The sequence below is a fragment of the Micromonospora sp. DT229 genome, assembly GCF_049844505.1.
Lineage (GTDB): Bacteria > Actinomycetota > Actinomycetes > Mycobacteriales > Micromonosporaceae > Micromonospora.
Window position 1 is genome coordinate 143296 of sequence record NZ_JBNCLD010000003.1, and the last position, 113349, is coordinate 256644.

Below are 113349 nucleotides of genomic sequence, written 5' to 3' on the forward strand. Positions count from 1 at the left end.
GGCAACGTCCAGTCCCCATACCAGGGGCGGTGCACCAGGCACACCTGGACGCCGTCGTCCGGTGTCGGTCGCCACACCACCCCGCCGGCGGCCCGGATCTCGGCTACGCCGACATCGGGTAGCGGGGTACGCCAGCGGCCAGGGACCGCCGGGTCCTCCTCCTCGACCATCTGCTCAGCCTATTGCCCGGGCGGCTCGTCCGGCGGTGCCCCCGACCCGACGCAGCAACAGGTCCTGTAGTCGGTCCAGGGGCGCGGCAGATGTGCCGCTGCGCCGGAGCCAGCTGCCGTCGGCGGTCAACTCGAACGCCTCGACCTCCGGGCTCATCGCCGCCTGGAGCACGTGGTCCAGTTCGGCTCGGGCCACCGGGTCGCTCACCTGGACCAGTGCCTCGACCCGTCGATCCAGGTTGCGGTGCATCAGGTCGGCCGAGCCGATCCAGAACTCGGCGTCGCCGTCGTTGCCGAAGCGGAAGATCCGGGAGTGTTCCAGGAACCGGCCGAGGATGGAGCGGACCCGGATGTTGTCCGACAGCCCCGGCACCCCGGGACGCAGGGTGCACATTCCTCGGATGATCAGGTCGACGTGCACCCCCGCCTGGGAGGCCCGATACAGGGCGTCGGTGACGGCCTCGTCGACGAGGGCGTTCACCTTGAACTGCACCAGTGCGGGCCGGCCGAGCCGGACCTGGGCGATCTCCCGTTCGATCCGCTCGATCAGACCCCTGCGTACCCCCTGGGGCGCCATCAGCAGTCGCCGGTACGCGGTCTGCCGGCTGTAGCCGGTGAGCACGTTGAACAGGTCGGTCAGGTCGGCGCCGATGTCCGGGTCGGCGGTGAGCATCCCGAAGTCCTCGTAGAGGCGGGCGGTCTTGGGGTGGTAGTTGCCGGTGCCGATGTGGCAGTAGCGCCGGATCTGGTCGCCCTCCTGGCGTACCACCAGGGCGGTCTTGCAGTGGGTCTTGAGGCCGACCAGTCCGTAGACCACGTGGCACCCGGCCCGTTCCAGGGTGCGGGCCCAGCCGATGTTGGCCACCTCGTCGAAGCGGGCCTTCAACTCGACCAGCACCACCACCTGCTTGCCGGCCGCGGCGGCCTCCACCAGGGCGTCCACGATGGGGGAGTCCCCGCTGGTGCGGTACAGGGTCTGCTTGATGGCCAGCACGTTCGGGTCGGCGGCGGCCTGCTCGATGAAGCGTTGCACGCTGGTCGCGAAGGAGTGGTACGGGTGATGCACCAGCACGTCCCCGTCGCGCAGGGTCGCGAAGACGCTGCGCGGCACCTCGCCCTCGGCCAGCCGGGGATGGGTGGCCGGCACGAAGGGTGGATCCTTCAGGTCGGGGCGGTCCGCCTCGCCGTAGAGCTGCCACAGGGCGGACAGGTCGAGCAGCCCACGGACCCGCAGTACGTCCTGGCGGTCCATGTCCAGTTCCCGGACCAGCAACTCCAGCATGCGGTCGGAGATCGACGCGGCGACCTCCAGCCGGACCGGGGGACCGAATCGGCGCCGGGCCAGTTCCCGTTCCAGGGCCTGGAGCAGGTCCTCGTCGCGGTCCTCGTCGACCTCCACCTCGGCGTTGCGGGTGACCCGGAACAGGTGGCACTCCAGGACCTGCGTACCGGAGAAGAGTTGGCCGAGGTGGACGGCGATGAGGTCCTCCACGGGCAGCACCCGTACCCCGGGCCGGTCCCGGTCGACCCGGACGAACCGGGGCACGTTGTCGGGCACCTTGACCCGGGCGAACAGTTCCGGTCCACCGTCCGGGTCGCGCACCGACACGGCCAGGTTGAGCGAACGACCCGAGATGTACGGGAAGGGGTGGGCCGGGTCGACCGCCAGTGGGGTGAGCACCGGAAAGATCTGCTGGCGGAAGTAGGAGTGCAGCCGTTCCCGCTCGCGGTCGCCGAGGTCGGACCAGCCCAACACCCGGATGTCCTCCGCCGCCAGCGCCGGCAGCACGTCGTCGATGAGACAGGCGGCGTGTCGGGCCACCAGGGTGGCCGCCTTGGCGGCGACCAGTTCCAGTTGGGTACGCAGCGGCAACCCGTCCCCGCCGCGCACCGGTAGCCCGGCGGTGAGCCGCCGTTTCAGCCCGGCGACCCGCACCATGTAGAACTCGTCCAGGTTGCTGGCGAAGATCGCGAGGAACTTGGCGCGCTCCAGCAGCGGGGTACGTCGGTCCTCGGCCAGGGCCAGGACCCGGGCGTTGAAGTCGAGCCAGGACAGCTCCCGGTTGAGGAACCGGTCCTCCGGCAGGGGCCGGTCGGGCCGCGCCTCGGGGGGCTCCGGCAGGGCCGGCCCGGGGCTGGGATCCAGCACCTCCGCCAACCCGGAGGAGGCTGCTGCGGGGTCGGGTTGGCCGGGATTGTCCGGGCGTTCGCGAGGGGTGCTCACCCGCCAATAATCACCCGGTCACGGTGAACCCGAACTGAACTTGAGCTGGGAGGTCAGGACATCGTCGGTATCGTCACCCGGACGACGGCGCCTTCGCTGTCGGTTTCCACCCTGACCCGCTGACCCAGGCGCAGCAGCCGCAGTCCGGAGGCGTCGAACGCGGGGGCGGGGAAGGGCAGTTCCGTGCCGTCGTCGAGCAGCAGCAGCCCGCTGCGGGTCGCCGCGTCGAAGGTAGCCACCGTGCCCTGCATGCCCAGCACCGTACACGCAGGCGCGGCCCAGCCGGGGGCAAGCCCGCCGCCAGCGCCGCTCAGCCGCTCAGCCGCTCAGCCGCTCAGGCAGTCGGCGGTCAGGGCCGCGGTGCGGGGACCGAGCCCGAGCCGGGCCGCGGCGGCCAGGTCGGCGGCGGTGTCGACATCCCGACGCAGGCTGGGCCAGGCGGCGGTGAGCGGCCGGGCCCCGCTGCGCGCGTGCGCGGCGGCCGAGCCGGGCCCGAACCGGGGATCCAGGGGTACCCCGGTCGGGGCGGCCAGCAGCACCGTGCCGGTCCCGGGGCAGTCGCTGACGAAGGAGCGGAGGTGCGGCGGACCTACCCGGGCGGCGTCCAGGGCGGCGGCCAGGTCGGCCGGACGCAGGGCGGGCAGATCGGCGGTGAGTGCCACCACCCACCCGCCGACCCCGGCCGCGCCGTGCCGGAAGGCGGCGTTCAGGCCGGGGGCCGGGGGGTCGGGCAGCACCCGGGCGTCGATCATCCGGGCCAGCAGGCTCACCTGGGGATCGTCGGTGACCACCCGGATCTCGGCCACCCCGGGACAGGCGCGCACCGCGTCCAGGGTGTCGGCGATCAGGGCCAGCGTCAGCTTCTCGTGAGGTACGCCGGGCACCCCGCCGCGCAGCCGGGTCTTCGCGGCGGTCAGGCGCTTGACCGGTACCACCACGGTCCATGGCTGACTCACACTGTCATCCTGCCAGCCTTGCATCGGTACCCTCACTGGCCGTACCAGGGGCGAGCAGGCATGATTTCGGCTGCGGGCGTCACCGGTTCCTCCGGTGGGCGGGGCTGGTACGAGGAGGCACGGTGGGTCAGCGCAGGCTGGGGTTCTGGCAACGGGTGGCCGTGGTGCTGGTCAAGCCGGTGATGACGGTCTGGACCCGGCGTACCTGGCGGGGGATGGAGCACCTCGGCACCGAGGGCCCAATGATCATCGTGGCGAACCACATGTCGCATGCCGATCCGCTTGTCGCCTCCCATTTCATCTACGACTCCGGGCGATGGCCGCAGTTCCTGGGCAAGGCGAGCGTGTTCAAGGTCCCGGTGATCGGCTGGATTCTGCACCGGTGCAAGCAGATCCCGGTCGAGCGTGGGACGGTCGACGCGGCCAAGTCGCTGGACGCCCTGATCAAGGCGCTCGGCGAGGGTGACGCCGTGATCATCTACCCGGAGGGCACCATCACCCGGGAACCGGACCTGTGGCCGATGAAGGGCAAGACCGGGGCCGCTCGGCTGGCGTTGGCCACGGGCGCCCCGGTGGTGCCGGTGGTGATGTGGGGCCCGGAGCGCATCTTCGACCCGCGCCGGGGCCGGCTCAACCTGCGGCCCCGGATCCCGGTGACAGTGGTGGCCGGGCCGCCGATCGACCTGAGCCGGTGGGCCGGTGCCGCTCCCAGCCGGTCGGTGCTGGAGGAGATGACTGACGTGATCATGCTGCGGCTGCGGGACATGCTGGCCGAGATCCGGGGTGGCACCCCACCGCCGCTGTGGCAGCGCAATGGTCGGGCCAACGTCGAGCAGCGTCCGGAGGCGACGGCGTGAGTGGGCACGTGGCGGTGCTGGGCGCCGGGTCCTGGGGTACGGCGTTCGCGAAGATCCTGGCCGACGCCGGCCGGGAGGTGACCATCTGGGCCCGACGACAGCCGATCGCGGACCTGATCCGTACGGAGCGACGCAACCCGGAGTACCTGCCGGGGGTGGTGCTGCCGGAGCGGGTCACCGGCACCGGTGACGCCGCCGAGGCGATCAAGGGCGCCGAGATGGTGGTGCTGGCGGTGCCCTCGCAGACCCTGCGGGGCAACCTGGCCGAGTGGGTCCCGTACCTGCACCCCGACGCCACCCTGGTGTCGCTGATGAAGGGCATCGAACTCGGTACCACCAAGCGGATGAGCGAGGTGATCGTCGAGACCGCCCAGGTGGCGGCGGACCGGGTGGTCGTCGTCTCCGGTCCCAACCTGGCCCCGGAGATCGCCGCCGAGCAGCCAGCCGCCACCGTGGTCGCCTGCACGGACTCCGACCGGGCCACCCTGGTGCAGCGGTCCATCACCACGCCGTACTTCCGGCCGTACACAAATGACGACGTGATCGGCTGTGAGCTGGGCGGCGCGGTGAAGAACGTGATCGCCCTGGCGTACGGCATCGCCACCGCCATGGGCTTCGGTCACAACACCCGGGCCATGCTGGTCACCCGAGGCCTGGCCGAGACCGCCCGGCTGGGAGTGGCCCTCGGTGCGGACCCCCTCACCTTCGCCGGGCTGGCCGGCATGGGTGACCTGGTGGCCTCCTGCTCGTCGCCGTCGGCCCGGAACCGCACCTTCGGTGAGCACCTGGGGCGGGGCGCCACCCTGGAGGAGGCGCGGGTGGCCACCCGGCAGACCGCCGAGGGGGTCAAGAGCGCCCTGGCCATCCGCGACCTGGCCCGGGCCCACGGGGTGGAGATGCCGATCACCGAGCAGGTCGAGCTGGTCTGCCACGAGGGCGTCGACCCCCGGGTCGCGGTACGCGCCCTGATGAGCCGCACCACCAAGCCGGAGTGAGCGGATGAGCGAGGGCGGGTTCGCGCAGCGGCCTGCGGCCGACGGTGACGGCACCCGGTGTGTACGGGCCGGGCTGCCCGCCCCGGAACCGGGCCAGCCCTTCCTGCCGGGGCCGGTCTTCGCCGCGCCGTACCATCTCGACCCCCGGCACGGGCCGGAGGCGGTGGCGAACGGGTACGGACGCCCGGACAACCCCACCCGACGGCTGCTGGAGGCGGCGATCGGCGAGCTGGAGGGCGGCGAGTGTCGGGTCTTCGCCAGCGGCCAGGCGGCCATCACCGGGCTGCTGCTGGGGCTGCTGCGCGCCGGTGACACCGTGGTGCTGCCGGCCGACGGATACTTCCCGGTCCGGGCCTTCGCCACCGACACCCTGGCCGGCAACGGCGTACGGGTGTTGCTGGCACCGACCGTCGGGCCGTACCCCTCCTTCGAGGGGGTACGGCTGGTGCTGGTGGAGACCCCGGCCAACCCGGGACTGGACGTGGTGGACCTGCCGGCGCTGGCCGAGCGGGTGCACGCCGCCGGTGCCCTGCTGGCGGTGGACAACACCACCGCCACCCCCCTCGGGCAACGTCCCCTGGATCTCGGCGCCGACCTGGTGGTCGCCTCCGGCACCAAGGCCCTGACCGGGCACTCCGATCTGCTGCTGGGCTACCTGGCCACCCGGTCACCGGAGCTGGTGCAGCGGTTCACCGCCTGGCGTACGGCCACCGGGGCGGTGCCCGGGGCCTTCGACGCCTGGCTGGCGCACCGCTCGCTGGCCACCCTCGACCTGCGCCTGGCCCGGCAGACCGCCAACGCCGAGGCCCTGGCCGGGCTGCTGGCGGCCCGTGCCGACGTGACCGGGTTGCGGTGGCCGGGCCTGCCGGAGGATCCGGCCCACCCGGTGGCCTCGCGTCAGCTGCGGCGGATGCCGGGGGTGCTCTCCTTCGATCTGGGTACCGCCGAGCGGGTGGCCCGCTTCCTGGAGGCGGCCCGGCTGGTCGGTGCGGCCACCTCCTTCGGCGGCCTGCACAGCACGGCGGACCGGCGGGCCCAGTGGGGTGACGACACCGCACCGGGTTTCGTCCGGCTCTCCTGCGGGGTGGAGGACACCGCCGATCTGATCGCCGACGTGTCGGCCGCCCTGGACGCCGCCGCTAGATGATCGACGTCTCCTCGGCGGTACGGGACGCCACGGTCGACCGGCTCCGCCGGGCCGGCTGCGTCTGGGCCGAGGACGAGGCCCGGCTGCTGGTAGAGGCGGTCGAGAGCCGGCAGACCCTGGCCGCGCTGGTCGACCGGCGGGTGGCCGGGCAACCGCTGGAGTACCTGCTGGGCTGGGCGGAGTTCTGCGGCGAACGGATCACGGTCGTACCCGGGGTCTTCGTGCCGCGGGCGCGTACCGCCCTGCTGGTCTCGGCGGCCGTGGCGGTGACCGGGCCGGCCGCCAGGGTGGTCGAGCTCTGCTGTGGCTCCGGCGCCCTCACCCGGGCCCTGGCGCGGCGGCTGAGTGCCCCGAGGTTGCTGGCGGCGGCTGATGTGGACCCCGCCGCGGTGGCCTGTGCCCGCCGCAACCTGGCCGAGTTGGCCGTGCCGGTCCGCACCGGTGACCTGTTCGAGGCCCTGCCGGGGGCCTGGCGGGGCAGCCTGGATCTGGTGGTGGCGAACGCGCCGTACGTGCCGAGCGCCGCCCTGGACCTGCTGCCGGCCGAGTCGCGCCGATACGAGGCCCCGGTGGCCCTGGACGGTGGGCCGGACGGGTTGGCGGTGCTGCGCCGCCTGGCTGCGGACGCGGCGAGCTGGCTGGCACCGGGCGGGAACCTGGTGGTGGAGGTCGGTGCAACCCAGGTCGACCCGCTGGCGACCGTACTGCGGGAGGCCGGACTGATCCCGACGACCGTCCGCGACGAGTCGCTGGGGGCCACCGCGATGACGGCCCACCGGCCGGTCGACATGGCGGGTCGCGGGTTGGAGAACTAGCCTCACGTCAGAGCGGATCGGTGGGAGGCGGTTGGCGGGTGGCTGGCACAACGGTGGTCGTGGGCATCGACAACGGCGGTACGAACAACAACGCCACAGTGCTCACGGCCGATGGGCGGTTCCTGGTCGACCATCTGGTGGAGACGCCCAGCGAGGTACGCGCCGGACCGGAGGCCGCCGTCGAGGCGATGGCCGGTTCCTTCGCGGAGGTCCTGGCCCTGACCGGGGTGTCCCGCGACCAGGTGCAGGCCGTCGGGCTGGACACTCCCGGTCCGGCCAGCGCCACCGGGGTGATCTCCTCGAAGGGGTCGACGAACTTCTCCCAGCCGGCCTGGCGGGGCCACGACATCCGCAGTGCCCTGGAACGCCGGCTCGGGCTGCCGGTGGTCTACCACAACGACGGCAACGCCGCCGCCCTCTACGCCCACCACGTCCACTTCGGCGCCGAGGCCATGCAGCGGTCATCCGTGTCGGCGATCGTGGGCACCGGGCTGGGCGGTGGTCTGGTCGAGCATGGCCGGGTGGTCGCCGGGGCGGCGGGGATGGCCGGTGAGCTGGGGCATGTGCACATTCCACTGACGCAGGTGCTGGCCGCCGACCAACCGGTGCCGACCTGCGCCTGTGGCTTCGCCGGTGACGTGGAGTCGGTCGCCTCGCTGACCGCGATCGAGCGCAACCTGCTGCCGTACTGGCTGACCCGGTTTCCGGACCATCCGCTGGCCGACGAGCCGCCGTCCCGGGCGGCGAAGCTGGTGCGTGGCTACGGCGAGCGGGGCGACGAGATGGCCCGGGAGATCTTCGCCCAACAGGCGAGGGCCCTGGGGGCACTGTTCACCATCGCGGCCAACTTCACCGACCCCCATGCGTACTTCGTCGGGGGTGGGGTGGTGGAGACCGGCCCGGAGTTCCGGGACTGGTTCCTGGCGACCGTACGCGAGCACACCGCGTTGCGCGACGAGCAGGCCGCCCTGGCCACCTTCGCGCTGGTGCCGGACCGTGACATGGCCGGGGCCCGAGGTGCCGCCCTGGCCGCCCTGGCGACGGTACGCGCCCTGCCGACCCCGCCGCCGCTGGTCGGCGGCTGACGACTGTCCACCATCAGTGGCCCTCGGTCAGCGCAGTTGGACATCCGTCAGGACGGGGAAGCTGTACCACCGCACCGAGAAGGGCTCGGCGGAAGCGGGGGACACCGGGAAGACGCCCCACGTGTCGATCGACTCTCCCGGGGCGACGGTGATGCTCTCGCCGGGCCGTTCCGCGGCACACCAGGTGTCGGTCGGGTGCACGGTGCGGCCGTCGGCCATGATCAGCGCGGAGGAGGTCAGGTCCTTCTCGCGGGTGGGGCAGGCCAACGGCCACGGCAGCGGCGAGTCGTTGCGGTACCTGAAGGTGAGCCGTACCGTGCCGTCGGCGGTCTCGGCGGTGGTCAACGTGAGGGTTGACGTCGACTGCTGGTAGACCGGCCGGTCGATTCGGTAGGTCTGCCGTGGGGTGTTCGCCGGGGTCTGCGGGACGGCCCCTCCGCCACGGGCGGGGCCCCGCTCCGCCGGGGTTTCCGGACTCCGCCCCGCCCCGGTTTCCGGACTCCGGTCCGTTGCGGTTCCCGGACTCCGGTCCGTTGCGGCCCGGATGGACGGTGATTCGCTCCGCCCGGCCAGGTAGTAGCCCGCGAGTGAGCCGATGAGGGCGAGAGCGGCCGTCGACACGACGACGGCGATCAGGAGGCCATATCTGCTCCGCACACGGACTCCCGGCTGTTGGGCGGCTACGTCGGCGGTGAAGGTAGCACCGGCGGGAGACCGGGTGAACACCGACGAGCGCGGGGCTGACCGGGCCGGCGGTGCCCTTGACCGGCCCGGTCAGCGGTTCCGGGTGTGCAGGTGACTGTCGGGCAGGGGGAGACCGACGGGGGTCAACGCACCGGCGGTGCCCCGGCGAAGGCGGTCCAGGCGGCCGGGGCGAACAACAGCAGCGGACCCTGCGGGTCCTTGGAGTCGCGTACGGCCACCCTGCCCGGTGCGACCCCCACCTCCACGCAGGCGCCCTCGTCGCCGCTGTGGCTGCTCTTGCGCCAGCCGGCCACCGCCGGGGTGGCGTTGGTCGTCGGTGTCATCAGCTACGTCCCTTCAGGATCGTGACCAGTTCGTCGCGGCTGGCCGCCGGGCTGAGCGCGACCGTCCGCAGGTGTTCCATGATCCTGGTGCAGGTGCGCAGGTCTCCGGGCCGGTCGAGGATCATCTGACCGGCCACCGTCTCCACCGAGGCGATGATCGGATCCTCCGGATCGGCGAACTCGAGGATGTGCAGCGAGCCCCGGGTGCCCCGGTGGTAGCCGGCAGCCAACGGGATCAGCTGCACGGTGATGTTCGGCAACTCGCTCATCTTGAGCAGGTGTCGCAGTTGCCCCTGCATGGTGGCCGTGTCGCCGACCGGGCGCAGCAGCGCGGCCTCGTCGATGATCGCGTCGAAGATCGGGGGTTCGTCACCGGTGAGTCGCTGCTGCCGATCCAGCCGCAGGTGGACCCGCTCCTCCACATCGTTGTCACTGAGGGTGTGCGGGCCGCCCCGCATCACCCCCCGGATGTAGTCGGCGGTCTGCAACAGGCCGGGCACCACCGATGGCTCGAAGTTGGCGATGCCGGTGGCCTCGGCCTCCAGGGCGATGAAGTCGATGGTGCGCCGGTCCAGCAGGTACGAGTAGGACACCCACCAGCCGGGCTTGCGGGCGTCCTTGGCCAGCGCGACGGCTGCCGCGACCTCGTCCGCCCCGACCCCGTAGAGGGTGAGCAGCGCGCGTACGGTGGCCGGGCTGACCAGGGTCTGCGCGTTCTCGTAGCGGGACAGGGTGCTGCGGGTGCTGTTGATCTCGTCCGCGGCGACTTCGAGGGTCAGGCCGGCGGCCTCACGGTGCTGACGCAGGGCGATGCCCAGCCGGCGGGCACGGGCGGTCTTCGGAGCCATGAATCGATGATCGCACATATTTGGGACTGTGTACATGAGAAAACGTCTGCGGGAGTTGCATTTACAACCGTGATGGTGTCAGGCTGTCATCAAGTCCTCACCATCGGTTGTCGTGGCGACGGTGATGGTGAGTGACCGGAGGGGATGGGGCGCGCGGCGGTCGGGTTATTCCCCCTACCCGGCCGCCGCGTGCCGTGCCATGAGTCCGTACCGGAAAGGGGGGCGATGTGTGCAGCGGCTCTCGGGCGATCTCGCAGCGGCCACGACGGACCCGGGCGGCGGCCGGTGACCCGCTTCCTGGTCGTACTGACCGATGTCCGGCCGGATGTCGTCGGTGGACGCGACGAACGAACCGCCCCCGAGCGTCGCCGCCAGGTGGTCGGGGCGAGTAGCCGGGAGGCCGCCGAACGGATCGCCGGCGCCTTCATGGCCCTGGGTATGGTGCGGGCCGGTCGGCAGCGGGTCAAGGTGCTCGCGATCGGCCGACGACATGCTCTGGGGCGGGGGAGCCGTCCGGTCGGCCGCCCGCCTGATTACCCACCGCATGGTGATGATTGACCGGATGCGCCTGACCCGACTTCTCGCAGGGTATCGGCTACCGGTTGTGGCCACGCACAGTAAGGTCATCCGGGGAAGCGCCAGCAGCGCGTCCCGGAAAGGTGACCGCAGTGAGCACCCCAGGCAAGACCCGCGTGGCGATCGTCTTCGGCGGCCGTAGCCCGGAACACGGCATCTCCTGTGTCAGTGCCGGCAGCGTGCTCGGCGCCCTGGACCCGGACGAGTTCGAGGTGGTGCCGGTCGGCATCACCCGAGCGGGCCAGTGGGTGCTCACCGACGGGGATCCCACCGGCTTGTCGATCAACGCGCGCAGCCTGCCGGAGATCACCGCCGAGTCCGGTCAGGACATCGTGCTGCGGGCCGACCCGACCGGCGGCGGCCTGCTGGTGCTGGACCCCACCGAAGGGCCCCGGGCACTGGCCGATGTGGACGTGGTCTTCCCGGTGCTGCATGGCGCCTACGGCGAGGACGGCACCATCCAGGGCATGTTGGAGATGGCCGGCATCCCGTACGTGGGGGCCAAGGTGTTCGCCTCCGCCGCCGCGATGGACAAGGAGTTCACCAAGAAGCTCTGCGCCGCCGAGGGCATCCCGGTCGGCCCGTACGCGGTGCTGCGCAGCGGCATGACCCTGAGCGAGCAGGACAAGCAGCGGCTGGGGCTGCCGGTCTTCGTCAAGCCCTCCCGGGCCGGATCTTCCTTCGGGATCAGCAAGGTCACCGACTGGGCGGACCTGGACGCCGCGGTCGCCGCCGCCCGGAAGATCGACAGCAAGGTACTGGTCGAGGCGGCCATCGTCGGCCGGGAGATCGAGTGCGGGGTGCTGGAGGGCGAGGCCGGCGGCATGCCCGAGGCCTCCGTGCTGGCCGAGGTGCGAGTGGTCGGCGACTACGAATTCTACGACTTCGAGGCCAAGTACATCGACGCGGAGTCGGCCTGCGAGTACGACGTCCCCGCCGACCTGCCCGACCGGGTGGCCCGGCAGGTACGCGACTACTCCGTGCGGGCCTTCACCGCGCTGGACTGCGCCGGACTGGCCCGGGCCGACTTCTTCGTCACCCCGGAGCTGGACGTCTACCTCAACGAGATCAACACCATGCCGGGGTTCACCCCGACCTCGATGTTCCCCCGGATGTGGGCGGCCTCCGGACTGGAGTACCCGAAGCTGGTCGACCGGCTGATCCGTACCGCCCTGCTGCACGGCCCCGGGCAGTACTGACCGGCCGAGGCTTCGATCAGGAGGTGCAGCCGGACGGGACCGAACCCGCCGACGGGACCGAGGCGACGACCGTCGTGGCGATCGGGGCGGCCCACTGCAACGCCTCGCCGTAGAAGTGCGGCACCCGTACGGTCACCGGGGCCTCCCGGTCCAGGGTGGTCAGCACGGTGGCGTCGACCTGCTCCACCGCGTGCCAGCACACTGCGTTGACCAGGTAGACATGGTCGGTGGGGGTCACCTCGGGCTCGGTGCCACCGCAGGCCACCGTCACGGCCGGATCACCGTAGGCGGCGTTCTGCTCCGGCCCGGCGCTCACCGGCCGCTGCGGCAGGTCGCGGATCGAGGCGGGCAACTGCGACAGCAGGGCACGGCAGACCGTCGCCGGTCGCTCGGCCAGCGCCGGGGCGGCCATCTCGACCGGTGCGGTGGACTGCGGCCGGGGCGAGGTCGGCGAAGGGGAGGCCGTGGGGGTCGAATCCTGCGGAGCCAGGTTGACGAAGGCCAGGGTGCCGACCAGCAGGGCCACCGGCAGGGCCACGGCCGTGGCGACCAGGGCCGCGGTGCGGCTGGTCCGGTCGGTCCCTCTCGGGGCGCCCTTCTCGCTGGTCTCGGCGGGAGATTCGGACACGGTGCCCACTTACAACCGCACCACCGAACACGTGAGGGTCCGGGTGATTCCGGGCACCATCTGCACGTTGCTGACGATGAGTTTGCCGAGCTCGTCGACGGTGTTCGCCTCGGTGAGCACGACCACGTCGTACGGCCCGGTCACCGCGTCGACCCGGACCACGCCGGGGAGATCCGCGATGAGACCGGCCACGTCACGCGCCCGGCCGACCTCTGTCTGGATGAGGATGTACGCCTGTACCACGACTCGACCTCCCTCCGTCGCCGCCTGCCAGACGGCCTGAAGGGAGAAAGTACCTTACGGACCAGGTGTGATCCCTATCGGCGGCCGAGGAGAAGCGGTGAGCGAGCGTACCTTCAGGTTCGGCGGCGTGGCCCCACACGTCGCCGCGGAGCGTGGCGGAGTGGCGGAGTGAGTGTCGCGGGGATCGGGGAGTTCGGCCTGATCGACCGGGTCACCGCCCGGTTGTCCTACGGATCGACCGTGCTGCTCGGGCCCGGTGACGACGCGGCCGTGGTCGCCGCACCGGACTCCCGGGTGGTCGCCTCCACCGACGTGCTGGTGGAGGGGCGGCACTTCCGCCGGGACTGGTCCGAGGCGTACGACATCGGTCGTCGGGCGGCGGCGGCCAACCTGGCCGACGTGGCGGCGATGGGGGCGGAGCCGACCGCCCTGCTGGTGGCCCTCTGCGTGCCGACGGACATCGAGACCGGCTGGGTCGAGCATCTGGCCGACGGCATCGGTGCCGAGGCGGCCGGGGTGGGCGCCAGCGTGGTCGGTGGGGACATGTCGGCCAGCCCCACCCTGACCATCGCGGTCACCGCCCTGGGTGACCTGGCCGGTCGGCCCCCGGTGACCCGGTCCGGCGCCCGACCGGGCGACCTGGTGGCTCTGGCCGGGCGCACCGGCTACGCCGCGGCCGGGTTCACCGTGCTCTCCCGTGGCTTCCGCACCCCCCGGCTGCTGGTCGAGGCGTACCGGCGGCCGGAGGTGCCCTATGCGGCCGGTCCGGTGGCCGCCCGGCTCGGCGCCACCGCCATGATCGACATCTCGGACGGGTTGCTCGCCGACCTGGGACACGTGGCCAGGGCCAGCGGGGTGGCCGTCGACCTGAGCCGGGAGGCCTTCGAGGTGCCACCGCAGATGCGCGACGCCGCCCAGGCCCTCGGGGTCGACCCGTACGCCTGGTTGCTGGCCGGTGGTGACGACCATGCGCTGGCCGCGACCTTCCCGCCGGGGGTGGTGCTGCCGGACGGTTGGCGTCCGATCGGTCGGGTGGCCGAGGGCCGTGGGGTGACCGTGGACGGGGCACCCTTCGACGGCTCGGCCGGCTGGGACCATTTCCGCTGAGCCCCTGCCCAGGTCCCCTGGTCGACGGCGGTGCGGGGGTGGGCTGGTCGTACGCTGAACCGGTGCAGCAGATCGAGATCCACGTGGTGCCGTTCGACTCTCCGGTGGCGCAGCGACTGATCACCTCCGCGCTGGCCGACCTGGGCGCCCGGTACGGCGGTGACGGCGACGAGACCCCGGTCGAGGCCGGCGAGTTCACCCCGCCGAACGGCACCTTCCTGGTCGCCCACCTGGACGGTGAACCGGTCGGCTGCGGTGGCTGGCGCAGCCACGGCAGCGACGGGGAGACGGCCGAGTTGAAGCGGATGTACACCGCCCCGCAGGCCCGTGGTCGGGGGGTGGCCCGTACGGTGCTGGCCGCCATCGAACGCTCCGCCCGTGAGCAGGGCCGCAAGCGGATCATCCTGGAGTGCGGGGACCGGCAGCCCGAGGCGATCGCGATGTACACCTCGGCCGGCTACGAGCGCATCCCCAACTTCGGCTACTACGCCGCCGAGCCCGGCTGCCTCTCCTTCGGCCGCACCCTCTGACCGGTACGCAAGGGCCCCTTCTCAACGCCGGTGATGGCGGAAGGGGCCCCTTTCTCGACACCCTGCTGGGCGGTCGGCGGACACGACGACGCCGGCGGGCCATCGAGGCCCGCCGGCGATGCAGATCGTGGTGCCGGTGCTACCGCGTCAGGCGCGGGTGACCTTGCCCGCCTTGATGCAGGAGGTGCAGACCTTCAGCTTCTTGGTCGTGCCGCCACCGGCCGGGGTACGCACCGACTGGATGTTCGGGTTCCAGCGGCGGTTGGTCCGCCGGTGCGAGTGGGACACGTTGTGGCCGAAGCCCGGTCCCTTGCCACAGACGTCGCACACGCTAGCCACGGGATACTCCTGGGATTGAAACGTTCATGAGGTCGCCGCCAGGCGATGCCCGGGCAACCTGGCCAGGTTACCCGATGGTGAAAGCCCTCGCCCAACCGGGCTCGGCAGCAAGGCCACCGTCGGCGGCCCGGTCCAGGGAGCCGACCACGACGCAGGCCCCGCTGGTCACCGGAGCGTACCGGACACGCCGGCCCGCCAGCGACTGTCAGGGTACGCCAGTAGGCTTCCCAGCGTGCTGGACACCCTCGATGCCGCCGCCGTGCGCCGCTGGTGCGCCAGCGGGCTGGCCACGCTGAAGCGGCACCAGGGGGAGATCGACGACCTGAACGTCTATCCGGTGCCCGACGGCGACACCGGCACCAACCTGGTGCTGACCCTCACCTCGGCGCAGCAGGCCCTGGCGATGGATCTCGACACGGTCGCCGACGGCGCCTCCACCCCACACGGGCACGCCCTGCGGCTGATGGCCCGTGGGGCCCTGCTCGGCGCCCGAGGCAACTCCGGGGTGATCCTGTCGCAGATCCTGCGGGGCTTCGCGGATGCCCTGGCCACCACCCCGAGGGTCGAGGGCCCGGAGCTGGCCGCCGCCCTGCGTGCCGCCACCACCGCGGCCTACGCGGCCGTCACCCGGCCGGTGGAGGGCACCCTGCTCTCCGTGGTCGCCGCTGCCGCCGAGGCGGCCGAGCAGGCCGACAGCCCTCAGTTGCGGGTCGTCGCCCGGGAGGCGGCGGGCGCCGCCGCCCAGGCCCTGGCGCGTACGCCGGAGCAGTTGCCCGCCCTGGCCCGCGCCGGGGTGGTCGACGCCGGTGGGCGTGGGCTGTGCCTGCTGCTGGACGCCCTGGTCGAGGTGGTCACCGGAGAGAGCCCGCAGCGCCCCGAGCCGCCGCCGGCCACCCCGTCCCGGAGGGTGCCGCCGCCGGCCACGGCCACCCGGGAGACCGGTTCCCCGGAGTACGCCTACGAGGTGCAGTTCCTGCTCGACGCCGAGGCCGAGGCGGTCGGCCGGATGCGGGACACCCTGGCCGCCCTGGGTGACTCGCTGGTGGTGGTCGGCGACGAGGGCACCTGGCAGGTCCATGTGCATGTCAACGACGTCGGAGCGGCGATCGAGGCCGGAGTGGTCGCCGGTCGCCCGTACCAGATCTCGGTGACCCGCTTCGCCGACCAGGTCCCGCCGGCGCCGGTCCGCGCGCCGGACGGTCGGGCCGCCGTGGTGGTCGCCGCCGGGGCCGGGATCGCCGAACTGCTCACCCGGGAGGGGGCGGTGGTGGTGCCCGGCAACCCCTCCACCGGGGAACTGTTGGAGGCGGTGTTCGGCACCGGGGCGGCCCGGGTGGTGGTGCTGCCCAACGACCCGGACGCGCAGGCGGTGGCGAACCAGGTCGCCGAGGAGGCACACCGGTCCGGGGTCAAGGTCAGCGTGGTGCCCACCCGCTCTCCGGTGCAGGCGCTGGCCGCCCTGGCCGTACGCGATCCCCGACGACGCTTCGAGGACGACGTGATCGCGATGGCGGAGGCCGCCGGAGCCTGCCGGTACGCCGAGGTCGTGCACGCCGGGCGCGACGCGCTGACCGTCGCCGGTCCCTGCCGGGCCGGAGACGTGCTGGCCCTGGTCGAGGGGGAGGTGCATCTGATCGGCGTCGACCTGGTCGACACCTGTATGGCGCTGGTCGACCGGCTGCTGGGTGGCGGCGGTGAACTGGTGACCCTGCTCGTCGGGGCGGATGCGCCGGACGGGCTGACCGACGCGGTGTCCACCCACATCGCCCGGCGCTGGCCCTTCGTCGAGGTGCAGGCCTACCCGGGCGGGCAGCCGCGCTATCCGTTGCTGGTGGGTGTCGAATGACCGCAGAACCGTCCACCGTGGACACGCCCCTGGCCAAGCTGGTCGGGGAGAAGACCGCCAAGGCGCTGGCCGGGCATCTGGACCTGCACACCGCGGGTGACCTGATCTACCACTTCCCGCGCCGCTACGACGAGCGCGGCGAGCACACCGACATCCGGGCCCTGGACGTCGGTGAGCAGGTCACCGTGCTGGCCCAGGTGCAGCGCACCGCCGTACGCCCGATGCGACAGCGCCGGGGCAACCTGCTGGAGGTCACCGTCGGTGACGGCTCCGGGGGCAGCCTCACCCTCACCTTCTTCGGTAACCAGGCCTGGCGCGAGCGGGAACTGCGGCCCGGCCGGTGGGGGCTGTTCGCCGGCAAGGTCACCGATTTCCGGGGCCGACGACAGCTCAACGGGCCGGAGTACGTCCTGCTCGGCGATCAGACCGACGGGGAGGCGGCGGCCAGCGAGCAGATCGAGGAGTTCGCCGGGGCCCTCATCCCGGTCTACCCGGCCGCCGCGGCCGTACCGACCTGGGTGATCGCCCGCTGCGTACGGGTGGTGCTGGACACGGTGGCACCCCCGGAGGACCCGTTGCCGGCGGGGGTACGGGCCGGCCGGAACCTGGTCGGCCTGGGCAGCGCCCTGCGGGAGATCCACCGGCCGTCCAGCCGGGAGGAGCTGTACCGGGCCCGTCGGCGGTTGAAGTGGGACGAGGCCTTCGCCGTGCAGCTGACCCTGGTGCGGCGGAAGCACCAGGCTGCCGCCTCACCCGCCCGGGCCCGGCCGCCCCGGGCGGACGGCCTGCTGGCGGCCTTCGACGCCCGGCTGCCGTACGAGCTGACCGGCGGCCAGCGCGAGGTCGGTGCCGAGATCGCCGCCGACCTGGCCACCGGCCATCCGATGCACCGGCTGTTGCAGGGGGAGGTGGGCTCCGGCAAGACCGTGGTGGCCCTGCGCGCCATGCTCCAGGTGGTCGACGCGGGCGGGCAGGCCGCGCTGCTGGCCCCGACGGAGGTGCTCGCCGCCCAGCACTACCGGGGCATCCTCGACCTGCTCGGCCCGCTGGCCCAGGCCGGTGAGCTGGGCGCCGCCGAGCACGCCACCCGGGTCGAGCTGGTCACCGGCTCCCTGGGGGCGGCGGCCCGGCGGCGGGCCCTGGCCGAGGTCGCCGGCGGCGCCGCCGGCATCGTGCTGGGCACCCACGCCCTGCTGTACGAGGGGGTCGACTTCGCCGACCTGGGTCTGGTGGTCGTCGACGAACAGCACCGGTTCGGGGTGGAGCAACGCGACGCCCTGCGGGCCAAGGCGGAGCAGCCCCCGCACGTGCTGGTCATGACCGCCACGCCGATCCCTCGTACGGTGGCCATGACGGTCTACGGCGACCTGGAGATCTCCACCCTGTCCCAGCTGCCCCGGGGCCGCTCACCGATCGCCTCCCATGTGGTGCCGGCCGCCGAGAAACCGGCCTTCCTGGACCGGGCCTGGCGTCGACTGCGCGAGGAGGTCGCCGCCGGCCATCAGGCGTACGTCGTCTGCCCGCGCATCGGTGAGGCCACCGCCGAGGAGGAGCCTCCGGCGGTGGACGACAACGGTCGACGCCCGCCCCTGGCGGTGACCGAGGTGGCCCCGCTGCTGGCCGAGGGGCCACTGCGCGGGCTGCGCATCGGGGTGCTGCACGGTCGGCTGCCGGCCGACGAGAAGGACGCGGTCATGCGCTCCTTCGCCGGTGGGGAGCTGGACGTCCTGGTGGCCACCACGGTGGTCGAGGTCGGGGTGGACGTACCCAACGCGACCATGATGGTGGTGCTGGACGCCGACCGGTTCGGGGTCTCCCAGCTGCACCAGTTGCGGGGCCGGGTGGGCCGGGGCAGCGCACCCGGGCTCTGCCTGCTGGTCACCGAGGCGACCGAGGGCAGCAGTGCTCGGGAACGGCTGGACGCGGTGGCCTCCACCACTGACGGGTTCAAGCTGGCCGAGCTGGATCTGGAGCAGCGGCGCGAGGGTGACGTGCTGGGGGCCGCCCAGTCCGGGCGACGGTCCCACCTGCGACTGCTGTCCCTGCTCCGCGACGCCGATCTGATCCGGGACGCCCGGGCGGAGGCCATCACCATGGTCGAACAGGATCCGGAGCTGTCCCGGCAACCGGCCCTGGCCGCCTCGGTGGCGGCCCTGGTCGACGCCGACCGCGCCGAGTACCTCGAAAAGGGCTGACCCACCCCGCTCGACCGGCTTCCCGGGCCCGAACGCCTCAGGAATCCACCGCTCACCCCGCCCACCATGATCGTGCTCGATCCAGGATCGAGTGGCATCAGCCTCGTTCGGAGGGCACTCGATCCGGGATCGAGTGCCCTCGTCCGGCGGAAGGCCCTGGACGCCTCGCGCAGGTGGGCGGAGCACGCTCGGGCGGGGAGGCCGAAGGCGCGTCGACCGGGTGGTCGACGCGCCTTCGGGTCAGGGTGTCCTCAGTGCGGGGAGGGTCCCCTCAGGGTCGGCTCAGGCGGTGAAGTGGATGCGCCGCCGCCGGGCCATGACGAACAGCACCGCCCCCACCGCCAGCAGGGCGATGGCACCCGCGGCGATGCCGCCGGCCGCGATGCCGGTCACCGGCAGGCCGGGGGGTTCCTCGCCGCCACCGCCACCGCCGCACCCCTCGGGGACGTAGACCACCTCAAGCTCCAGGTCCAGCTCCGGCAGGACGACCAACGCCTCCTCGTCGCCGGCCGGGAAGGTGACCGTCTCCGAGGAGCCCGGCTTGACGGTACGGCTCTCGGTCTGGTCGCCGTAGGTGAAGTCGACCTTGACCGGCGGGGCGCCCTCCGGATTCGAGGCGGTCAGCGCGAAGGTCTCGCAGTCGGCCTTCGTGGTGATCGTCGGCAGCGGGCAGTCCTCCGGGCGCTCCCACTCGTAGGTGCCGTTGTCGATCACCTCGCCGTCGACCAGCACCTCGATGGCACCGGCGTGCTCGGCGGGTACCACGGTCTCGTTGTTCGCCTTGCCCGGCGCGACGGTGACCTTCTCGGACCAGCCGTTCTCGCCCCGGACCTCGAACTCGACCGGGTACCTGGAGATGGAACCGTCGTTACTCAGGGAGACGGTGACGGTGCCGTCGCAGGCGGAGGCGAAGGTGGCCGTCGGAGTGGTGCAGTTCTTGTCGCCGCCGTTGTACCAGCCGGGTGGGCCGGCCGAGCGGTTGCCGGGGGCGGCCCGGTCACCGAGCTTCTTGCCGCCGTACCGGGGGCCGTTCTCCACCAGGGGGTCGATGACCTCGTCGACCCCGCCCCAGATCAGGTCGACCTGGGTGTGGCACTCCGGAACCTCGACCTTCAGCTCGATCTCGGTCTGGGTGCCGCCGAGGAAGTCGCTGTCCGGGGTGCCGTAGACGTACTGCGGGGTGGCGAACTGCGGGCGCGGTGCGAAGTACGACACCAGGGTGAAGTACTGCTTGTCGTCGCCGCACAGCGGCAGGTCGCCCGCCAGCTTCACCGTCGCGGTGCCCTTCGGGCCGTTGAAGGTGTGGCTGTACTTGGCCTCGGCGGCGTCGACACACTTCGGGGCCGGAGCGCAGGCCGCGTCGGCGCCGAGTTCGATGCTGCCCTCGTTGGTCCGCTCGCGGTTGTTGTCCCAGCGGCCCTCGATGGTGAGGGTGGCCCTTAGGGTGTCGCCCGGCACCCGCTGCACCGCCTCGACGGCGCCGTTGCGGGGGATGGCCACCCCGGCCAGGTCGACGGCCTCGCTGCCCGGCACGAGCACCTGGACGGGGGTAGCCGGCTCGGCCTTCACCGTCTTGATCGTGGCCGCGGTCCGGCGCTCGCTGTTGACCACCGTCCAGGTGATCACCCGTTCGCCGGTGAGCTGGTCACAGGCGACCGTGCCGGAGATGGTGGTGTGGTGGGCCTGGGCCGCCGGGGCGGCCACCACCGTGGCGCCGGTGGCACCGATGAGGGCGGCTGCCAGGACAGCCAGCGGTCGCCGAAGCGACAGCTTGGGTCGGAACACGCGTACTCCCGGGGTGAAGAAGCGTCAGGGCGGCCAGGGAGGAAAGGACGCCGCAGAGGGTGCCTCCCGGGCCGTTGGTCGGCGTCGATGCGCCGGTACCGCGGCAGACCCTAGCGAGATCGCCGGTATCGATATAGCCCTCAGCCTCCTTTAAGGATGATGTTATGAATATGAGACGATTGATCCACCATGTGTGATGAATCCGGATCGGTCGGTATCGGATGCGATCGATCTGTGCTCCTTTCGGGTGGTGTGGCTCGTTGGGTGGTCTCTCCGCCCGTCGCGTAGCGTCGGCGGCATGAGCGGAAGCAGGCTCGGCGGCAGGCGCAGGTGGGTGCCCGATCTCAGGTGCGAGGTCGGGTTCGACGGCATCCCCGGCAGTGGGCGATGACCCGGATCGTGGCCGGCACCCTGGGTGGCCGGCGGATCGCCGTACCGCCGGGAGTCGGCACCCGACCCACCTCCGATCGGGTACGCGAGGCCGTGTTCAGCTCCGTACAGGCGGAGATCGACCTGGTCGGGGCCCGCTTCGCCGATCTGTACGCGGGCTCGGGGGCGGTCGGCCTGGAGGCGCTGTCCCGGGGGGCGGGGCATGTGCTGCTGGTCGAATCCGACGCCCGGGCGGCCCGGGTGATCAGGGAGAACATGGCGATCCTGCGCGCGGCGCCCGCTGCTCGACTGGTCACCGGGAAGGTCAGCACCGTACTGGCGGCCGGCCCGGACGGCGAGCCGTACGACGTGGTCTTCGCCGATCCGCCGTACTCCCTGTCGGCCGAGGGGGTGCGGGCGATGCTCACCGCCCTGGTCGAGGGTGGGTGGCTGGCTCCGGAGGCCATGGTGGTGGTGGAGCGGTCGACCCGCAGTGGACCGGTCGACTGGGTGGAGGGAGTCACTGGTCAGCGCAGTCGTCGGTACGGCGAGACCACCATTTGGTACGGTCGCCGATCATGAGACGTGCGGTGTGCCCCGGCTCGTTCGATCCGGTCACCAATGGTCACCTCGACATCATCGGCCGAGCCAGTCGGCTGTTCGACGAGGTGATCGTCGGCGTTCTGATCAACCAGTCAAAGACCGGACTGTTCACCATCGAGGAGCGGATAGCCATGCTCCGCGAGGTGACCGCCTCCTATGACAATGTCCGGGTGGAGTCCTTCCGGGGGCTGCTGGTGGACTTCTGCCGCGCGCAGGGGGCGAGCGTCCTGATCAAGGGCCTCCGGGCGGTCAGTGACTTCGACTACGAACTCCAGATGGCCCAGATGAACATCGGCCTGGCGGGTGTCGAGACGTTGTTCATGCCCACGAACCCCCTCTACTCCTTCCTCTCCTCCAGCCTCGTCAAGGACGTGGCCAAGTGGGGCGGCGACGTCACCCCCCACGTCCCCGACCTGGTACGCGAAGCCCTCAAATCCCGCCTGACGAACCCCCCACCCCCCACCCCCTAACCCCCGCTCCCTCCCTCCCCACCCGCGCCCCCGCCCCGCCTCGCCCGTCGATCTTGCAGTTTTGGTCGCTACTTTGTCCGCTTGTGCGGCTTATGCGGGGACGAAAAGTGCAAGATCGACGGGCGAGGTGGGGTGGGGGTGGGGGTGGGAGGGCGACTCGCCGGGGGTGGGGGTGTGGCGGTGGGTGGGGTGCGGGACGACATCATTGGGTGAGGCGGGAGACTGGCCTTAGCCCGCATGATGTAGGTCGGCCTGACCAACGACAGGAGTGAGGTGCCGGTGGACCCGCTCGACCGCATCGAGGAACTGATTGCCATGGTGGAGCAGGCGCGCTCCGTCCCGATGTCGCGCAACAACTGCATGGTCGATCGGGGCGAGATGATCGCTGCTCTCGACGAGTTGCGTGTCGAGCTTCCGGCTGACCTGCGCCGTGCCGCTGCCCTCCTGGAGGAGCGCGACAAGATCATGGACGCCGGCAAGCGGGAGGCCGACCGGATCATCAGCGAAGGTGAGGCGGAACACGCCCGCCTGGTCTCGGTGAACGAGATCACCGTCTCCGCCGAGCACGAGGGCGCCCGGATCATCGCCGAGGCCCGGGCCGAGGCCCAGCGCCTCCGCGAGGAGGTCGACGACTACGTCGACACCGCGCTGGCCAACTTCGAGCAGTTCCTCACCCGGGCGTTGGCCTCGATCGAGCGCGGGCGGGACAAGATGCACGCGCTGCGGGAGATCGGCACCTTCGGTGGTGAGGAGACGGAACGGCCGCTACCGTTCTGAGCGGCCCGACCGCATCGGTGCCGCGATCTTCCAGCTGCGCCGACCAGAGCCGGCGACAATCCGGAAACCGGTGACCGACCGGGAACCGGCAGCCGACCGGAGTCCGGCGGCCGTCCGGGAACCGGTGACCGATCGGAGCTGGTCTGCCACCCGCATCCGCCCCGCCGCCAGCGGTGGGGCCGCCCCCGGTTCGACGTTCGAGTGCCTGTCCAGGTAACCTCGCTTGTCGGCCTCTCACCGGCCGGAGTCTGACTATGCCCAAACACTCGCCTTCTTCACTCGACCCCAGGTCGCCGCTGGTCCTCGACACGAGGGAGCTGCCGCGCCGACCTGGTGCGTTGCGTACCGTCGAACGGGTGGTTCAGGCACCGTCGGACCTCGGCGTTGAGTTGATCGGCGTGCCGGAAGGCGCGGACCTCGAACTCGATCTGCGGATGGAGTCGGTGTCCGAGGGCGTACTCGTGTCGGGGACCGTCAGCGGTTCGATCCGGGGCGAGTGCGGTCGGTGCCTACGCGAGATCGACGACTCGGTGACGGTGACCATCCAGGAGCTGTACGCGTACGAGAACAGCACCACGGACGCCACCACCGAAGAGGACGAAGTCGGTCGATTGCAGGGTGACCTGATCGACCTGGAACCGGCGCTGCGGGACGCGGTGGTGCTCGCACTGCCGACCAACCCGCTCTGCCGTCAGGACTGCCCGGGCCTGTGCCCCGACTGTGGGGTGCACTGGGACGATCTGCCGGCGGACCACAGCCACCAGCAGGTCGACCCGCGTTGGGCGGGCCTGTCGCAACTGACCCGTACAGAGGAGTAAGAACCGTGGCCGTCCCCAAGCGCAAGATGTCGCGCAGCAACACCCGGTCCCGCCGGGCGAACTGGAAGGCCGCGGCGGTCGCGACCGTGGCCTGCCCGCAGTGCAAGTCCCCCAAGCTGCCGCACGCCGCCTGCTCCGTCTGCGGCACCTACAACGGCCGCCAGGTTCTCGAGGTCTGACCGGACGCCGCGTGACGTCTCCGACCGCGAGTCGGGCGACACGCACGCCCCGGCGATCGCCCGCTGCTCCCGCCGACGCCGGCCGGCTCTCACCGGCCGGCGTCGTCACGGAGCCGGGTACCGCACGGATCGCCGTTGACCTCCTCGGCGGGGACGACGCTCCCGACGTGGTGGTGGACGGCGCTCTACGGGCGGTGCGCGCCGACCCCGACCTGCACCTTCTCCTCGTCGGCCCGACCAAGGCAGCCGGCGTGCTGGTGAATGCGCTGAACCCGGCCGAACGGGCCCGGGTGACGCTCCGGCCAGCGCGTACCGCCGTCGACATGGCCGACGATCTCACCACGGCCCGCGCCGACACCACCGTCCGGGCGGCCGTCGCCGCGGTCCGCACCGGTCAGGCCGACGCGGTGGTCTCCGCCGGCTCGACCGGCGCCACCGTCGCCGCCGCCGCGCTCGGCCTGGGTCGCTGGCCGGACACCCGGCGGCCGGCGCTGGTCGCCACCCTGCCCGGCACCTCCGGACCGGTCGTACTGCTCGATGTCGGCGGGTCGATGGAGTCGGGCCCGGCGACCCTGACCCGGCACGCCGTGCTCGGCGCCGCGTACGCCGCCATCACCCACGACCTCGCCGCCCCCCGGGTGGGACTGCTCTCGGTGGGCACCGAACCCGGCAAGGGCGACCGTTCCCGCCGGCTGGCCGAGCCGCTCCTGCGCGCCGTGGAACTGCCCGGTGACGCCCGGTACGTGGGCCTGGTGGAGGGGTACGACGTCTGCCTCGGCACGCGCGCCGATGTGGTGGTCACCGACGGGTTCACCGGTAACGTGCTGCTCAAGGCGATCGAGGGCGCGTACGCCATGGCTGGGGGGCCACCTCCCGACGGGGGCGCGCCTCGGGCGGCCGCGCTGCTCGGGGTGGCCGGCACCGTGGTGGTCTGTCACGGCGCCGCTCGCCCGGCCGACATCGCTTCCGGCATCGCACTGGCCGCCCACCTGTGGCGGCGAGCCGCCTCCGACCGGGTCGCCGCGCTGCTCGCCGCCGACCGCATCGATCGCACGACCGACACCGAGGTACGCACATCATGAGCAATGACAATCGACGGCGCCCCTCCATCGGCCACCTTGAGGCAGCCTTCGGCGTGTCACTGGACCCGGACCTGCTGGAGCGGGCCCTGACCCACCGCTCGTACGCGTACGAGAACGGTGGCCTGCCGACCAACGAACGGCTGGAGTTCCTCGGCGACTCGGTACTCGGGGTGGTGATCACCTCCGCCCTCTTCCACAACCACCCGGACCTGCCCGAAGGACAGTTGGCCAAGTTGCGGGCCAGCGTGGTCAACATGCGGGCCCTGGCCGATGTGGCCCGCGACCTGGGCCCGGACGGGCTCGGCCCGTACCTGCTGCTGGGCAAGGGGGAGGAGACCACCGGGGGTCGGGACAAGGCGAGCATCCTCGCCGACACCCTGGAGGCCCTGCTCGGCGCGATCTACCTCCAGTACGGGCTGGACACCGCCGCCATGGTCATCCACCGGCTGTTCGACCCGCTGATGGCGGAGTCGGCCGGCCGGGGTGCCGCGTTGGACTGGAAGACCAGCCTCCAGGAGTTGACCGCCGCGCTGGGTCTCGGTGTGCCGGAGTACCGGATCGAGGGCGCCGGACCGGATCACCTGAAGACCTTCACCGCCTGGGTGGTGGTCGCCGGTAACCGGTACGGCGGCGCCGACGGGCGCAGCAAGAAGGAGGCCGAGCAGCGGGCCGCCGAGTCGGCCTGGCGGACCCTGACCGCGCAGGCCGAGGCCGAGGCCGAAGCTGACCGGGCTGATTCCGCGACGGACGAGCCCGCCGTCGCCGGGGTGGCCGCCGACCCGGTCGCGGTCGGCGACGGACGGGTCGGGGCGGACACCGGCCGGCCCGAGGTGCAGGCGCCCCGTGCCTGAACTGCCCGAGGTGGAGACCGTCCGCCAGGGACTGGCCCGCTGGGTCACCGGCCGACGGATCGACTCGGTCGAGGTACGCCATCCGCGTGCGGTACGCCGCCATCTGGCCGGGGGTGTCCACTTCGCCGACGTGCTGGCCGGGCGGACCGTGCTGGACGTGTGCCGGCGCGGCAAGTATCTCTGGCTGCCGTTGGACAGCGGGGACGCGGTGATCGGGCACCTGGGCATGTCCGGGCAGTTGCTGCTGCAACCGGCTGCCGCCCCGGACGAGACCCACCTGCGGGTCCGGTTCCGGTTCACCGACGACGGCCCGGAGCTGCGTTTCGTCGACCAGCGTACGTTCGGCGGGCTGTCGGTCAGCGAGGGTGGCGCGGTCCTGCCCTCGGAGATCGCCCACATCGCCCGGGACCCCATGGATCCGCAGTTCTCCGACCCGGACTTCGTCACCGCGCTGCGTCGTCGGCGTACCGAGGTCAAACGCGCCCTGCTCGACCAGACCCTGATCTCCGGGGTGGGTAACATCTACGCCGACGAGGCGCTGTGGCGGGCCGGGCTGCACGGCACCCGGCCGACCGACGCCCTGACCGGCCCGGCGGTGCGGCGGCTGCTCGGCCACGTACGCGAGGTCCTGGGTGAGGCGATCGTCGCGGGCGGCACCAGCTTCGACGCGCTGTACGTCAACGTCAACGGGGAGAGTGGCTACTTCGACCGGGCCCTGAACGTCTACGGCCGCCAGGGGCAGCCCTGCCGGCGCTGCGGCGCCCCGATCCGTCGGGAGGCCTTCATGAACCGGTCGTCGTACAGCTGCCCCCGCTGCCAGCCCCGCCCCCGCGCCACCCTGCGGGGCTGACCCGGATCACGGTGCGGGGCAGGGCAGCCGCCAGGCGTCCAGGGTGCGGTTCTTCCGGATGGAGGCGAATCCGTACCCGACGCTTGTGACACAGAAGTCCGTCAGGGTGCCGGCGTACTCGACGTGGAAGACCGGCTTGCCGGCGTCGACGAAGGGCAGTAGCTTCGCGCACCGCTTGAGTCGTACGCATTCCTCGTCGACCGCGAAGTCGAAGTCCGGCTCCAGCGCGGCGACCTGCCCCAGGTTGCCCAGCAGGCCGGGGGAGAGATCCAGCGAACGGGCCAACCCCGCGACCCGGCGATTGAACTGCAACTGGTCGTCGAACTCCAGCGGGAAGCCGGGGGAGCGGGCGTAGCCGTCGGCGTCGGCCAGCAGCACCGCGCCGAAGCCCTTGCCCCGGCAGAGCCGGAACCGGTCGGCCAGCACCGGCCGCAGGGCCTCCCATCGGCGTACGTCCAGCCAACTGCGCCCGGTGCGGGCGGCGGTCGCGCCGCGGACCTGGGGTGGGAACCGGGTCGCGTCCGGGTCCTGCGGATGCACCGAGCCGACATGCACCTGACAGACCAACCGGCGGTCCAGGGCCCGCAGCTCACCGGTCTGCGCCGAGGTGGTGGCGACCGGATCGAGGACGAACACGTCCGCCTCGACCGTCAGGTCCAGCGCGCCGTCGAGCTGCCACTGCCACCGCCACAGCCGGGCCGAGGCGGCCGGCCAACTGGTCGGCGCCCCGGGTGGGGTGAGATCCGGCCGGCAGGCGGCCAGCGACACCAGCACCGTGAGGGCCAGGGCGGCGGGCAGTACCCCGCGTACCGGTCGCCCGCCCAGCCCGATCCGCATCGCCAGCTCCGCAGGTAGCGCCGACGGCGTCCTGCCGCCCGAGCCGGTACGCCGGCCCGGCGTACCTCACCCGGTAGAACGAGCACAGACCCGACAAGGACTCGCGGCTGTGAGCGACGCGGCGCCGATCCGCCGCGCCGACTCAGCGGGGTTTGGCGAAGACCTGGGTCCAGTACGGTCCGTTGCTGCTGGCCACACCCACCCCGATCTCGGTGAAGGTGCAGTTGAGGATGTTCGCCCGGTGTCCGGGGCTGTTCATCCAGGCCTGCATCACCGCGGCGGGCGACTGCTGGTTCCAGGCCACGTTCTCGCCGTAGGTCTGCCAGACGTACCCGACCCGGTCGATCCGCTGGCCCGGGTCGCTGCCGTCGCTGCCGGTGTGCGACATGTTCCGATTGTCGGCCTGGTCCTGGCTGTGTCGCTGGGCCGCCGTCATCAGCTTGTCGTCGATGCTCAGCGCGCCGCAGCCGGCCTTGGCCCGTTCCTCGTTGACCAGTTCGACGACCTGGGTGGTCTGGGCGGTGGCGGACCCGACCGGGGCGGGTGGGGTGGTGACCGTGGCACCTCGGCTGGGGTTGCCCCGACGTTCGGCGGCCTGCTGGGAGGGAGTGCTGCTGCTGCGTGCGGGGGTGGTGGGGCTCGGCCTGGCGGTGCGGCTGGGCTTCGGGGAGGGGGTGGCGCTGGGCGAGAGGCTGGGGCTGGGGCTCGGAGAAGCGAGCGGATCCAGGGTGTCGACCGGCTCCTCCGGCTCCGCCAGAGCGGGTCCAGTGGCCACCGGACGATCCTCGGCCGTGGTGCCGGTCGGCGCCTTCTCCCCAGGCAGGGCGAGAGCCGCGACCCCGATGCTCACCACCAGGGTGGCCGCCGCGGCGGCACCGCCGAGCACCAGGGGACGCGACCGGCGGCGGTGCGCGGGTCGGGGCTCGGCCTCGGTCATCTGCGTACCGATCTCGGCCGGCTGGGCACCGGCCTCCGCCGGCCGAGTGTCGGCCCGGTGCGGCTGAGCCGGGTCCGGCTGAGTGCCGGAGTACCGCCAACTGTCGGCGTACCCCTGGTCCGGCTGCCAACCGGCCTGGTCGTACCGCCCGGCCTGGTACGGCTCAGGGGCGATGTACGGCTCGGGGACGGTGTACGGCTCCGGGGTGGTGTACCCGTCGGGGGCGGCGTGTCGGGCGGGCTGGGGCGGGGTGTCGGCCCAACCGCCGATCTGGGTGGTCGGCTCCTCGACCCGCCAGCCGCCGTCGTGGTTGCTCGGCGCGGTGCTGCCGTACGGCCCCTCGGTCGCCGGCCAGGCCGTGTCCCGGTAATGCCGGCCGTGATCGGCACCGTGTTCGTGATCGTGACCCTGGGAGTGGGTGGGCTCGGCGGACCAGTGTGGGCTCTGCCACTGTTCGGTGGGCTGGTGGTGGTCCCACCGGTCGGAAGGACTGTCGGGTTCGTCACCGAAGAGGTACGAGGAGCGCGGTGCCGGGCGGTCGGTCAGCCAGGCCGGGTCGTCGTTCGGTGGCTCGGATCGCCGGGTGCCGTCCGGGTCGAGGGGGTCGTTCCAGCCGTGCACGCCTGTCGCCTCCACGGGTCGATTACGGGCCGGGGTGACGCTACGTGCTCGCTTTGAACAGCAGCAACGTGGCTAAGGAAGAGTTAAGGGGACCCTGTACATCCAGGTGAGGTATTCCGGCGAATCGGTGCGTAGAGTTGGGTTGTCCGGACAGAGTGTGTCCGCGCCGTGTGGCAGCCTCCCATGATGGGTCTGGTCGACGCAGAGATGATCTACGGCCTGCGTGAACTTGACGAAACGGGGCTGTCGGCTCAATATGGAGGTGTCGCCAGTCGCGCCCGGCCGTGCCCAGATTCCGTGGGAATGGTAGTCGCGTACACCAAGGGCGCGCGTTGGCCGGCCTCTCCGGCAGCGCAATTCAAGGAGTCAACATGGCGAAGGCCCTCTTCGGCCACGTAGGTGCGGCGCCCGACCGGCGCCTGCTCGACGAGGTCACCCGACTGCGTGCCAGGGTTCAGTCACTGGAGTTCGAGATCACGCGGCTGCGTGCCGAGAATGATCGGCTCGCAGCGGCTGCGGCGGAGGCGGATGATCTTCTTCGTCTCGCCGAACCCGCACTCACCTGATCCATCTGGCCGCCACAACCGAATAGCACCACCGCACAAAAAGCGCGCCGACACGAAGTGCCGGCGCGCAATTCTGTGCCCGACTGATCCGTCCGTAACTGATCGACTCGGTGTGTGAATGATCGAACTGGTTGTCCGACGAGGGTGAATTGCCGACGGCGGTGACATCACCACCGGGTGGGTCGCATCGCACCGTCCGTCCGGTGCCGGGTTAGTCTGCGGGTTTACCAGGGTCCGCGCAGCCGGGCGACGGTACGGCGGCCACCGGACGAGGATCGAGAAGGTGCATCTCAAGAGCCTGACGGTGAAGGGCTTCAAGTCCTTCGCCTCCGCGACGACGCTGAAGCTGGAGCCCGGGATCACCTGCGTGGTGGGCCCGAACGGCTCCGGCAAGTCCAACGTCGTCGACGCCATCGCCTGGGTGCTCGGCGAGCAGGGGGCGAAGGCGCTGCGGGGCGGCAAGATGGAGGACGTCATCTTCGCCGGCACCGCCGGTCGGGCCCCCCTGGGCCGTGCCGAGGTGACCCTGACCATCGACAACACCGACGGTGCCCTGCCGATCGAGTACACCGAGGTCTCCATCACCCGCCGGATGTTCCGCTCCGGCGAGAGCGAGTACGAGATCAACGGCGATACCTGCCGCCTGCTCGACATCCAGGAGCTGCTCTCCGACTCCGGCATCGGCCGGGAGATGCACATCATCGTCGGGCAGGGCCGACTCGACGGGATGCTGCACGCCAAGCCGGAGGACCGGCGGTCGTTCATCGAGGAGGCGGCCGGGGTCCTCAAGCATCGCAAGCGCAAGGAGAAGGCCCTGCGCAAGTTGGACGCGATGCAGACCAACCTGAACCGGCTCACCGACCTCACCGCCGAGCTGCGCCGTCAACTCAAGCCGCTGGGTCGCCAGGCCGAGGTGGCCCGTCGGGCCGCGGTGATCCAGGCCAGTCTGCGCGACGCCCGCCTGCGGCTGCTCGCCGACGACCTCGCCACCCTGCGTACCACCCTGGACAGGGAGATCGCCGACGAGACCGCGCTGCGGCACCGGCGCGAGGAGGTGGAGGCCGAGCACACCGAGGTGCAGGGCCGCCTCGGTGAGCTGGAGGAGGCCCTGGCCGCGGACGCACCGCTGCTGGCCGCCGCCCAGGACACCTGGTACAAGCTCTCCGCCTTGCAGGAACGGTTCCGCTCGATCGAGCAGCTCGCCGTGGAACGGCTGCGGCACCTCAGCGCCACCCCGGACGACGAGCGGCCCGGCCGGGACCCGGACCAGTTGGAGGCCGAGGCCGAGCGGGTCCGGGAGCAGGAGGAGGAACTGCGCGCGGCGCTCACCGACGATCAGGTGCGCCTGGCCGAGGCGGTGGAACACCGTCAGGAACTGGAACGGCAACTCGCCGCGGCCGAGCGGGAACTGGTCGCCGCCGCGAAGGCGATCGCCGACCGGCGTGAAGGACTGGCCCGGCTGACCGGCCAGGTCAACTCGGCCAGGGCCCGGACCACCAGCGCCGGTGAGGAGATCGAGCGGCTGGCCGCCGCCCACGCCGACGCCATGGCCCGGGCCGAGCGGGCCCAGGCCGACCTGGACGCCGTGGCGGAGCAGTCCACCGAGGCCGACCGCGACAACGCCGACCTGGACGCCCGGCACGCCGAGGCGGTCACCGTCCAGGAGCAGGCGCAGGCGACCGCCCGTTCGCTGTCGGACGCCGAACGGGCGGCGGAGAAGGACGCCGCCACCTGGAAGGCCCGCGAGGAGGCCCTGGCCCTGGGCCTGCGTCGCAAGGACGGTGCTGGTGCCCTGCTGGCCCGTGCCGACCAGGTACCCGGGCTGCTGGGCAGCCTGGCCGGCCTGCTCACCGTCGCCCCCGGTCACGAGGCGGCCCTCGCCGCCGCCCTCGGCGGGTTGGCCGACGCGGTAGCGGTCAGCGGGGTGGACGAGGCGGTCGAGGCGATGCGGCTGCTCAAGATCTCCGACGCCGGACGTGCCGGGCTGCTGGTCGGCAGTCCGGCCGGGCCGGGGATGTCCGGTTCCGCCGACGCGCTGCGCCCCAAGCTGCCCGACCGCGCGCAGTGGGCCCCCGACCTGGTCGAGTGCGACACCCGGATCCGTCCGGCGGTGCACCGGGCGCTGCGTGACGTGGTGCTGGTCGACGATCTCGCCGCCGCGGCGGAGGTGGTCGCCGCCAACCCCGAGCTGCGGGCGGTCACCCGCGAAGGAGACGTCGTCGGGGCGTACGCGGCGGCCGGCGGCTCGGCGAAGGCCCCCAGCTACATCGAGGTGCAGGCGGCCGTCGAGGAGGCCCGGGCAAACCGGCTCGCCGCCGAGGGCACCAGCGCGCAACTGCGGGAACAACTGGTCGAGGCCCGGGCGGCCGTGGCCGAGGCCAAGGAGCGGGTGCAGCACGCCGCCGCGGTGAAACGGGAGGCGGAGAGCCACCGCAACGCCGCCGCCCGCCGGCTGGCCGAGTTGGGTGCCGCCGCCCGGTCCGCCAAGGCCGAGACCGACCGGCTGGGCGAATCGCGGGCCCGAGCCGAGGCGGCCCGGGAGCGGGACCTGACCGCCCTGGCCGAGTTGGAGGAGCGGCTGCGCCTGGCCGAGGTCACCCCGATCGACGCGGAACCGTCCACGGAGGAACGCGACCAGCTCGCGGCGATGGTGCCGCAGGCCCGGCAGAACGAGATGGAGGTACGGCTCGCGGTGCGTACCGCCGAGGAGCGGGTGTCCTCCATCGCCGGGCGGGCCGACTCGCTGCGCCGGCAGGCCGCCGCCGAACGGGCCGCCCGGGAACGGGCCGCGGCGCGGCGGGCGGCGCGGGTCCGTGGGGCAGGCATCGCCCGGGCCGTGGCCGGTGGAGCCCGGGAGGCGTTGACCCGGCTGGCCACCAGCATCGCCCGGGCGGAGGAGCACCGCGACGCGGTGGCCCGGGCACGGGCCACCCGCGAGGCGGAACTTCAGGAGGTGCGGGCCGCCGCGAAACGACTCGGCGCGGAACTGGAGCGGTTGACCAGCCAGGTGCACCGCGACGAGGTCGCTCGTGCTGAGCAGCGGCTGCGCATCGAGCAGTTGGAGGCCAAGGCCGCCGAGGACTTCGGGCTGACCGTGGAGACCCTGATCGCCGAGTACGGCCCGAGCCAGCCGGTGCCGCCCACCGAAGCCGAGGTGGTCGCCGCCGAACGCGACGGCCTGCCGGTGCCCGAACCGGTCCGCTACGAGCGCCCGGTGCAGGAGAAGCGGGCCGCCAAGGCCGAACGCGAACTGGCCCTGCTGGGCAAGGTCAACCCCCTGGCGTTGGAGGAGTTCGCCGCGCTGGAGGAGCGCTACAAGTTCCTCTCCGAGCAGTTGGAGGACCTCAAGGCGACCCGACGCGACCTGCTCACCGTGGTCAAGGATGTCGACGACCGGATCCTGGAGGTCTTCGCCAGCGCCTTCGCCGACACCGCCCGGGAGTTCGAGCAGGTCTTCACCGTGCTGTTCCCCGGCGGGGAGGGACGGCTGGTGCTCACCGACCCGGACGACCTGTTGACCACCGGGGTCGAGGTCGAGGCCCGCCCGCCCGGCAAGAAGATCAAGCGGCTGTCGCTGCTCTCCGGTGGCGAGCGGTCGCTGACCGCGGTGGCGATGCTGGTGGCCATCTTCCGGGCCCGGCCCAGCCCGTTCTACATCATGGACGAGGTCGAGGCGGCGCTCGACGACGTGAACCTGGGTAGGCTGATCACCCTGCTCGCCCAGTTGCGGGAGAAGAGCCAGCTCATCGTCATCACCCACCAGAAACGGACCATGGAGATCGCCGACGCCCTGTACGGCGTGACCATGCGGGGCGGGGTGACCCAGGTGATCAGCCAACGGCTCAACCGGGCCGACGGAGACGACGAGCGGCAGGGCCGCAGCGAGGAGAACGGTTAGTGGCTCGGGAACGCGCGACAGCGCTGTTGGTGGACTTCGACGGCGTACTGCGGCGTTGGGACCCGGCGGTCGCCGCCGGGGTGGAGCGGGAGTACGGCCTCACCGAGGGCGTGCTCGGGGAGATCGCCACCTCCTGGGGGCTGCTCCAGCCGGTGCTCACCGGCCGGCTCAGCCACGCCGAGTGGATGTCGAGCGTCGCCGACGCGCTGACTCCGTCGGTGGGCGACCCGAGCCGAGCCCGGGCCGCCGTGGAGCAGTGGCAGCGCTACCGAGGTGAGGTCGACCCGCAGGTGCTGGCGTTCATCCGCGAGGTGCGGGCCGCCGGCATCCGGGTCGGGTTGGGCACCAACGCCACCGACCTGCTCGACGCCGACCTGGCCGCGCTGGACCTCACCGACGAACTCGACGTGGTGGTCAACTCCTCGGTCATCGGCGTCCACAAACCGGCCAAGGAGTACTTCCAGGCGGCCTGTGTGGCGCTGGAGACCCCGCCGGACCGGGTGCTCTTCGTCGACGACGAGGACCGGGCGATCAACGGGGCCCGGGTGGCCGGGCTGTCGGCGTACCGCTGGAACGGGCCGGAGGATCTGCGCTACCTGCGGGCCGCACTGTCCTACTGATCCGCGCGGGCGGTCATTCGCCGGTCACCCCGTCGAGACCTTCGCGGATGAGGTCGGCGTGTCCGTTGTGCCGGGCGTACTCCTCGATCATGTGGAGGTAGACCCAGCGCAGGCTGATCTCTTCGGTGCCGGTGCGGCGCTTGACGGTGCAGACCTCGTCCAGGTCACGGCCGGCGACGGCCGCGTCGGCGGCGGTGATCTCGGCGCGGAACGCCGCGAAGTCGGCCTCGGGGTCGGCGGTGTCCACGGTGTTGAACTCGGCATCCGGGTCGGCGTCGAAGTCGTACAACTCGGGCAGGTCCTCGGCGGCGAAACACTGCCGGAACCACCACCGCTCGACGACTGTCATGTGTCGCACCAGGCCGAGCAGGGTGAGGGTGGACGGTGACATGCTCGCCGTCGTCAGTTGTTCCCCGGTCAGCCCGGCGCATTTGAGCAGCAGGGTGTCCCGGTGATAGTTGAGCCAGCCCTCCAGCATGGTGCGCTCGTCGGCGCGGTAGGGCTCGCTGCGGCGTTCGATGGGCGGTGCGGTCCATGTCATGCCGGTCATCGTGCGGCACCGGTACGACAGTGGCGAGCGAATTTCGGCTCCGACGTCACGGGCTTCTCCGTCAGGGCACGACGACGACCGGCCAGCGGCCGGTGCGGACCAGGCGGGTGGCGACCGAACCGACCAGGCGATGCCCGGCCTGCTCGGAGGCACCCACCACGACCGCGTCCGCCTGGGTCTCGTCGGCCGCGGCGCAGAGTTCGGCGTACGCGTCGCCGCGCCGACACAGGAAGGTCACCGGTACGCCCAGTTCCTCGGCGCTGCGCCGGCACTCCTGACGCAGGTCCTCGGCCAGTTCGTCATGGCTCTGCTGCACCGCCTCCGCTACGAGGTCGGACAGGACCGCGTAGGCGGTCGGCGAGCTGACGAAGACCACCACCAGGCGGGCGCCCTGTCGACGGGCCAGCCCGGCGGCGTACGAGGCGGCACGCAGCGAGGTCCGGGTGCCGTCCACCCCGACCAGCACGACCCGTGGCCCGTCGGTGCCCCGCTCAAAGGGCACCGGCCGGGCCTGCGGGCCGTACTGCTGACGATCGGCGGTGTTCATCGGGGTCAGTCCCGGGCTCCGGTGCGGATCCCCGCGGCGCCCTCGGTCGACTCCTGCTCGTCGGCGATCGGACCGCCGGTGTGCCGCAGCAGTGGCACCTCCTTGATGAACAGGATGGCGATCAGCGCGATCAGTCCGAAGGGTGCGGCCGCCAGGAAGATGTCCCCGGCCGCGTGCCCGTAGGCGGACTCCACCACGACCCGGATGGGTGCGGGCAGGGTGTTCATGTCCGGCAGGGTCCCACCGCCTGCACCCGAGGTCGGCAGGCCGAGCGCGGCCAGCCCGTCGCTGAGGTAGCGGGCCACGTTGTTGCCGAGCAGGGCGCCCAGGGCGCTGACCCCGACCGCACCGCCCAGGCTGCGGAAGAAGGCCACCACGGAGCTGGCCGTACCGAGTTCGTGCGGGTCGACCGTGTTCTGCACGGCGAGCACCAGGTTCTGCATGGTCATGCCCACACCCACCCCGACCAGCGCCATGTAGATGCTGAGCAGCCAGTACGGGGTGTCCGACCGCAGGGTGCCCATCAGGGCGAAGCCGACGGTCAGCAGGGCCGCGCCGGTGACCAGGTACCGCTTCCACCGACCGGTGGTGGTGATGAGCCGGCCGACCACGGTGGAGGAGACCAGCAGGCCGAGGATCATCGGCAGGGTCATCAACCCGGACATGGTGGGGGTGGCCCCACGGCTGATCTGGAAGTACTGGCCGAGGAAGACCGAGGCGCCGAACATGCCCACACCGACGGCGATGCTGGCCACCACCGAGAGGGTCAGGGTGCGGTTGCGGAACAGGCGGGGCGGGATCAGCGGCTCGCTGACCCGGGTCTCGACCCGGATGGCGGCGGCACCGAGCAGGAGCGCACCGGGCACCATCACCGCGGTCTGCCAGGAGAGCCAGTCGTACCGGTTGCCGGCCAGGGACACCCAGATCAGCAGCAGCGACACCGCGCCGGTGATCAGGGTGGCACCCCACCAGTCGATCTCCACCTTGCGGCGCACCACCGGCAGGTTGAGGGTCTTCTGGAGTACGACCAGGGCGGCCAGGGCGAACGGCACCCCGACGTAGAAGCACCAGCGCCAGCCGAGCCAGGGGGTGTCGACGATCACGCCGCCGATCAGCGGGCCGCCGATGGTGCCGACGGCCATCACCGAACCCAGGTAGCCGCTGTACCGGCCCCGCTCCCGCGGCGAGATCATGGTCGCGATGATCACCTGCACCAGTGCGGTCAGACCACCGGCACCGATGCCCTGGACCACCCGGCAGGCGATCAGTTGTCCGGTGGACTGCGAGAGCCCGGCCAGGACGGAACCGAGTACGAAGATCGCCAGGGAGGCCTGCACCAGCACCTTCTTGCTGATCAGGTCGGCGAGCTTGCCCCACAGCGGGGTGGTCGCGGTGGTCGCCAGCAGGGTGGAGGTGACCACCCAGGTGTACGCGGACTGGCTGCCGTTGAGATCGGTGATGATCCTCGGCAGGGCGTTGCCGACGACCGTGCCGGACAGGATCGCGACGAACATGCCCAGCAGCAGGCCGGAGAGGGCCTCCAGGATCTGCCGGTGGCTCATCTGCACGGTGCTCGCTCGGGCGGGCGCGCTCGCCTGAGTCATGAGAAGGCCTCCAGATGGAGTGGAAATTGTTGCTGCGGGCAACCGTACGACTTGGTTGCCTAAAGCAACAACTTGCGCCGGGCCCAGGACTATTCCGCCCGCTGGCGGCCTCTTCGGCGGTGCGAGGATCAGCCCCAGGCGTCGTTGAACCGGCGGATCAGCCGGGCGAACTCCTCGACGTCCTGTTGCGGCCAGCTCTGTAGCGCTCGCCGGATCTGTCCCAGTCGGGGCGCCCGGGCGGCGTCGAAGCGGCGCTGGCCTTCCTCGGTCAGGCTGAGCTGGGCGGCCCGCCGGTCACCGGGATCCGGATCCCGTCGTACCAGGCCGAGGAGTTCCAGGTTGTGGATCTGCCGGCTGAGGGTGCCCTTGCCGACCCCCAGCCGGGCGGCCAGGTCGGTGAGCCGGATCGCGCCGGAGCGACGCAACCAGAGCAGCAGCCCGTACGCGTTCGGCTCCAGATTCGGGTGCACCTCGCTGGCGATCTCCCAGGAGAGGGCCCTGGCCCGCCGGAGCAGGGCGGCCAGCTCGTCCCCCACCTCGCGCAGGCTCTCCGGCAGATCCTCGTCCACGCTCACCGGCAGATCTTCGTCCACGGCGACGAGACTACGGAGCCGGGGTGACGGTCTGCTGGCCGCCCCGCAGCACAGCGTCAACCGGGGGCCTCTCAGGGGGTCAGGCGGTGGTGGGCCACCTGGCGCAGGTGGCCGTCGTTGGTGGTGCCCTCGATGATCACGTCGGCGGTGCGCTTGGCGTGCGTCAGGGTGGCCACCGCGTTGCCGAAGTACGGGCCGGCCAGCTTGCGCCAGCGCACCTGCGGCCGGGGCACCCCGGCGGTACGGGCCAGTGCCCGGGTGGCCGAGGCCGGTCCCCGGGCCCAGCCCAGCCGCATCAGTGGACGCATCCCGGCCGGCACCTGGTTGTGGATCGGTGAGCAGGTCAACTGGTGCACCGGGGTGCGTACGGTCGAATCGGCGAACCGGACCCGGGCCACGTACGAGTGGTGCACATCACCGGAGAGCACGTTGATCGATGCCGGGGGCGGGTACGCCGGACCGGCCCCCTTGCGGTCGTCCGGCTCACCCGGGGTGCCGCCACCGACCCGGGCGAACAGGGCACCCATGGCGTCGAACGAGCGGCGGAAGGCACCCCAGTGCTCCAGATCCAGCCCGCGACGGAGCCGCTCGGACAGGGCGGCGAGCCAGGGGCGGGACGAGTCGGCCAGCTTCTCGTTCCACGCCTCGACGTGGTGGATGCCCGGCGGCATCAGCCAGGGCAGCGAGGATCCGACCACCAGGTGGTCGTAGTCACCGTGCACCCGGTCGACGAACCAGGCCCATTCCCCGGACGGCAGCATCGCCCGTTGGCCCGGCAGCAGCACCCGGCTGCACCGGGTGTCCAGCATGACCAGGCGGGTACGCCCCAGATCCAGGGAGTAGCTCCACTGGTACTGCACCGCGTGCCACCGCTCCGGATCGTGCGCCAGGTCGGCCTCGGTGTCCACCCGCTGACCGAACTCGCGCAGCACCTCGGTGGCGTCCCCGGCCGTGGTCACCTTGGCGTAGACCGGGTCGGCCGCGATCTCGTCCGGGGACAGGTTGCCCAGGTGCTGATACACCCAGTAGGTGGCCAGGCCACTGGCGATCCGCTCGGCCCACCAGGGCTGCTCGCGCATGTCTGCGCGCCAGGAGGCCGAGGTGTTCCAGTCGTCGATGATCTCGTGATCGTCGAAGATCATCACGTTCGGCACGGTGGAGAACAGCCAGCGGATCTCCGGGTCTCCCCAGGACTCCAGGTAGAGCTTGGTGTATTCGTCGAAGCTGACCACCTGGTCGCTGGGGGCCTTCGCCGGGCGGCGTCGCCGTCGCCTGAGCAGTCGCTTCACCGTCGGTGAGGTCTCGTCGGCGTAGACCTGGTCGCCGAGGAGCACCAGCAGGTCCGGTAGGGCCGCCGGGTCCGGGTCGGCCAGGATCCGCCGGGCGTACGCGTCCAGGGCGTCCGGGGGCAGTTTGCGGGTGGTGGCGTGCTGGGTGGTCTCCCGGCAGGAGCCGAAGAGTAGTCGTACCGGCTGGTCCCGGTCGTCGGCGGCCCGGGTACGGATCACACTGGGCGGGAAACGCCCCTTGGGCAGCGGCCAGACCACCTGGTCGTCGAGGAACACCTCGTAGGTGGTGGCGCTGTCCGGGATCAGCCCCTCGACCACCACCAGGGCGTAGTGATGGTCGTACGCGGTGAAGGTGTGCGCCGTGCCGGTGGCGCCGGCGGCCGTGCGGACGGTGACCACCGCCGGGGCCGTGGTCTCCACCCAGATCGTGGCCCGCGTACCGACGACCCGGCGCAGCAGTGGGCCGATGAGCAGCTCGGCGGGCATGAGGAACCTCCAGATGAGAGTGGTTCAACCTCTACTACCCGATCAGCGGCCATACCAGTGCTGACTGTGGTGCGAGACTATCGCCGTCGACGTGCCGGGGTGGGGGAGCGGTGGCTGAGACGCGGTCGCCGCCATCTGACAGGATTTCGGCATGACGGAATACCACCTCATCGCTCTGGCCCTGCTCGGTGTGCTGATCCTCGGCGGCATCGGGTTGGTCGTGCCGAGGCTGCGCCGTCGGCCGGCACCGCCGCTGCCGCGTACCGAGGTCGACACGCGGGCGGAGGAGGAACTGGCCGGTCCGCCGGTGGAGGCCCCGGAGGCCGAGTTGTCCACCGGGATTCTGGTCGAGCCGCCGCCGGTGGTGGAGGCGCCGGCCCCGACCGTCGAGGTGCCCGAGCCGACCGCCGGTCGGCTGGTTCGGCTGCGGTCCCGCCTGTCCCGTTCGCAGAACGCCTTCGGCAAGGGGCTGCTCGGCCTGCTCAGCCGTGACCGCCTGGACGAGGACGTCTGGGAGGAGATCGAGGACAGCCTGATCACCGCCGACGTGGGGATCGACGCCACCCGCGAGATCGTCGACCGGCTGCGGGAGCGGACCCGGGTGCTCGGCACCCGTTCGACCGCCGAACTGCGCGCCCTGCTCGCCGCCGAGCTGGTCAACGCGCTCGACCCGGAGCTGGACCGCTCGCTGCGCACCACACCCAAGGAAGGGGTGCCGGCGGTGCTGCTGGTGGTCGGGGTCAACGGTGCCGGCAAGACCACCACCTGCGGCAAGATCGCCCGGGTGCTCATCGCCGACGGCCGCACCGTGCTGCTCGGGGCAGCGGACACCTTCCGGGCCGCCGCCGCCGACCAGTTGGAGACCTGGGCCGGACGGGTCGGGGCGGAGACCGTCCGGGGCCCGGAGGGCGCCGACCCGGCCAGTGTCGCCTTCGACGCGGTCCGCCGCGGCATCGACACCGGGGTGGACACCGTGCTCGTGGACACCGCCGGCCGGTTGCAGAACAAGGTCGGCCTGATGGACGAGCTGGGCAAGGTCAAGCGGGTGGTGGAGAAGCACGGCCCGATCGACGAGACCCTGCTCGTCCTCGACGCCACCACCGGGCAGAACGGTCTGGAGCAGGCCCGGGTCTTCACCGGGGTGGTCAATGTCACCGGGGTGGTGCTCACCAAGCTCGACGGCACCGCCAAGGGCGGCATCGTGATCGCCGTACAGCGCAAGCTGGGCATCCCGGTGAAGCTGGTCGGCCTGGGCGAGGGTCCGGACGACCTGGCCCCGTTCGACCCCGTGCAGTTCGTCGACGCCTTGCTGGGCACCGAAGCCCCCGGGCCGACCGCGTAACCTCGGGTGACCAGAGACAATCGCGTGTACGCGGGTTGGCGTGACCCGAGCCACCCGTCGCAGCGCCTCGGGAGACCGTACGTGACTTCGCAGGAGATCCCCCTGCACGGCGGGAACGTCAGCACCGTGGTGCGGGTCGGCGACACGGTCCGGCGTAACGCCGGACCGTGGACCCCGGCGGTGCACGCCCTGCTGCGTCACCTGGAGTACGTCGGGTTCACCGGCGCCCCCCGGGCCCTCGGCATGGACGAGCGCAACCGGGAGGTGCTGTCGTACCTGGAAGGGGAGTGCGGGGAGTACCCGCTGGCCCCGCACTGGGTCACCGACGAGGCACTGGTCACCGTGGCCACCATGCTGCGGATGTTCCACGACGCCCAGTACGGTTTCGTGCCGCCGGCCAACGCGGTGTGGCGCTCCTTCGGGCCGCCACCCCCGGACACCGAGGTGATCTGTCACCACGACGCCGCGCCGCACAACGTGATCTGGCGGCCGGACGGCACCCTGGGGCTGATCGACTTCGATCTGGCCTCCCCGGGCGCCCGGATCTACGACGTGGCGTACGCGGCCTGGACCTGGGTGCCGATCTTCTCCGACCGGGACTCGATCACCCTGGGCTGGAAGCGTCCGGACCGGCCGCGCCGGTTGCGGTTGTTCGCCGACGCGTACGGGTTGATTCCGCGGGACCGGCACCGGCTGATCCGTACCATCCGCAAGCGGATCGTCGACCACGTGGAGGGCATCCGGCGGATGGCCGCGGCCGGGGAGCCGGCCTTCGTGCGGATCGTGCACAAGGGTCACCTGCGTCGGCCGATGCGTGATCTTCGACTGCTCGATTACGAGCGTCATGCCCTGGAGTACGCCCTGCGGTAAACCGTCAGGGGGATAGACCGGCACCAAATGGCTGATTGACCACCGTCGAAGCGCTGAGGTGTGCGGTTTTCTTCACACGTACGAAACAAGCCGTCACGGTCCGGAAACCAGCCGGGGACCTTCGTCGAAACAGCCGGCGACCAGGCTTCCGGCCAACCGGCGTACGGGCGATGCTGCGCGATGCCGGGAAGGAGGGAAAACAACCCGAGAGGAGGCAGCGTGCCGGAGCTAGATTCTGGTGCCACCGCCTGGATTTTGACTTCTGCCGCGCTGGTGTTGCTCATGACGCCCGGCCTGGCTTTGTTCTACGGCGGCATGACGCGATCCAAGTCCGTGCTCAACATGATGATGATGAGCTTCGGCGCGATCGGCCTGGTCAGCCTGTTGTGGGTGTTCTACGGCTACAGCATCGCCTTCAGTGGGGACATCGGCGGGATCACTGGTGATCTTTCCGCCGCCGGTCTGCGCGGCATGCTGGAGAGCGGCACCGAGGGCGGCATCCCCGACCTGCTGTTCGCCGGTTTCCAGCTGATGTTCGCGGTGATCACCGTCGCCCTGATCAGCGGCGCGATCGCCGACCGGGCCAAGTTCGGCCCGTGGCTGCTCTTCGCCGGCCTGTGGGCCACCCTGGTCTACTTCCCGGTCGCGCACTGGGTCTGGGGCGGTGGCTGGATCGGCGAGCTGGGCGTGCTCGACTTCGCCGGTGGCACGGCGGTGCACATCAACGCCGGTGCCGCGGCGCTCGCCCTGGCGCTCGTACTCGGCAAGCGGGTCGGCTGGCCGAAGGACAAGTTCAAGCCGCACAACCTGCCCATGGTGCTGCTCGGCGCGGCGCTGCTGTGGTTCGGCTGGTTCGGCTTCAACGCCGGCTCCGCCGGTGCGGCCGACGGCGCCGCCGCCGTCTCGCTGATCAACACCCAGGTCGCCACGGCCGCCGCGGTGCTCGGCTGGATCGTGGTCGAGTGGCTGCGTGACGGCAAGCCGACCACCCTGGGTGCGGCCTCCGGTGCGATCGCCGGTCTGGTCGGCATCACCCCCGCCTGTGCGTTCCTGGAGCCGCTGGGCGCCATCGCCCTCGGCGTGATCGCCGGTGCGGTCTGTGCCCTCGCGGTCGGCATGAAGTACAAGTTCAAGTACGACGACTCCCTCGACGTGGTCGCCGTGCACATGGTCGGCGGCATCATCGGCTCGCTGCTCATCGGCTTCCTCGCCATCGAGGTGCTGGCCGGTGACGGCAACGCGGGTCTGCTCTACGGCGGCGGCATCAAGCTGCTGGGTCTGCAGGCGGTCGGCGTCGTCGCGGTGCTGGTCTACTCCTTCGTGGTCGCGTACATCATCGGTCTCGTGATCGAGAAGACCATCGGCTTCCGGGTCAGCGCCGAGGCCGAGGTCGAGGGCATCGACAACGCCGAGCACGCCGAGAGCGCGTACGAGTTCAGCTCCACGAGTGGTGGTGGCGGGGCCTTCGCCGCCGCGGGTATTGCTCCGTCGGCCAAGCCGAAGGGTGAGCCCACCGAAGCGGTAAGCGAAAAGGTCGCCGGCTAACGTTCGTGAGATGGAGGGGTTGGACATGAAGCTGGTGACCGCGGTCATCAAGCCGCACCAGTTGGACGCCGTCAAGGAGGCCCTGCACGCCCTGGGCGTGGCCGGACTGACCGTCAGTGAGGTCCAGGGCTACGGGCGACAGAAGGGGCACACCGAGGTCTATCGGGGTGCCGAGTACACCGTCGAGTTCCTGCCCAAGATCCGGGTGGAGGTGCTGACCGACGAGATCGACGTCGAGAAGATCGTCGACGCCGTGGTCGGAGCCGCCCGGACGGGCAAGATCGGTGACGGCAAGGTCTGGGTGACCGGAGTCGAGGAGGTCGTCCGGGTCCGCACCGGCGAGCGCGGCCTGGACGCACTGTAAGGAGACACCGTCGATGACCTCGTTGACCTCTCGGCAAGCCTCGGCTTCCAGCCCCACGGCAGCACCGAAGGTCAACGAGGTCGTCGGCGTACCGGCCGGGATCGGCGCCACCGCGCGTCGAGCCCGAGCCGAGGCGTACGACGCCTGGCTGGCCCGGCTACTGCTGCCGGACCGGCCGGGCGTCGCCCTGCTGGCGGTCGGCGGGCTGGGCCGGTGGCAGTGCGCCCCCTACGGCGACCTGGACCTGGTGCTGGTGCACTCCGGGGTGGCCGGGATCGACGAGCTGGCCGCGGAGCTGTGGTACCCGATCTGGGACGCCGGCCTGCGGCTGGACCACTCCGTACGCACCGTCGCCGAGGCCCTGTCGGTGGCCCAGGACGACGTCAAGGTGGCCCTGGGGCTGCTGGACGCCCGCCTCGTCGCCGGTGACCCCGACCTGGCCGACACCCTGATCCGCAGCGCCACCGACCACTGGCGGCGCACCGCCGTACGCCAACTGGCTCCGCTGCGGGAGACCACCCTCGCCCGCTGGCAGGCCCACGGCGAGTTGGCCTTCCTGCTCGAAGGCGACCTCAAGGAGGCCGCCGGGGGGTTGCGGGACGTCGGCATCCTGCGGGCCGTGGCGCTGGCCGGGATCACGGATGCGCTGCGTCCCGCCGTGCACGCCGCCCACCTTCGCCTGCTGGACACCCGGGACGCCCTGCACCAGCAGGTGGGCCGTCGGGTAGACCGGCTGCTGGCCCAGGAACGCGAAGGGGTGGCCGCCCTGCTCGGCCTGCGCCAGGCACCATCCGGCGACACCGGTGCCGCGGGGCCTGCTGGTTCGGCCGGTGACGGGGATGCCCTGCTGCGTCGGGTGGCCGGGGACGCCCGGACCATCAGCCACGCCCTGGACGACGCCTTCCGGGCCGCCGACCGGCTGCGATCCGGTCGCCGTAGGGGCGCCGACGGGCGACCGCTGCGCCGCCCGGTGGCCCGGGACGTGGTCGAGCACGACGGGGAACTGGTGCTGGCCCGTACCGCCATCGGGGCCCGCCCCGACCCCAACCTCTCGCTGCGGGTGGCCGCCGCCGCGGCGGTCACCGGGCTGCCGATCGCCCGCGCCACCTGCGAGTGGCTGGCCACCTACTGCCCGCCGCTGCCCACCCCCTGGCCGGCGGAGGCCCGAGCCGCCCTGACCACCCTGCTCGGCGCCGGCACCGGACTGCTGCCCGCCTGGGAGACCTGCGACCGGTACGGGCTGATCGACGGCTGGCTGCCGGAGTGGACCCGACTGCGCAGCCTGCCCCAGCACAACCCGGTGCACCGGTTCACCCTGGACCGGCACCTGGTGCAGACCGCCTTCGAGGCCAGCCGGCACACCCGCGACGTGGACCGCCCGGACCTGCTGCTGCTCGGTGCCTTCCTGCACGACATCGGCAAGGGCCTGCCGGGCGACCACTCCACGGTCGGCGCACCGATCGCCGAGGCGATGGCCGCCCGGATCGGCCTGCCCGCCGCCGAGGCGAAACTGATCGGCACCCTGGTCCGGCTGCACCTGCTGCTGCCCGAGGTGGCCACCCGCCGCGATCTGGCCGATCCGGTGACCATCTCCGGGGTGGCCGAGGCGGTCGGCGACGTCACCACCCTCGACCTGCTGCACGCCCTGGCCCGGGCGGATGCCGCCGCCACCGGACCGGGGGCCTGGTCGGACTGGAAGGGCCGGCTGATCGCCGAACTGGTGGCCCGGGTCCGTACCACCCTGGACACCGGGGCGGTACCCGAACCGCCCGCCCCGGACCCGGCCCTGGTGGCGGGGCCGCTGCCGGTCGTACACCTGACCGGGGACCGGGTGGCGGTGGCCGCGGCGGACCGGCGGGGCCTGCTCGCCACGGTGGCCGGTTGCCTGGCCCTGCACCGTCTGGAGGTGCTGGCCGCGGACGCCTCGACGGTGGACGGGCGGGCCCTGGTGGAGTGCCGGGTGCAGCCCCGCTACGGGCTGCCCCCCGAGCCGGTGGCGCTCAGTTCCGACCTGCGTCGGGCGGTCGGTGGCGACGTGTCCGTCACCCAGCGACTGCGTGGACGGGCCCTGGCCGCACGGGGGGCCGGGGCCGAACCACGGGTGGTCTGGCACCGGGACGCCGCCACCGACGCGGTGCTGCTGGAGTTGCGGGCCGCGGACGCCGCCGGTCTGCTGTACCGGGTGACCAGCGCCCTGGACGCGGCCGGCGCCCAGGTCCGGGCGGCCCGGATCGCCACCCTGGGCGGGGACGTGGTCGACGTCTTCTACCTCGTCGGCTCCTGGCCCTCCGACGACGAACGCACCCGCCTGGAAGCCGCCGTCCTAGCCGCCGTGTAGGTGTAAGGAAGGGCACCTTGTTAACGCCTCCGGTAGTACAAGGGCCCCCTGTTAACAATCGTGCCGGGGCGACCTACCGCCGGATCGTGATCGATGATGGCTGTGTGATCATCTGGCTGAACGGTGCCTTCGGGGCGGGCAAGACCACGGTGGCCGACGCCCTGTGCCGGCGACTGCCGACCGCGCGACGCGTCGATCCGGAGTGGATCGGCGGTCTGCTGCGGCGGGTCCGGAAGGTGCCCACGGGCGACTACCAGGATCTGGTCGCCTGGCGCCGGTGGACCGTACGGCTCGTCGGGCTGGCCGCCCACGCCGATCGGCCGGTCGTGGTGCCGATGAGCCTGCTGCAGCCCACCCACCGCACCGAGATCCTCGACGGTCTCCGTGACCGGGGCCGGACCGTACGACAGCTGGTGTTGCAGGTGCCCGAGCCGGCGTTGCGGGCCCGGATCGACGCCGACGCGGCGGACGTGGCGGCCCGGGCCTGGCGGCAGCGGCAGGTGTCGCGGGCTCTCACCGGGCTGGCCGGTCTCGCCGATCGGGAGCCGGACACCATCGAGGTGACCAACGACGGACGCACCCCGGAGCAGGTGGCGGCGGAGATAATCGACCGGCTGGGCGTTTCCGGCTGACCTGCCGGCTGTGGCGCACGCCCGGACCGCCGCCCTACCCACGAGCTGTGCAGGTCGGTCGGTCCGGGGCGGCCGGTGCGGGCGGCTGCGTGGAGCACGACGGTGGGTGGCGGGCTACCCTAGCGGTGGCTGGGCATCTCTGTCCGGTCGTGTTCGTGCTCGCCGGGCCACTGACAATCGGGATGTTCGCGTGTTTGACACCTTGAGTGACCGCCTCTCCGGGATCTTCACCAAGCTCCGCGGCAAGGGACGCCTCACCGACGCCGACATCGACGCCACCGCGCGCGAGATTCGCCTCGCGCTGCTGGAGGCCGACGTCGCGCTGCCGGTGGTCAAGGGCTTCATCGGGAACGTCAAGGAACGGGCGCGCGGCGCGGAGGTCTCCCAGGCGCTCAACCCGGCCCAGCAGATCATCAAGATCGTCAACGAGGAACTGGTCACCGTCCTCGGTGGCGAGGGGCGTCGGCTCCAGTTCGCCAAGCAGCCGCCGACCGTGATCATGCTCGCCGGCCTCCAGGGTTCCGGTAAGACCACCCTCGCCGGCAAGCTGGCCCGTTGGCTCAAGGCCCAGGGCCACCAGCCGCTGCTGGTCGCCGCCGACCTCCAGCGCCCCAACGCCGTCGGGCAGCTCCAGGTGCTCGGTGGTCGGGCCGGGGTCGAGGTGTACGCCCCGGAGCCCGGCAACGGCGTCGGTGACCCGGTGCAGGTGGCGAAGGCGTCGATTGAGCACGCCCGACGGGCCGCCCGCGACGTGGTCATCGTCGACACCGCCGGCCGACTCGGCATCGACGCCGAGATGATGCAGCAGGCCGCCGACATCCGCGACGCGGTCGACCCCGACGAGGTCATCTTCGTCATCGACGCGATGGTCGGTCAGGACGCGGTGCGTACCGCCGAGGCCTTCCGCGACGGCGTCGGTATCACCGGCGTGGTGCTCTCCAAGCTCGACGGCGACGCTCGCGGTGGTGCCGCCCTGTCGGTGCGTGAGGTCACCGGGCAGCCGATCCTGTTCGCCTCCACCGGCGAGAAGCTGGAGGACTTCGACGTCTTCCACCCCGACCGGATGGCCAGCCGGATCCTCGGCATGGGCGACGTTCTCACTCTGATCGAGCAGGCCGAGGCGGCCTTCGACACCGATCAGAAGGAGAAGATGACCGCCAAGCTGATGGGCGGCGAGCAGTTCACCCTGGAGGACTTCCTCGACCAGCTCATCGCGGTGCGCCGGATGGGGCCGATCGCCAACGTGCTGGCCATGATGCCCGGCATGGGGCAGGTCAAGGACCAGTTGGCCGAGGTGGACGACAAGCACTTCGACCGGATCACCGCGATCATCCGGTCGATGACCCCGGCCGAGCGGACCAACCCGAAGATCATCAACGGCTCCCGGCGGGCCCGGATCGCCAACGGCTCCGGGGTCACCGTGATGGACGTCAACCAGCTGCTCAACCGCTTCGCCGACGCGCAGAAGATGATGAAGCAGATGGGCGGCATGATGGGCCTGCCCGGAGGGCGGCGCAAGGCCACCAAGAGCCCGAAGAACAAGCGCAAGGGTACGAAGGGCGGCGGTCGGCCGCGTACCGGCGCCGGGATGCCCGGTGGCTTCCCGGGCGGCATGCCGCAGCTTCCGCCGGGCATGAACCCGGAGGACCTGGCGGCCGGTCAGGGCCTCCCGCCGGGCTTCAAGCTCCCGAAGATCGACTTCAACAAGCTCGGCAAGGGCGGCCAGCCGCCCCGCTGAGCGTGTCGGTGACGGCAGGTGTCGGTGTCGGCACCTGACCGTACGGCGGGCGGGGCTCCTCGCCAGCGACGGAGAGTGATCCGGTAGGACTGTGCGCATGGCTCTGCATGTGCGCGGTGTGCTCCTGCCGGACGACGAGGTCCGGGATCTGTGGCTGGTCGGCGACCGGATCACCTTCGAACCGGTGCCCGGCGCCGAGACGATCGCCGATGGCGGCTTCGTCCTGCCAGGGCTGGTGGACGCGCACTGCCACATCGGCATCGCCCGGGGCGCGACCCCGATCACCTCGCTGGACCAGGCGCGGGCCTTGGCGCGGATCGACCGGGACGCGGGTGTGCTGGCGATCCGGGACGCCGGTTCGCCCTTCCCGTACCCGGAGCTCGAGGACGAACCCGACCTGCCCCGGATGGTCCGGGCCGGGCGACACATCGCGCCGCCGAGGCGCTACCTGCGCGACATCGGGGTGGAGGTCGAGGCGGCCCAGGTGGCGGCGACCGTGGCCGAGCAGGCGGCGGCCGGCAGCGGCTGGGTCAAGCTGGTCGGGGACTGGATCGACCGGGGGGTCGGTGACCTGGCGCCGGCCTGGGACGCGGACACGATGGCCGCCGCGGTGGCCGCCGCGCACGCCGCCGGGGTACGCGCCGCCGTGCACACCTTCAGCGAGTCGGCCGTGGAGATCATGGTGCGGGCCGGGGTGGACTCGGTCGAGCACGGCACCGGGTTGAGTCTGGACCTGATCGACCTGATGGCCCGGCAGGGCACCGCGTTGATCCCCACAATGATCAACATCCAGACCTTCGGCCACATCGCCGACCAGGCCCGACCCAAGTTCCCCGGGTACGCCGACCACATGATCGCCCTGCGGGACCGCTTCCCGGAGGTGGTGCGTTCGGCGTACGAGGCCGGGGTGCCGATCTTCGTGGGTACCGACGCCGGTGGCGGTATCGACCACGGCCTGGCCGCCGAGGAGATGCTGCTGCTGCACGAGCAGGCCGGCATGAGCACCGAGGACGTGCTCGCCGCCGCCACCTGGCGGGCCCGGGAGTGGCTGGGCTTCCCCGGCCTGGTCGACGGTGGCCTCGCCGACCTCGTCGTCTACTCCGACGACCCGCGCCGGGACCTGCGGGTGGTTCGCGAGCCCACCCGCATCGTGCTGCGCGGTCGGGTCATCCGCTGACCCGCTGATGGTGGTGATGCCGCGCCCGATCGCGCTGCCCCGTTCGCCCCTGCATAGGATGTGCGGTTATGGCGCGCGTGCTTACTCCCCGGGCTGAAGACTTCCCCCGGTGGTACCAGGACCTCATCGCTAAGGCGAAGCTGGCCGACAACGGGCCGGTGCGGGGGACCATGGTGATCCGACCGGCCGGCTACGCCATCTGGGAGCGGATGCAGGCCGAGATGGACGACCGGATCAAGGCAGCCGGGGCGGAGAACGCGTACTTCCCGCTGTTCATCCCGGAGAGCTACCTCAAGCGCGAGGCCGAGCACGTCGAGGGCTTCTCGCCGGAGCTGGCGGTGGTCACCCACGGCGGCGGCAAGCAGTTGGCCGAGCCGGTCGTGGTGCGCCCCACCAGCGAGACGGTCATCGGCGAGTTCATGGCCAAGTGGATCGACTCGTACCGGGACCTGCCGCTGCTGCTCAACCAGTGGGCCAACGTGGTCCGCTGGGAGCTGCGCCCCCGGATCTTCCTGCGTACCAGCGAGTTCCTCTGGCAGGAGGGGCACACCGCCCACGCCACCCGTTCCGATGCCCGGGCCTACGCCCGCAAGATCCTGCACGAGGCGTACGAGGACCTGATGGTCAACGTGCTCGGCATCCCGGTGGTGGTCGGGCTCAAGACCACCCGGGAGCGGTTCGCCGGGGCGACCGCCACGTACACCTGCGAAGGCATGATGGGCGACGGCAAGGCCCTCCAGCTCGGCACCAGCCACGAGCTCGGGCAGAACTTCGCCAAGGCCTTCGACATCAGCTACTCCTCGGCCGAGGGTGGTCGGGAGCACGCCTGGACCACCTCCTGGGGCACCTCGACCCGGATGCTCGGCGGTCTGATCATGTGCCACGGTGACGACAACGGTCTGCGGGTGCCGCCGAAGCTGGCCCCGGTGCAGGCGTACGTCATGGTGGTCAAGGACGGCGAGGGTGTGGGCGAGGCGGCGGCCAAGCTGCGCGACGCCCTGCGCGACGCCGGGGTCCGGGTCATGCTCGACGACCGCACCGACACCCCCTTCGGCCGCCGGGCCGTCGACGCCGAGCTGCGCGGCTACCCGGTACGTGTCGAGGTCGGCCCCCGCGATCTGGCCGCCGGCAACGCGGTGGTGGTCCGGCGTACGGACGGCTCGAAGGCCCCCACCCCGGTCGCGGACGTGGTCGGCGCGGTGCTCGCCGCCCTGGAGGCCGACCAGCAGTCGCTGCACGACCAGGCCCTCGCCTTCCGTCAGTCCCGCACCACCGAGGTGGCCACCCTGGAGGAGGCGATCGAGGCGGCGGCCACCGGCTGGGCCCGGGTCCCGTGGTCGGCCGTAGGTGTCGAAGGCGAGGCCAAGGCCAACGCCCAGGGCGTCACCGTCCGCTGCCTGGTCCGCGCCGACAACTCCGTCCCCGACACCGAGGACGAACCCAACCTCACCGCCATCCTCGCCCGCGCCTACTAACCCACCCCAGGCGCTGCCCGTCCACCCCACCCCACCCCACCCCACCCCACCCATCCACCCCGCTCTGCTCGTCGATCTTGCACTTTCTGTCGGGGTAAACCCGCAGCAAAGGTGCATTTCGGCGACCGAAAGTGCAAGATCGGCGAGGGTTGGGGTGGGGGCGGTAGGGTCGGGGGGTGAGGTTTGAGGTGGGGCGGTTGGTGGTGCACCGCAATGTGCGGCGTGGGCGGATCGGGTGGGTTCGGTCGGCCCGGGTGGTCAGTGATGACGAGCGAGGGCTGCTGCTCTGGGTGGCCGAGGGTTCGCCGGTGGCCGGCGAGGTGAACGCCGACGGGCTGGGGATGCGGGCGGTTCCGTTCGCGCAGTGGATCACTCCGACGTTCCAGCTGAAGCAGGGGCGGTGGAACGGGCCGCCCCTGTTGAAGTTCCTGCCCGCCGGCGCGGCGCACTCCGTCTGGTGGTTCCGCGACCCGCAGGGGCGATTCGCCGGGTGGTACGTCAACCTGGAGGAGAACGGGGTCCGGTGGGACGACGGCGGGCTGGCCGGCGTCGACATCGTGGATCAGGATCTCGACGTGTGGGTGCGCCCCGACCGCAGTTGGGAGTGGAAGGACGAGGGCGAGTTCGTCGAGCGGCTGGCCTTCCCGGAGCACTACTGGGTGACCGACGAGGCGGCCGTACGGGCCGAGGGCAAGCGGGTGATCGCCCTGGCCGAGGCCGGTGAGTTCCCCTTCGACGGCACCTGGTGCGATTTCACCCCGCCCTCGCACTGGGTCACCCCGGAGCAGTTGCCCGTCGGCTGGGACCGTCCACCCGTACGCTGAGCCAGCTGTGTTCTACGTCACTTATGGGCCACTCTGGGTGACCCACCCAGGTCCGATGTGAGGGATCCCGGGTGGATCTGGCAGAATGGCTGGCTGGTATCCGGCGCGCGTCCGGCGCCCTCTAACCCGGGCGTGCCGCCAGTCCACCCGAGTTGTCTCCGGCCCAACCCCACTGTGCCGGTTGGCGCTCACCCGTGCACACCGCCCACCTGGGCCGGTGAGATCGCAACAGGAGCGAAACAACCGTGGCCGTAAAGATCCGGCTCCTGCGGATGGGCAAGATCCGCAACCCGCAGTACCGCATCGTCATCGCCGACTCGCGTACCAAGCGCGACGGCCGGGCGATCGAGTTCGTCGGGATCTACCAGCCGAAGGAAGACCCTTCGGTGATCGAGGTCAAGTCGGAGCGGGTCCAGTACTGGCTGTCCGTCGGCGCTCAGCCGAGCGAGGCGGTGCAGCGGCTGCTGGAGCTGACCGGTGACTGGCAGAAGTTCAAGGGCCTGCCGGCCCCGCCGCCGCTGAAGGTGGCGCCGGAGCGGGTCGACCGCACGGCCGCCTACGAGGCCGAGGCCAAGGCCGCCGCCGGTGTGGCGGACACCCCGGCCAAGCCGGCCAAGAAGGCCGCCAAGGCCGAGGCGGAGGCGCCGAAGGCCGAGGAGCCGGCCGCTGCGGACTCCGGCGAGCAGGCCTGACATGGCACTGCGGCCGGCGTTGGAGCACCTGGTCAAGGGCATCGTCGATCACCCCGATGACGTACGCGTCCGGATGGTCGACTCCCGTCGGGGCAAGCGGCTCGAAGTCCGCGTGCACCCCGAGGACCTGGGCACCGTGATCGGGCGGTCCGGTCGGACCGCCAAGGCACTGCGCCAGGTGATCGGCTCCATCGGTGGGCGCGGCGTGCGCGTCGACATCGTCGACTCGTACTGATGCAGCTCATCGTCGGCAGGATCGGCAAGCCGCACGGCATCCGCGGTGAGGTCACCGTGGAGGTGCGTACGGACGAGCCCGAGACGCGGTTCGCCCCCGGCATGGTGTTGACCACCATGCCGGGGGCGGTTCCCCGGGGCCGCCCGGAGCCGGCCGCCAGTCCGGGAGAGCGTTACGAGGTGCCCGCCGAGCTGACCGTGGAGGCTGCCCGCTGGCACCAGGGTCATCTCCTGGTCGTCTTCGACGGCGTGCTGGACCGGAACGTCGCGGAGGCGTTGCGGGGCACCCTGCTCGCCGTGGACAGCGCCGACGTGGCCCCGCCGGAGGACCCGGAGGAGTTCCACGACCACCAGTTGGTCGGGCTGGCCGTGGTCACCCCGACCGGGGAGCGCCTGGGCGAGGTGGCCCGGATCGACCACGCACCCGCCTCGGATCTACTGGTGCTGCGTCGCCCCGAGGGGCGTACCGCGCTGATTCCCTTCATCAAGGTGATGGTCCCCGAGGTCGATCTCGCCGGTGGTCGCGTCGTGGTCGACCTGCCCGACGGCCTGCTCGACCTCTGATCCCGCGGAGCACCCCTGATGCGTGTCGACATCGTGTCGATCTTCCCGGAGTACTTCGCCCCCCTGGATCTGTCCCTGATCGGCAAGGCCCGGGCCAACGGCACCCTGCGGCTGGCCGTACACGATCTGCGTACCTGGACCCACGACGTGCACCGCACGGTCGACGACACCCCGTACGGCGGTGGGCCGGGCATGGTGATGCGGCCCGAGCCGTGGGGCGAGGCGCTGGACGCCCTGGCCCCTGCGGGGTCGGCGACGACGCCCCGGCTGCTGGTGCCCTCCCCGGCCGGGGTGCCCTTCACCCAGGCGTTGGCGTACGAGTTGGCCGCCGAGCCGCACCTGATCTTCGCCTGCGGCCGGTACGAGGGCATCGACCAGCGGGTCCTGGACCACGCCGCCACCCGGATGCCGGTCACCGAGGTCAGTCTGGGTGACTATGTGCTCTTCGGCGGCGAGGTCGCCGTGCTGGTGATCCTGGAGGCGGTCACCCGGCTGCTGCCCGGGGTGCTCGGCAACGCCGGCTCGCTGGCCGAGGAGTCACACGCCCACGGGCTGCTGGAAGCGCCGATGTACACCAAGCCGGCGGCCTGGCGAGGGCTGGAGGTGCCGGAGGTGCTGCGCTCCGGCGACCACGGGCGGATCGCCCGCTGGCGCCGCGACGAGGCCTTGCAGCGCACCGGCCGACGCCGGCCGGACATGCTGGCCGCCCTCGACCCGCAGCAGTTGGACAAACGGGACGTGGCGGCCCTCGACCGGGCCGGGTTTCCGGTGCCCGGAGGGGATATGGCAAAGTAGAGGGGTTGCCGCAGTCGTCTGCGCCGTGGACGGCTGCGAGGATCTCCGACCGGGGTCCGGTTACACCGACCGCCACCCGGGGACCAGTATCACCCATTCGCGCGCCGATTGACGGTGCGCCGTGAGCCTTACGAGGACGAGCGATGAACATCCTGGACGCTCTTGACGCCCAGTCGAAGCGCACCGACCTTCCCGACTTCCGCGCCGGTGACACCGTGAAGGTGCACGCGCGAGTGGTCGAGGGTAACCGCTCCCGGGTCCAGATCTTCCAGGGCGTGGTCATCCGTCGCCAGGGCGCCGGACTGCGCGAGACCTTCACCGTCCGCAAGCTCAGCTTCGGCGTCGGTGTCGAGCGGACCTACCCGATCAACAGCCCGGCGATCGACCGGATCGAGGTCGTGACCCGTGGTGACGTCCGCCGCGCCAAGCTCTACTACCTGCGCGAGCTGCGGGGCAAGAAGGCCAAGATCAAGGAGCTGCGCGAGAAGCAGCCGAGCTGACCTCACGCTGCGCCACGCCGCCTCAGCTGCGCGTATGTCGTACCGGCCAGACCGCACTACCCTGGTCGTACGGGCGCAGCGGGGCGGCGACCCGCCATGCGTGGCGGGTGACCTCCACTACCGCCCGGGAAGTCTCGACGAGACTGCCGGGCGGTAGTCGTATCTGCGGACCGGGGAGTGGGCGTGGTACAGGCGCTTGACGACAGCGGCTCGGTCGATCCATGGCGACGACGGGCCCGGCGTGAGAAGCGGCAGATGCCGCTCTGGCAGGAGTTGCCGCTACTGCTCGTCGTGGCCTTCTGCCTGGCGGTGCTGATCCGCACCTTCCTGCTCCAGGCGTTCTTCATCCCCTCCGGGTCGATGGAGGACACCCTGCTCATCGGGGACCGGGTCCTGGTCAACAAGGTCGTCTACAACGTGCGGGATCCGCAGCGTGGCGAGGTGGTGGTCTTCCGGGGCACCGACCAGTGGGTGCCGCAGGTGGATGTGGAGCCGGCCGGGGGTTTCACCGACCGGCTCAGCCGCACGGTGGGTGACCTGGTCGGGCTGAGCCGTCCGGGGGAGAAGGACTTCATCAAGCGGGTCATCGGCCTGCCGGGTGACCGGGTCAGCTGCTGCGACGAGCAGGGGCGGGTACTGGTGAACGGCACCCCGCTGGACGAGTCGGCGTACGTGCTGCGGGACTCCCCGCTGGAGTTGCCCCCCAACCCGCAGGAGTGCCGGTCCCGGCGGTTCGAGGAGATCGTGGTCCCGCCCGGTCAGATGTTCGTGCTCGGCGACCACCGTCTCGTCTCCCAGGACGCCCGCTGCCAGGGCACGGTGCCGATCGACAACGTGGTGGGCCGGGCCTTCGCGGTGGTCTGGCCCTCCAGCCGCTGGCACACCCTGCCGGTGCCGGAGACCTTCGCCGAGGTGCCTCCGGCGGTCACGGCCACCGGCGGCGCGGCCACACCGGTACGGCCCACGACCGAAGGAGGGGTGGCCCTGGTGCTTCCGATCGCGGCCACCCTCGCCGTTCTAGCGCGTTCCACGCGGTGGCACCGATCCGGGCAACGTAGGCTCCTCCCGTGATTGACGAGCAGACCGACAAGCCCCGCCACTCGTTCTGGAAGGAACTGCCCATCCTGCTGGGGGTGGCGATCCTGGTCGCGGTACTGGTGCGGGCCTTCGTACTGCAGACCTTCTTCATCCCGTCGCCCTCCATGGAGAACACCCTCAAGATCGATGATCGGGTGCTGGTCAACAAGTTGGTGTACAACTTCCGGACCCCGAACCGGGGCGAGGTGATCGTCTTCAAGGCTCCGGTCGAGTGGAGCGGCAACCCCGCGGGCGAGGACTTCATCAAGCGGGTGATCGGTGTCGGCGGGGACCGGGTGGTCTGCTGCGACGCCCAGGACCGTTTGGTGATCAACGGGGTGCCGCTGGACGAGCCGTACATCTTCTCCTTCGACGGAAACCGGGACAAGCCGGCGGACCAGGAGTTCGACGTCGTCATTCCGGAGGGTCGGCTCTGGGTGATGGGTGACCACCGTTCCGCCTCCGGTGACTCCCTGGAGCACTACCAGCAGTCCGGGGAGAACGTCACAGCGGCCACCATCCCGGAGAAGGACGTCGTGGGTCGGGCCTTCACGGTCTTCTGGCCGTTCAACCGGGCCACTCTGCTGAGCGTGCCGGAGGGGTTCGAGGCCATTCCCACCCCCTGAGGTGTCGGGGACGGACGTGGGCGTTGTCGGCGACGTCTGGCAATCTGGTGCGGTGACGCTCTACACCCCGAGGCGCGCCGCCCGGGTGCTCCTGGTCGACCGGGCCGACCGGTTGCTGCTCTTCCGGGGCTTCGATCCCGCCCGTCCCAAGGACGGACGCTGGTGGTTCACCCCCGGTGGCGGCCTCGACCCGGGGGAGAGCTACCCCGAGGGTGCGGCGCGGGAGTTGGCGGAGGAGACCGGGTTGCGGGTGGCGATGGCCCAGTTCGGTGAGCCGGTGCACGCCGAGGTGACGGAGTTCTCCTTCGCCGGGGTGTGGTACCGGCAGGAACAGCAGTTCTTCCTGGTGCGGGTCCCCGCACACGAGGTCGACACGACGGGATTCAGCGAGGTGGAGCGCAGCAGCGTGGACGGCCACCGGTGGTGGTCGGCCCAGGAGCTGCGCAGCACCGCCGAGCGGTGCTACCCCCTGGACCTCCCCGAGGTCCTGACCCGGGCCCTGGCCGGCACGGCCACGGCCCCCGGTGCGCCATGCTGACCCCGCCGCGCACGGTGGTGCGCCGGGAGGCCGGGCTGTACGCGCTGGAGCGGGCCCTGCAACGGCGTGGGTTCCGGTACGTCGCCGGTGCCGACGAGGCCGGCCGGGGGGCCTGCGCCGGGCCGCTGGTGGCCGCCGCCGCGGTGCTGCCGGAGGGGCGGCGAGGTGAGATCGAGGGCCTGGCCGACTCCAAGCTGCTCACCCCGGCGAGCCGGGAGCGGGTGTACGACGAGGTCGTCGCGCGTGCCCTGGCGTACGCCGTGGTGATCATCCCGGCCGAGGAGGTCGACGCCCGAGGGCTGCACGTGTGCAACCTGGCCGCGATGCGCCGGGCATTGGCCTCGCTGACCGTGCGACCGGAGTACGTGCTGACCGACGGGTTCGGGGTCGACGGCCTGGACGTGCCCGGTCTGGCCGTGTGGAAGGGCGACCGGGTGGCGGCCTGCGTCGCGGCGGCCAGCGTCCTGGCCAAGGTGACCCGGGACCGGATCATGGTCGACCTGGAGGCGACCTATCCGGGGTACGGCTTCGCCGAGCACAAGGGGTACATCACCGCCGATCACACGGCGGCCCTGCGCGAGCGGGGTCCGTGCCGGGAACACCGGTTCTCCTACGTCAACGTGGCGGCCGTCTCCGGCCTGGACGGCCGTCCACCCCGTTCCCGTCGACCGCTGGGCGCAAGCTGGGACGAGCCGATGGAGCGCTCAGGCTTCGCAGGGGGTACCGTCGGCGTGGCGTTGGGCGAGCAGCCTCAGCCTCCGGCGTCGGTGGGGGAAGATGTGGTCATGGAAGGCGGAGTGCGATGAGCGCGGAAGATCTCGAAAAGTACGAGACCGAGATGGAGCTGCAGCTCTACCGGGAGTACCGCGACATCGTCCGTCAGTTCTCCTACGTGGTGGAGACCGAGCGGCGGTTCTACCTGGCCAACCAGGTCGACCTGCACGTGCGCAACTCCGACGGCGAGGTGTACTTCGAGGTCGAGATGCACGACGCCTGGGTGTGGGACATGTACCGTCCCGCCCGGTTCGTCAAGAACGTGCGGGTGATGACCTTCAAGGACGTCAACGTCGAGGAACTGGAGAAGCCGGACATCTCCCTACCCGCCGACTCCGGCTTCGGCGGCTGATCCCTGCTGATCCCCGGTCGGTTCCCGCGCGGTGGGCCCCCACCCGCCGCGATCGGTCCACACTGGCAGCTCGGCCGGGCCGTCGTCAGGCCATAGCAGATCAGCTTCGTCGACGGGGGTTGTCCACAGAGCCCCGCGTCGTCCACAGGCGACCCTTCACGGGCGGCGAGGCTGCGCAAGGATCGGCACACTCGCCGCCATGGTGACCCGAATCCGTGCGCTCTGCGCCCTTCTGCTGGTGCCGCTCCTCGTGCCGACCCTTCCGTCGTGCCGCCCGCGGTCGTCCCCCACCATGCTGCCGCTCTCGGCGGCGGTGGCCGGTCCGTCGAGGGTGACGGACCTGGCCGCTCCCGTGCCGTCCTCCGGCGTCGCGCCGTCGTCGGGGCTGGAGCCGTCGCCCAGCGTCGCGCGATCGCCGGGTGTCGGGTCTACCGGGCAGCGGTATCGGTGGCCGGTCGAAGGGCAGCCTCGACCGGGTCGCCGATTCGATCCCCCGGCCCGGCCCTGGCTGGCCGGCCATCGTGGGGTGGACCTGATCGCCCCGGCGGGCGCGACGATCCGGGCCGCCGGCAGCGGCACGGTCTCGTACGCCGGCATGGTCGCCGGCCGGCCGGTGATCTCGGTGACCCACCCCGACGGGCTGCGCACCACCTACGAGCCGGTGGACCCGGTGGTCACGGTCGGCACGGTGGTGGTCGCCGGCACCGTCCTGGGGGTGCTGGTACCCGGGCACCTGGGCTGCCCCGAGGCCGCCTGCCTGCACTGGGGGTTGCGTCGGGGTAGTGACTACCTGGATCCGTTGGCCCTGCTCGGTCTCGGTCGCACCCGGCTGTTGCCGCTGGCCGAGGAGCCGGTCAGCGTTGGGCGAGCAGGGCGGGCAGTCGCCCGGCGAGTCGGTCGTACTCGTCGGGCGAGTTGTACACCTGGCCGCACAGTCGCAGCCAGCCCCGCCCGTTCCAGGGGTTGACCGCGACCTGGATGGCGAGCCGCTCGGCGATCCGGGCCCGTAGCGCCCGGGCACCCTCGACCGTGGTGGCCAGGCCCGGCGGCAACGGGATGATCCGCATGGCGACCGTGGGTCCGCCGGGCTCGGGCAGGTCGGCCGGTGGCACCCCCAGGGCATCCCCCACCACCCGCTGGCCGTACGCCGCCAGGGCGGCGTTGTGCGCACGCACCCGGTCCACCCCGAGGGTACGCAGCAGGTAGAGCCCCACCGGGGCGCTCAGCCAGGCGGTGTAGTCCGCGGTTGCCTGCCACTCCACCCGGCTCGGGAAGCCGGCCTCCTGCTCCCAGGAGACCACCAGGGGTTCGAGGCGGTCCCGCCAGGACGGGGCGACCACGAGCACGGCCGTGCCACGGGGGGCGTACCCCCACTTGTGCAGGTTGCCGACCCAGAAGTCGGCCCCGATGCTCTGCACGGTCGCCGGCAGCATCCCGGGGGCGTGGGCGGCGTCGACCAGCACGGACACCCCGTGTTCCCGCGCCACCCCGACGATGGCGGCGACCGGCAACAACCGTGCCGTGGCCGAGGTGAGCTGGTCGACCACCAGCAGTCGGGTACGCCCCGGACGCAGCCCGGATCGGACGATCTGCACGATCTCCTCGGTGGTCGCCGACAGCGGCACCGGCAGCACCCGATGGGTCGCCCCGCTGCGGCGGCACTCCCGGGCGATGGCGAAGTCGACCGCACCGTAGCCGTGATCGGTGGTGAGCACCTCGTCGGCCGGGCCCAGCCCGAGGGACTGCAACACCACCGCCACCCCGGTGGTGGCGTTGACGGTCAGGGCGGTGCCGTCCGGGTCGGCGCCGAGGAAGCCGGCCAGGTGCCGCCGGGCGTGGGTGATCCGGTCGACCAGGCCGGTGGCGAAGAAGCGCAGCGGGTCGGCCTCCATCTCGTCGCGCAGCCGCTGCTGGGCCCGCTGCACGATGATCGGCACCGCTCCGAACGAGCCGTGGTTGAGGTGGCTGACCGCCGGGTCGAGGGAGAAGAGCAGGCGGGCGCCCGTCATCGGCTCAGGCGGAGGCGGGACGCTCACCTGATGATCGTAACGTCACCTCCCGGCCCTGGGTGATGGATCTTGATCGGAAAGTGTTCCCCATTCGGGCGGTGTAGGGGTCGCCGGCTAGGCGCGGGGGTGGGCCTGCCGGTACGCCGTGCGTAGCCGGTCGACCGAGACATGGGTGTAGACCTGCGTACTGGCCAGCGACGAGTGGCCCAGCAACTCCTGTACCGCGCGCAGGTCCGCCCCGCCTTCGAGCAGGTGGGTGGCGGCCGAGTGGCGCAGCGCGTGCGGTCCGATCCGGGGCAGGTCGGCGGCCTCGGCGTACGCACCGACGATCCGGCGGGCGGTGGTCGGATTCAGCCGACCGCCCCGGGCGCCGAGCAGCAGCGCGTCCCCGCAGGCCGGGACCGCCAGCACCGGCCGCCCGTGTCGCAGCCACTCGTCGAGGGCCCGCTGCGCCGGCAGGCCGTACGGCACGGTCCGTTCCCGTCCACCCTTGCCTCGGACCCGAACCACCCGCCGGCCATGGTCGACATCGGCCAGGTCGATGCCGCACGCCTCGCTGACCCGCACCCCGGTGCCGTAGAGCAACTCCAGCAGCACCCGGTCACGCCAGCGCACCGCCCGAGTCACCCGTTCTCCGGTCTCGGCGCCCTCCGCTGACTCCTCTGTGCCGGTGCCATCGTCGGTGGGATCGCCAGCCGTGGGGTGGGCGTCGGCCTCGGGGGTGGGATGGGCGTCGGAAGTGGCGCGGCCATCGGCGGTGGATCGGGTGGGTGCCTCGACGAGGAGGGCGGCCTGGTCGGCGCGGAGCACGGTGGGCAGGGTGCGCTGCGGGCGGGGACTGGCGAGGGTGGCGGCCACATCCGTGGGCAGCAGCCCGCCCCGATGCGCCCAGGCACTGAAGGTGCGCGCCGCCGCCGCGCGTCGGGCCAGTGACGCCCGGGCCGCTCCCATGGTGCGCTGTTTGGCCAGCCAACTGCGTACGGTGTCCAGCTCCAGTTCGGCCACCTCGGCGCAGCCCATCCGATGCGCGTGATCCAACAGGGAGACCAGATCGGCGACGTACGCCCGCACGGTGTGGGCCGAACGGCTGCGGACCGAGGCCAGGTGCCGGGCGAACTCGTCCACCGCCTCGCGCAGCGGCCCCGGCAGCGCCGCGTGCACGGCCCGGGTGCCACGGGCGTTGCGACCTTCCGTACCCCCCACGGGTCACAGCCTAGGGTCGGGTGCTCCCGCCCGCGACATCATCATGGTGGGCAGCTCGGCGTGCGCCGGGGGCCGTCACCAGGGCGTAGCCGTCGCCGCGGCGGACCACCAGGGCCAACTCCTCCAACAGGGACAGCTTGCGCAGCACCGTGCGTACCGCCAGACCGGCGCGACCGGCCAGGTCGTCCACCCCGATCGTGCCCCGACGGGGCATCACCTCCACGATCGCCCGGGCGTCGTCGTCGATCAGGTCGGTGGGCCGCTGCGGACCCCTTGGCACCGGAGCCAGTTCCCCGATCCGGCCCACCTCCTCCAGCACCTGAGCCAGCCCGGTCACCAGGCGGGCCTTCGGTTCCTCCCGCAGGAATTCGTGCGTGCCGACCGACATCGCCGAGGTGACCGGACCGGGCACCACCATCGCCGGTTTGTCCAGCGCCAGAGCCCGTCGGGTGGTCTGGGTGGCGCCGCTGCGTGCCGCCGCCTCCACCAGCACGGTGCCCTTCGTACCGGCCGCGATCACCCGGTTGCGGATCAGGAACCGGGGACGAAGCGGCTCGGCCTCCGGCGGCCACTCGCTGACCAGCAGCCCGGAGTCGGCGATCCGATCGAACAACGCCGTGTTACCCATCGGGTAGGGGCGGTCCACTCCACAGGCCAGCACCGCGACCGTCCGGCCGCCCGCGCTCAGCGCGCCCCGGTGTGCGGCGGCGTCGATGCCGAAGGCGCCGCCGGAGACGACCGTCCAGTCCCGGTCGGCCAGGCCGTAGCCCAGGTCCCTGGCGACATGCAGGCCGTACGGGGTGGCGGCTCGTGCCCCGACCACGGCCACCGACCGGTCCAACGTCTCGGCCAGCGGCAGCGGCCCGCGTACCCAGAAGCAGAGCGGTGGGGCGGTTTCCCGGTCGACCCGGCGGCGGGCGTCCGCCAGCGCAAGGGTGCGCAGTTGCTCGACCGAGGCGGGCCACTCGTCGTCGTCCGGCACGATGACGCGGGCGCCGAGCCGTTCGCCGCGTTCGAGGGCCTCGGCGGCGATGGCCCGCGCATCACCGGCCTGACTGCGGGCCGCCACGCTGTCGCGCAACTCCTGCTGCGGTGCCCCGCCGTCGAGCAGCAGATCCAGGGCGGCCACCGGGCCTACTTCGGTAACCAGCGCGTACACCGAGCGGGTGCCCGGTTCGGCCAGCCAGGTCAACGCCACCCGGGCCAGTGTGGTCTCGTCGTACGTGCTCATATGCCCTCTCCCGTCCTGAGATGGATGGCCTCGCCGACGTCGTGTCGGTCCGGGCGGGGGCGCCCGTCGAGGTCGGCGATCGTCCAGGCGAGCCGGATGACCCGGTCGAAGCCGCGCGCGGAGAGCGACCCCGAGTCGAGCCGGGCTCGTAGTTCGGCGGTGTCGGAGGCGGGTAGCTGCCACGGGGGCCGGCGCAGTTGCTGACCCGGCACCTCCGCGTTGAGGCGGCGGCCCAACACCGACCAGCGCTCCGCCGCCGCCGTACGAGCGGCCAGCACCCGGGCCGCCACCACCGCGGAGGACTCGTGGGTGCCCGCCTCCATCAGGTCGGCGGCGCGCATCGGCAGCAGTCGGACCTGAAGGTCGATCCGGTCGAGCAGGGGACCGGAAAGTCGAGCCAGGTAGCGGCGGCGGGCCTGCGGGGGACACTCGCAGCGGTCGTCGCCGGCCGGATTGGCGCACGGGCAGGGATTGGCGGCGATCACCAGCTGTGCCCGAGCGGGGTACTCGGCGCCGCCCCGGCTGCGGGCCAGCAGCACCCGACCGTGCTCCAGCGGTTGGCGTAACGCCTCCAGGGCGGCGCGGCTGAACTCCGGAGCCTCGTCCAGAAAGAGGACCCCTCGGTGGGCCAGCGAGATCGCGCCGGGCCGGGCGATCCCCGTCCCACCGCCGACGATGGCCGGGATGGTCGCGGTGTGGTGCGGGGCCTGAAACGGGGGTCGCCGCAGCAGCCCACCTTCCGCCGGCAACAGCCCGGCGATCGAGTGCAGCGCGGTCACCTCCAGCGCGGCGGCGTCGTCCAGCTCCGGCAGGATCGAGGGCAGACGCTCGGCGAGCATCGTCTTGCCGGCACCCGGCGGGCCGATCAGCGCCAGATGGTGGCCCCCGGCGGCAGCCACCTCCAGGGCCCGCCGACCGAGCCCCTGCCCGGCCACCTCGGCCAGGTCGGGACCGGGATCGGCCGGCGGCGGCAGGTGGGTCGGGGGCTCGATCAGGGGCACGCCGTCGCGGACGTACCCGATCAGCCGGTGCAGGTTGTCCACGCCGCGTACCCGCAGGCCGGGCACCACGGCGGCCTCGGCGCTGTTGGCGGCCGGCACGATCACCCGCTGGACCCCGGCCCGAGCCGCCGCGGCGGCCATCGGCAGTACCCCCCGGACCGGTCGGACGGTGCCGTCCAGGCCCAGTTCGCCGAGGATCACCACGCCGTCCAGCGGGGCCAGGGGCAACTCACCGGAGCCGCCGAGTAGCGCCACCGCGATCGCGAGGTCGAAGGCCGAACCGAACTTGGGCATGGTGGCCGGCAGCAGGTTCAGGGTGATCCGCCGGTTCGGCCAGCGCTGGCCGGAGTTGACCACGGCGGCGCGGACCCGGTCCCGGGCCTCGTGCAGGGCGGTGTCCGGCAGCCCGGAGATGACCACGGCGGGCAGGCCGGGTGCGAGATCCGCCTCCACCTCCACCAGATGACCGGTGACCCCGACCAGGCCGACACAGAGCACTCGGGCGTAGCTCATCAGAAGGCTCCCTTGAGATGCTCGACGTGGGCCCGGCCGGCGCGCGGCAGCAGGACCGAGACGACGTCGAAGCGAATCTCCTCGGCGGTCGTACCGGTGGCCGCCAGCCACGCGGCGGCGAGCCGACGCAGTCGGCGTGCCTTGCGGCTGACCACCGCCTCGGCCGGGGTGCCGAAGTCGTGGTTGCGGCGGGTCTTCACCTCGCAGATGACGAGCACCGGCCCGTCCCAGGCGACGATGTCGATCTCTCCTGAGGGGCAGCGCCAGTTCCGGGCCACCGGGCGCAGCCCGGCCTCGATCAGGTGCCGGACGGCGCAACGCTCCCCGTACCCGCCGACCGCCTGGTTCCGCTTGCTCATGGCCGGCACCCTGCCCGCACCGAGGGCGTCGAGGTGCCCCCGGTGGTACGACCTGTGGACAACCGGAGGTGCTGTGGACAGCCGGACGATCATGCCTATGGTGTGCTAAGGCGGGCCTGAGTGACGAATCAGCTTCTTACTCTGCGTACCCGGTCGAACTGCCCTTCCGGCCCTGGTCGGGGCCGGGGTCGAATGGCGACCGGCCGGTTGGTCGCATACGGTGCCGGACGTGGACGGACGACGTAGTTTTGCCGATGATCAGGAGTCGCGTTGGTACCCCGGCGACCGTGATTACCGCGATCCGGATTGGCGCGGCACGGCGCAGGCGCGACACCTGGACGACCAGCCGTCGGTGACCCCTGAACAGCGGGTCGACGACGAGGACCGGTACGACACCTCGGCGCGGCGCTTCGGCGGTGCGGATCCCCTGGCCGAGACCTCGGCCGAGCCCGAGCGCTACCGGGCCTCGCGTGCCCGGCGAGCCGGGTCGACCGATCCGGACATCTCCGGTGAACTGCCCACCGAACGGTCGCCCTGGCGGACCATCCAGGAGTCCAGCCCGCCGGTGGCTGGAGGTCCCCTGGGTGACCCGACACGCTCGGCGTCGATGGTGAGCGACCCGGCCCCGTTTCCGCCGGTGGCAAGCGAGCCGTCCCCGTTCGCCCCGGCGGCGAGTGACCCGGCCCCGTACCCGCCGGTGGTGGGCGACCCCGCTCCGTTCGCGTCGGCGGCCGGTGACCCGGCCCCGCTGGCGTCCGTGGTGGGTGACCCGGCCCGATCCGTGCCGCTGGCCGGGTATCCGATCGTGGAGGCCAAGCGGGGCACGGAGGTGGTCAATCCCCTGGAGCAGCCGACCGGGCCGATGCCGCCGGTGGCCCCTCGGGGTGACCTGTCGGCCGGGGAGGCCGGGACGGCCGTCGGGGATACCGGCTTCCGACCGGCGGCCGGGGAGGCCGGCTACCAGGTGCCGGGCGTACCGGCCGGGTCGCCCAGCGGCGACGGGGTCTACCGGACCCGCCGACCGGTGCTCGCGGTGCTGTTCGCCGTCCTGTTGGTGATCCTTGAGGTGCCGGCACTGCGGGTGTTGCTGCACGGGGCGACCGCGGATCCGGTTTCCGCCGCCGACGTGCTGGTGGGCACCTTCCTGGTGGTCGGTCTGCCGATCTTCGCGACCGGTCTGTACGGGCTGCGGACCACCGGGTTCTCGCTCACCGACGGGGCACGCGGCTGGCTACGCCCGCCCACCGCCTACCTGACCGTCGGCCTGGCGCTCTTCCTCGCCGCGGCGCTGACCGCCGGCTAACCCACCTGCCGCTCCACCGGCTGACCATCTGGGCGCTCGACAGGTGTTAACAAGGGGCCCTTGCTCTACCGCAGGCGTTAACAGGGGGCCCTTCCTTGCACCCGGGGGCCGGGCGGTGGGGCAGGGGCGTACACTGGTCGACTGGCGACCGCCTCGCGCGGTCGACCTCGCGTGCCCTCCTCACGAAGTCGTCGTGCGGCGGCGGCCTCCCTGGTCCCGAGCTGTCGGGCCCATCCTGGCCGACGACCGGGCACCAGGCCACTCGGCCGCCGGCCGAGCGGATGAACCAGGGACCCCAAGGAGTACGAACCATGGCCGTCGTGACCATGCGTCAGCTGCTGGAAAGTGGTGTTCACTTCGGGCACCAGACCCGGCGCTGGAACCCGAAGATGAAGCGCTTCATCTTCACCGAGCGCAACGGCATCTACATCATCGACCTGCGCCAGACCCTCGACTACATCGAGAAGGCGTACGAGTTCGTTCGCAACACGGTGGCCGAGGGCGGCAGCATCCTGTTCGTCGGCACCAAGAAGCAGGCCCAGGAGGCGATCGCCGAGCAGGCGACCCGGGTCGGCCAGCCGTACGTCAACCACCGCTGGCTCGGCGGCATGCTGACCAACTTCCAGACGGTGTACAAGCGGCTGCAGCGGATGAAGGAGCTGGAGGCCCTCGGTGACCTCAGCGGCACCGCTGCCGGCTACACCAAGAAGGAGACCCTCCAGCTCTCCCGCGAGAAGATCAAGCTCACCAAGACCCTCGGTGGTCTGCGGGACATGCAGAAGCTCCCGGCCGCGGTCTGGATCGTCGACACCAAGAAGGAGCACATCGCCGTCGACGAGGCCCGCAAGCTGGGCATCCCGGTGATCGCCGTGCTCGACACCAACTGCGACCCGGACGAGGTCGACTTCCCGATCCCGGGCAACGACGACGCGATCCGCTCGGCCGAGCTGCTGACCAAGGTCGTGGCCGCCGCCGTCGCCGACGGCCTGATCGCCCGTTCCGGCCGTCGCCGTGGTGGCGATGAGAAGCCGGAGGCGGGTGTCGCCACCGACGAGCCGCTGGCCGAGTGGGAGCGCGAGCTGCTCGAGGAGCCCAAGAAGGCTGACGAGGAGCCCGCCGCCGTCACCGAGCCGGCCCCCGAGCCCGCCGCCGCCACCGAGCCGGCCACTGAGCCGGCCCCCGAGCAGCCGGCTGCCGTTTCCGGTCAGTGATCCCGCCGCCGTCCGGTCACCGTCGATTCGCTGACGGTGACCGGCGGCGACCAGGTCGGCACGAACTCCCCGAATCCGGGTAACCGGCACCTCAGACCATCCCATCGCAATCTCAACACCGAAGAGAGAGCCATGTCCCAGATCACCGCCGCGGACGTCAAGAAGCTCCGCGACCTGACCGGCGCCGGCATGATGGACAGCAAGAAGGCCCTGACCGAGGCCGAGGGCGACTTCGACAAGGCCGTCGAGATCCTGCGCGTCAAGGGCGCCAAGGATGTCGGCAAGCGGGCCGGTCGTACGGCCGCCAACGGGCTGATCGCCCACGCCGGCCAGGCCCTGCTCGAACTCAACTGCGAGACCGACTTCGTCGCCAAGAACGACGCCTTCATCGCCCTGGCCCAGCAGCTGGTCGAGCACGGTGAGCGTTCCGGCGTGAGCAACGCCGAGGAGCTGCTGGCCAGCGAGATCGACGGCCGCCCGGTCGCCGACCTGGTCCACGAGCAGTCGGCCAAGATCGGCGAGAAGCTGGTGCTGAACCGCTTCGCCAAGCTCGACGGCACGGTCGCGGTCTACCTGCACCGCAAGGCCCAGGACCTGCCCCCGGCGGTCGGCGTGATGGTGCAGTACACCGGCAAGACCGACGAGGCCGCCGACGCCGACGCCCGCGCTGCGGCCATGCAGATCGCCGCGATGCGTCCGCAGTACCTCACCCGTGACGAGGTGCCGGCCGAGGTCGTCGAGTCCGAGCGGCGCATCGCCGAGCAGACCGCCCGGGAGGAGAACAAGCCCGAGGCGGCCCTGCCGAAGATCGTCGAGGGTCGGGTGAACTCCTTCTTCAAGGACTTCGTCCTGCTGGAGCAGTCCTCGGTCACCGACAACAAGAAGTCCGTGAAGCAGGTGCTGGCCGAGGCCGGCATCGAGGTCACCCGCTTCGTGCGGTTCGAGGTCGGTCAGGCCTGAGCCGCCGCCGGGCGCCCCGCGCCCGTGGGCTGAGCAACGACACGACGAGGAGGCCGCCGGTGTACGCGACAGGCACCGCGGTCTCCTCGTCCCATAAGGTCGACAGCGGCAGATATGCACCCGGGTGTACCGGTGGGGGAAGGACGGGCGGATGACGCAGGTTGTGAGTGATCGGACGCTGGCGGCGGACGACCCTACGGCGCCACCGCCCGGCCGGTCCCGTCGGGTGGTGTTGAAGCTTTCCGGCGAGGTGTTCGGTGGTGGCGCGATCGGCGTCGACCCGGACGTCGTACAGGCCATCGCCCGGCAGATCGCCACCGTGGTACGGCGCGGGGTGCAGGTCTCCGTGGTGGTCGGCGGCGGCAACTTCTTCCGGGGTGCGGAGCTCCAGAAGCGGGGAATGGACCGGGCCCGGGCGGACTACATGGGCATGCTCGGCACCGTGATGAACTGCCTGGCCCTGCAGGACTTCCTGGAGAAGGAAGGCATCGAGACCCGGGTGCAGAGTGCCATCACGATGGCCCAGGTCGCCGAGCCGTACATCCCCCTGCGGGCGATCCGGCACCTGGAGAAGGGCCGGGTGGTCATCTTCGGTGCCGGGGCGGGAATGCCGTACTTCTCCACGGACACGGTGGCCGCCCAGCGCGCGTTGGAGATCCACGCGGACGTGGTGCTGATGAGCAAGAACGGCGTCGACGGGGTCTACACCGCCGACCCGCGGGTCGACCCGACCGCCAGCAAGTTCGACTCGATCACCTTCTCCGAGGTGCTGCGCCGTAACCTGCGGGTCGCCGATGCCGCCGCTTTCAGCCTCTGCATGGAGAACGGCCTGCCGATGCTGGTCTTCGGCGCCCAGGGAGACGACACCATCGTCCGAGCGGTGGGCGGCGAGAAGATCGGCACGCTGATCACCACCTGAAGCGACCGTCGATCTGACTCGACGGCCCCGGTGACCGACAAGCCCCACGACGAGCACAAGAAGGAGGCGAGGAGAACGGTGATCGACGACACCCTCCTCGAGGCCGAGGAGAAGATGGAGCGTGCGGTCGAGCACGCCAAGGAGGAGTTCGGTGCCATCCGCACCGGCCGCGCCACTCCGGCCATGTTCTCCAAGGTCATCATCGACTACTACGGCACCCCGACCCCGCTGACCCAGATGGCGTCGGTGGCCGTCCCCGAGCCGCGGATGGCCATCATCAAGCCGTACGACAACTCGCAGCTCAATGCCATGGAGAAGGCGATCCGCGACTCGGACCTCGGGGTCAACCCGAACAACGAGGGCAACCAGCTGCGCATCCTGCTCCCGCAGATGACCGAGGAGCGCCGCCGCGACATGATCAAGGTCGTCCGGCAAAAGGGTGAGGAAGCCAAGGTCGCCATCCGCAACATCCGCCGCAGGGGCAAGGAAGAGCTGGACCGGCTCGTCAAGGACGGCGAGGTCGGCGAGGACGACGGCCGGCGCGCGGAGAAGGAACTGGACGACCTGACCCAGCGCTATGTCGGGCACGTCGATGAACTGGTCAAGCACAAGGAGACCGAACTCCTGGAGGTCTGAGCGCGCACCCGGTCGCTGGTGTCCGGCCCATCCGCCTGGCCCGCCCCCGCCAGGTTGGTCCCGAGGTTCTCGTCATCGCCGATGGAGGCGACGGCGCCAGCCTCATGATCAACCCGGTGGGGTCGAGGGCGGGTGTGGGCTGCGGAGCGGACAGGTGCAGTAGGCTCGGCAGGATTCCCAGTGACCCGGGCATACCAGGATGGGGATCGGTCAACCGACTGGTCGGTAAATCAGACGGAGCGCCTCGCGCGGGTAGGGGAATGGCAGTGGTTGTGCGGCAAGTGGTGGATTCCGTCCCGCTCTCGTCCGGTGCGTGATGTCCCACCTCGACCCCTACGGTGGTGCCGAGGCCCGTGGCTGGGATCGGCCGGACCAACCCACCCAACTGCCCTGGCCTGAACCGGATCTCGACCCCGGCCCCGCCCCCTGGGCCGGTCCCCCGCACGTCGGCGCCGAACGGTACGCCACCCCGACCGCCCAGATCGATTCGGTGCCCGGCACCGCCGACCTCCTCGGTCACGAGGACGCCCCGACCGGGCAGATTGAGCGGGTCCCGGCCGGTGTCGGCCTCGATCACGAGGACGCGCCGACCGCCCAGTTCGCCCCGGTGCCCGGGGAAGAACCGGCCACCGAGCAGTCGTCCTCCGGTAAGCGTCATCGGGGTCGGCGCCGCGCCGGCGGCGGACGGCCGCCCGCTGGGCAACCGGCCCCGAGCCCCGGCCAGCCGCCGGCGACCGGCGGCGGCCGGAACCTGCCGGCGGCCATCTCGGTCGGGCTCGGCCTGGGGGCTCTGGTCCTGCTACCGCTGTTCCTCTACACCCCCTCCTTCCTGCTGGTGCTCGCCGGCGCCTTCGGTGTGGGCATCTGGGAGATGTCCCGCGCGGTACGCCGGGCCCGTGCCGTGGTGCCCCTGGTACCGCTGATCGCCGGTGGGGTGCTGACGGTCACCATCGCCTGGTTCGGTGGATTGGACGCCCTGCTGCTCGGGCTGCTGGTCACGATCGCGGGCACCCTCGTCTGGCGGCTCGGGGACGGCCCGGCCAACTTCCGGCGGGACATGACCGCGGCCACCTTGATCGCGGTGTACGTGCCCTTCCTCGGCGGCTTCGCCGCCCTGCTGGCGGCCTCCCCGGACGACGGGGCGTTGCGGGTGCTGGTGACCCTGGTCGCCGTGGTGCTCTCCGACACCGGGGGATACGCCGCCGGCGCCAACTTCGGCAAGCATCCGATGGCCCCGACGATCAGCCCGAAGAAGTCCTGGGAGGGATTCCTCGGGTCGGTCAGCGCGGCGGCGCTGGGCAGCGCTCTGCTGCTCTGGCTGCTGTTCGACGTAGCCCCGTGGTGGGGCGCCGTGTTCGGGGTGGCGGTGTCCGGTGCCGCCGTCCTCGGCGACCTGGCCGAGTCCATGATCAAGCGGGATCTCGGTGTTAAGGACATGAGCAATCTGCTGCCTGGGCACGGCGGTCTGATGGATCGCCTCGACTCGGTGCTGTTCGCCGTGCCGACGGCGTACCTGCTGCTCGTGGTCCTCGTCCCGGCGGTGAGCTGAGGCATGGCTCACGTCGGGCCAGCCTTAACGGGTCCGATCCAGGCCCTCTGGCCGGGTGCGTTCCCGGCCGGGCGTGACAGACTGGACAGGTCATGACGAGCCTGCCCTTGATTCCGGTCGACCCGGACGCGCCTGGTGCGCGCCGGGCGTCGATGCCACCGCAACATCTCGCCGACCTCGATCTGGCCGGGCGAAAAGCCCTGGTCACCGGCTTGGGTGAGCCGGCCTTCCGGGCCCGGCAGATCTCCACCCACTACTTCGGCCGGTTGGTGCGCGACCCGGCGCAGATGACCGATCTGCCGGCGGCGTCCCGCGAGCGGCTGGCCGACCAGCTGCTGCCCAGACTGCTCAACCCGGTGCGCGAGTTGGCCTGCGACGACGGGGCGACCCGCAAGGCGCTCTGGCGGCTGCACGACGGGTCGCTCGTGGAGAGCGTGCTGATGGGTTACTCCGACCGGGTGACGGTCTGCATCTCCAGCCAGGCCGGCTGCGGGATGGCCTGCCCCTTCTGCGCCACCGGCCAGGCCGGTCTTACCCGCAACCTCTCCACCGCCGAGATCGTCGACCAGGCGGTCTACCTGGCGGGGGTGGCCGCCTCCGGTGTGGTAGCGGGTTCGCCGGCGAGGTTGTCGCATGTCGTCTTCATGGGCATGGGCGAGCCGTTGGCCAACTACAACCGGGTGGTGGCCGCGATCCGTCGGCTGGTCGCACCGGCCCCCGAGGGCCTGGGGCTGTCGCAGCGGCACATCACCGTTTCCACGGTCGGCCTGGTGCCGGCCATCCACCGACTGGCCAGCGAAGACCTCTCGGTGACCCTTGCGTTGTCGCTGCACGCCCCCGATGATGAGCTGCGCGACGAACTTGTGCCGGTCAACCAGCGCTGGAAGGTGTCCGAGGTGCTGGACGCCGCCTGGACGTACGCGGCTCGCACGGGGCGTCGTGTGTCGATCGAATACGCGATGATCAAGGACGTGAACGACCAGCCGTGGCGAGCCGACCTGCTCGGGCGGCTGCTGGCCGGCAAGCTGGCCCACGTGAACCTGATCCCACTCAATCCGACTCCGGGTAGCCGCTGGGACGCCAGCCCGAAGCCGGTGGAGCGGGAGTTCGTCCGGCGGTTGCGCGACGCCGGGGTGTCCACCACCGTACGGGACACCCGAGGTCGCGAGATCGACGGGGCGTGTGGGCAGCTGGCCGCCGCGGAGGACATGGGCACGGACCCGGCCGGGAACCTGCCGGCATGACCGGGCGTGGCGAACGAGACCAGGAGACATAGTGGCGAGTCAGGGTCAGCGTTTCCGGCGTAAGGCGCTCCGCCGGGGATACAAGGTTGACGAGGTGGACGCCTTCCTGGACCGGGTCGAGGCGACCCTCGCCGGCCAGCCGGTGGGGGCACCGGTGACCTCGCAGGAAGTCCACGACGTCGTCTTCCGGGTTCGCTTCAACGGTTACGACGAGTGGCAGGTCGACCTGCACCTCGACCGGGTCGAGCGACAGCTGGCCGAGCTTGAGGAGCGGGGCACCGGCCGGGCCGGTGGCGAGGCCCGGATGAGCCCGCCGGACCGGATGGGTCCGCCCATGCGTGAGGACCGGGGCATGGCCGCGATGCCCCAGCCGCCGATGCCACCCCGGCCGATGCCGGCGCAGGCCGGCCCGTACAACCGCTATGACGAGCCCACCGGTGCGTTCGCCGGAGGGTACGACGCACCTCGCGGCGGCTACGACGCGCCGCGCGGCCCGGGCGGGCCGATGGGACCGGGTGCCCCGGGGGGTCCGGGCCCGATGGGTCATGGCGCCCCGCCACGCGGCCTGCCGGCCGGGCCGGGCGGCTACGGCCCACCGGATCGGGCGGACAGCTATGGCCCGCCGGACGGCTACGGTCCTCCGGAGCGCTCGGACAGCTACGGTCAGCCGGACCGGGCGGAGGGTTACGGTCTGCCGGAGCGGCCGGGCGGTTACGGTCCGCCGGACGAGCCGCGCTTCGACGGCTTCGAAGCGGGCCGACGCGCCCGTACGGACATGACCGCGGAGATCCGCATGTCGGAGCGTGACCTGCGGCGCGGCCCGGCAGGCCCCCCTGCGGTGCCGCAACAGGCCCTGGGTGGCCCCTCGATGGCGGGACCCTCGGGACCCCCGGCGGGCGGCCCGCCGATGGCCGGCCCTCCCGGCAGCGATCTCTACCAGGTGGACCAGATCCGGCGCAGTTTCCAGGTGCGTCGCTTCGGCAGCGGGTACGACCCCGACCAGGTCGACCGCTTCTTCGACACCCTCCTCGGCGGGATGGCCGGACGTAACCCGATGCCGATCAACCCGAAGGACCTGGACACGCTGCGCTTCGGCCTGGTGCAGGGTGGCTACTTCGAGGCGGAGGTCGACGCCGCCCTCAAGGACGTGCAGAACATCCTCTTCGGCCGCTGATCCGGTACCAAACGAATCGGGCCCGCCCTCCGACCTCGGAGGCGGGCCCAACTCGTGTCTGCAAAAGGCGGCCGTCCCGGCCTCGGTAATCCCGTCGCCCGACTCCCGCAGCAGCCGACGGCACCCGGTGGCGCATCGGCAGGTGGCTCCGGGTGGCACATCGTCGTCGGCCGCGAGTCCGGCCTCGCTGCCGGGCGGACGTGCCGGCGCCGGCGGGCGGAAGTGCCCGGCGGTTGCCGGGCGGCCGGGGTCAGGACCGCAGGCCGTTGCGGCGCAGTACGGCGTCGCCGACCACGATGAGCAGCAGGAGGGCGGCCAGGCCGATCAGCCACAGGTCCTCGACCCTGCCCTCGTGGTTGCCGCAGAGCATCGCCAGCAGCACGAACGCGGTGAGGATCGCGCCGATCCGCCCGGCCTTGCGGTGCCCAGGCTTGTGCTGGTCTGGCGACGTTACCGGCTCGCTTCCTGCCACTGGTCGGTCCTTCCCTCGCGATCGGATCTCCGGTTAGTCTGGCACGCCCGCTGACGGCCCTGGCGCAGGGTCCGGCCGATAGAGAAAAGATCACCCGGGACTGACCGGTGTGGCGCACCGAACGGGCCGGTCCGAAAGCGAGCGCACGGGCCGAACGGCCCGCCTTCCCCGGGCCGGAGGGGACTACCGGTGTCGAGGGACGGGGAGCACGCTACCTCCGGTAGCGTTTCGGCGTACGCCTTGATTTGTCTTCTTGAGGGGGAACTGCGGTGCGAGTGACCGGTACCGGGCACGCGAGCATGCGGATCGACACGGGGGCGGGCAGCATCCTGTGCGACCCATGGGTCAATCCGGCCTACTTCGCCTCCTGGTTCCCGTTCCCGGACAACTCCCAGCTCGACTGGGAGACCCTCGGCGACGTCGACTACCTGTACGTCTCCCACCTGCACCGGGACCACTTCGACGCGGCCCACCTCAAGCGGTACGTGTCGAAGAAGGCGACCGTGCTGCTGCCCGAGTTCCCCACCTCGGAGATGGAGGACGAGTTCCGCGAGCTGGGCTTCACGAAGTTCCTGAAGACCCGCAACGAGGAGGTCGTCGAGCTGGACGGCGGCCTGAAGATCATGATCCAGGCGTTGACCAGCCCGACCGACGGTCCGATCGGTGACTCGTCGCTGTGGGTGGAGTACGACGGGGTCCGGCTGCTCAACCAGAACGACGCCCGCCCCACCGACCTGAGCACCTTCGCCGAGCTGGGCCACGTGCACGCCCACATGCTCCAGTTCTCCGGGGCGATCTGGTACCCGATGGTCTACGAGCTGCCGCAGTCGGCGAAGACCGCCTTCGGCAAGCAGAAGCGGGATCGGCAGTTCGACCGCACCTGGCGCTACATCGACGACCTCAAGGCCGACCACGTCTTCCCGATCGCCGGTCCGCCCTGCTTCCTCGACGACGAGCTGTGGCAGTTCAACGACATCTTCGGCGACGAGGGGAACATCTTCCCCGACCAGTCGGTCTTCCTGTCCGAGTACGCCAAGGTCGGCGGCACCAACGGCATCGTGCTGCTGCCGGGCAGCGTCTCCGAGGTCACCACCTCCGGCGCGACGACGACCCACCCGGTGCCGGTGGAGGAGTTCTTCGCCAACAAGGTGGCCCACCTGGAGGAGATGCGCGAGCGCAAGCGCCCGATCATCGAGGCGGAGAAGGCCTCCTGGCGGCACCCGGAGATCGACGTGCTCAAGGAGTTGAAGCAGCGCATCGAGCCGCTGCTCGAAGAGTCGATCTACCTGGCCAAGGGGGTGGGCGGCCCGGTCCGCTTCGACCTGGTCGGTTACGACGGCGAAAGCGTCGAGTCCATCGTGGTGGACTTCCCCGGCAAGCAGGTGCGGCCGTACGCCGACGAGAAGGTGCGCTACCGGTTCCGTACCGAGCGGGCGCTTGTCGAGCACCTGCTGCACATCGGCGAGGTGGACTGGGTCAACTCCCTCTTCCTGTCCTGCCGGTTCTCCGCCGCCCGCATCGGCCAGTACAACGAGTTCGTGTACGCCTTCTTCAAGTGCCTGTCCACCGAGCGCCTCCAGTACGCCGAGGGCTGGTACGACGAGCACGAGCGGGCGGTCGACGCCGAGGACATCACCCTGGGCGACTGGGTGGTGCAGCGCCGCTGCCCGCACCTGAAGGCGGACCTGAGCCGGTTCGGCATCGTCGACGGCGACCAGTTGACCTGTCAGCTGCACGGCTGGCGCTTCGACCTGCCCAGCGGTCGTTGCCTGACCAGTGTCGGGCACAAGGTCCGGGCCCACCGGGTAGGCGAGGAGACCGAGGTCGCCCAGCCGACGAGCTGAGCTGCCGGCCTGAGGTGTTAAGAAGGGGCCCCTTTACTACGCGAGACGTTAATAAGGTGCCCTTCCTTACACCTCATACCGTGCGGCCGAGGTCGGCGAGGATGCGGCGGGCGGCGTTGTGTCCGGCGGCGCCGATCACGCTGCCCGCCGGGTGACAGCCGGCGCTGCCCGCGTACAGCCCGTCGACCCCGGTGAAGTACGGCATCCGGTCGGTGAACGAGACCGTGTTGTCGACATGGTGGATGTGTCCGCCGGTGATGCCGAAATGTTCCTCGATGCCGGGCGGGGGCAGCGGCACCGCGTCGGCGATCAGGTCACCGGTGCCGGGGGCGTACCGCTCGCAGATGCCCACCAGTTGGTTGACGTAGCCGGGCAGCGCCGCCTCCCAGGTGGTGCCGACCAACTCGTACGGCACGGACTGCACGAACAGGGCCGAGGAGTGGTGCCCGGCCGGGTCTGCCAGCGAGGGGTCGACCGTGGTGTGCAGGTACCACTCGATGGTCGGCTCCGCCGGCAGCCGTCCGGCCCGCACGTCGGCCCACATCGCCCGCAGCGCCGCCATCGGGGACTCCCCGCCGCCTGCGGTCAGTGACGCCGACCCGGGCAGCAGGTGGATGGTGGAGCCGAACGGGCTCGGCGCGTCCGGTGGCAGGCAGGAGAACCGGGGCAGGTCGCGCAGGGCCAGGTTGAGCTTGAGGGTGGTGCCGGTGCGCCGGGCCGCCACCATCCGTTCGGTCAGCGCGGGCGGCAGCGCACCGTCGGGCACCAGCTCCATCAGCCGGTACGGGTCGCAGGCGCCGAGCACCACCTCGGCGGCGATCTCGCGGCCGTCGGCGAGGACCACTCCGCTGGCGGCACCGGAGTCCAGGGTGATCGCGGTGACCGGGGTGCCGGTAAGGATCCGGGCCCCGGCGGCGCGGGCCGCATCGGCGAAGGTACCCGAGACCGTGCCCATGCCGCCCTCGACGATCATCCAGGTGCCGTCGGCGCCGGGCAGCCGGCACATGTTGTGCACCAGGAAGTTGTGCCCGGTGCCGGGGTCGTCCGGGCCGGCGTTGAGCCCGGACAGGCCGTCGGTGACCGCGTACATGCTGACCAGCAGTTCGGAGCGGAACTCGAAGCGGGCCAGGTAGTCGGCGACCGAACCACGCACCAGGTCGACGAAGACCTGTTGGAGAGCGGGCCGGAGGTAGCGCTGTGCGGTCTCCTCGACGGTGAGCGGCTCGGCCAGCCAGGCCGGGGCGAGATCGGCCCGCAGCGCGGCCAGCTCGGCTTGCAGCGCGTCGTCGGCAGCCACGTCGGCGGGGGAGAAGAACTCGGCCAGTTGCGCGCGGGTGGCCGAGGTGTCGGTGCCGAACAGCAGGTACGGCGACCCGACCCCATCCGGAGTGGGCAGAAAGTAGTGCGGATCCCGCCGCAACACCGGAAGCCGTACGTCGAGCGCCGCCAGCAACTCCGGCGGCATCAGCCCGAGCAAGTAGGACCCGGTGGAATGCCGCAACCCCGGCACCTTGGGAAACGGGTTCTCCGTACGAGTAGCCCCACCCACCACCCCAGCCCTCTCCACCACCAACACATCCAACCCCGCCCGCGCCAACAGGATCGCGGAAACCAACCCGTTGTGCCCCGCCCCCACCACCACCACATCAACCCGCGTCACCATCCCCCAACCCTAACCACCCCACCCGCCCACCTGGGTTGATCATGAGGTTGGCGGCACTTGTGGATCTTCGGAGTGCCGCCAACCTCATGATCAACCCGGGTCAGGGTGGGGTCAGGGCGGGGTCAGGGCGGGGTGGGGTGGGTGGGTGGGGTGGGGTGGGTGGGGGTGCGCCAGTTGGTCAGGGCGAGGGTGGCGGAGTAGCCGGCCAGGACTATGACGTGGAAGAGGTAGAGCCAGAGGAGGATGGCTACGGCGGCGCCTACCTCGTCCAGGCCGCCGAAGGGGACGCCCAGGTCGAGGGGAAGGGAGGCGAACAGCACGAAGCCGTGCAGGAAGCCGGAGAGGTTCGCTGCGGTGAACGACCCCACCAGCAGGGTGGAGAGCCAGTCCGGGGAGGCGGGACCGACCACCCGGAAGACCCAGAGCAGCACCGGGGTGAGCACCAGCCACACCGCCAGGAAGGAGAGCACCACGCCGAGGGCGCCCGCCCAGCCGCCCCGACGGACCAGTCCGGTGGTGGTCGGCAGGGCCAGCAGGATGGCCAGCAGCAGCGCCGGGGCCGGTGCGAGCAGGGGCAGCAGCAACAGCCGTCCCCGCCAGCCGATCAGGTGCTCGTCCGAGCGGGGGGCGGCGACCGACACGAAGGCCCGGCGCAGCCCTTCGCCGTACAGCGAGGCGGGCAGCACCGCGGCCAGGGCCAGCCACGGGGTCAGGCCTACCCCGGCCTCGACCAGGGCGGCCACCGCGTGGGGCGCACCGATCGCGTCCGGCAGGGCCCTCACGGCGTACCCGGTGAGTCGCCGGACCTGGTCGGCTCCCGTCAGCAGGCTGGTCAGCCAGATCGCCAGCAGGGCAACCGGCACCACGGCGATCGCACCGTAGAAGGTGATCGCGGCGGCGTGCAGTGACAGGTCCCGTCCGCGTACCGGCCGGAAGGCGGCCTGGGTGATCCGCCTCGTCCGTCGCCATGCTGCACCCATCACACCTCTGTTCCCCGTACCGAATCCGGCCACGCCTGGGCTGGCCTTCCCGGCCCGGCCGGCGGTTCGAGGGGTGGCGGCGACGTAGGATCGCCAGCCATGACGGTAGCCAGCACCGACCGGCTGATCCTGCGAGAGTGGACCGACGCGCCGACCGACCTCATCCGGATCTTCGAGATCTACTCCCGGGAAGATGTGATGCGCTGGCTGGGCGGGGGAGCGGGACGGCTGCTCGAACCGGAACAGGCCGCCGAGCGGCTGGCCACCTGGCGGCAGCGCTACGCCCCGTACCACGGGCGGTACGGTCTCTGGGCGATCGAGGTACGCGACACCGGCAAGCTGGCGGGCAGCGTACTGCTCAAGCCGTTGCCCGGTGCGGACGGCCACACCCCGACCCAGGACATCGAGGTGGGGTGGCATCTGCACCCCGACTCCTGGGGTCACGGCTACGCCACCGAGGCGGCCCGGGCCGTGCTGGCCCGCGAGTTCGCCACCGGCAACCGCCAGGTGTACGCGGTGGTGACGCCGGGCAACGAGCGATCCATGGCGGTCTGTCGGCGGCTCGGCATGACCTATGTGGGCCGACGCTCCGAGTGGTACGGCGGCACCGAGGTGGAGACCTTCCTCCTGACCGCTGAATAGGCCATCCAGACCCCTGAGGCTATCGACTTGAGTTGTCTTCGCTGGTAGAACAGCCATTCAACGGCGTTGGCGATCAAGAGTCGCCACCTGCCCCCCTCCTCGAAGCGAGGTATCTGCGTGGCTGTACGACGACCATTGATGGCTCTCCTTGCGGCGGTCCTCCTCTTCGGACCGGCGACCGCCGCCGTGGCGGCACCGGCCGACCCGCAGGCCCCTGACGCGGCGGTCGCCGCACCGCGTGGCCAGTCCGACACCAACCTGCCCTTCGGTGTCGGCCCCGGCCAGCGTGGACGCTCCGCCGACGCCCCGGGTCGCCAGCCCAGCCAACCGGCTGCGTCGGCGAAGCTGCCCGGCAAACCGCGTAACGATGTCATCGCCGACGTGCCGGTGGAGCTGACCGACGCGTCGATTCCGCTCAACCTCATCCCGTACCACGACATCCCGGCGGCCCTGCGCAACCTGCAACGCAGCAACCGGATCAGCGTGGAGGTGATCGGCCAGTCCGTGCTCGGCCGGGACCTGCACCTGGTGGTGGCCACCGCACCGATGAGCGACGCCCAGTGGAAGACCTGGCAGCAGCTGTCGGACCTGCGGATCAGCGACCCGCACGCGGCCCAGGTCAAGCTGGCCGCCGGTGGGTACGCCAACTGGCGCACCCCGCTGTTCGTCAACAACAACATCCACGGCAACGAGTGGGAAGGCACCGACGCCAGCCTCCAGGTGTTGCAGGACCTGGCCTTCTCCACCGACCCGTCGGTCGTGGACATGCTCAACAAGCACGTCTTCGCCTTCGTGGTGACCAACAACCCGGACGGTCGGGTGGCCGCCACCCGGGCCAACGCCAACGGCTTCGACATGAACCGTGACTACATCACGGCCTCGCAGCCGGAGGTCCGCGCGGTGCGGGCCCAGCTGGTCCGCTACAGCCCGCTGACCATGCTGGACATCCACGGGTACGTCAACTGCACCCTGATCGAGCCGACCACCGGCCCGCACGGTGACAACTACGAGTACGACCTGTACATCAAGCACGCGCTGCGCAACGCGCTGTCCATGGAGCGGGCCGTGCTGGCCACCGGGGAGACCCGGGCCAGCTGCGTCAACTCCGACGGCACCCGGCGCAACGACATCCCGTTCCGGGACCGTAGCCAGGGCTGGGACGACTGGCCGCCGATCTTCACCCCGATGTACGCGATGTACCACGGCGCCATCGGCCACACCATCGAGGTGCCGCTGAACCCCCGGGGCAACCTGACCGTCGCCGAGCGCCACGAGCGCACCCGGATCAACACCGCTGTTGCCGCCGCCACCATCCGGGGCAACTTCGAGTACGCCACCCAGAACCGCGAGGAGCTGCTCGCCAACCAGCTGGAGTGGTTCCGCCGTGGCGTGGACGGTGAGTCGACCCGGCCGATCGACGACCCGCTGGCCATCTCCCTGGCCCGCGGCGACAACGTCAAGACCCACCTGCAGGACTTCGCCCGCGCGTACGTCATCCCGGCCGGCTCGGACCAGCGCAGCGCCACCGCGGCGGCCCGGCTGGTGCAGTTCATGCTCGACAACGACCTTGAGGTGCAGCGCGCCTGGCGGCCGTTCAAGCTGGGCCGTACGCACTACGAGGCCGGCACCTACGTCGTCGACATGCGTCAGGCCAAGCGGGGCCTGGCCAGCACCCTGCTCGGGGTCGGGCGGGACGTGACCAACGACTTCAACGCCATGTACGACATCTCGGCCTGGAGTCACGGTCACCTCTGGGGTGCCACCGTGCAGCAGGTGGACGGCAACGTCACCCTGGACGACAAGGCCCTGCGTACGGTCACCGAGGCCCGCGCCACCGGTTCCGTACCGCCGGGCAAGCAGGCCCACTACGGGCTGGTCGTCGACTCCGTGGCCGGCATCCAGGCCGTCAACAAGCTGCTCAACGACGGGGTACGGCTGTCCCGGACCGCCGACGGCACCTTCGTGGTGCCCGGTGACCTGGCCGTCGTCCGTCAGGTCGCCGAGGCGTACGGGGTGGAGTTCATCCGGATGACCCCGCCGCAGGTCCGCAACACCACCCCGGTGTCGAAGACCCGCCTCGGTGTCGCGGCCAACGGTGGTGAGATCTTCGCCCTGCAGCAGATGGGCTTCCAGCCGATCTCGGTGACCCACACCGCCTTCAACAACGGCACCCTGTCCTTCGCCGACTTCGACGCCTTCTTCGTCTCGACGACGTCGTTCAACCCGCTGAGCCTCAACGCCACCCAGGCGGCCGCCTTCAACCAGTGGCTGGCGAACGGCGGCACCATCGTCGGGCGCGGTTCCAGCGGCAAGCAGTTCAACGACCGCGCCGGTCTGCTCGACGTGACCATCGCGGCGGGACGCAGCGACGCCAACGGCATCGTCAAGGTGGTCAACGACCCGGCTTCGCCGATCACCGGTAACGCGCTGCCGACCGCGTTCGTCGACGCACCGCAGTACTTCACCCGCGTCGGTGACGACGTCCGTGTCGACCAGCGCCTGGCCGCCGAGGGCTTCTTCCTCGCCGGGCACTGGGGTGGCCAGGAGGCCGCCGCCGGTCACGCGGTAGTGGTCAGTGGCGTGGCGAAGGGGGCGAACGTGACCCTGTTCGGCACCGAGCCGCTGTTCCGGGCCCACCCCGAGGGCCTGTACCCGCAGGTCGCCGCCGCCCTCTGGCAGTAAGCGATCATCCTGGGCAGTTCCCGCCGGCCTCTCGTGTCGGCGGGAACTGCCCAGAGTAATTCTTGGACAGTTCCCGTTAGCGACTAACGGGAGCTGTCCAAGATTCGTTTGGAGCTGTCGGTGGGAGAGCAGGGTCCGTCGTGCCCTCCGCCACCCCAGCCCGGTTGATCGTGGGCGGCATGATCGATGGTGGCCCCGCCACCGACCTTGGAAATGCCAGTTCGAGGCGCGGGCGAGACGGCTCCGTTACCTGCTGAGTCGACTGTGGAGGACGGCAGCTCACTGGACCACGGGGGAGTGGAAATGGCGGGGTTCCGGCAGGAGGGCACGGCTGATGCAGCCGGGGTGGAGAACTTCCTGCGCTGGTTGATCCATCCGGTGACGGTGGCGGCCACCGCCTTGCTGATCGTCAACGACCATCTGCTGAAGGCGGTCTTTCCCGGCTGGTTGACCGGCAAGCTCAGTGATGTGGCCGGGATGGTGATGACGCCACCCCTGCTGGCCCTGGTGCTGGTCGGTGCCGTTCGACTGTGGGGGTGGTGCAGACCTGCCCTCCGGCGTACGACCGGGGAGTCGGGTCTGCTGGGCGAGGTGCTCGCCGTCGGCGCGATCCTGCTGGTGGGGGTGGGGTTCACGGTGGTGAAGGCCACCGCGACAGGGGCTGCGGTGGCCTCGGCGTGGTGGAGCGTGGTCAACGGCCCGTCCGTGATCCGGGCTGACCTGACGGATCTGCTGGCTCTGCCGGCGCTGGGGCTCGCCTGGTGGACGTGGCGGTCCGCGAGGGCCCGGCCGACCCTTGCCGGTTGGCTGCGGATGGTCGCGGTGCTCGTGGTGTTGCCGATCGCCGGACTGGGCGTCGCGGCCACCTCCGCCCCGCAGCACGACGACGCGATCGCCCTGTACGAGTGGCGCGGTGGGGTGGTCGGCGGGAACGGTAACGCCTACCACGCTGACCGGGAGCCCGACTGGTGGGACATCAGCCCGGACGACGGACTGACCTTCACGGCCCTCAAGGGTGACGATCTCGAACTGTTCCGTAGGCAGGCCCCGCCCGCCGCCTCCGGGCTGGACTGCTCGGCACGGGAGCCCACGCATTGCTTCCGGGTCGTACCGGGTCGGTTGGCGGTGCAGGAGAGCCGGGACGGTGGGGCGACCTGGCGGCTGGCCTGGCAGGTGGACGAGGACGCACGGGCGCGACTCGGCCTGCGGAAGTCCGGCTTGAAGGACCCCGATGAGTACCTGTCGTCCCGTGCCCTGCTGGTGCGGGATCAGGCCGACGGCGGGGTGGTGGTGCTGGTGGCGAACGGCCGGGACGGCTACGCGCGCCGGGACTCCGCCGGCCGCTGGGAACGGATCGGGTTCGGCACCACTGTCGGTGACACCTACCGGATCGAAGCCTCCGCGACGACGATCCCGAGCGTCACCGAGGCGACCGCGATCGCCGGTCGGCGGGTGGCCCTTCCCCTGTCGATAGCCGTGGGCAGCTTCGTGGCTCTGGTCGGCTGCGCCGCCCTGCTGGTGCGACGCGCCGGCCGACAGCGGGTCGCGCTGGTCGTCGTCGCCGGCCTGATGAGCCTGACGGGACTCGTCATATTCATGTCGTACGCGCTGACCGGAACGAACTCGGATGATTCCCTGGGAACGGTCTTCACCCTGGGTGCAGCTTCCGGTTTGTCGGTGCTGCCGGCCGCTGCCCTGGTGTATGCCGTCGCCGTCAGCAGGAGGGCGCTGGGCCTGGCCCGGCGGTCCTGCCTGGCGGGTCTGCTCGCCGGTGGGCTGATCTGGCTGCCGTACCTGCTGCGGCTGCTGACGAACTGGCCGCAGCAGCAGGTGCTCACCGAACTCGTGGTGCTCTTGGCGGCGGGTGTGGCGTTGCTCAGCATCCCGGTGGGGATTCGCCACAGCACCCGTCTCCTCGACCAGCCGGTGCCTGCGACAGCCGGCGGAGCGGAGCAGGGCGGGGGCTAGTCGTACCAGTGGTGGCCGCTCTGCACTGGCCGGGGAAATGGTGTTGCGGCCAGGTCGACGGTAATTATGATCATGGTTCATGACGATCGTGACCACCGAGCGGCTACTCGTGCGGGACTGGACCGATGGGCCGGCGGACCTGGCCCGGCTGTTCGAGATCTACTCCCGGCCGGAGATCGCTCAGTGGCTCGGTGCCGCCTCGGGGTTCCCGTTGACGGATCCGGCGCAGGCGGCCGAGTTGTTGGCGAGGTGGCACCGGCGACACGCAGAGCATGGCAACCGGTACGGCACCTGGGCGATCGAGGTGCGCGAGACCGGCGCGGTGGTCGGCACGGTGATGATCAAGCCACTGCCGGGACGCGACGAGCAGGTGCTCACCGATGACATCGAGGTGGGCTGGCACCTGCACCCGCAGGCCTGGGGCAACGGGTACGCCACCGAAGCCGCTCGCGCCTGCATGGAACGGGAATTCGCCACCGGAACACCGCTGATCCACGCGGTGGTCGCCCCGGGCAACACCGCATCGATGGCGGTGGCCCGTCGGCTCGGTATGACATCCGTCGGTCGCCGCAGCGACTGGTACGGCGGCGCGGAGTTGGAGACCTTCGTCCTGGCCCGCCCGGCGTGACCCGACCACCCGGCATCGGTGAGCAGTCCGTGGTTCCTGCCTCGGTGGCTCCCGTGTCGGTCGCGGAGGCCGAGCGTATCCAGGAACAGTTGCGGCAGCGTCTCGACCTGCACGAACACCTGACCACCGCGCCACGACTGGTGGCCGGCGTCGACGTCTCGTACGACAAATCGTCGCCGCGTGTCGCGGCCGCCGCGGTGGTGTTCGACCTGGCCACCGGCGTCGAGGTGGAGTCGGCCGTGGTGCCCGGCGAGGTGAGCTTCCCGTACGTCCCCGAGCTGCCGACCTTCGGGGTGGCGAAGACCCCCTTCGTCGCCGGGTACGACGAGCCGGGCGAGGACCGGGGCGACTGGTCGCCGCTGCGGGCCGACGGCCAGGTGCTGGGCCGCGTGCTGCGTACCCAGATTGGGGTCAAGCCGGTGTTCGTGTCGGTGGGCCACCGCACCACCCTGGACCAGGCGACCACGCTGACCCTCGACCTGAGCCCGCGCTACCGCCTCCCGGAGGTCATCCGCCGAGCCGACTTCCGCTCCCGCGAAGCCCTCCGCAGGGTCCGTCGTGGTCGTTAGGGCGGTGACAGCGGCCAGGGTCGTCGAGTGGGGCATCGCACCAGACTCGGGTACGCAGGCTTTGGTGGTCTTCTTCGCTGAGGGTGGTTTCGCCGAAGTCGATGACCGTCAGGTGGCCGAGGGAGTCGCGCAGCGCGACTGCGAGGGCGGTGGCCTGGTCGAGGCTGGTCAGTGTGGTGGGCAGGTGGATGATCCAGCCGGGTGCGCTCATCTCGAACCGCGACCGTGGTGGCGGTGGGCGGCCTGGCGGGACTGCCACTGTCGTAGTGCCTGCCGGATGCGTTCGGCTTCGGTGTTGGCGGTGGTCAGTTCGCGGTGCAGACGTTCCATCTCCTCGGCGAGCCGGTTGAGGTAGGCGTACACCTGGGTGGGGTCGAGGCCGCGTAGCCGGGTGTCGAAGCTGGCGGCGCGGACGTGCTGGGGGAGTGGACGTTCCCCGGACAGGTAGATCATGGGCGGGCGGCTTCCTGCTCGGCGAGCATCGTCTGGATCTGCTGGTCGGTGAGGCCGCGTTCGGCGAGGACCCGGCGGCCCCAGCGGTGCAGCCGGCAGGGGTGCGGTGCCCGGTCGTTGCGGCAGCGCGGGCCGTCCGGCCATTCTTGTGCGGCGTGCACGGTGATCGCGCGGAGCGCAAAGGTCACGTCTTCGGCGGTGATGTAGGGCGGTAGCGGAATATCGCCGAGGACATCATCGAGCGATTCCATGATCCTCCCTATTGGCTGATGGTGAGGGTGCCGGGGCGGGCGCCGGGATGAGGATTCGGGGAAGGGCGCCCGCCCCGGTGACCTGCCAGGGGGATCGGCTGGTCATCCACGATGGTCATTTCACCCTTGGCCTGGCGCAATATTTTACGAAAGAATGCGGACCAAGGGATGAGGAGCCTTACGCGACAGCAGCAGAGGAGATGACGTGGACGACTCGGGTAGCACCGTCCCGCGTAGGCAACTCGGCAGGTATTTGAGAGAACTTCGCGAAAACGCGCATGTAACGGTGGTTGCGGCCGCAAAGGAACTGGAATGGTCGACGCCGCGAATCTGGCGGTACGAAACCGGCCAGGTCCCCATGCACCCGAACGACGTGGAGGCCATGTGCCGGGTGTACGGCGCGACCCCGGAGACCATCCAGACCATGCGCGCCCTGGCCCGGGAAACCAAGGCACACGGCTGGTGGCACAGCTACGGGGAGGCCATCGAGGACTGGTTCAAGCTCTACGTCGGCCTGGAGGCCGCCGCTACCAGAATCCGCAAGTACGAGGCCGACCTGATCCCCGGCCTGTTGCAGACGGTCGAGTACATGACCGAGGTCATTGCGACTGACCACCCGCAGATGAGCGCGGCCGAACAGCAGGCCAAGGTGGATGTCCGACTGCGCAGACAACGTCTGCTGGCTCGGGCGGTGCCCCGGGCGCCGTACTACGACGTGATCCTCAGCGAGGCGGTGCTGCGCCGGCCGCTGCGTGACCTGTCAGCCATGGCCCGGCAACTCGACGCGCTGGTGGTGGCCAGCCGACAGCACAACATCAAGATCCGGGTGCTTCCGTTGGCCGCCGGGCTGTTTCGGTCGGCCTTTACGGGCACCTTCACCATGCTCGACTTTCCGACCGACGTGCGGGAGCCGGAGCCGACCACGATCTACATGGACGGTCCGTGCGGCGCGGTTTACCTTGACAAGCCGCATGAAATCCAGACCTACGAGGATGCTTGGCGCTCACTCGGCGAGCGGGCGCTCGATGTTGATGACTCCCGTGAGCTGATCACGGCGATCGCGAAGGAGATGACCCATGAAGCGTGACGGGGTGTGGCGCACGTCGTCCCGGTCGGGTGGTAGCGGTGAATGCGTTGAGGTGGCGGGGTTCGCCGATGGGGTCGGCGTACGCGACAGCAAGGACCGGCAGGGTGCGGAGCTGAGCTTCGCTGCGACGAGCTGGACCAGGTTCGTCGCCGCCACCCGCGCGGGCCGCTTCGCCCCCCGCACCTGAACTCGACGCGGCATGGTTCGGTGCTGGCGATCGCCGGCACCGAACTTGCCGAGCGGCAGGGACCAACATTCAGGCAGCGGGAATCGACGATACGGGTCAGGCGACGTTGAGGTGGATGTTCCCGATACGGGCGACGACATCGAGGTGTCCGCCGAGCCCCGCGACGTAGGCGCGGAGGGTCTCCAGGTTGGTCACTGTGCCGTTCTCGATCTGACTGATGCGTGCCTGCGACAATCCCGCAGCCTCGGCGAGTTGGGCTTGGGTCATGCCGAGCTGCTTCCGGATCTCGGCCAGCTGCGCGCCACTGACCGAGGCGAGCATTTGCTCCCGCATTCGGGTGCGCCGAGCGACCCGTTCGTCGGTGTCCCACTCGGGATCGACGGCTCGGGCCTTGTCCTTCACGTCGCGCCAGTTCCTTGCCTCGCTCATCGCTGCTCTTCCTTCAGCCTTGTCAGATGCTCCTCGAAGCGGGCATCGGCCGTCGCTATGGCGCTTTGGTACCAGCTTTGCCACTGTCCAGACTTGTCGCCAGCGACGAGGACTACTGCCTCCCGGATCGGATCAAACGCGAAGATTATCCGGACCTCGGTGGAACCTGCCGAACCCGGTCGCAGTTCCTTCATGTGGTGGAACATGCTGCCCTTCAAGCGGTCCACCAGCGGGCGGCCCAACGCCGGGCCGTGCTCGACGAGTAGGTCGACAGCCTCGGAGACTAGGTCGGCGGTGGTGGGGTCGGTGCGGCAGAGGTCGAGGAACCATGCCTCGACCTCGGGGTGCAATCTAACTTCCCACACGCCGGAAGTATAAGTCTGGCTTATTGCCTTGGTGTAGCGCCGCTGGACGGTCTTTGCACCGGGGCGGACAGGTTGTGCGATGGCGTGCGGTGCGGGCTGTGCTGGCTAGGCTGCGTTGAGCAAGATGTTCCGCTGAGGGGGCGAGCCCGGATGGCCCAGGCTGCGTACGCGCCCGAACCCGCGTCGGACGCCGACGCCGACGACCGGCCTGCCGGGCCGTCGTTCGACGTGCTGCGGTGGCACGACGAGCCCGTGGACCGCTCAGCTCGCCCTCGACCTGTTGCCGGAGACCAACGGCCCCAAGGTTGAGGTCCTCAGCGGAAGCGTGATCGTGACACCCGACGCCGGTATCGACCATCAGTCGGTCGAACGTGAACTGCCGTACCTGCTGCACCGTGCCGCCCACCGGGCCGGGCTCTGGGTCTATCCGAAGATCAACATCGTCTCCGGCAAGGACCTCTTCATGCCCGATATCGCGGTGTTGACCAGGTCGGGTGGTGGCCGCTCAGCCGTCGACATCGCCACGGCGGTGCTGCTCGGCGAGATCGGGTCTCCGGGTAACCGGCGCAAGGACGTCATCGACCGGCCGCGCGAGTACGCTGCCGCCGGAGTGCCGTTCTTCCTGCGGGTGGACCTACGCAACCGGGTGCCCACCATCGCTCTGCTCGAACTGGTCGACGGCGAGTACCGGCCGTTGGCGGCAGCCGCCGCCGGCACGACCTTCGTGATGAACCGGCCGTTCGCCTTCTCGGTCGACCCGGCGGAGCTGCTCGACGACGAGGAGCCGCAGGAGGTAGACCAGCCCTGAGCTGACTTGCCCGCCCCTGGTAGCTCGTTGTTAACAAGGGGCCCTTCCTCTACCGCAGGCGTTAATAAGGTGCCCTTCCTTCTCGCCCAGCGGGCGTGGGGAAGAATGGGCGGCGTGAGTTCCCCCCGCGATCTTGTGCTGTTGGGTTCTACCGGGTCGATCGGTACCCAGGCCATCGACATCGTGCGGCGCAACCCGGACCGGTTCCGGGTGGTGGCGCTGGGTGCCGGTGGCGGCAATGTAGGGCTGCTCGCCGCCCAGGCCCTCGAACTCGGTGTCGAGGCGGTCGGGGTGGCCAAGGCCTCCGCCGCCCAGGACCTCCAGTTGGCCTTCTACGCCGAGGCGAGTCGGCGGGGCTGGGCCAGCGGCGAGTTCAAACTGCCCAAGATCGTGGCCGGGCCGGACGCGATGACCGAGTTGGCGCAGTGGCCCTGTGACGTCGTACTCAACGGGGTGGTGGGATCCCTCGGGCTGGCGCCGACCCTGGCCGCGCTGCGCGCCGGGCGTACCCTCGCGTTGGCCAACAAGGAGTCCCTCGTTGCCGGCGGCTCGCTGGTCAAGGCCGCGGTGACCCGGCCGGAGCAGATCGTGCCGGTGGATTCGGAGCACACCGCCCTCGCCCAGTGCCTGCGCTCCGGCACCCGGGCCGAGGTGCGCCGGCTGATCGTCACCGCCAGTGGTGGGCCGTTCCGGGGCAGGCGGCGCGACGAGTTGACCTCCGTCACGCCGGAGCAGGCCCTGGCGCACCCGACCTGGAACATGGGGCCGGTCATCACGATCAACTCGGCGACCATGGTCAACAAGGCGCTGGAGGTGATCGAGGCGCACGAGCTGTTCGACGTGCCGTACGCCGACATCACCGTGATGATCCATCCGACCTCGGTGATCCACTCGATGGTGGAGTTCGTCGACGGTTCCACGATCGCCCAGGCCAGCCCGCCGGACATGCGGCTGCCGATCGCCCTCGGCCTCGGCTGGCCGGACCGGGTGCCGGACGCCGCCGCCGCGGTCGACTGGACGACCAGTCACACCTGGGAGTTCGCGCCCCTGGACGACGAGGCGTTCCCGGCGGTGGCCCTGGCCAAGGCGGCCGGGGAGGCCGGGCGCTGCCGGCCGGCGATCTACAACGCGGCCAACGAGGAGTGCGTGGCGGCCTTCGTGGCCGGGCGACTGCCCTTCCTCGGCATCGTCGACACGCTACAGCGGGTGCTGGAGGGGGCTCCCGACTTCGGTGAACCGGGTACCGTCGAGGACGTACTCGAAGCCGAGTCGTGGGCCCGCGCGCACGCGCAGGAGATCATCGCTGCTGCGGTGGAAGGAGCTTGATGTCGTTCGCGTTCGGGGTGGCGCTGTTCGCCCTCGGCATCCTGGTTTCGGTCAGCCTGCACGAGGCCGGCCACATGCTCACCGCCAAGGCCTTCGGCATGAAGGTCACCCGCTACTTCGTCGGCTTCGGCCCGACCATCTTCTCCTTCAAGCGGGGCGAGACCGAGTACGGCCTCAAGGGCATCCCGCTCGGCGGCTTCTGCAAGATCGTCGGGATGACCCCGCAGGACGACGACGTCGAGCCCGGTGACGAGAAGCGGGCCATGTGGCGCTACCCGGTGTGGAAGCGGACCATCGTGATGTCCGCCGGGTCGATCACCCACTTCGGGTTGGCGATCTTCGCGGCCTGGCTGGCGGCGATGACCTTCGGCCTGCCCAACCCGGACTTCCCGCGCGACGAGCAGCAGATCCGGGCCGAGCCCGCGGTGATCGCCATCCAGGACTGCGTCCTGCCGGACACCACCTACCGGGAGTGCGCCGCAGGTGACGCGGCCAGCCCCGCCGGGGCGGCCGGGCTGCGCAACGGCGACCGGATCACCTCGATCAACGGCACCCCGATCAACAACTACGGCGAGCTGCTGACCACCCTGCGGGCCACCACCCCGGGCAGCACCGCCACCATCGGGTACGAGCGGGACGGCCAGCCCGCCACCACGGAGACCACCCTGGCGACCACCAAGCGCCCGCCGATCGACAACCCGGAGGGCCCGGTCACCGAGGTCTCCGCGCTCGGCGTCGGCCTGGTCCTGAGCACCCCGGGCCTGGTCTCCTACGGTCCGGTGGAGGCAGTCGGCGCGACCAGCACCTTCATGGGCGACATGGCGGTGGCCACCGCCCAGGCGTTGCAGCGCCTGCCGGAGAAGATTCCCGCCCTGTGGACCGCCATCACCGGCGGGGAACGCGACATCGACACCCCGATCAGCGTGGTCGGCGCCAGCGTGCTCGGCGGCGAGGCGGTAGCCAACAACGCCTGGGAAATCTTCATCATGCTGTTCATCTCACTGAACTTCTTCATCGGGGTGTTCAACCTGCTGCCGCTGCTGCCCCTGGACGGCGGCCACATCGCCATCGCCTGGTTCGAGCGGGCCCGCTCCTGGGTGTACGCCCTGCTGCGCCGCCCCGACCCGGGCCGCGTCGACTACTTCAAGCTGATGCCCTTCACGTACGTGGTGATCCTGATCGGTGGGGTGTTCACCCTGCTCACGATCACCGCGGACGTCGTCAACCCGATCACCCTCTTCCCAAGGTGAGTGCCTGAAGTGACCGCTGTCAGCCTCGGTATGCCCGCCGTACCGCCGCCGCCGCTGGCCCCCCGCCGGGCCAGTCGCCAGATCATGGTCGGTTCGGTGCCGGTCGGTGGGGGTGCCCCGGTCTCCGTGCAGTCGATGACCACCACCCTGACCGCCGACGTCAACGCCACTCTCCAGCAGATCGCCGAGCTGACCGCCTCCGGCTGCCAGATCGTCCGGGTCGCGGTGCCCAGCCAGGACGACGTGGAGGCGCTGCCGGCGATCGCCCGCAAGTCGCAGATCCCGGTCATCGCCGACATCCACTTCCAGCCGAGGTACGTCTTCGCCGCGATCGACGCCGGCTGCGCGGCGGTACGGGTCAACCCGGGCAACATCCGGCAGTTCGACGACAAGGTCAAGGAGATCGCGGCAGCGGCCTCCGCCGCCGGTACGCCGATCCGGATCGGGGTCAACGCCGGTTCCCTGGACAAGCGGCTGCTCGCCAAGTACGGCAAAGCCACCGCCGAGGCGCTGGTCGAGTCGGCGCTGTGGGAGTGCTCGCTGTTCGAGGAGCACGGCTTCCGGGACATCAAGATCTCGGTCAAGCACAACGACCCGGTGGTGATGATCCGGGCCTACCGACAGCTAGCCGAGCAGTGCGACTATCCCCTGCACCTGGGGGTCACCGAGGCCGGCCCGGCCTTCCAGGGCACCATCAAGTCGGCGGTCGCCTTCGGTGCCCTGCTGGCCGAGGGGATCGGCGACACCATCCGGGTGTCCCTGTCCGCGCCGCCGGTCGAGGAGATCAAGGTCGGCAACCAGATCCTGGAGTCCCTCGGGCTGCGTGAGCGTGGCCTGGAGATCGTCTCCTGCCCCTCCTGCGGGCGGGCCCAGGTGGACGTCTACAAGCTCGCCGAGGAGGTCACCGCCGGTCTGGAAGGGCTGCCGGTGCCGCTGCGGGTGGCCGTGATGGGCTGTGTCGTCAACGGTCCCGGCGAGGCCCGCGAGGCCGACCTGGGTGTCGCCTCCGGCAACGGCAAGGGGCAGATCTTCGTCAAGGGTCAGGTCATCAAGACCGTGCCCGAGGGGCAGATCGTGGAGACCCTCATCGAGGAGGCGCTGCGGCTGGCCGACGAGATGGGCGCCGAACTGCCCGAGGAACTGCGCGGCCTGCTCCCCGGCGCCACCGTCAGCGTCCACTGACCCACCCCACCCCCTGACGTCCCCGCAGGGGCGTCCTCATGATCGTGCTCGATGTGGGATCGAGTGGCTATTCGTCGTGAGAAGGCCACTCGATCCCACATCGAGCTTGCGTCTGGACTGCGGTGTCGGCGGTGGGGTGAGCAGGCGGTCGGCGGTGAGCCCGTCGGGGGTCACTCGGATTCGGCGAGGATGGCGTACAGCTTGCGGCGGGTCTCGTCGAGCACCTGGGCGGCGCGTTCCCGCTGGTCGTCGGTGCCGGTCAGCATCACCTGCCGGAGGGCCTGCATCGCCTGCGTGCCCGCGTGCCGGATGTCGTGCCAACTGTTGACGGTGTCCTCGGCGACCTCCGCCCAGGGTGGTGTCTGGGCCGCCGTCTCGGCCTCGGCGCGCCCCTGTTCGGTGAGGGTGAACCGTTTCCGGCCGCCACCGGACTCCTCGGTGGCGATGATGATCCCCTCGTCCTCCAGGAGTTGCAGGGTCGGGTAGATCGACCCGGGGCTGGGTCGCCAGGCCCCGCCGGTGCGGGAGTCGATCTCCTGGATCATCTCGTAGCCGTGCATCGGACGTTCCACCAGCAGGGCCAGCACGGCGTTGCGGACGTTCGGCCGGCGTCCCCGGCCACGTCCCCGTCCGCCCCGGCCGTGGCCGTGGCCGTGACCAGGCGAGCCGGGCGGGAAGGGCGGGAAGCCCGAGCCGGGCGGGAAGGGCGGGAAGCCGAAGCCCCGCATCCGGGCCTCGGATGACCAAGGTCCGCGTCGATGGAATCTCATCGGGATCACCTCTCTCAGAATCTATCGCTGATGCATCGACGATATATCGGCAACGCAACGGCGACAACTCGTGAGGCACTCAACGGAACGTTCCGTGCCCGCAGCGCTGCCGAGGGTGCTCATGGCGGTTACCGTCCGCCAACACGACTCGGACTGATCTGGCAGGCTGGTAACCGTGCTGACGGCGCCGGTGCGGCAACTGGGGGAGTCGGAGCGTCGTGCGGTCGAACGGCTGCTCGACCTCGACCCGTACGCGGGCGCGCAGGTCGCCGAGCGGGTCGCCGCGCGTGGGCTGGCCTGGTGGCGGGCCGAGGGACGGGTGCTCGGGTACGGCTCCCGTCGGCAGCTCGAATCGGTCTGCTGGCTGGGCGGCAACCTGACCCCGGTGCTGGCCACCCGACAGGCCACGGCCGCCTTCGCCGACCTGCTCGCCGGTGAGGGCCGGATCTGTTCCTCCATCGTGGGTCGGGCCGACGCGGTGCTGGAGTTGTGGGACCGCCTCTGCGACACCTGGGGACCGGCCCGGGACGTACGCCCCAACCAGCCGTTGCTGGTCACGGAGGCTATGCCGACCGTCCCGGCCGACCCGCACGTACGCCTGGTCCGGGGCGCCGAACTCGACCTGCTCTTTCCGGCGGCGGTGGCGATGTACACCGAGGAGGTCGGGGTCTCGCCGCTGGCCGAGGACGCCGGGCGCGGGTACCGCCGCCGGGTCACCGACCTGATCCGGGCCAATCGGGCGTACGCCCGGTTCGTCGACGGTCGGGTGGTCTTCAAAGCCGAACTCGCGGTCGTCACCCGGCACACCGCGCAGATCCAGGGGGTCTGGGTGGCGCCGGAGTGGCGCGGTCGGGGCATCGCCACCGCGGCGATGGCGGCGGTGGTACGCGACGCGCTGCACCGGGTGGCCCCGACGGTCAGCCTGTACGTCAACGACTTCAACCAGCCCGCCCGGCGGGTCTACGAGCGGTGCGGGTTCCGCCCGGTCGGCACCCTGGCCACCGTGTTGTTCTGACGGCGCGGCGAGAGTTGCCCAGCTCACCAGTACCGCTGTGAGGTGGCCCGGATAACGCAAAAATGGGTTGAATCCGGCTGGTCATCCATCGGAGGCTGGAGCCTCCGTTCAGCACACCGGAGGGCCTGACCCGTGCGACTGCTTCGTGATCTGTGGGTCACCTCTCCCCGTCGGATGACCCTGGTGGTCGTCCTGATCGTGCTCGGCGGCGTGGGTCAGGCGGCCACGGCCGCGCTGGCCGGGCCGGTGCTGGTGAACCGGTCCGTCGGCTTCTTCCTGGTGTTGTCGATCGCCCTGGTGGTCGCCGTCCTCAGCGACCTGGTGGTCAGCCTGGTGATGGCCGGGGTGACCGCCGACTGGTCCGCCGACCTGCGGCGTCGGCTGTGTCGGGTGGCGTTGGGGCAGCCCGTGCCCGCCCTGGAGACCACCCCGGTGGGCGAGATGCTCGACCGCATCGACGGTGACGTCTACGACGTGGCCTCCGGGGTACGCGGCCCCGGCATCCGGCTGGCCCAGGCGTTGGCGGTGGGCCTGGTCGCCACAGTGGTCGGGCTGACGGTCTGGTGGCCGGCCGGGCTCGGCATGCTGCTGCTGACCATCCTGCTGGCGGTCACCCTGCGGCGTCCCGCGAGCCGGATCGCCCCGGCCCGGATGAAGGAGGAGGCGGCCTGGTCCGACCTGGCGGCGGTGATGGAGGAGTCCATCCACGGCCAGGACGACGTACGCACCACCCTGGCCCGCCCGTACGTGCTGCGGCTGTACGCCCGCCGGGCCTCCGAGGTGCTCCGCCGGGGCCTGCTGGTCTGGCGGATGGGCGCCCAGGTGAACACGATCGCCGCCGGGGTCACCCGGGTCGGCATCGCCCTGGTGGTGCTGGGCGGAGTGTGGGCGCTGAGCACCGGCCGGGTGGATGGTGCCCGGCTGACGGCGATCTGGCTGCTGGCCCTCTCCCTGGGCATGACTGTCGAACACGTCAGCCGGATGGTGCCCGAGGTGCAGTACGCCCTGGGCGCCTGGGGACGGGTGCAACTGCTCCAGAACGCCGAACAGGAACCCGCCGGCGGGGACCCCCCGGTCGACGGGGACCTGACCATCCGCGGCCTGACCTTCCACTACCCGGCCGGGGCGGACACCGGCCGGGGACCGGCCCTGCGCGACATCGACCTGACCTTCACCCGGGGCCGCTCGTACGCGCTCGTCGGGCGGACCGGCTCGGGCAAGTCGACCCTGGCGAAGGTGCTCACCCGGGCCGTCGAGGTGCCACCGGGCACGGTGCTGCTCGGCGGGCGGGACGTGCTCGACCTGGACGTGGAACAGCTGCGCCGGTGGATCGCGGTGGTGCCGCAGCGTACCGAGATCCTGGCCGGCACCCTCGCCGAGAACGTGGCCCTGTTCGACCCGGAACTGCTCGACGCCGCCGGGCGGGCCCTGCACGAGCTGGGCCTGGCCGGGTGGATCGCCGAACTGCCCGCCGGCCTGGACACCCGGCTCGGCGAGGGTGGGCATGTGCTGTCCGCCGGGCAGGAACAGTTGGTCGCCTTCGCCCGCATCCTGGTCCGCGACCCACATGTGGTGATCCTCGACGAGGCCACCGCCCGACTGGACCCGGTCACCGAGGCCCGGGTGCAGCAGGCCACCGCGCGGCTGCTGCGGGACCGGATCGGCATCGTCATCGCCCACCGGCTCTCCTCCGTACGGGAGTGCGACGAGGTGGTGGTGCTGGCCGACGGCGCGGTGGTGGAGGCCGCCCCGCTGGCCAGCTCGCGCCGCTTCGCCGAGCTGCTGGCCGCCAGCCACACGGGCGGGTACGGCGACGACGCCGCCCTGCTCGTCGAACCCGAGGCCGAACCCGAGGCCGCCCGGGTGCTCGGCGAACCGGCTCTGGTCGGGGCGGTGGTGACGGAGTCGGCTGGACGCGTGCTCACCGGGGCCCCCGCACCCTCCGGTGGTGCCGGATCGTCGACCCCGGGTGTCGAGCGCTCCGCCGACGATCCGGGGCCGGTCGTCGCAGCCGAATCGATCGAGCCGGTCGCGGGCCGCCAGCTCGACGGGGGTACGGCCGGGCCGGGTGTCGAACGCCGGCCGGCCTCCCGGACCCAGACCCTGCGGGAGGTCCTGCGCCTCTGCCTCAACGATCCCCGCTACGGTGTGGCGGCCATCGGGGTCTTCGCCGTACTGGCCATTCTCGGCCTGGACGGCCCGGTCCTGGCCTGGCTCTGGGCCGACGTGGTCGACGGCACCGGGGATCCCTGGCTGCCGGCGTTGGGCATCGCGGTCGGTCTGGTCGTCGCCATCCCGGCCAACTACTGGACCCACCTGTGGTTCCCGGCCTGGTTCACCCGGCAGATGCTGCGGATCAGCGCCCGCCTGGTGCACGGTCAGACCGGTCCGCGGCGGATCAGCCGACACACCCCGGCCGAGGTGGTGGCCCAGGGCGGTGACACCGAACGGGTCGTCCAACTGGCCGACAACATGCTGGACCAGACCGTCGCGGTGATCCTGCTGACCGTGATGACCCTGGTCACCGGCAGCGTGGTGCCGGGGATGTTCTTCCTCGGCACGATGGTGCTGTCCGGGCTGGCCGCCACCGGGTTCGGGCCGCGACTGGAACGGGCGGCCCGCGACACCGTCGCCGCGCGGGCGGCCTTCGCCACCGCCCTGGTGTCCAGCCTGTCGGCGGCCCGGACGATCAAGCTCGCCGGGGCCACCCGGCCGGTGCTGACCCACCTGGCCGACCTCGACACGGTCCGCAGCGACCGGCAACGTCGGGAGATCGCCGTGCAGGTGTGGGCCCGATCCACTCCGGCACTGGCCAGCGGCCTGCTGCCGATCGGGGTCTGGGCGCTGTACCTGGCCGGAAACATCTCCTCCGGAGCGGCGCTGGTCGCGGTCGCCACCCTGGGGGCGGCACGCTGGTTCGCGTGGACCACCGCATCCCTGGTCTCGCAGGTGCCGTCGGCTCGGGTGTGGACGCGCCGGACGGTCGACATGGCCGGGGTCGAGGCGTACTCGGCGCGGATTCCGGGGGTCGATCTCACGGCGGGCACCGCGCCGGCCCCACCGCAGGCTCCGCGTACGCCGCTGCGTCGGCTGGAGTTGACCGGCTTCGGGGTACGGCACACCGACGGCACCGTGGCGGTACGCGATGTCGACCTGACCGTGGCGCGTGGTCAACTCGTGCTGGTCGTCGGACCGGTCGGCTCGGGCAAGTCCTCCCTGCTGCGGGCCCTGGCCGGGATCGCCCCGCACATCGGTCGGTTGACCTGGAACGGCGATCCGGTCACCGAGCCGGAGATGTTCCTGCGCCCCAACCAGGTCGGTTACGTCGGCCAGCTGCCTCGGGTGCTCTCCGGCACGGTCGCCGACAACATCACCCTGGGGCATCCGGTCGACCCCGAGCACGCCGTGGCCACCGCTCAGCTGGAACACGACCTGGCGGCCACCGACAGTGGACTGGGGCTGCTCATCGGGCACAAGGGCACCCGGCTCTCCGGCGGGCAACTCCAGCGCCTGGCGCTGGCCCGGGCGTTGGCACCGCGTACCGAACTGCTGATCGCCGACGACATCTCCAGCGCCCTGGACGTCACCACGGAACTGGACCTGTGGCAGGCGCTACGCGAGCACGGTGTGACCGTCGTGGGGTCCACCTCCAAGCGGGCGGCGCTGGTGCGGGCCGACCATGTGCTGGTGCTCATCGGCGGGGCGGTGGCGGCCCAGGGTCCGTGGCGCGACCTGGAGCGACATTGGGGGCACCTGGCGGGCTGAGCCCGGCGGCATCCGCCGGGCCCGGCCACCCGCCATCAGGTACGGCCTCCCGTCCTCAGACCGCCCGCAGGTACTGCCGGGGCCAGGCGGCCTCGGCACCCAGCTTGGCGGCGGCCTGGTGCGGCCAGTACGGGTTGCGCAGCAGTTCCCGACCGAGCAGCACCAGGTCGGCCTCCCCCTCGGTGATGATCGCCTCGGCCTGCTCCGGCTCGACGATCAGGCCGACCGCTCCGGTGGGCACCCGCGCCTCCCGGCGGACCCGGGCGGCCAGCGGCACCTGGTAGCCCCGGCCGACCGGGATGCTGGCGTTCGGCGAGGCGCCGCCGGAGGAACAGTCGACCAGGTCGACTCCGGCGGCGGCCAACTCGGTGGCCAGCGCCACGCTGTCGTCTACGGTCCAGCCGCCCTCCACCCAGTCGGTGGCCGAGATCCGTACCAGCACCGGCATGTCCTCGCCGACGGCGGCCCGGACCGCCCGGGTGACCTCCAGGGTCAGCCGCATCCGCCCGGCCCGGTCCCCACCCCAGCCGTCGGTGCGGTGGTTGGTCAACGGTGACAGGAACTCGTGCAGCAGGTAGCCGTGTGCGGCGTGCACCTCCACGGCGGCGAAGCCCGCGGCCACGGCCCGGTCGGCCGCCACCGCGAAGGCCCGCACCACGGCGGCGATGCCGGCCTCGTCCAGGGCGGTGGGCATCCGGTACTCCGGCAGGAAGGGCTCGCCGCTGGGCCCCACCGGAGTCCATCCGCCCTCGGCGTCCGGTACCCCACCTCGGCGCGGATCCCCGGGCCGGTAGGTGGAGGCCTTGAAACCGGCGTGCGCCAGTTGCACGACCGGCACCGCCCCGTGGGCGGCCACGAACCGGGTCACCGGACGCCAGGCGTCGACCTGCCGGTCGGACCAGATTCCGGTGTCCTGAGGGCTGATCCGTCCCTCCGGCAGCACCGCGGTCGCCTCGGTCATCACCAGGCCGGCCCCACCGACCGCCCGGGTGCCCAGGTGCACCAGGTGCCAGTCGTGGGGTAGGCCGTCGGGGCCGGCACTGTACTGGCACATGGGCGCCATCGCGATCCGGTTGGGCAGGGTCACCGCGCGTAGGGTCAGGGGTGTGAACAACGCACTCATCACCCCATCCTCTCCCGGCGGTAGGTGCTATCCGGACGGCCGGCCATGGTGTGCTGGAGCACGCGCGAAGGGGTCCTGGCGACCGGCGGCTGCGGGCCCGGTGGCCAGGATCACGGCGGTGGCCACTCCCCAGGAGACGATCACCAGCAGCAGCAGGCGTTCCAGCACCCCGGCCAGCGGCCCCCGGCCGATGAACAGCATGGCCAGGGCGAGGGCACCGGCCAGGGGGAGAGCCGCCGCCAGGCTGATCCTGGCGGTTCGGCGCAGCGGGTTCGCCGCAGCCCGGGACAGCACGATCGCGATCATGGCGAGCACGGTGGCGCCGGCCGCGACGATGCTGACCGCCCCATGCACCAGGTCCGCCACGGTCGCCGCCTCGAACGGCGGCAGCGGGCAGCCGGTGCTACAGGGCACCCCAGCGGACAGGACGGTGGCCAGCGCACCCGCAACGAGCAGCAGCACCGCCACCCGCAACGCCTTGTCCGGCTGTCGCGCCGGTTGGTCGCGCCGGGCCGGGTGGTCGGGCCGCGTCGGGTGGTCGCGCCGCTGTCGGCAGATCGGGTGGCCGCCGGATCCAGCGTGGTGGAGGGCGACGGCGTGGTCGCGTAGGGCGGAGGCGAGGAGCAGCAGTGCGGCGCCGAGGGTGAACAATCCCAGCCGGTAGGTCCAGGCGTACCGGTTGCCGGCCACCCCGGCCTCGCTGACGTACCCGGCCAGGCTCGGACCGGGACCGACGACCACGGCGAGGGTCGCCGCGATCGCGCCGGCGAGTACGCAGACGGCCGCACCGGTGGCGCGGGGCTCAGCCACGTCCGTGCGGCGTCATCCAGCCGTGCAGGTCCGGGCCGAGCGGCACGACGCCACTCGGGTTGATCTCGTGGTGGGTGGCGTAGTAGTGCCGCTTGATGTGGTCGAAGTCGACGGTCTCCCCGAAACCGGGGGTGGTGAACAGATCCCGGGCGTACGCCCACAGCACCGGCATCTCGGTCAGCTTCTGCCGGTTGCACTTGAAGTGCCCGTGGTACGCCACGTCGAAGCGGACCAGGGTGGTGAACAGCCGGATGTCCGCCTCGGTGATCGTGTCGCCCATCAGGTACCGCTGGTCGGTCAGCCGCTGCGACAGCGCGTCCAGCCGGTCGAACAGGGCCCGGTACGCCTCCTCGTACGCCTGCCGGGAGGTGGCGAAACCGCACCGGTACACGCCGTTGTTGACGTCGCGGTGGATCTCGGCCATCAGCCGGTCCATCTCCGGGCGCAGCGGCACCGGGTAGAGGTCCGGGGCGTCCGGTGCGTGCAGCCGTCGCCACTCGGTGGACAGATCCAGGGTGAGCTGCGGGTAGTCGTTGGTGACCACCCGCCCGGTGTGGGTGTCGACCAGCGCCGGCACGGTGATCCGGCCGGTGTAGTCGGGGTCGGTGGCCAGGTACGCCTCGGAGAGGAAACCGATGCCCAGCACGGGGTCGAAGCCGTCCGGGTCGAGAGCGAACCGCCAGCCCCGCTCGTCCCGGATCGGATCGACCGTGCCCAGGGAGATGACCTGGTCCAGCCCCAGCAGATTGCGCACGATCAGGGCCCGGTGTGCCCAGGGGCAGGCCCGGCACCAGATCAGCCGGTACCGGCCGGGCTCCAGGGGCCACCGGCCGTGGGCGTCCGGGCCGCCACCGGGGGGTGAACTGGAATGTGGGGTGACCCGCCCGGTGAACCGGTTGGATTGGCGGATGAAGGCACCGGCCTGGCTGGTCTCCGCGTCGAACTGGGCTCTTGCCATGCCGACAAACCTATCCGGCCCGGTCGGCGATATCCTGGCGGCCGAAGCTGCCCTTGATCCGGTGGCTGCTTCCTACCCCCGCCTTCCCACCCCCGAAGGATCTGCGATGACGGTGGCATACCTGGTGGCCGGTGTCCGCACCCCGATCGGCCGGTACGCCGGTGCGCTCGCGGGCGTACGCCCCGACGACCTGGCCGCGCACGTTATCCGTGAACTGGTCGCCCGGCACCCGTCGGTGGACTGGTCCCGGACCGACGACGTGGTGTTCGGCTGCGCCAACCAGGCCGGCGAGGACAACCGCAACGTGGCCCGGATGGCGGCGCTGCTCGGCGGGCTGCCGGAGCAGGTGTCCGGCAGCACGGTCAACCGGCTCTGCGGCTCCGGCCTCGACGCGCTGGCCTCGGCCGCGCGGGCGATCGTCGCCGGGGAGGCCGACCTGGTCGTGGCCGGCGGGGTGGAGAGCATGAGTCGGGCACCCTTCGTCATGCCGAAGGCCACCAGCGCCTTCTCCCGCGCCGCCGAGGTGTACGACACCACTATCGGTTGGCGGCTGGTCAACCCGCTGATGGAGCAGGGCTGGGGGGTCGACTCGATGCCGGAGACGGCGGAAAACGTCGCTGTCGAGTTCGGGGTGGACCGGCTGGCCCAGGACGAGTTCGCGTACCGCTCGCAGCTGCGTGCCGCCAAGGCGCAGGCCGACGGCCGACTGGCCGAGGAGATCGTGCCGGTGACCGTGCCGGCCGGTCGGCGGGAGACCCGGCTGGTCGGGCTGGACGAGCACCCCCGGCAGACCTCGATGGAGAAGCTGGGCGCGCTGCCCACCCCCTTCCGTACCGGCGGCACGGTGACCGCCGGCAACTCCTCCGGGGTCAACGACGGTGCGGTGGCGCTGCTGGTCGCCTCGCAGCGGGCCGTCGAGGAGTACGGTCTCACTCCGCTGGCCCGGGTGGTCGGCACGGCGACCGCCGGGGTGCCTCCACGGATCATGGGTATCGGTCCGGTGCCGGCGACCCAGCGGTTGCTTGAGCGCCAGGGCCTGACCGTGGCCGACCTGGACGTGATCGAGTTGAACGAGGCGTTCGCCGCCCAGGCCGTGGCGGTGCTGCGGGAGTTGGGGCTGTCCGAGGACGCCGAGCACGTCAACCCCAACGGTGGCGCCATCGCGCTGGGTCACCCCCTGGGTGCCAGCGGGGCCCGGCTCGCGCTGACGGCCGCCCTGGAGCTGCGTCGTCGCGGCGGCCGGCGGGCCCTGGCCACCATGTGCGTGGGCGTGGGGCAGGGCATCGCCCTGCTGCTGGAAGCCGCCTGACCCGCCGCCTGACCCCGCCCGGGTGCATCCCGGGCGGGTCAGGGTCCGCCGGCGACAAAGAGCGTTGTGGATCTCCCAGGGTGTGCCGCGCGGCCCTAGAGTAGTCAGCGTCACTTGATCCGTGGCGAGGACTTGGGGTAACCAGTGCAGCAGCCGGACGGACCACCCATCGAGATCGACCTCTCCCGGCCCAGTGCGGCCCGGGTGTACGACTACTTCCTGGGCGGCGCCCACAATTTCGAGATCGACCGACAGCTGGCCGATCAGATAGCGGCCATGACCCCGAACCTGCCGGCCACCATGCGGGCGGGTCGGGAGTTCCTGCGCCGGGCCGTACGGGTGCTGCTCGACGCCGGCATCGACCAGTTCCTCGACATCGGCTCGGGCATCCCCACTGTCGGCAACGTGCACGAGGTCGCCCAGGCCGCCAACCCGAAGGCCCGGGTGGTGTATGTCGACATCGACCCGGTGGCGGTGGCCCACAGTCGGGAGTTGCTGGCCGACAACGAGCTGACCGGGGTCATCCACGCCGACCTGCGCGAGCCGGAGCGGATCCTGGCCGAGGCAGGCAGGTTGCAGCTGCTCGACTTCGGTCGACCGATGGGCATCCTGCTGGCCGGAGTGGTGCACTTCGTTCCCGACGCCGACCGTCCCGCCGACATCCTGGCCACCCTGCGTGCCGCCGCCGCACCCGGCAGCCACCTGGTGATCTCGCACTCCACCTTCGAGGACCAGCCTCAGGAGATGCTGGACGCGCAGCGGCTTTCCGCGCGGACCAGCACCGAGATCACCCTCCGCTCCCGGGCGGAGATCACCGGCTTCTTCGGTGACTGGACGATCCTCGAACCGGGTGTGGTGCACATGGAGTTGTGGCGCCCGGACTCACCCGCCGAGGTCGTGGCCGAGGCGCAGCGCTTCGGCGCCTTCGGTGCGGTGGCCCGCCACGACCGCACCGCAAAGTGATCTGATGTCGGCCGTCGACGCCGGCGGAGGGCGTGCCGTCGACCCGGTCGGTGCGCAGAGCTACGCGAGCGAGTGGGCACAGGAGGTACGCCGCCAGGGCTTCATGCCGATGAGCGCGGCCGACACCCAGCGGCTGCTGCTGTCGTACACCCTGCGGCTGGCCGAGGCGTTGCTGGCGGCCGAGGAGGTGGCCTCGGCGGTGGCGGAGGAGGTCGGCCAGGCCCTGGTGGAGGCGCACCTGACCGAGCCGGGGGTCATCGAGTGGGCGGTGCGTTCGGTCGCGGACCGGCTGCCCGACCAGGTGCTGGGCGGGGCGACCGGGCTCGACGACCGGATCGCGGCGATGCAGGGTGGCCTGGCGGCCGGCTTCGCCCGGGCACTGCGCAACCGCACCTTCGTGCAGCAGGAGCGGATCGCACGGTCGGCCTGGCAGGCCCGCGACAACGTCGAGCAGGCGTTGCGGGACAGTGAGGCCCGATTCCGGGCGGTCTTCCGGGGTGCGGCCATCGGCATCGGCATCGCCGACGTGGACGGGCAGATCATCGACGTCAACCAGCCCTTCGCCGACATGCTCGGCTATTCCATCGAGGAACTGCGGCGCCTCAACGTGGCGGAACTGTTCCACCGCGACGACGCACCCGACATGTGGGAGTTGTACCGGGAACTGGTCGAGGGCAAGCATGACGCCGTCCGGGTGGAGAAGCGCTACCACCGCAAGGACGGCAGCTCCGTCTGGACGGACCTGGCGGTCTCCCTGATCCGGCACGAGGACGGCCGCCCCCGGTTCACCGTCGCGGTGGCGGAGGACATCACTCAGCGCTACGAACTCCAACGTCGACTGCGGTTCCAGGCGCTGCACGACCCCCTCACCGAACTACCCAACCGGACCCTGTTCTTCGAGACCCTGAGCCGCCTGCTGGACACCTCGGGCCGGGTCGGGGTCTGCTTTCTCGACCTGGACGGCTTCAAGGCGATCAACGACAGCCTCGGGCACGACCTCGGCGACCGGCTGCTCATGACGATCGCCCGGCGGCTGGCCGGATGTGTGGCCGAGCACGGCTACCTGGTCGCCCGGATGGGCGGGGACGAATTCGTCATCCTGGTCGACGGGGACGCCGGTGTCGACGACATGATCGCGGTGGCCGAGCTGGCACTGGCCGCGGTCGCCGCCCCGGTGTTCATCGACGACCAGCAACTGATGGTCTCGGCAAGCGTCGGCATCGTCGGCTCGGACCTGGTCGGCACCAGCCCCTCCGAGCTGATGAAGGCCGCCGACACCACCCTGTACTGGGCCAAGGAGCAGGGTCGGGGCCGCTGGGCGGTGTACGACCCGGAGCGCAGTGCCCGGGACATCGCCCGCTCAGCCCTGGTCGCCGGACTTCCGGTGGCGCTGGACCGGGACGAGTTCGTGTTGCACTACCAGCCGATCGTTTCGCTGCTGGACGGTCGGATGCTGGCGGTCGAGGCGCTGGTCCGCTGGCAGCACCCCGAGCTGGGTCTGATCGGCCCGGACATGTTCATCGGGTTGGCCGAGGAGACCGGCCTGATCGTCCGGCTGGGGGAGTGGGTGCTGCGGCAGGCGTGCCGGGACGCCTACCGGTGGCATGTCGACTTCCCCGAGGCGCGGCTGGTGGTCAGCGTCAACCTGGCGGCCCGGCAGGCCGACGCTCCGGTGATCGTGGACACGGTGGCGGACGCCCTGGCCAGCAGCGGACTGCCGGCGGACCTGCTGCAACTGGAGTTGACCGAGAGCGCCGTGATGGGCTCCGGCGGTGAGCCGTTGCGGACCCTGCACCGGTTGGCCGCCCTCGGGGTCCGGCTGGCCGTCGACGACTTCGGTACCGGCTACTCGAACCTGGCGTACCTGCGGCGGCTGCCGATCACCTGCCTGAAACTGGCCGCCCCCTTCGTCGAGGGCATCCGGGGTGACGAGCCGGACGCCGCCGACCACCGTGACGAACGCATCGTCGACGCCCTGGTGCGGTTGGCCCACGCCCTGGAACTCTGGGTGACCGCCGAGGCGGTGGAGACCGAGGCCCAGGCCGAACGGCTGCGGGCGCTACGCTGCGACTCCGCGCAGGGCCGCCTGTTCGGCTGCCCGGCACCCGCCGAGACCATCTCCACCCGCCTGGCCGGCGGGTAAATAACGCGATCGGAGGGGAGCCGGCGTGAGCCTGACAGAAACCGGCGCTCTGATATCGGTGATCACCGCGCTGGCCATCCTCGCCGGACTGGCCGGGGTGGTGGTGCCCGGCCTGCCGGCCCTGCCGCTGTGCTGGGGCGGCGTACTCGTGTGGGCACTGTTCGGGGAGGCCGGCGCCGGCCGCTGGTTGGTACTTGCGGCGGCCACCGTGGTGGCCCTGGGCGGCACCGTGGTCAAGTACGCCTGGCCCGGCCGCAACCTCAAACGGGCCGGGGTACCCACGGCCACCCTGCTGGTCGGGGCCCTGCTCGGTCTGGTCGGCTTCTTCGTCATCCCGGTCGTCGGGCTGGTCATCGGCTTCGTCGGCGGCATCTTCCTGATGGAACGACTGCGGCTGGGCGACACCGGGCTGGCCTGGCCCGCCACCAAACAGGCCGTCGCCGCGGCGGGCCTGGCGATGCTGATCGAGTTCCTGGCCGGGGTGGTGATCGGCGCACTCTGGGTGGCCGGTCTGGTCATGGCCTGAGCGTCGGACTATTGAGGACCGAGGCGGCGCGGGGCGGGTGTCAGGGTAGGGCGCTACGCCGTACCCGAGAGAGAGGTGACGTTCCCCGCGCCGCCGCGGCTGCCGGGCGTGCCGAGCGCCCGGGTCGGCCCGTCGCGATCGGGCCTGGTCACAAGCCCAAGAATGGGGTACGCCGCAGCACTCGGCAACGCAATTGTGTGGCCCCTCAGCGTCCGGAGGTGCCACCGAGGACGCCGCGCTGCTGGAACTGATGTTCGCCACCCTGACCAACGGCAACCTGGTCCCGCCGGGACTGGCCGCGGGTCTCGTGGACAGGGCGGTCGACCAGTTCATCCGAGGGTCGCGAACCGACTAGACGGCGCCGCCGGCGGCGAGCGCCCGAGTGCCGCCCGCTGTGGCGATCGGCGGTGACTCAGGCGGAAACCTGGCCAGGGGTGGAGGGGACCTGGCGCAAGGCCCGGATTGCCAGCACCGCCAGGGGTACGCCCACCGTGAGCACAGCGACGATCTCCACGGAGGCGATCGTGGTGAGTGTGGTCCGCTGTGCCTGACCCTGGTAGTCGGGCAGAGTCACGGTTCGCAGGGCTAGCGCGGTTGCGGCGAGCAGGGTGAAGGCCAGGGACCACGGCAGGGTGCCCGCCCGCTGACGGGTCACGCGAACGGTCAGATGGACCAGCATGGCGACGGTGACCGCCACGCACCACAGGCCCGGCCAGTCCAGCAGCCGCAGCGCCGGCGCGAATGCCTGGACGGCGAACAACGGCAGGGCGACGAGAATGATGCCGGTCGGCAGCGCGAGGAGCCAGGGCCGCCGCGACACAGGCGGGCCGTCATGGCGGAAGGCCGCCATGGCGAGCAGCAGAAGGACGTCGACGAGCCGCATCGCCCACGGCGACACGGACAGCGGTACCTCGCCCGCGACCTGCGCCACGGCGGTGGTGATGGCGGGAGGCACGACGGCGAACAGGGCGACCGCCTGGGCCACCCGCCGGTACCCGAGGACCAGCGCCAGATAGGCCGGCAGCCAGGCGTAGCCGGCCAGGTTCCAGGTGGTGTTCCAGATGCTCGACGGCGCGCTGAGTGCCAGATCGGAGGGGGGCGCCGGCAACCCGGTGAGCTTCCCCGAGTACCACAGCGCGACGGCGACACTTGCGGTGACCATCACGGCGTGGGTCAACATCGCCATCAGGGTCGCCAGTCGCACGGCCTGGCCCCAGGCGTACGAGCGGGGTGAAGCTTCTGCCAGGCGCAGCCGGACGGCGAGCGCCACGATGCTGGCGGCCTCCGACAGGCTCGGCCGGCCGTAGTCGGCGAGGTACGCGGTGGTCTCGGGGTCGCCGGTGTCCATGCTTTCCAGGAAGGCGGCGACCATGTCGTCTTCCCACTCCTGCCGGTAGGCGGCGGGCAGCAGGCGTAACAGGCGACGGTAGCGCTCCTCCAGCCGGCTCACGACGAGGTCCCCGTGATCGGGCTCCGCTGCTCGTGCAACCGGGTCGAGGCGAGGCGGGCGTTGGCGGCCAGCCGGTGCGCCTCCGTGGCGAGGGCGGCGCGGCCCTGCTCGGTGACCCGGTAGTACCGGCGCAACCGCCCCTGCCAGGCCTCCTCGCGGTCCAGCTCGACCAGGCCGTCACCGACGAGTCGATCGAGGACCCCGTACAGGGAACCGATCTTGAGCTGCACCCGCCCCTGGGACAGGTCCGCGACCTCCGAGACGATCCCGTAGCCGTGGCGTGGAGTGTCGAGCAGCGCGGTGAGGATGAAGAAGGCCGGTTCGGTCATCGCCCGAGAACTCATCCTCCTAATATAGTGGATGACAAGATATCCTGTACGAGCAGAGCGGCGTCGCGGCGGTAGCGCACCGAACGGGCGTACGCAGGAACCGACGGCAGGGGAGTGGTCATGGGTGACGGTGACGCGGACGCCGGAGACTTCGGCGGACCGGACTTCGCTCCGGTGATACCGGCGGTGGAGAGCAGTGCCTTCGGCGCCCCGCCCGCCAGCCGTGCGGCGATCGTCCTCGGTCCCGGATTCCGTGGTCATGTCGTCCTGACCGCCTCCGATCCGAGGCCCGCCGCCCAGCCGGCAGGCGAAGATCCTGGCGCCTAACGCACAGGCTCCAGCACCACGACGGGAATTCGACGGGTGGTCTTCTGCTCGTAGTCGGCGAAGAACGGGTACGCGGCCTTCTGGGCGCTCCAGATCCGCTCCCGCTCGTCTTCGGCGGCGACTCGGGCGACCAACTCGACCGTCTCCGTGCCGATCTCCGCCTGCACCCGGGGGTGGGCGAGCAGGTTGTGATACCAGTCGGGACTGGTGGGCGCGCCCGCCTTGGAGGCGAACACGGCGTAGCCGTCATCCACCCGCTGGTACATCACCGGGTGCACGCGCGGTAGGCCGCTCTTGGCGCCGACCGTGTGCAACAACAACAGCGGCTGGCCCGCGAAATGGCCGCCCACCTGCCCGCCGTTGGCCCGAAACTCGGCGATGATCTTGTCGTTCCAGTCGCCCACATCGTCTCCTCAGTGCACAGTCGACTCGCCACCACAATCCTGACAGTTCCGCCCCAGCCCCAACAGAACCAACCCGACCACCAATCCCCCCACCCCACCCCACCCCACCCCACCCCACCCCGTTCCCTCTGCGTTGATCATGAGGTTGGCGGCAGTGCAGAGATCAACAACTGCCGCCAACCTCATGATCAACGCGGATCTTTGGTGGGTGGGTGAGGGTGTGGTCAGGTGGGGGCGGTGGTCTGGCCCAGGCCGAGGCGGCGGGCTGCCTGGCCCAGGGCCTGGGCCAGGCGGGAGGGCAGCGAATCCGGGGCGGGGATCTGCACCGGACGCACCCGCCCGTTGTGCAGTGCGGTGAACCGCCAGCCCTGGTCGGTGCGTACGGCGACGAGGGTCTGGCGGGACAGGCGTCGCTTGGGCAGCCTGGCGCGCCAGGGCATCAGCACCGACGCGGTGCCGTGGACGATCGCCACCCCGTCGGTGACGTACCGGATCGACTCGATCTCGCCGACGAGTGCGGAGCCGGCGAGCACCCCGCGGAAGAGTCGGTCGTGTGCCTCCTGCATGCCCCGGCGACCGACGGCACGGGTTCCGTCGTAGGAGACGTAGTCGGAGTCGTCGGTGAAGCAGGCTCCGTAGGCGGCGGCGTCGTTGTCCGTCCAGGCCTGCACGAGCCGATCGAACAGGTCGCGGATCTGGCGGTCGTCCATGGTCATCTCGCCCCCGTAGGCTAGTATCGATTCGATCATAAGACATTACGATTGTAGAAGGTTTCGAGTGTCGAAAGATGGCCTCATCCGGGACGTGGCGATGCGGCTGCGGCTGCTTCAGCAGAGCTTCGACGCCTTCGACGAGGCCGCCGCCGCTCGGCTCGGGCTCAACCGCACCGACCTGCGCGCGATGGATCTCGTCCTCGCCAACGACGGGCCGCTGTCCGCCGGGGAACTCACCCGCGCCCTCAAGATCAGCCCGGCGGCGACCACCACCGTCATCGACCGGCTGGAACGGGCCGGCCTGGTCGCCCGTACCCGGGACGCCGGGAACCGGCGGCGGGTCCTGGTCAGCGGCACGGACCTCGCCCGCGCGATAGAACAGGAGATCTATCTACCCGTCGGCGAGGCCGGTGCCCAGGCCCTCGGCGGGTACAGCGAGGACCAACTCGCCACGATTCTCGACTTCCTGGAGACCGCCCGTCAGGTGCAGGAAACCCAGACCGCCCGGGTCAGCACGAGCCCCGCACCACCGTCGGACCGCTGATCCGCACCAGCGTCGGTGGTCAGGCCACAAGCAGTCGGAGGCCGAGTTCCGCAGCGTCGAGGGGCGGTAGACGTGCAGCGGTCAGCCCACGGGGCCGATCTGCTTGGCGAAGGTGACGAAGGCCTGCCACGACGACGGCGTGAGGTGCAGGGTGCCGCCCGTACGGTCCTTGGTGTCCCGGACCAGCACCACCCCCGACAGATTGTCGGCAACCTCGACACACGACCCGCCGTTACCGCCGGACCTGGTCGACTTCCGCCACCGCGCGGCCATCATGTCCATGACTTCGCCACTTCCTTGATCAGCTCCAACGACTGGCGGCGGGGGAGCGCCTCGTTCCGCACGATCTCCCACGTCTTCGCCAGCTTAGCGATGTCGGCAGGTGCGTCGATGATCTGTGCGGTGAGCTGGTTGTCGGCATGTGCGGTTCGGGTGCCGTCCGGCAGCTCGGCGATGATGAACTGACCAGCCAGTCCCAGATACATGCCGGCATCCGAAGGCACGACGTGTACCTGGATGTGCTCCCGCCGCGCCTGCTCGGCCAGGTGATCGAGTTGTTCCGCCATCAGGCCCGGCTGGTCGAGCACCGGTCGCCGGAGGATGGCCTCGTCCAACACGGCGATGAACTGTGGCGGGTGCTCACGTTCGAGGATCAGTTGCCGCTCCAACCGGGAGGTCACCGCCTTGTCCACCTCGGGCGGACTGAACCGGCCGCCGATCAGGGTGGCGCGTGCGTATCGCTCGGTCTGAAGCAAACCGGGAACGTAGGCCAGCTCGAACCATCGCAGGGTGGTCGCCTCCCGCTCGAACTCGATCCACTCCCGCAGCCAGGGTGGGTCGGTATCGAGTTGGCCCAGTTCCCGAAGCATCCGGGCGAAGCGTTCACCGGTGTGGTGCTGAGCGTCGATGGCCTTCATGTAGTCCTTGGTGGGAGGACGACCACCGGTTTCCACCGAACTGACGTGTGAACCGGAGTAGCCGATGCTTCGACCGAACTCATCCTGACTCAGCCCGAGTGCGGTCCGGAACATGCGTAGCTCGCCCAGCACGTAATCCGTGGCACTTCCCATCAATCCCCCAACCTCTGCCCAGTGTCGACGGTGGGCTGCTCGCTGCTGCCCGATCACCCCGCTGAACTGCGCGAATGCCCCGAGCGCGTATCGACAGTAGTGCCGTGGTCACCAGACTGTCACCACTGCGGGCTTGCTCTGTCGGGATCGGCGGTGGGGTGGGCTCCTGCGCGGGGTCGCCCTGCTTCGGCCGGGCGGCCCCCTCCAAAGCCGAGAGGGGTTGCCATGTCTGTTGGTTCGCGTCTGTTCGCCGTACCTTGTCTTGGGGTTGTCAACGACGCCGCAGGCCGCAGACGGTGGGTGCGTTGATGGGGCGACGGGTGATTCCCCACGTCGCGATGCGTCCGCTCTGGCGGTGCCGCAACTGCGGCGCGGAGTGGCCCTGTCAGCCGGCCCGGCTGGCCCTGCTGATGGAGTACCGCAAGGACCGGCTCGGACTGCTGCTCTACCTGGGTGGGCTGATGGTCCAGGCCCGGGATCAGCTCGCCCAGCTCAACCCCGAGCACACCCCGGATCTGTACGACCGCTTTCTCGGCTGGGCGCGGCGCCGCGATCGGAGGTGAGCGGTGGTCGGTTTGTCAGGGCAGGGGATCGGGGTACGAGCGGAGCGGCCCATTGACGGTCATCGGCTCGGCCGGTAGACCTTGGTGATGGAGGCGCGCCGATGAGGAGAGCCCCGCTCACGCTGGAACAACTGCGGGTCGCCGTCGCCGAGGGCGAGATCGACACGGTGGCCTTGGCGCTCGTCGACATGCAGGGGCGATTGCAGGGCAAACGGTTCCACGCCCCGTACTTCCTCGATCAGGTGGTGGCCCACGGCAGCGAGGGGTGCAACTACCTGCTGGCCGTGGATGTCGACATGAACACGGTCGACGGGTACGCGATGTCGAGCTGGGAACGCGGCTACGGCGACTTGGTGATGAAGCCGGACTTCGACACCCTGCGCCGGGTGCCCTGGCAGCCCGGCACCGCCATGCTCCTGGCCGACCTGGAGTGGCCCGATGGCGCCGGTCCGGTGGTCGCCTCGCCCCGGCAGATCCTGCGCGGTCAGCTGGACCGCCTGGCCGCGCACGGGCTGACCGCGTACGCCGGCACGGAGTTGGAGTTCGTGCTGTTCCGTGACTCGTACGAGCAGGCGCTGGCGCGTGGCTACCGGGACCTGACCCCGGCCAACCAGTACAACGTGGACTATTCGCTGCTGGGTACCGCCCGGGTGGAGCCGCTGCTGCGGCGCATCCGCAACCAGATGGCCGGGGCCGGGCTGACCCCGGAGAGCGCGAAGGGCGAGTGCAACCTGGGCCAGCACGAGATCGCCTTCCGGTACGACGCGGCGGTGGCCTGCGCCGACCACCATGTGATCTACAAGAACGGGGCCAAGGAGATCGCCGCCCAGGAGGGCATGTCGATCACCTTCATGGCCAAGCCGAACGCCCGGGAGGGCAACTCCTGCCACATCCACTTCTCGCTGCGGGACGCCTCCGGCGCCTCGGCGATGCTCGGCGACGGCCCGGCACATCTGAGTGTCACCGGGCAGCGGGTGCTCGCCGGACTGCTCGCCACCATGCGTGAGCTGAGTCTGTTCTTCGCCCCGAACGTCAACTCCTACAAGCGGTACCAGCCGGGCTCGTTCGCGCCGACCGCCCTGCGCTGGGGCACGGACAATCGCACCTGCGCCCTGCGCCTGGTGGGGCACGGCCAGGGGATGCGGGTGGAGAACCGGGTGCCCGGCGCCGACGTGAACCCCTACCTGGCGATCGCGGCGCTGGTGGCGGGCGCGGTGCACGGCATCGAGCAGGAGTTGGACCTGGAGCACGAGTGCACCGGCAACGCCTACGACGACGACGATGCCGACCGGGTCCCCGGCACCCTCCGCGACGCCCTGACTCTGTGGGAGTCCTCCACCGCGGCCCGCGACGCCTTCGGCGCCGAGGTGGTAGCCCACTACGCCAACATGGCCCGCGTCGAACTGTCCGCCTTCGACGCCGCCGTCACCGACTGGGAACTGACCCGTGGCTTCGAACGCCTCTGACCCTGCCCCGCCCCACTCCTTCCGCCGCGATCTTGCACTTTGTGTCGCTGATTTACAGTGGTTAGCGGCTTTTGTCCCGACCAAAAGTGCAAGATCGACGGGCTGGGGTGGGCGGGTTGAGGGCGGGGCGGGGTGGGAGAGAAGGGGGTAGGCGTGGGGGTGGTGTGGGATCCGGCGCGGGGGGTGGTGTTGGCGGAGGTTGCGCAGTGTTCGGTGGCGGAGGTGGATGCGGCGGTCGAGCGGGCGGGGCGGGCGTTCGACCGGTGGCGGGGGGTGGCGCCGGGGGAGCGGGCGCGGATTCTGCGGCGGTTCGCGGGGGTGGTGGATGCGCATCTGGAGGAACTTGCCGGGTTGGAGGTGCGCAATGCGGGGCACACCATCGGCAATGCCCGCTGGGAGGCGGGCAATGTGCGGGACGTGCTCGACTACTACGCCGGTGCCCCGGAGCGGCTGACCGGACGGCAGATCCCGGTGCCCGGTGGGCTGGACGTCACCTTCCACGAGCCGCTGGGGGTGGTCGGGGTGATCGTGCCCTGGAACTTCCCGATGCCCATCGCCGCCTGGGGCTTCGCCCCGGCCCTGGCCGCCGGCAACACCGTGGTGCTCAAACCGGCCGAGTGGACCCCGCTGACCGCGCTGCGGCTGGCCGAGCTGGCACTGGAGGCGGGCCTGCCCGAAGGGGTGTTCACCGTACTGCCCGGTCGGGGTGAGGTGGTCGGCGAACGGTTCGTCACCCACCCGGCCGTACGCAAGATCGTCTTTACCGGCTCCACGGAGGTCGGCACCAAGATCATGGCCGGTTGCGCGGCCCAGGTGAAGCGGCTGACCCTGGAACTGGGTGGCAAGTCGGCGAATGTGATCTTCGCCGACGCGGACCTGGAGCGGGCGGCGGCCACCGCGCCGTACGCCGTCTTCGACAACGCCGGCCAGGACTGCTGCGCCCGCTCCCGGCTGTTGGTGCAGCGGTCGGTCCACGACCGCTTCCTCGAACTCCTCGAACCGGCGGTACGGGCCTTCCGGGTCGGTGACCCGGCCGCCGAGGACACCGAGATGGGCCCACTGATCTCGGCGGGACACCGCGACCGGGTCGCCGGGCACGTCGAGGACGCCCGGGTCGCCTTCACCGGCGGATGCCCGACCGGCCCCGGCTACTGGTACCCCCCGACGGTGCTGTTCGCCGACTCGCCCGCCGACCCGCACTGGCGTGCGGAGATCTTCGGTCCGGTGGTCTCGGTGCTCCCCTTCGAGGACGAGGCGGACGCCATCCGGTTGGCCAACGACACCGAGTACGGCCTGTCCGGCTCGATCTGGACCCGGAACGTGGGCCGGGCGTTGCGGGTGGCCCGGGCGATCGAGGCGGGCAACCTCAGCGTCAACTCGCACTCCTCGGTGCGGTACTGGACACCCTTCGGCGGCATGAAGCGTT

Annotated in this window: 113 protein-coding genes and 1 pseudogene (2 of these 114 cut by a window edge); 74 read left to right on the forward strand and 40 right to left on the reverse strand. The window is 71.2% G+C overall.

All coding sequences use genetic code 11. From position 1 onward, the window contains the following. The 4 genes from ACLQ2T_RS06130 to cofC all read right to left on the reverse strand — a co-directional run. Positions 1–170: the 5' portion of an NUDIX hydrolase gene (locus ACLQ2T_RS06130; protein WP_425764995.1), read on the reverse strand. 763 nt of this gene lie to the left of the window's left edge; the window shows 170 of its 933 coding nt (coding positions 1–170); its start codon is at positions 168–170; the stop codon falls past the left edge of the window. A 4-nt stretch (positions 171–174) separates the two neighbouring features. Continuing rightward, positions 175–2394: an RNA degradosome polyphosphate kinase gene (locus ACLQ2T_RS06135; RefSeq protein ID WP_425764997.1), complete on the reverse strand. Its 2220-nt coding sequence runs from the start codon at positions 2392–2394 to the stop codon at positions 175–177. 53 nt (positions 2395–2447) lie between these two features. Continuing rightward, positions 2448–2645, reverse strand: a complete 198-nt coding sequence (locus ACLQ2T_RS06140) for a cold-shock protein (RefSeq protein WP_425764999.1) — start codon at positions 2643–2645, stop codon at positions 2448–2450. 75 nt (positions 2646–2720) lie between these two features. Continuing rightward, positions 2721–3350, reverse strand: coding sequence for a 2-phospho-L-lactate guanylyltransferase (cofC, locus tag ACLQ2T_RS06145; protein WP_425765001.1), 630 nt, complete (start codon positions 3348–3350; stop codon positions 2721–2723). Between the two features lie 122 nt (positions 3351–3472). Here cofC and ACLQ2T_RS06150 point away from each other — a divergent pair, with 122 nt between their 5' ends. The 5 genes from ACLQ2T_RS06150 to ACLQ2T_RS06170 are packed head-to-tail and all read left to right on the forward strand — an operon-like array spanning position 3473 to position 8249. Continuing rightward, positions 3473–4207, forward strand: coding sequence for a lysophospholipid acyltransferase family protein (locus ACLQ2T_RS06150; protein WP_425765002.1), 735 nt, complete (start codon positions 3473–3475; stop codon positions 4205–4207). Beyond that, positions 4204–5202, forward strand: coding sequence for an NAD(P)H-dependent glycerol-3-phosphate dehydrogenase (locus tag ACLQ2T_RS06155; RefSeq protein ID WP_425765003.1), 999 nt, complete (start codon positions 4204–4206; stop codon positions 5200–5202). The genes ACLQ2T_RS06150 and ACLQ2T_RS06155 overlap by 4 nt, the downstream gene beginning before the upstream one ends. 4 nt (positions 5203–5206) lie before the next feature. Continuing rightward, positions 5207–6349 (forward strand): cystathionine gamma-lyase, encoded by a 1143-nt coding sequence (locus tag ACLQ2T_RS06160; protein WP_425765004.1) that lies wholly within the window; start codon positions 5207–5209, stop codon positions 6347–6349. Further along, positions 6346–7164, forward strand: a complete 819-nt coding sequence (locus ACLQ2T_RS06165; protein WP_425765005.1) for a putative protein N(5)-glutamine methyltransferase — start codon at positions 6346–6348, stop codon at positions 7162–7164. The genes ACLQ2T_RS06160 and ACLQ2T_RS06165 overlap by 4 nt, the downstream gene beginning before the upstream one ends. A gap of 38 nt (positions 7165–7202) precedes the next feature. Then, positions 7203–8249 carry an ROK family protein gene (locus ACLQ2T_RS06170; RefSeq protein ID WP_425765006.1) on the forward strand — a complete coding sequence of 349 codons (1047 nt, stop codon included), beginning with the start codon at positions 7203–7205 and terminating at the stop codon, positions 8247–8249. 27 nt (positions 8250–8276) lie between these two features. On the opposite strand, the gene ACLQ2T_RS06175 is transcribed toward ACLQ2T_RS06170, so the two are convergent. From ACLQ2T_RS06175 to ACLQ2T_RS06185, 3 genes are all read right to left on the reverse strand, one after another. Beyond that, positions 8277–8906 (reverse strand): hypothetical protein, encoded by a 630-nt coding sequence (locus ACLQ2T_RS06175; RefSeq protein ID WP_425765007.1) that lies wholly within the window; start codon positions 8904–8906, stop codon positions 8277–8279. 170 nt (positions 8907–9076) lie between these two features. Next, positions 9077–9277, reverse strand: a complete 201-nt coding sequence (locus tag ACLQ2T_RS06180; protein WP_425765008.1) for a DUF397 domain-containing protein — start codon at positions 9275–9277, stop codon at positions 9077–9079. After that, complete coding sequence (locus ACLQ2T_RS06185) at positions 9277–10125, reverse strand: helix-turn-helix domain-containing protein (protein ID WP_425765009.1); 849 nt, start codon at positions 10123–10125, stop codon at positions 9277–9279. The genes ACLQ2T_RS06180 and ACLQ2T_RS06185 overlap by 1 nt, the downstream gene beginning before the upstream one ends. Positions 10126–10350: 225 nt before the next feature. On the opposite strand from ACLQ2T_RS06185, the gene ACLQ2T_RS06190 reads away from it, so the two are divergent. Together ACLQ2T_RS06190 and ACLQ2T_RS06195 are read left to right on the forward strand one after the other, a co-directional pair. Further along, positions 10351–10683, forward strand: coding sequence for a hypothetical protein (locus tag ACLQ2T_RS06190; RefSeq protein ID WP_425765010.1), 333 nt, complete (start codon positions 10351–10353; stop codon positions 10681–10683). 110 nt (positions 10684–10793) lie between these two features. After that, complete coding sequence (locus tag ACLQ2T_RS06195) at positions 10794–11900, forward strand: D-alanine--D-alanine ligase family protein (RefSeq protein ID WP_425765011.1); 1107 nt, start codon at positions 10794–10796, stop codon at positions 11898–11900. A 16-nt stretch (positions 11901–11916) separates the two neighbouring features. Here the strand turns inward: ACLQ2T_RS06195 and ACLQ2T_RS06200 are convergent, their stop codons facing one another. Both ACLQ2T_RS06200 and ACLQ2T_RS06205 read right to left on the reverse strand, forming a co-directional pair. Further along, on the reverse strand, positions 11917–12537 hold the full coding sequence (locus ACLQ2T_RS06200) for a DUF3515 family protein (RefSeq protein WP_425765012.1): 621 nt from the start codon (positions 12535–12537) through the stop codon (positions 11917–11919). Next, positions 12538–12771, reverse strand: a complete 234-nt coding sequence (locus ACLQ2T_RS06205) for an Lrp/AsnC ligand binding domain-containing protein (RefSeq protein ID WP_013732068.1) — start codon at positions 12769–12771, stop codon at positions 12538–12540. 168 nt (positions 12772–12939) lie between these two features. Here ACLQ2T_RS06205 and ACLQ2T_RS06210 point away from each other — a divergent pair, with 168 nt between their 5' ends. Both ACLQ2T_RS06210 and ACLQ2T_RS06215 read left to right on the forward strand, forming a co-directional pair. Next, on the forward strand, positions 12940–13878 hold the full coding sequence (locus tag ACLQ2T_RS06210) for a thiamine-phosphate kinase (RefSeq protein WP_425765013.1): 939 nt from the start codon (positions 12940–12942) through the stop codon (positions 13876–13878). Positions 13879–13940: 62 nt separating this feature from the next. Then, positions 13941–14408 (forward strand): GNAT family N-acetyltransferase, encoded by a 468-nt coding sequence (locus ACLQ2T_RS06215; protein ID WP_425765014.1) that lies wholly within the window; start codon positions 13941–13943, stop codon positions 14406–14408. Positions 14409–14555: 147 nt separating this feature from the next. Here ACLQ2T_RS06215 and rpmB read toward each other — a convergent pair whose 3' ends face one another. After that, positions 14556–14747 carry a 50S ribosomal protein L28 gene (gene rpmB, locus ACLQ2T_RS06220; RefSeq protein ID WP_007075181.1) on the reverse strand — a complete coding sequence of 64 codons (192 nt, stop codon included), beginning with the start codon at positions 14745–14747 and terminating at the stop codon, positions 14556–14558. Between the two features lie 232 nt (positions 14748–14979). Between rpmB and ACLQ2T_RS06225 the strand changes: the two genes are divergently transcribed. Both ACLQ2T_RS06225 and recG read left to right on the forward strand, forming a co-directional pair. Next, positions 14980–16593: a DAK2 domain-containing protein gene (locus tag ACLQ2T_RS06225; RefSeq protein WP_425765015.1), complete on the forward strand. Its 1614-nt coding sequence runs from the start codon at positions 14980–14982 to the stop codon at positions 16591–16593. Next, complete coding sequence (gene recG / locus ACLQ2T_RS06230) at positions 16590–18788, forward strand: ATP-dependent DNA helicase RecG (protein WP_425765016.1); 2199 nt, start codon at positions 16590–16592, stop codon at positions 18786–18788. Before ACLQ2T_RS06225 ends, recG begins: the two co-directional genes overlap by 4 nt. Positions 18789–19070: 282 nt before the next feature. Here the strand turns inward: recG and ACLQ2T_RS06235 are convergent, their stop codons facing one another. Further along, positions 19071–20573, reverse strand: coding sequence for a cell wall anchor protein (locus tag ACLQ2T_RS06235; protein WP_425765017.1), 1503 nt, complete (start codon positions 20571–20573; stop codon positions 19071–19073). A 387-nt stretch (positions 20574–20960) separates the two neighbouring features. On the opposite strand from ACLQ2T_RS06235, the gene rsmD reads away from it, so the two are divergent. The 8 genes from rsmD to mutM all read left to right on the forward strand — a co-directional run bounded on the left by rsmD (position 20961) and on the right by mutM (position 26572). Beyond that, complete coding sequence (rsmD, locus tag ACLQ2T_RS06240) at positions 20961–21524, forward strand: 16S rRNA (guanine(966)-N(2))-methyltransferase RsmD (RefSeq protein ID WP_425765018.1); 564 nt, start codon at positions 20961–20963, stop codon at positions 21522–21524. Further along, a complete protein-coding gene (gene coaD, locus ACLQ2T_RS06245) occupies positions 21521–22015 on the forward strand; it encodes a pantetheine-phosphate adenylyltransferase (protein WP_425765019.1) in 495 nt (164 codons plus the stop codon). The genes rsmD and coaD overlap by 4 nt, the downstream gene beginning before the upstream one ends. Before the next feature lie 279 nt (positions 22016–22294). Next, entirely contained in the window at positions 22295–22792 is a 498-nt protein-coding gene (locus ACLQ2T_RS06250; protein WP_425765020.1) for a hypothetical protein, read from the forward strand. A gap of 254 nt (positions 22793–23046) precedes the next feature. Then, on the forward strand, positions 23047–23610 hold the full coding sequence (locus tag ACLQ2T_RS06255; RefSeq protein WP_425765021.1) for a YceD family protein: 564 nt from the start codon (positions 23047–23049) through the stop codon (positions 23608–23610). Positions 23611–23615: 5 nt separating this feature from the next. Further along, positions 23616–23789 (forward strand): 50S ribosomal protein L32, encoded by a 174-nt coding sequence (rpmF, locus tag ACLQ2T_RS06260; protein ID WP_013732077.1) that lies wholly within the window; start codon positions 23616–23618, stop codon positions 23787–23789. 128 nt (positions 23790–23917) lie between these two features. Next, complete coding sequence (locus ACLQ2T_RS06265; RefSeq protein ID WP_425765228.1) at positions 23918–24871, forward strand: phosphate acyltransferase PlsX; 954 nt, start codon at positions 23918–23920, stop codon at positions 24869–24871. Beyond that, on the forward strand, positions 24868–25722 hold the full coding sequence (rnc, locus tag ACLQ2T_RS06270; protein WP_425765022.1) for a ribonuclease III: 855 nt from the start codon (positions 24868–24870) through the stop codon (positions 25720–25722). Before ACLQ2T_RS06265 ends, rnc begins: the two co-directional genes overlap by 4 nt. Next, the gene (gene mutM, locus ACLQ2T_RS06275; protein WP_425765023.1) at positions 25715–26572 is read left to right on the forward strand and encodes a bifunctional DNA-formamidopyrimidine glycosylase/DNA-(apurinic or apyrimidinic site) lyase; all 858 of its coding nucleotides are present in this window, start codon (positions 25715–25717) and stop codon (positions 26570–26572) included. The genes rnc and mutM overlap by 8 nt, the downstream gene beginning before the upstream one ends. Positions 26573–26578: 6 nt before the next feature. On the opposite strand, the gene ACLQ2T_RS06280 is transcribed toward mutM, so the two are convergent. Together ACLQ2T_RS06280 and ACLQ2T_RS06285 are read right to left on the reverse strand one after the other, a co-directional pair. After that, on the reverse strand, positions 26579–27409 hold the full coding sequence (locus tag ACLQ2T_RS06280; RefSeq protein ID WP_425765024.1) for an endo alpha-1,4 polygalactosaminidase: 831 nt from the start codon (positions 27407–27409) through the stop codon (positions 26579–26581). Between the two features lie 142 nt (positions 27410–27551). After that, positions 27552–28982: a CAP domain-containing protein gene (locus ACLQ2T_RS06285; RefSeq protein ID WP_425765025.1), complete on the reverse strand. Its 1431-nt coding sequence runs from the start codon at positions 28980–28982 to the stop codon at positions 27552–27554. A 356-nt stretch (positions 28983–29338) separates the two neighbouring features. Here ACLQ2T_RS06285 and ACLQ2T_RS06290 point away from each other — a divergent pair, with 356 nt between their 5' ends. The 3 genes from ACLQ2T_RS06290 to ACLQ2T_RS06300 all read left to right on the forward strand — a co-directional run bounded on the left by ACLQ2T_RS06290 (position 29339) and on the right by ACLQ2T_RS06300 (position 34051). Continuing rightward, positions 29339–29533, forward strand: coding sequence for a hypothetical protein (locus tag ACLQ2T_RS06290; RefSeq protein WP_013732083.1), 195 nt, complete (start codon positions 29339–29341; stop codon positions 29531–29533). 283 nt (positions 29534–29816) lie between these two features. Then, positions 29817–33431, forward strand: a complete 3615-nt coding sequence (gene smc / locus ACLQ2T_RS06295) for a chromosome segregation protein SMC (protein WP_425765026.1) — start codon at positions 29817–29819, stop codon at positions 33429–33431. Continuing rightward, positions 33431–34051, forward strand: a complete 621-nt coding sequence (locus ACLQ2T_RS06300; RefSeq protein WP_425765027.1) for an HAD-IA family hydrolase — start codon at positions 33431–33433, stop codon at positions 34049–34051. The genes smc and ACLQ2T_RS06300 overlap by 1 nt, the downstream gene beginning before the upstream one ends. A gap of 13 nt (positions 34052–34064) precedes the next feature. Here ACLQ2T_RS06300 and ACLQ2T_RS06305 read toward each other — a convergent pair whose 3' ends face one another. The 5 genes from ACLQ2T_RS06305 to ACLQ2T_RS06325 form a co-directional block, all read right to left on the reverse strand. Then, positions 34065–34592 carry a DinB family protein gene (locus tag ACLQ2T_RS06305; RefSeq protein WP_425765028.1) on the reverse strand — a complete coding sequence of 176 codons (528 nt, stop codon included), beginning with the start codon at positions 34590–34592 and terminating at the stop codon, positions 34065–34067. 70 nt (positions 34593–34662) lie between these two features. Then, on the reverse strand, positions 34663–35148 hold the full coding sequence (locus ACLQ2T_RS06310; protein ID WP_425765029.1) for a universal stress protein: 486 nt from the start codon (positions 35146–35148) through the stop codon (positions 34663–34665). A 5-nt stretch (positions 35149–35153) separates the two neighbouring features. Beyond that, positions 35154–36752, reverse strand: a complete 1599-nt coding sequence (locus ACLQ2T_RS06315; RefSeq protein ID WP_425765030.1) for an MDR family MFS transporter — start codon at positions 36750–36752, stop codon at positions 35154–35156. Between the two features lie 128 nt (positions 36753–36880). After that, the gene (locus tag ACLQ2T_RS06320) at positions 36881–37345 is read right to left on the reverse strand and encodes a MarR family winged helix-turn-helix transcriptional regulator (RefSeq protein WP_425765031.1); all 465 of its coding nucleotides are present in this window, start codon (positions 37343–37345) and stop codon (positions 36881–36883) included. Positions 37346–37416: 71 nt separating this feature from the next. Beyond that, positions 37417–39120, reverse strand: a complete 1704-nt coding sequence (locus ACLQ2T_RS06325) for an alkaline phosphatase D family protein (protein WP_425765032.1) — start codon at positions 39118–39120, stop codon at positions 37417–37419. Positions 39121–39271: 151 nt separating this feature from the next. On the opposite strand from ACLQ2T_RS06325, the gene ftsY reads away from it, so the two are divergent. The 21 genes and pseudogenes from ftsY to ACLQ2T_RS06430 all read left to right on the forward strand — a co-directional run bounded on the left by ftsY (position 39272) and on the right by ACLQ2T_RS06430 (position 58544). Beyond that, positions 39272–40462, forward strand: coding sequence for a signal recognition particle-docking protein FtsY (gene ftsY, locus ACLQ2T_RS06330; protein ID WP_425765033.1), 1191 nt, complete (start codon positions 39272–39274; stop codon positions 40460–40462). Positions 40463–40486: 24 nt separating this feature from the next. Then, positions 40487–41332, forward strand: a complete 846-nt coding sequence (locus ACLQ2T_RS06335) for an aminoglycoside phosphotransferase family protein (protein WP_425765229.1) — start codon at positions 40487–40489, stop codon at positions 41330–41332. 180 nt (positions 41333–41512) lie between these two features. Beyond that, on the forward strand, positions 41513–42877 hold the full coding sequence (locus ACLQ2T_RS06340; protein WP_425765034.1) for an ammonium transporter: 1365 nt from the start codon (positions 41513–41515) through the stop codon (positions 42875–42877). A gap of 25 nt (positions 42878–42902) precedes the next feature. Further along, positions 42903–43241 carry a P-II family nitrogen regulator gene (locus ACLQ2T_RS06345; protein WP_165521895.1) on the forward strand — a complete coding sequence of 113 codons (339 nt, stop codon included), beginning with the start codon at positions 42903–42905 and terminating at the stop codon, positions 43239–43241. A 13-nt stretch (positions 43242–43254) separates the two neighbouring features. Beyond that, positions 43255–45579, forward strand: a complete 2325-nt coding sequence (locus ACLQ2T_RS06350; RefSeq protein WP_425765035.1) for a [protein-PII] uridylyltransferase — start codon at positions 43255–43257, stop codon at positions 45577–45579. 104 nt (positions 45580–45683) lie between these two features. Then, a complete protein-coding gene (locus tag ACLQ2T_RS06355) occupies positions 45684–46211 on the forward strand; it encodes an AAA family ATPase (protein ID WP_425765036.1) in 528 nt (175 codons plus the stop codon). A 190-nt stretch (positions 46212–46401) separates the two neighbouring features. Then, entirely contained in the window at positions 46402–47949 is a 1548-nt protein-coding gene (gene ffh, locus ACLQ2T_RS06360) for a signal recognition particle protein (protein WP_425765037.1), read from the forward strand. A gap of 97 nt (positions 47950–48046) precedes the next feature. After that, entirely contained in the window at positions 48047–49126 is a 1080-nt protein-coding gene (locus tag ACLQ2T_RS06365) for an amidohydrolase family protein (protein WP_425765038.1), read from the forward strand. Positions 49127–49194: 68 nt separating this feature from the next. Further along, the gene (gene proS, locus ACLQ2T_RS06370) at positions 49195–50601 is read left to right on the forward strand and encodes a proline--tRNA ligase (RefSeq protein WP_425765039.1); all 1407 of its coding nucleotides are present in this window, start codon (positions 49195–49197) and stop codon (positions 50599–50601) included. 176 nt (positions 50602–50777) lie between these two features. Further along, positions 50778–51425, forward strand: coding sequence for a DUF402 domain-containing protein (locus tag ACLQ2T_RS06375; RefSeq protein ID WP_425765040.1), 648 nt, complete (start codon positions 50778–50780; stop codon positions 51423–51425). Positions 51426–51670: 245 nt separating this feature from the next. Beyond that, positions 51671–52117 (forward strand): 30S ribosomal protein S16, encoded by a 447-nt coding sequence (gene rpsP, locus ACLQ2T_RS06380; protein WP_327022257.1) that lies wholly within the window; start codon positions 51671–51673, stop codon positions 52115–52117. After that, positions 52092–52352, forward strand: coding sequence for an RNA-binding protein (locus ACLQ2T_RS06385; RefSeq protein WP_175440282.1), 261 nt, complete (start codon positions 52092–52094; stop codon positions 52350–52352). The genes rpsP and ACLQ2T_RS06385 overlap by 26 nt, the downstream gene beginning before the upstream one ends. Then, the gene (gene rimM / locus ACLQ2T_RS06390) at positions 52352–52915 is read left to right on the forward strand and encodes a ribosome maturation factor RimM (RefSeq protein ID WP_425765041.1); all 564 of its coding nucleotides are present in this window, start codon (positions 52352–52354) and stop codon (positions 52913–52915) included. Before ACLQ2T_RS06385 ends, rimM begins: the two co-directional genes overlap by 1 nt. Positions 52916–52933: 18 nt before the next feature. Then, the gene (trmD, locus tag ACLQ2T_RS06395; RefSeq protein WP_425765042.1) at positions 52934–53710 is read left to right on the forward strand and encodes a tRNA (guanosine(37)-N1)-methyltransferase TrmD; all 777 of its coding nucleotides are present in this window, start codon (positions 52934–52936) and stop codon (positions 53708–53710) included. Between the two features lie 143 nt (positions 53711–53853). Next, on the forward strand, positions 53854–54210 hold the full coding sequence (rplS, locus tag ACLQ2T_RS06400; RefSeq protein WP_327022254.1) for a 50S ribosomal protein L19: 357 nt from the start codon (positions 53854–53856) through the stop codon (positions 54208–54210). Positions 54211–54393: 183 nt separating this feature from the next. Beyond that, positions 54394–55268 (forward strand): annotated as a pseudogene (gene lepB / locus ACLQ2T_RS06405) (signal peptidase I). Between the two features lie 9 nt (positions 55269–55277). Beyond that, positions 55278–55913, forward strand: a complete 636-nt coding sequence (gene lepB, locus ACLQ2T_RS06410; protein WP_425765043.1) for a signal peptidase I — start codon at positions 55278–55280, stop codon at positions 55911–55913. Positions 55914–55965: 52 nt separating this feature from the next. Continuing rightward, entirely contained in the window at positions 55966–56451 is a 486-nt protein-coding gene (locus tag ACLQ2T_RS06415) for an NUDIX hydrolase (protein ID WP_425765044.1), read from the forward strand. Continuing rightward, entirely contained in the window at positions 56445–57257 is an 813-nt protein-coding gene (locus ACLQ2T_RS06420) for a ribonuclease HII (protein ID WP_425765045.1), read from the forward strand. The genes ACLQ2T_RS06415 and ACLQ2T_RS06420 overlap by 7 nt, the downstream gene beginning before the upstream one ends. Beyond that, entirely contained in the window at positions 57254–57577 is a 324-nt protein-coding gene (locus tag ACLQ2T_RS06425; protein WP_007075222.1) for a DUF2469 domain-containing protein, read from the forward strand. The genes ACLQ2T_RS06420 and ACLQ2T_RS06425 overlap by 4 nt, the downstream gene beginning before the upstream one ends. A gap of 199 nt (positions 57578–57776) precedes the next feature. Continuing rightward, entirely contained in the window at positions 57777–58544 is a 768-nt protein-coding gene (locus ACLQ2T_RS06430) for a M23 family metallopeptidase (protein ID WP_425765046.1), read from the forward strand. On the opposite strand, the gene ACLQ2T_RS06435 is transcribed toward ACLQ2T_RS06430, so the two are convergent. The 5 genes from ACLQ2T_RS06435 to ACLQ2T_RS06455 all read right to left on the reverse strand — a co-directional run bounded on the left by ACLQ2T_RS06435 (position 58432) and on the right by ACLQ2T_RS06455 (position 63893). After that, positions 58432–59613, reverse strand: a complete 1182-nt coding sequence (locus ACLQ2T_RS06435) for an aminotransferase class V-fold PLP-dependent enzyme (RefSeq protein WP_425765047.1) — start codon at positions 59611–59613, stop codon at positions 58432–58434. The two genes, ACLQ2T_RS06430 and ACLQ2T_RS06435, sit on opposite strands and share 113 nt — an antisense overlap. Before the next feature lie 87 nt (positions 59614–59700). Then, on the reverse strand, positions 59701–60789 hold the full coding sequence (locus tag ACLQ2T_RS06440) for a tyrosine recombinase XerC (protein WP_425765048.1): 1089 nt from the start codon (positions 60787–60789) through the stop codon (positions 59701–59703). Between the two features lie 10 nt (positions 60790–60799). Then, complete coding sequence (gene dprA, locus ACLQ2T_RS06445; RefSeq protein WP_425765049.1) at positions 60800–62020, reverse strand: DNA-processing protein DprA; 1221 nt, start codon at positions 62018–62020, stop codon at positions 60800–60802. Continuing rightward, a complete protein-coding gene (locus ACLQ2T_RS06450; protein ID WP_425765050.1) occupies positions 62017–63534 on the reverse strand; it encodes a YifB family Mg chelatase-like AAA ATPase in 1518 nt (505 codons plus the stop codon). The genes dprA and ACLQ2T_RS06450 overlap by 4 nt, the downstream gene beginning before the upstream one ends. After that, positions 63534–63893 carry a YraN family protein gene (locus ACLQ2T_RS06455; protein WP_425765051.1) on the reverse strand — a complete coding sequence of 120 codons (360 nt, stop codon included), beginning with the start codon at positions 63891–63893 and terminating at the stop codon, positions 63534–63536. The genes ACLQ2T_RS06450 and ACLQ2T_RS06455 overlap by 1 nt, the downstream gene beginning before the upstream one ends. Before the next feature lie 220 nt (positions 63894–64113). Between ACLQ2T_RS06455 and ACLQ2T_RS06460 the strand changes: the two genes are divergently transcribed. The 8 genes from ACLQ2T_RS06460 to ACLQ2T_RS06495 all read left to right on the forward strand — a co-directional run bounded on the left by ACLQ2T_RS06460 (position 64114) and on the right by ACLQ2T_RS06495 (position 72889). Then, positions 64114–65196 (forward strand): hypothetical protein, encoded by a 1083-nt coding sequence (locus ACLQ2T_RS06460; RefSeq protein WP_425765052.1) that lies wholly within the window; start codon positions 64114–64116, stop codon positions 65194–65196. Positions 65197–65507: 311 nt separating this feature from the next. Beyond that, positions 65508–66407 (forward strand): 30S ribosomal protein S2, encoded by a 900-nt coding sequence (gene rpsB, locus ACLQ2T_RS06465; RefSeq protein ID WP_425765053.1) that lies wholly within the window; start codon positions 65508–65510, stop codon positions 66405–66407. Positions 66408–66539: 132 nt separating this feature from the next. Next, positions 66540–67367 (forward strand): translation elongation factor Ts, encoded by an 828-nt coding sequence (gene tsf, locus ACLQ2T_RS06470; RefSeq protein WP_425765054.1) that lies wholly within the window; start codon positions 66540–66542, stop codon positions 67365–67367. A 151-nt stretch (positions 67368–67518) separates the two neighbouring features. Next, positions 67519–68286, forward strand: coding sequence for a UMP kinase (gene pyrH, locus ACLQ2T_RS06475; RefSeq protein ID WP_357530310.1), 768 nt, complete (start codon positions 67519–67521; stop codon positions 68284–68286). A gap of 78 nt (positions 68287–68364) precedes the next feature. After that, the gene (gene frr, locus ACLQ2T_RS06480) at positions 68365–68922 is read left to right on the forward strand and encodes a ribosome recycling factor (protein WP_425765230.1); all 558 of its coding nucleotides are present in this window, start codon (positions 68365–68367) and stop codon (positions 68920–68922) included. A gap of 316 nt (positions 68923–69238) precedes the next feature. Beyond that, entirely contained in the window at positions 69239–70471 is a 1233-nt protein-coding gene (locus ACLQ2T_RS06485) for a phosphatidate cytidylyltransferase (RefSeq protein ID WP_425765055.1), read from the forward strand. Between the two features lie 92 nt (positions 70472–70563). Beyond that, on the forward strand, positions 70564–71715 hold the full coding sequence (gene rlmN, locus ACLQ2T_RS06490; protein ID WP_425765056.1) for a 23S rRNA (adenine(2503)-C(2))-methyltransferase RlmN: 1152 nt from the start codon (positions 70564–70566) through the stop codon (positions 71713–71715). Between the two features lie 31 nt (positions 71716–71746). Continuing rightward, the gene (locus ACLQ2T_RS06495; protein ID WP_425765057.1) at positions 71747–72889 is read left to right on the forward strand and encodes a DivIVA domain-containing protein; all 1143 of its coding nucleotides are present in this window, start codon (positions 71747–71749) and stop codon (positions 72887–72889) included. Positions 72890–73139: 250 nt separating this feature from the next. On the opposite strand, the gene ACLQ2T_RS06500 is transcribed toward ACLQ2T_RS06495, so the two are convergent. Beyond that, positions 73140–73361 (reverse strand): DUF2631 domain-containing protein, encoded by a 222-nt coding sequence (locus ACLQ2T_RS06500; protein WP_425765058.1) that lies wholly within the window; start codon positions 73359–73361, stop codon positions 73140–73142. Between the two features lie 269 nt (positions 73362–73630). Between ACLQ2T_RS06500 and ACLQ2T_RS06505 the strand changes: the two genes are divergently transcribed. Continuing rightward, positions 73631–75205 carry a Rieske 2Fe-2S domain-containing protein gene (locus tag ACLQ2T_RS06505; RefSeq protein ID WP_425765059.1) on the forward strand — a complete coding sequence of 525 codons (1575 nt, stop codon included), beginning with the start codon at positions 73631–73633 and terminating at the stop codon, positions 75203–75205. Between the two features lie 73 nt (positions 75206–75278). Here ACLQ2T_RS06505 and ACLQ2T_RS06510 read toward each other — a convergent pair whose 3' ends face one another. Together ACLQ2T_RS06510 and ACLQ2T_RS06515 are read right to left on the reverse strand one after the other, a co-directional pair. Further along, on the reverse strand, positions 75279–76868 hold the full coding sequence (locus ACLQ2T_RS06510; RefSeq protein ID WP_425765060.1) for a phytoene desaturase family protein: 1590 nt from the start codon (positions 76866–76868) through the stop codon (positions 75279–75281). A 122-nt stretch (positions 76869–76990) separates the two neighbouring features. Beyond that, complete coding sequence (locus ACLQ2T_RS06515) at positions 76991–77848, reverse strand: YhjD/YihY/BrkB family envelope integrity protein (RefSeq protein ID WP_425765061.1); 858 nt, start codon at positions 77846–77848, stop codon at positions 76991–76993. Positions 77849–77947: 99 nt separating this feature from the next. Between ACLQ2T_RS06515 and ACLQ2T_RS06520 the strand changes: the two genes are divergently transcribed. From ACLQ2T_RS06520 to ACLQ2T_RS06540, 5 genes are all read left to right on the forward strand, one after another. Continuing rightward, complete coding sequence (locus tag ACLQ2T_RS06520) at positions 77948–78490, forward strand: GNAT family N-acetyltransferase (protein ID WP_425765062.1); 543 nt, start codon at positions 77948–77950, stop codon at positions 78488–78490. Between the two features lie 138 nt (positions 78491–78628). After that, on the forward strand, positions 78629–81172 hold the full coding sequence (locus ACLQ2T_RS06525; RefSeq protein ID WP_425765063.1) for a M14 family metallopeptidase: 2544 nt from the start codon (positions 78629–78631) through the stop codon (positions 81170–81172). Between the two features lie 303 nt (positions 81173–81475). Continuing rightward, positions 81476–83140 carry a hypothetical protein gene (locus ACLQ2T_RS06530; RefSeq protein ID WP_425765064.1) on the forward strand — a complete coding sequence of 555 codons (1665 nt, stop codon included), beginning with the start codon at positions 81476–81478 and terminating at the stop codon, positions 83138–83140. A 79-nt stretch (positions 83141–83219) separates the two neighbouring features. Next, positions 83220–83768, forward strand: coding sequence for a GNAT family N-acetyltransferase (locus ACLQ2T_RS06535; protein WP_425765065.1), 549 nt, complete (start codon positions 83220–83222; stop codon positions 83766–83768). Positions 83769–83812: 44 nt separating this feature from the next. Next, complete coding sequence (locus ACLQ2T_RS06540; RefSeq protein ID WP_425765231.1) at positions 83813–84337, forward strand: endonuclease V; 525 nt, start codon at positions 83813–83815, stop codon at positions 84335–84337. 207 nt (positions 84338–84544) lie between these two features. Here the strand turns inward: ACLQ2T_RS06540 and ACLQ2T_RS06545 are convergent, their stop codons facing one another. Both ACLQ2T_RS06545 and ACLQ2T_RS06550 read right to left on the reverse strand, forming a co-directional pair. After that, entirely contained in the window at positions 84545–84790 is a 246-nt protein-coding gene (locus ACLQ2T_RS06545; protein ID WP_425765066.1) for a DivIVA domain-containing protein, read from the reverse strand. After that, positions 84787–85041 carry a hypothetical protein gene (locus ACLQ2T_RS06550; protein WP_425765067.1) on the reverse strand — a complete coding sequence of 85 codons (255 nt, stop codon included), beginning with the start codon at positions 85039–85041 and terminating at the stop codon, positions 84787–84789. Before ACLQ2T_RS06550 ends, ACLQ2T_RS06545 begins: the two co-directional genes overlap by 4 nt. Before the next feature lie 205 nt (positions 85042–85246). On the opposite strand from ACLQ2T_RS06550, the gene ACLQ2T_RS06555 reads away from it, so the two are divergent. Together ACLQ2T_RS06555 and ACLQ2T_RS06560 are read left to right on the forward strand one after the other, a co-directional pair. Continuing rightward, positions 85247–86128 carry a helix-turn-helix domain-containing protein gene (locus tag ACLQ2T_RS06555; RefSeq protein WP_425765068.1) on the forward strand — a complete coding sequence of 294 codons (882 nt, stop codon included), beginning with the start codon at positions 85247–85249 and terminating at the stop codon, positions 86126–86128. A 4-nt stretch (positions 86129–86132) separates the two neighbouring features. Then, a complete protein-coding gene (locus ACLQ2T_RS06560) occupies positions 86133–86315 on the forward strand; it encodes a DUF397 domain-containing protein (RefSeq protein ID WP_425765232.1) in 183 nt (60 codons plus the stop codon). 96 nt (positions 86316–86411) lie between these two features. Here the strand turns inward: ACLQ2T_RS06560 and ACLQ2T_RS06565 are convergent, their stop codons facing one another. Both ACLQ2T_RS06565 and ACLQ2T_RS06570 read right to left on the reverse strand, forming a co-directional pair. Next, complete coding sequence (locus ACLQ2T_RS06565) at positions 86412–86744, reverse strand: helix-turn-helix domain-containing protein (protein WP_425765069.1); 333 nt, start codon at positions 86742–86744, stop codon at positions 86412–86414. Further along, positions 86741–87109 (reverse strand): type II toxin-antitoxin system RelE/ParE family toxin, encoded by a 369-nt coding sequence (locus ACLQ2T_RS06570; RefSeq protein WP_425765070.1) that lies wholly within the window; start codon positions 87107–87109, stop codon positions 86741–86743. The genes ACLQ2T_RS06565 and ACLQ2T_RS06570 overlap by 4 nt, the downstream gene beginning before the upstream one ends. Before the next feature lie 280 nt (positions 87110–87389). Here ACLQ2T_RS06570 and ACLQ2T_RS06575 point away from each other — a divergent pair, with 280 nt between their 5' ends. The 4 genes from ACLQ2T_RS06575 to ispG all read left to right on the forward strand — a co-directional run bounded on the left by ACLQ2T_RS06575 (position 87390) and on the right by ispG (position 91675). Beyond that, the gene (locus ACLQ2T_RS06575) at positions 87390–87917 is read left to right on the forward strand and encodes a Uma2 family endonuclease (protein WP_425765071.1); all 528 of its coding nucleotides are present in this window, start codon (positions 87390–87392) and stop codon (positions 87915–87917) included. A 114-nt stretch (positions 87918–88031) separates the two neighbouring features. Next, on the forward strand, positions 88032–89243 hold the full coding sequence (gene dxr, locus ACLQ2T_RS06580; protein WP_425765072.1) for a 1-deoxy-D-xylulose-5-phosphate reductoisomerase: 1212 nt from the start codon (positions 88032–88034) through the stop codon (positions 89241–89243). Continuing rightward, positions 89243–90493, forward strand: a complete 1251-nt coding sequence (locus ACLQ2T_RS06585; RefSeq protein ID WP_425765073.1) for a M50 family metallopeptidase — start codon at positions 89243–89245, stop codon at positions 90491–90493. The genes dxr and ACLQ2T_RS06585 overlap by 1 nt, the downstream gene beginning before the upstream one ends. Positions 90494–90502: 9 nt before the next feature. Further along, the gene (ispG, locus tag ACLQ2T_RS06590; protein ID WP_425765074.1) at positions 90503–91675 is read left to right on the forward strand and encodes a flavodoxin-dependent (E)-4-hydroxy-3-methylbut-2-enyl-diphosphate synthase; all 1173 of its coding nucleotides are present in this window, start codon (positions 90503–90505) and stop codon (positions 91673–91675) included. A gap of 170 nt (positions 91676–91845) precedes the next feature. Here ispG and ACLQ2T_RS06595 read toward each other — a convergent pair whose 3' ends face one another. Then, the gene (locus ACLQ2T_RS06595) at positions 91846–92445 is read right to left on the reverse strand and encodes a PadR family transcriptional regulator (protein WP_425765075.1); all 600 of its coding nucleotides are present in this window, start codon (positions 92443–92445) and stop codon (positions 91846–91848) included. 175 nt (positions 92446–92620) lie between these two features. Between ACLQ2T_RS06595 and ACLQ2T_RS06600 the strand changes: the two genes are divergently transcribed. Both ACLQ2T_RS06600 and ACLQ2T_RS06605 read left to right on the forward strand, forming a co-directional pair. Next, positions 92621–93460 (forward strand): GNAT family N-acetyltransferase, encoded by an 840-nt coding sequence (locus ACLQ2T_RS06600; protein ID WP_425765076.1) that lies wholly within the window; start codon positions 92621–92623, stop codon positions 93458–93460. Positions 93461–93592: 132 nt separating this feature from the next. Then, a complete protein-coding gene (locus tag ACLQ2T_RS06605) occupies positions 93593–97225 on the forward strand; it encodes an ATP-binding cassette domain-containing protein (protein WP_425765077.1) in 3633 nt (1210 codons plus the stop codon). A gap of 55 nt (positions 97226–97280) precedes the next feature. On the opposite strand, the gene ACLQ2T_RS06610 is transcribed toward ACLQ2T_RS06605, so the two are convergent. The 3 genes from ACLQ2T_RS06610 to ACLQ2T_RS06620 are packed head-to-tail and all read right to left on the reverse strand — an operon-like array spanning position 97281 to position 100116. Then, positions 97281–98348, reverse strand: a complete 1068-nt coding sequence (locus tag ACLQ2T_RS06610; protein ID WP_425765078.1) for an NADH:flavin oxidoreductase/NADH oxidase — start codon at positions 98346–98348, stop codon at positions 97281–97283. Positions 98349–98375: 27 nt separating this feature from the next. After that, positions 98376–99158: a DUF998 domain-containing protein gene (locus ACLQ2T_RS06615; protein WP_425765079.1), complete on the reverse strand. Its 783-nt coding sequence runs from the start codon at positions 99156–99158 to the stop codon at positions 98376–98378. Continuing rightward, positions 99151–100116, reverse strand: a complete 966-nt coding sequence (locus tag ACLQ2T_RS06620) for a glutathione S-transferase family protein (RefSeq protein ID WP_425765080.1) — start codon at positions 100114–100116, stop codon at positions 99151–99153. Before ACLQ2T_RS06620 ends, ACLQ2T_RS06615 begins: the two co-directional genes overlap by 8 nt. A 106-nt stretch (positions 100117–100222) precedes the next feature. Between ACLQ2T_RS06620 and pcaF the strand changes: the two genes are divergently transcribed. The 4 genes from pcaF to ACLQ2T_RS06640 all read left to right on the forward strand — a co-directional run bounded on the left by pcaF (position 100223) and on the right by ACLQ2T_RS06640 (position 105057). Then, positions 100223–101425 (forward strand): 3-oxoadipyl-CoA thiolase, encoded by a 1203-nt coding sequence (gene pcaF, locus ACLQ2T_RS06625; protein ID WP_425765081.1) that lies wholly within the window; start codon positions 100223–100225, stop codon positions 101423–101425. Positions 101426–101569: 144 nt separating this feature from the next. Next, positions 101570–102388: an SAM-dependent methyltransferase gene (locus ACLQ2T_RS06630; RefSeq protein ID WP_425765082.1), complete on the forward strand. Its 819-nt coding sequence runs from the start codon at positions 101570–101572 to the stop codon at positions 102386–102388. Between the two features lie 4 nt (positions 102389–102392). Next, on the forward strand, positions 102393–104531 hold the full coding sequence (locus ACLQ2T_RS06635; RefSeq protein WP_425765083.1) for a putative bifunctional diguanylate cyclase/phosphodiesterase: 2139 nt from the start codon (positions 102393–102395) through the stop codon (positions 104529–104531). Between the two features lie 25 nt (positions 104532–104556). Next, entirely contained in the window at positions 104557–105057 is a 501-nt protein-coding gene (locus ACLQ2T_RS06640; RefSeq protein ID WP_425765084.1) for a DUF456 domain-containing protein, read from the forward strand. Positions 105058–105469: 412 nt separating this feature from the next. On the opposite strand, the gene ACLQ2T_RS06645 is transcribed toward ACLQ2T_RS06640, so the two are convergent. Together ACLQ2T_RS06645 and ACLQ2T_RS06650 are read right to left on the reverse strand one after the other, a co-directional pair. Then, the gene (locus ACLQ2T_RS06645; protein WP_425765085.1) at positions 105470–106507 is read right to left on the reverse strand and encodes a hypothetical protein; all 1038 of its coding nucleotides are present in this window, start codon (positions 106505–106507) and stop codon (positions 105470–105472) included. After that, the gene (locus ACLQ2T_RS06650) at positions 106504–106851 is read right to left on the reverse strand and encodes a PadR family transcriptional regulator (RefSeq protein WP_425765086.1); all 348 of its coding nucleotides are present in this window, start codon (positions 106849–106851) and stop codon (positions 106504–106506) included. The genes ACLQ2T_RS06645 and ACLQ2T_RS06650 overlap by 4 nt, the downstream gene beginning before the upstream one ends. 105 nt (positions 106852–106956) lie before the next feature. Here ACLQ2T_RS06650 and ACLQ2T_RS06655 point away from each other — a divergent pair, with 105 nt between their 5' ends. After that, on the forward strand, positions 106957–107163 hold the full coding sequence (locus ACLQ2T_RS06655; RefSeq protein WP_425765087.1) for a hypothetical protein: 207 nt from the start codon (positions 106957–106959) through the stop codon (positions 107161–107163). On the opposite strand, the gene ACLQ2T_RS06660 is transcribed toward ACLQ2T_RS06655, so the two are convergent. Together ACLQ2T_RS06660 and ACLQ2T_RS06665 are read right to left on the reverse strand one after the other, a co-directional pair. Beyond that, positions 107160–107567: a nitroreductase family deazaflavin-dependent oxidoreductase gene (locus ACLQ2T_RS06660; RefSeq protein WP_425765088.1), complete on the reverse strand. Its 408-nt coding sequence runs from the start codon at positions 107565–107567 to the stop codon at positions 107160–107162. The two genes, ACLQ2T_RS06655 and ACLQ2T_RS06660, sit on opposite strands and share 4 nt — an antisense overlap. A 224-nt stretch (positions 107568–107791) precedes the next feature. Beyond that, the gene (locus ACLQ2T_RS06665) at positions 107792–108283 is read right to left on the reverse strand and encodes an SgcJ/EcaC family oxidoreductase (RefSeq protein ID WP_425765089.1); all 492 of its coding nucleotides are present in this window, start codon (positions 108281–108283) and stop codon (positions 107792–107794) included. Between the two features lie 61 nt (positions 108284–108344). Between ACLQ2T_RS06665 and ACLQ2T_RS06670 the strand changes: the two genes are divergently transcribed. Next, positions 108345–108824: a MarR family transcriptional regulator gene (locus tag ACLQ2T_RS06670; RefSeq protein WP_425765090.1), complete on the forward strand. Its 480-nt coding sequence runs from the start codon at positions 108345–108347 to the stop codon at positions 108822–108824. 81 nt (positions 108825–108905) lie between these two features. Here ACLQ2T_RS06670 and ACLQ2T_RS06675 read toward each other — a convergent pair whose 3' ends face one another. Together ACLQ2T_RS06675 and ACLQ2T_RS06680 are read right to left on the reverse strand one after the other, a co-directional pair. After that, on the reverse strand, positions 108906–109100 hold the full coding sequence (locus tag ACLQ2T_RS06675) for a DUF397 domain-containing protein (protein WP_425765233.1): 195 nt from the start codon (positions 109098–109100) through the stop codon (positions 108906–108908). Further along, entirely contained in the window at positions 109097–109894 is a 798-nt protein-coding gene (locus ACLQ2T_RS06680; protein ID WP_425765091.1) for a helix-turn-helix domain-containing protein, read from the reverse strand. Before ACLQ2T_RS06680 ends, ACLQ2T_RS06675 begins: the two co-directional genes overlap by 4 nt. Before the next feature lie 308 nt (positions 109895–110202). Between ACLQ2T_RS06680 and ACLQ2T_RS06685 the strand changes: the two genes are divergently transcribed. The 3 genes from ACLQ2T_RS06685 to ACLQ2T_RS06695 all read left to right on the forward strand — a co-directional run. Continuing rightward, positions 110203–110457 (forward strand): flavin reductase, encoded by a 255-nt coding sequence (locus tag ACLQ2T_RS06685; RefSeq protein ID WP_102659042.1) that lies wholly within the window; start codon positions 110203–110205, stop codon positions 110455–110457. 101 nt (positions 110458–110558) lie between these two features. Further along, a complete protein-coding gene (locus tag ACLQ2T_RS06690) occupies positions 110559–111923 on the forward strand; it encodes a glutamine synthetase family protein (protein WP_425765092.1) in 1365 nt (454 codons plus the stop codon). 153 nt (positions 111924–112076) lie between these two features. Beyond that, positions 112077–113349 carry the 5' portion of an aldehyde dehydrogenase family protein gene (locus ACLQ2T_RS06695; protein ID WP_425765093.1) on the forward strand. It continues 83 nt past the right edge of the window, so only the first 1273 of its 1356 coding nucleotides appear in the window; the start codon lies at positions 112077–112079; its stop codon lies off the right edge, out of view.

Excerpts from the sequence above, each read along its gene's own strand:
- trmD (WP_425765042.1), top strand. The coding sequence starts at position 52,934 with ATGCGTGTCGACATCGTGTCGATCTTCCCGGAGTACTTCGCCCCCCTG.
- ACLQ2T_RS06160 (WP_425765004.1), top strand. The coding sequence starts at position 5,207 with ATGAGCGAGGGCGGGTTCGCGCAGCGGCCTGCGGCCGACGGTGACGGC.
- rimM (WP_425765041.1), top strand. The coding sequence starts at position 52,352 with ATGCAGCTCATCGTCGGCAGGATCGGCAAGCCGCACGGCATCCGCGGT.
- ACLQ2T_RS06185 (WP_425765009.1), bottom strand. The coding sequence starts at position 10,125 with ATGGCTCCGAAGACCGCCCGTGCCCGCCGGCTGGGCATCGCCCTGCGT.
- rplS (WP_327022254.1), top strand. The coding sequence starts at position 53,854 with ATGAACATCCTGGACGCTCTTGACGCCCAGTCGAAGCGCACCGACCTT.
- ACLQ2T_RS06365 (WP_425765038.1), top strand. The coding sequence starts at position 48,047 with ATGGCTCTGCATGTGCGCGGTGTGCTCCTGCCGGACGACGAGGTCCGG.
- rpsB (WP_425765053.1), top strand. The coding sequence starts at position 65,508 with ATGGCCGTCGTGACCATGCGTCAGCTGCTGGAAAGTGGTGTTCACTTC.
- ACLQ2T_RS06595 (WP_425765075.1), bottom strand. The coding sequence starts at position 92,445 with ATGAGATTCCATCGACGCGGACCTTGGTCATCCGAGGCCCGGATGCGG.
- ACLQ2T_RS06585 (WP_425765073.1), top strand. The coding sequence starts at position 89,243 with ATGTCGTTCGCGTTCGGGGTGGCGCTGTTCGCCCTCGGCATCCTGGTT.
- ACLQ2T_RS06280 (WP_425765024.1), bottom strand. The coding sequence starts at position 27,409 with ATGCGGATCGGGCTGGGCGGGCGACCGGTACGCGGGGTACTGCCCGCC.
- ftsY (WP_425765033.1), top strand. The coding sequence starts at position 39,272 with ATGACGGAATACCACCTCATCGCTCTGGCCCTGCTCGGTGTGCTGATC.
- ACLQ2T_RS06565 (WP_425765069.1), bottom strand. The coding sequence starts at position 86,744 with ATGAGCGAGGCAAGGAACTGGCGCGACGTGAAGGACAAGGCCCGAGCC.
- ACLQ2T_RS06180 (WP_425765008.1), bottom strand. The coding sequence starts at position 9,277 with ATGACACCGACGACCAACGCCACCCCGGCGGTGGCCGGCTGGCGCAAG.
- ACLQ2T_RS06510 (WP_425765060.1), bottom strand. The coding sequence starts at position 76,868 with ATGGTGACGCGGGTTGATGTGGTGGTGGTGGGGGCGGGGCACAACGGG.
- ACLQ2T_RS06420 (WP_425765045.1), top strand. The coding sequence starts at position 56,445 with ATGCTGACCCCGCCGCGCACGGTGGTGCGCCGGGAGGCCGGGCTGTAC.
- pcaF (WP_425765081.1), top strand. The coding sequence starts at position 100,223 with ATGACGGTGGCATACCTGGTGGCCGGTGTCCGCACCCCGATCGGCCGG.
- ACLQ2T_RS06310 (WP_425765029.1), bottom strand. The coding sequence starts at position 35,148 with ATGAACACCGCCGATCGTCAGCAGTACGGCCCGCAGGCCCGGCCGGTG.
- ACLQ2T_RS06165 (WP_425765005.1), top strand. The coding sequence starts at position 6,346 with ATGATCGACGTCTCCTCGGCGGTACGGGACGCCACGGTCGACCGGCTC.
- ACLQ2T_RS06680 (WP_425765091.1), bottom strand. The coding sequence starts at position 109,894 with ATGGGAAGTGCCACGGATTACGTGCTGGGCGAGCTACGCATGTTCCGG.
- ACLQ2T_RS06425 (WP_007075222.1), top strand. The coding sequence starts at position 57,254 with ATGAGCGCGGAAGATCTCGAAAAGTACGAGACCGAGATGGAGCTGCAG.
- ACLQ2T_RS06520 (WP_425765062.1), top strand. The coding sequence starts at position 77,948 with ATGACGGTAGCCAGCACCGACCGGCTGATCCTGCGAGAGTGGACCGAC.
- rlmN (WP_425765056.1), top strand. The coding sequence starts at position 70,564 with ATGACGAGCCTGCCCTTGATTCCGGTCGACCCGGACGCGCCTGGTGCG.
- ACLQ2T_RS06690 (WP_425765092.1), top strand. The coding sequence starts at position 110,559 with ATGAGGAGAGCCCCGCTCACGCTGGAACAACTGCGGGTCGCCGTCGCC.
- ACLQ2T_RS06635 (WP_425765083.1), top strand. The coding sequence starts at position 102,393 with ATGTCGGCCGTCGACGCCGGCGGAGGGCGTGCCGTCGACCCGGTCGGT.
- ACLQ2T_RS06305 (WP_425765028.1), bottom strand. The coding sequence starts at position 34,592 with ATGACATGGACCGCACCGCCCATCGAACGCCGCAGCGAGCCCTACCGC.
- ACLQ2T_RS06525 (WP_425765063.1), top strand. The coding sequence starts at position 78,629 with ATGGCTCTCCTTGCGGCGGTCCTCCTCTTCGGACCGGCGACCGCCGCC.
- ACLQ2T_RS06610 (WP_425765078.1), bottom strand. The coding sequence starts at position 98,348 with ATGAGTGCGTTGTTCACACCCCTGACCCTACGCGCGGTGACCCTGCCC.
- ACLQ2T_RS06325 (WP_425765032.1), bottom strand. The coding sequence starts at position 39,120 with ATGCCCGCCGAGCTGCTCATCGGCCCACTGCTGCGCCGGGTCGTCGGT.
- ACLQ2T_RS06515 (WP_425765061.1), bottom strand. The coding sequence starts at position 77,848 with ATGGGTGCAGCATGGCGACGGACGAGGCGGATCACCCAGGCCGCCTTC.
- ACLQ2T_RS06655 (WP_425765087.1), top strand. The coding sequence starts at position 106,957 with ATGGGTGACGGTGACGCGGACGCCGGAGACTTCGGCGGACCGGACTTC.
- ACLQ2T_RS06665 (WP_425765089.1), bottom strand. The coding sequence starts at position 108,283 with ATGACCATGGACGACCGCCAGATCCGCGACCTGTTCGATCGGCTCGTG.
- rnc (WP_425765022.1), top strand. The coding sequence starts at position 24,868 with ATGAGCAATGACAATCGACGGCGCCCCTCCATCGGCCACCTTGAGGCA.
- ACLQ2T_RS06450 (WP_425765050.1), bottom strand. The coding sequence starts at position 63,534 with ATGAGCTACGCCCGAGTGCTCTGTGTCGGCCTGGTCGGGGTCACCGGT.
- ACLQ2T_RS06430 (WP_425765046.1), top strand. The coding sequence starts at position 57,777 with ATGGTGACCCGAATCCGTGCGCTCTGCGCCCTTCTGCTGGTGCCGCTC.
- ACLQ2T_RS06535 (WP_425765065.1), top strand. The coding sequence starts at position 83,220 with ATGACGATCGTGACCACCGAGCGGCTACTCGTGCGGGACTGGACCGAT.
- ACLQ2T_RS06650 (WP_425765086.1), bottom strand. The coding sequence starts at position 106,851 with ATGAGTTCTCGGGCGATGACCGAACCGGCCTTCTTCATCCTCACCGCG.
- ACLQ2T_RS06315 (WP_425765030.1), bottom strand. The coding sequence starts at position 36,752 with ATGACTCAGGCGAGCGCGCCCGCCCGAGCGAGCACCGTGCAGATGAGC.
- dprA (WP_425765049.1), bottom strand. The coding sequence starts at position 62,020 with ATGAGCACGTACGACGAGACCACACTGGCCCGGGTGGCGTTGACCTGG.
- ACLQ2T_RS06675 (WP_425765233.1), bottom strand. The coding sequence starts at position 109,100 with ATGATGGCCGCGCGGTGGCGGAAGTCGACCAGGTCCGGCGGTAACGGC.
- ACLQ2T_RS06340 (WP_425765034.1), top strand. The coding sequence starts at position 41,513 with ATGCCGGGAAGGAGGGAAAACAACCCGAGAGGAGGCAGCGTGCCGGAG.
- rsmD (WP_425765018.1), top strand. The coding sequence starts at position 20,961 with ATGACCCGGATCGTGGCCGGCACCCTGGGTGGCCGGCGGATCGCCGTA.
- ACLQ2T_RS06140 (WP_425764999.1), bottom strand. The coding sequence starts at position 2,645 with ATGCAGGGCACGGTGGCTACCTTCGACGCGGCGACCCGCAGCGGGCTG.
- ACLQ2T_RS06485 (WP_425765055.1), top strand. The coding sequence starts at position 69,239 with ATGTCCCACCTCGACCCCTACGGTGGTGCCGAGGCCCGTGGCTGGGAT.
- ACLQ2T_RS06290 (WP_013732083.1), top strand. The coding sequence starts at position 29,339 with ATGGCGAAGGCCCTCTTCGGCCACGTAGGTGCGGCGCCCGACCGGCGC.
- ACLQ2T_RS06350 (WP_425765035.1), top strand. The coding sequence starts at position 43,255 with ATGACCTCGTTGACCTCTCGGCAAGCCTCGGCTTCCAGCCCCACGGCA.
- tsf (WP_425765054.1), top strand. The coding sequence starts at position 66,540 with ATGTCCCAGATCACCGCCGCGGACGTCAAGAAGCTCCGCGACCTGACC.
- coaD (WP_425765019.1), top strand. The coding sequence starts at position 21,521 with ATGAGACGTGCGGTGTGCCCCGGCTCGTTCGATCCGGTCACCAATGGT.
- ACLQ2T_RS06530 (WP_425765064.1), top strand. The coding sequence starts at position 81,476 with ATGGCGGGGTTCCGGCAGGAGGGCACGGCTGATGCAGCCGGGGTGGAG.
- ACLQ2T_RS06455 (WP_425765051.1), bottom strand. The coding sequence starts at position 63,893 with ATGAGCAAGCGGAACCAGGCGGTCGGCGGGTACGGGGAGCGTTGCGCC.
- ACLQ2T_RS06620 (WP_425765080.1), bottom strand. The coding sequence starts at position 100,116 with ATGGCAAGAGCCCAGTTCGACGCGGAGACCAGCCAGGCCGGTGCCTTC.
- ACLQ2T_RS06255 (WP_425765021.1), top strand. The coding sequence starts at position 23,047 with ATGCCCAAACACTCGCCTTCTTCACTCGACCCCAGGTCGCCGCTGGTC.
- ACLQ2T_RS06550 (WP_425765067.1), bottom strand. The coding sequence starts at position 85,041 with ATGGAATCGCTCGATGATGTCCTCGGCGATATTCCGCTACCGCCCTAC.
- proS (WP_425765039.1), top strand. The coding sequence starts at position 49,195 with ATGGCGCGCGTGCTTACTCCCCGGGCTGAAGACTTCCCCCGGTGGTAC.
- ACLQ2T_RS06190 (WP_425765010.1), top strand. The coding sequence starts at position 10,351 with ATGTGTGCAGCGGCTCTCGGGCGATCTCGCAGCGGCCACGACGGACCC.
- pyrH (WP_357530310.1), top strand. The coding sequence starts at position 67,519 with ATGACGCAGGTTGTGAGTGATCGGACGCTGGCGGCGGACGACCCTACG.
- recG (WP_425765016.1), top strand. The coding sequence starts at position 16,590 with ATGACCGCAGAACCGTCCACCGTGGACACGCCCCTGGCCAAGCTGGTC.
- ACLQ2T_RS06545 (WP_425765066.1), bottom strand. The coding sequence starts at position 84,790 with ATGATCTACCTGTCCGGGGAACGTCCACTCCCCCAGCACGTCCGCGCC.
- ACLQ2T_RS06685 (WP_102659042.1), top strand. The coding sequence starts at position 110,203 with ATGGGGCGACGGGTGATTCCCCACGTCGCGATGCGTCCGCTCTGGCGG.
- ACLQ2T_RS06345 (WP_165521895.1), top strand. The coding sequence starts at position 42,903 with ATGAAGCTGGTGACCGCGGTCATCAAGCCGCACCAGTTGGACGCCGTC.